Origin of the sequence: Rhodopirellula islandica, assembly GCF_001027925.1 — a bacterium.
In the GTDB taxonomy this organism is placed as follows: Bacteria; Planctomycetota; Planctomycetia; order Pirellulales; family Pirellulaceae; genus Rhodopirellula; species Rhodopirellula islandica.
In genome coordinates, this window is the sequence record NZ_LECT01000031.1 from 57,672 (window position 1) to 173,014 (window position 115,343).

The following is a 115,343-nucleotide window of genomic DNA, read 5'->3' on the forward strand; positions in this document are numbered from 1 at the left end:
GGAATGTTTTGAGCTGTCCTTTCAGTCCCTTCTTTCACAACACGCGACTGATGGATTGAACCACGACATGCAACTCACCGGATTGACGGTTATCGGCGGCGGCCAAATGGCTCGGGCTCTTGTGGGCGGAATGCTCGAAAGTGGATGCCTGAAAGCAAGCGAACTGACGGTCGTGCACCAAACCAAAGCGACTGGCGATTGGTGGGGGGCAAAGTATCCCGGGTGCACAACCAGCACCGACACCGTCGAAGCGGTTTCGGGCGCCAGCACGGTGATGCTGGCCGTCAAACCGCACATCATCGCCGAGGTATTGGCGGTCAAGAATGCGGACGGCAAATCAGCCGATTGGTCAGGGCGTTTGATCGTGTCCATCGCCGCGGGCATCGGGCTGGACAAATTGACCCAAGGGGTCGGTCACGATCGCGTCGTCCGCGTGATGCCCAACACGCCCAGCCTGGTCGGGGAAGGGGCCAGCGGGTACTGCGTCAGTTTGGGCGTGAGCGACGACGATGTGAAATTGATCGAAACGATGTTGAATAGCGTTGGGATTGCCTCCCTGGTCACGGAACCGCAAATGAATGCGGTCACCGGCGTCAGTGGCTCCGGACCTGCCTACGTGTTTCTGATCATCGAGGCACTCGCTGACGGCGGCGTCGCAGCCGGTTTGCCGCGTGCCACGGCGCTGAAATTGGCAACGCAAACGGTTTTGGGGGCCGCGAAAATGGTTCGTGAGACGGGCGAGCACCCCGGCGTTCTGAAGGACAACGTTTGCAGCCCTGGGGGAACAACCATTGCCGCGATGAGCGTCCTGGAACAGAATGCAGTTCGTGGAGCAATGATTCAAGCCGTGCAGGCGTCGGCCAATCGCAGTCGCGAGTTGGCATAGCCGGTTGGTCAACGCTGCGTTTTAGAGAGCGAAAGTCGTCCGGGCTTTCGATCGACGAGTTCACTTTCATACTTTCCATAGGGACGCCGCGATGGTTTCGCCGATCGTCAAAGTCGACGACAAGCACTTGCCTCTGTACCGAGTCGTTTGGGTTGCAGATCTGCCACATTTTTGTGGCGAAGAAGATTGCCAACGCGAAGGCTATTACGAGATCCGGTTGGACGTCGAAGATTCGATATGGACGAGCTCAGCGGAGCGTGATGAGGTGCTGGAAGCCCTGAACCGTTGGTGCGGTGATCCGCGTGAAGACTCCGACGAGCGACCGTTTTAAGCCACATGCGTTCGAAGCCATGTGGCCGATCGTCCTGATCTCAGCCGCCCGCCTCTCGAGCACGATCTTTTTCGCGATCCTTCTCGCGAACTTCCTCGATGTCGTTCTCGCGGGGTTTGTCGTTGACCGCTTGGCCAATCGCTTTGGCCAAGCGACCCAGCATGGCGAAGTAGATGAACGTTCCCGCTGTGCCGGTGAAGATGCACACCGCCGCGGCGGCGATCGGGGACATCAGGCTGGCGGAGACGAAAATCAGAAACGCGGCAAAGAAGATCAACGCGGCGGAAAGATAAAAGCCGCCCCATGCTTCCTCGCACCGAGTCACACTGCGTCCGACTTCAGGAGAAAACGGTACAAACATGTTTTGCATGTCCAACATCGACAGCAAAACGAATGGGAACAACAGAAACACCGACAACATGATCAAGCAGACGGTTGCCAGGTTTTGACCAAACGCCAACGTCCCGATCATCCATCCAGGGCCGCCCGTCAGACCCACCGCAGCAAAGCAGAACAACGTGGGGGCAAGCCACTCCAGCGGTTCGAGCGTCAACGGCCAATCCGACACCTCGTCTTCGTCGTTGCTGACTGATTGCAGAATGGTGAATCCACAGGCCAAGACCATTGCCCCGTAAACGATCCCGGCAGGAAACAAGAACTTCAGTGCTGCATCGAATCCAGTGGCAATGGCAATGCCGGCGACGGCAGACCCGATCGTGGACAGAATCAGCCAGTGAACGGTCACGCTCAGTTGGCTAAAGATCCCAAAAACGGATTTGGCCCAATCGGAGATCTTGGGAACATCCAAATCCGCCGCCGGCGAATCTTCTTCCGTGCGGGCGGCCTGATCGAGAAGTTCTTGGGCGGATTTGCGGAAGGGATCGGCAGGGCGATCACTTTGGGTCACCGAGGATTCGTTGAACTGGAACGATTGAGCTCGCTCCATGTCGATCACGACCTTCTTCTTCTTTCGTGGCGCCGGCGGCACCTTGATCATCTTGTGGCAATCGTGGCAACGAACCTGCTTGCCCGCTTGTGCCGCGGTGACATTCATCATCGTTGCGCAGACCGGGCATCGGACCCGGTAGTGCTCTTCGTATTCGACGTTGTGAGCGACCGGTTTGTCCGACGATGGCGGTTTCGGCTTGCTGGCAGCAGCGGCCAACGCGGCGGCCTGTTCGAACAGCGGATCGACGGTTGAGTCTTTGGAAGCAGGCGCAACAGGTGCGACCCCTGCAGACGACGTCACCGATTCTTCCATCGCATCGAAGTTGAATGGATCGTCGGGATCATCAAAGGCATCGGCAGCCTTTGTCGTTCCTGCCGCAGTTGATCCGTCGGAAAGATCTTGGATGTTGTCGAACCCAAACGGATCCGCATCCTCTGACTCTGGCCCGGAGTCGACCGGAGGCAGATCCATGCCAAACAGGTCTCCCTCCGCGGCGGAGGTCGGTGGCTCGTCGGAATCCGCGTTGGACTGGGTTGCCGGGCCCGTCGCAGAGGGCTGGGGGGGAGTCGATCGAGAGATCTTGGTCGGCGTGATGGTCGCGTCCTGCGGTTTGACCGCCGGTTTCTCCGGCGGGTCGCTCAGCACCAACCAATCGTCGTCATCATTGGTGGTGCTAGCGGAAACCCCTGGAACCAAGAACGTTTCTCGACAATGCGGGCAAACCACGCGTGTCCCCCCGGCATCGTCGCTGACCGCGACGGCCACGAGACATCGCGGGCATTGCACCGATTGAGTCATCGAGGATCAGTCCTCCATCACTTCCGCTTCTCGAGCTTTGGCGGATTCATTGACACTGTTTTCTGCTTTCTTGGTCAACTCTTGCACCTGATCCTTGGTCTTGTCGCGATCGTCCTCCGTCATTTCCTTGTCTTTTTCAGCTGTGTCAGCAGCCTTGTTCGCATCGCGACGAATATTGCGGATCGAGACCTTGGCTTCTTCGGACAGCTCCTTGATTCGCGCAACCATCTTCTTGCGGACTTCGCCGGACAACGGGGGGACATTCAAACGAATGACGCGGCCGTCGTTTTGAGGGTTCAGTCCCAGGTCACCGGCAACCAGTGCCTTTTCAATATCTTTGATTGTGGTTGCGTCGTACGGGCGAATCAAGATTTGTTGTGGCTCGGGAGTCCCGATGCTGGCCAATTGTTTCAGTGGCGTCAGCGAACCGTAGACTTCGACTTTGATCGAATCGACCAGGCCCGGATTGGCTCGTCCGGTGCGAATCCCCGACAAATTGTGTTGCAGCACCGAAACGGCTTTGTCCATTCGCTCTTCGGCGTCCATCAATATCTCGTCGCTCGTCATCGTGTCATCCTGGGGGATTGAGGAGGGGAAAGGCTGATTGCACTCAACGTTGGTTGGTTTGCGTGTCCTGTGGGTCACCGATCCAGGTTCCCACGGATTCACCGCGGACGGCACGCACAATGTTGCCGTCCTGCTTGAAATTAAACACCAAGATCGGCTTGCGGTGTTCATTGCACAACGCAATTGCGGTGGCATCCATCACTCGCAGCTTCTTTTGGATCACTTCGTTGTAGCTGAGTTGTTCGTACAAAACCGCATGGGGGTTCTTTTCCGGGTCGTCGCTGTAGACGCCGTCAACGCGAGTCGCTTTCAAAATCACATCCGCTTCGATTTCCAGAGCACGCTGAGCGGCGGCCGTGTCGGTCGTCACAAAGGGGCTTCCGATTCCTCCGGAAAGGATGATCACGCGGCCTTTTTCGAGATGACGGATGGCACGACGTCGAATGAATTGTTCGGCGACCCGATCCACGGGCAAGGCGCTCATGACTCGAGTTTGCAATCCGATCGAATCCAGAGCGTCTTGCAGGGCCAGGGAATTGATCACCGTCGCCAGCATGCCCATGTAGTGAGCCGTGGCTTCTTGGACGCAAGCGTTGGCGCCAGAGAACGATGCCCCGCGGAGGATATTGCCGCCCCCGTTGACGATCGCGATTTGGCAACCAGATTCGTGAGCCGACTTGATCTGCCGGGCGATCGCCAGGAGTTCGTTCTCGCTGATCCCCCGTTTGCCAGATTCGGCCAGGCTTTCACCACTGAGTTTCAAAATCACGCGGCGATAACGTAAATCGCCGTCTGGTTGACTTGAGGGGGCAATGTCGGGCATCTCGGCGTCAGGTCGTGTCAGAGGAAGCAAACAGAAAAGGTGAAATCAGCGCGGCGGATCACTCCATTTGCGAGCTGACACCGCTGCCAAAACGGTAACGATTTCCAAGGGTTTGCGAAACCAGACTCGAATCACTCCGTTTTGTTTCTCCAACAGGAACGTTTGCTACAGACAGCCCCCATCGATGGGGATCAAAAACGTTTTTCGGCCGCCTTGATTCGGTTTTTGACCTAGGGTTGGTGTGAGAGGTCTCTCGAAAACGTGTGCAAGACACGCCCGTTACCCGTGTGAGGATCCCAATTGATGCCGCTCCCAACACCGACAAACGTTAGCCAACCGCCGCCCGTGACGGTGATTCCGCCACGTCGGGCTCGATCCGCATTCACCTCGAATCCGGACCGCCAAAATGCTCGCTCCTCCGATCAAGTGGTCCGACAAGACCGCCGTCGCAAGCGGGAATCATCGAATGGCTCGTTTTCCGGCGAACGTCGTCAATTCGGAAGCTCGCACGCGGACCTCTCCGAAGATGGCCGAGAACTGGCAGCCGCCATCGACAAGTACAAAATGACCCACCATCGTCGGTACATCACCTGCGATGAGATGCTGGTCGTGATGCGGCAGTTGGGTTACAGCAAATCGTAGCTCGACAGAACGCTGCTCTGTGACGTGCCAGTTTTCAAGCTCCCGGTCATTGAGCAGGCGGGCGACCAACGTTTCCGTGTCGCCCGCCAAATTCTTCTCTCGCACAACGGGGGAGCCTCCTCGCAGGGACCCTTCCACGCCTCCTCCGGCCGCAGTGTCCTTCCAGCAGGATTGCGGTCCCGTCGTTCATCTCGGGTTCATCCCGGTGGATCGCCCATCTGTTCTGTCGCCCGAGAACAGGCTCCATCGGCCAACCCGAATTTCGATGCTCGATCTTGCCGAAACGCGATAATCGAGCAGGGACCTGACAATTTGTGAGCCCCGTTTTCTTTCGAAATTGCGACCCTCTCGGTTTGCGGCGGTCACACCCGCCCATCAGTGCGGTGGTAAAATCCTTTTGGTGAGCCTTCGGATTGAAATAGCACCTCAAAAATTAGATTCACCAAGACCCACTTTTCTTTTCGATCCGCCCTGCAACTCTGCAGCGGTGAACACTCCCGGTTTGGAGCCGTCCGAATGAAGCCTCGAGTTCTTCTCTTTCAAGCTTGCCTGCTGACCCTGGGGCTAAGCCTCACGGTACAGGCACAAGAAAAACCCAACATTCTCGTCATCTGGGGTGACGACATTGGGACTGAAAACATCAGTCATTACAACCGAGGAATGATGGGCTACAAAACGCCCAACATTGATCGTGTTGCCAACGAAGGGATCTTCTTCACGGACTACTACGGTCAACAGTCTTGCACTGCCGGACGCGCGGCGTTCATCGGCGGCAGCGTCCCTGTCCGTAGCGGAATGACCAAGGTCGGTTTGCCAGGCGCCAAAGAAGGCTGGCAAAAGACCGACGTCACAATGGCAACTGTGCTCAAGAGCCTGGGATATTCCACCGGCCAGTTCGGCAAGAATCACCAAGGTGACCGCGACGAACACCTGCCCACTCAACATGGTTTTGATGAGTTCGTCGGCAACCTGTATCACCTCAACGCCGAAGAGGAACCAGAGAACGAAGACTATCCCGGCGACATGAAAATGGCAGACGGAAGAACTTTTCGTCAAGCCTTCGGTCCTCGTGGTGTGATCAAGGCCACCGCCGATGGGAAGATCGAAGACACCGGACCGCTCACCAAGAAGCGGATGGAAACCATCGACGAAGAAACCATCTCGGCGGCGAAAGATTTCATCACCCGTCAACACAAAGCTGGCAAGCCCTTCTTCTGCTGGTGGAATGGCACCCGCATGCACTTCCGCACCCACGTCAAGAAAGAGAATCGTCACAAGGGCAACGATGAATACACCGACGGCATGATCGAGCACGACATGCAGGTTGGCGAACTGCTCGACCTGTTGGATGAACTCGGAATCGCTGACAACACGGTCGTTCAGTACTCCACTGACAACGGCCCTCACTACAACACCTGGCCCGATGCAGGAACGACTCCGTTCCGCAGTGAGAAGAACTCCAACTGGGAAGGTGCCTATCGCGTTCCTTGTTACATTCGTTGGCCTGGGAAATTCAAAGCCGGCACAGTTCTGAACGGGGTCTTGGCCCACGAAGACTGGTTGCCCACGTTTGCTGCCATTGGCGGTTCGACCGACATCAAAGAACAACTGCTCCAAGGTGTGGAACTGAACGGTCGTTCTTACAAGAACCACATCGACGGTCACAATCAGCTCGACTACCTCACCGGCAAGACGGACGAGTCGCCTCGCAAAGAGTTCATGTATGTGAACGATGACGGACAGATCGTTGCGATTCGCTACGAAGATTGGAAAGCCGTTTTCCTCGAAAACCGGGGCGTGGCTTTCGAAGTCTGGCGTGAACCGTTTGTCGAACTTCGAGTTCCGTTGTTGTTCAACTTACGTCGCGATCCGTTTGAGAAAGCACAACACAACTCCAACACCTACAACGATTGGTTCTTGTCGCGAGTCTTCGTGCTGGCTCCGATGCAGCAGTTGGCAGGGAACTTCCTGAAAACGATGAAAGAATTCCCACCAAGCCAAACGCCTGGTTCTTTCAACCTGGAAAAGATTCAAAAGCAAATCGAAGGCAGCATGGGCGGTCGTTGATCTGAGCGCCAATGCTCACAGAATGATTCTCAGGAAGCGGCGAGCCAGGCTCGCCGCTTCTTTTTTTGTGCCCTTGAGGAAGCTGCCGATCGGTGCCGAGCGAAGGATTCTGTCGTGGTGAGATTCGCGATCAAGCGTGAATTGACCCCCGTCCCCTTTTGTGAGTCCGTCCCCTTTTGGAGGTCCCGCCCCAACGGGGCAGCCCTATGCCAGCCCAGGGCAACGCCCTGGGTTGTGGCGGGACCAAGATTACAAAGCCCAAACGGGGGCGGTCCTAAGCAGGTCAGCAGGAATGATCGGGCATCATCATGTGAGCCGTTTGGGCGTTAGCCCCGGTTATACGTGGGAGCAACGGCGATTACCGAAACAGCCCAAATGCCGAAAGACTCCTGCCGATTTGCCTAGAACCTCTCCCAAAACGAAGTTTTGGGAGAGGTCGAGCGACGCCGTTCAGGCGTGCGTGAGGGAGGGGGCCGGGCATGGGAAGCGGCTCGCACTCCCCCTTCCCCGAAAAACTCGCTGAATGCTCGTTTTTCGATCCCTCCTAACTTCGTCAGGCGGGGTTCGCAAGATGCTGCTGGCATAGCATTGAAAGACTGCACGACCTCTTTGAGAGGCCGGAGGCTACTCAGCGTGTTGGGGCGGTGGAGCGGGGGAGGAGTCCGACACGTTTTGGAAGATGTTGCTCAAACGCTGGTTCGCAGCGGACGCTTCGGATGGTTGATTCGATGACGCGTCGGTGGGTTGCTCTTTGGGAAGCTCGCTTGCGTCAATCAGCTTGTCCAAGTGATTGGACCAACGCCAGCGACCGTCAAACACATTGACGTCTGACCGGATGCCGTGAATCACCCAGTCACGTTTGGGGCCGACGCGGCCATGGAACTGAGACGCGATGCTATGACCGTCGATTGAAATGGAGTCTGGGACGTTGTGCCCTGCTAGCTCGCAAAACGTCGGGAACAAATCAACGACGTCGACCAGATCGTCGCAAACCGAGTCGACTGGAACTGGATCGGGGCCCCAAACGATCAGTGGAACGTGGGTGCCCGCATCATTGAGTTCATACTTTCCACCGTTGACTCGACCTGCCTGGGTGTGCCGTGTGTGCGGGCGTTCGTTCGGTTGACCGGCTTTCGGATTCCGAAAGTCTCGTTGGTGGGTTCCGTTGTCACCCATGAAGATCACGTAGGTGTTTTTGCGAATGCCAAGGTCCTCGGCTGCATCCAGGACTCGCCCCGCCAGTTTGTCCAAGTAGGTGATCATGTTGCCGAGCGATGCGGATCGTCCCGCCGATCGGTCGTCAGGAGTTTCGACGATCGGATCGTGCGGGAGCATTTCGTTGTGGACGATCAGGAACGGCGTGTTGGCTTCCGTCGCTTCCCGCATTTGATCGACGACGTAGTCCACCAAGACGTCGGGACCAAATCGCTCGGCAACATCTTCGCGAACCCGTCCATCGTGATTTAAGGTTGGGTTCCAGTGCCGAACCGTCTTGGCTCCGTCTTTCCAGATTTGCCAGACGCACCAGGAATCGAAACCACTGTCACGGATGTGATTGGGATGCTTCTCCAACGTCGCAAGCTGCCATTTGCCGGTCACAGATGTGGAGTAACCCGCGGACCTCAACTGCTGTGCAAAGGTTGGCAGTTTCTGAAAGTCAACCAATTTGTTCGTCCCCAGATGAACCGGCAACACATCGGTTTGTCGATGCCGCATCACATACAGACCCGTGTGCAGACTGACCCGTGATGGTGTGCAAACTGGACTGGTGTACGCACGCGTGAATCGCAGGCCTTCCGCAGCCATGCGATCCAGTCGCGGCGTTTGAAAGTCAAGGCCACCGTAGCAACCGAGCGTTTCGTAGCCGAGGTCGTCCGCAAAGATCATCACGATGTTCGGGCGAGCATCGATCAACGCCGCCGTTTCCGACCGAACGGTGTGCTGGCATTGAAACGCCATCACAAGAGGCACAATTACTCTCCACCACCAAAGAGAGCATGGGAATCGACGGGCGCAAGAGATCGAACGCATCATACCGGGGCGAATCAAAACGAGGAAATGAAGAACAGTCAAAGCACAGGCGAACCTGCGAGCAGTTTAACGACACGACTCAAACAGGGGATCGATGAAGTGAGACGGGAGATGGACGTTTGAAGCCCGCATTCCTTTCCATGGATCGGCCCCGTGGATCTGCGAAGCAGGTCGGCAGGAGTCTGTGGGGATTGGAACTGTTTTGGTAAGCGTTGTTGCTCCCACGTACAACCGGGGCCAACGCCCAAACGGCTCACATGGTTCTGCTCGATCGTTCCTGCTGACCTGCTCAACGGAGCCTGCAAACCAAGAGTCCGGTCTGTCCCCCTGGCAGCCTTTCGACTCGATGAGATCTGGAGCGACGCCGGAGAGAAGCGTGGGGGGCACCGCCATGGTATGTTGCCAGTTTTGTCCAGGTTTCCGAGCAATCCACTCAATCTTCATCCGTCAAAGGGCCCCTCTCGCTATGCGATTGATCCATGTCTTTCTCCTGCCACCGATCGCTGTGCTGCTCGCCTTCACCGCAGTCGCGTCCGCCGAGGAGTCGCCGTATGACGTCTATCCCGCTGTTGAACCGCCGTATTTCCGAGTGCGTTACGAGGCGTCGTCGGAGAAGGGCGAACTGAATTTCCCGGTCAAGTACACGGTTTGGATTCCGCCGAACGCGGCGACTTTGCGTGGCGTGATCGTTCATCAACATGGTTGTGGCGAAGGGTCCTGCAAATCAGGGCTCACCGGCGCATTCGATCTTCATTGGGAGGCACTCGCGAGCAAACATGACTGCGCGTTGTTGGCACCAGCTTACGAACAACCACAGGCTGCTGACTGCCAACTGTGGTGCGATCCACGCAACGGATCGGACGCCGCTTTCCAGAAGTCACTCACGGATCTCGGCAAAGCCTCCGGTCATCCGGAGCTCGACACGATCCCGTGGACGCTTTGGGGGCACAGCGGCGGCGGAGTCTGGGCGGGGACAATGACGTTGCTGCACCCGGATCGCGTCGCGGCCGCTTGGCTGCGTTCGGGCGTGCCGATTCTGGATCCCATTCCCGAGCGGCCATCTGCCAAGACGGTCTTGGTTCCCGAGACCCCGCTCGACGTCCCGATCATGTTGAATCTCGGTACGAAGGAGGGCGTTACCGTGACGGAGGGGCGCTTCTCCGGTCTCTGGCCAAAGATGAAAGCACTGTTCCACTCGTTGCGTGCCAAAGGCGGCCTGATCGGTGTCGCGGTGGATCCGCTCACCAGCCACGAGTGCGGCAACCAGCGCTACCTTGCCATTCCGTGGTTCGACGTCTGCTTGAGTGCGCGGTTGCCAGAACGAATCAACCAACCGCTGAAACCCATGCCCACGAACGAAGCTTGGCTCGCTCCGTTGCTCGAGACAGAAGCTTTCCCGTCAGCAGAGTGGAAGGGCGATCCGATGGATGCCATTTGGTTGCCCAACGAAGCAATCGCGATGGCTTGGATGCAGTACGTGAAAGACACCGCGATTGAGGACACGACACCTCCGCCCTCCCCAACCAATTTGCGAGTGGCCGACGGCGAACTGAGTTGGGACGCCGAAGTTGATTTCGAAAGCGGACTCGCTCACTTCATCATCGAACGCGATGGCAAGGAAATCGCGACCGTTCCAACGACGGCGAGGAACCCTTTCGGGCGAGCTCTCTTTCAAGGCCTGCAATACAGTGACACACCCCTGCAACCACTCGCCGAGATGCGTTTCACGGACAAGACCGCCAGGCAAGGCGAAAACCATTCCTATCGCGTGATCGCCGTGAATACGCTCGGCCTGAAGTCGACCGACGATCCTGCGCGGGTTGCTCCCTCCACGACCGCCCCAGGCGAACGGAGGCAATGATCCTGGACGGTGCGATTCACCTTTCGGATTAGATGATGGCCGAGATCTGCTGGGCTGCTCGTTCCTAGGCGGTCAAGGTTGTTGCCAGCTCGTTCCCAGGCTCCGGCCTGGGAACGCGGTGCCTTGCAGGCTCTGCCTGTCGGTTGGGTGATCGTGAGGCGGGAGCCTCAGACGCAGTGTGTGCCCAGGCGGGAGCCTGGGTACAAGGGTGGGCTACCTTGGGGGGGCGAGTCCTGCGAGAGCTTTCATGGCATCTTGAGCACGATCGGAGGGGACAAAGACGTGATCGTGAAAGAATGCCGCCATCACATTGGCGCTGATCCCTCGATCAGAAAGAGCCTTGGCGATGGCGGCCGTCAGCCCCACTGCCTCGAGACTGGAATGCACTTGCAGCGTGATCATTCGAAAGACGGCTTGGTACTGTTCTCCCGCGACGTCCGCTTGTTCCCTTCGCAGCACCAGCGTCAAACCCTCCTGCTCTTCGAACGCGGCGATGGGGTGCAGGTCAGCGGCGTCAGCGATGCATTTTCCAGGTTGGGTCACGAATACAAATTCATGTTCGGACATCAGGGGATGCAAAGAGCCAAGCAGGGTTGGCAAGTCGGTGATCCCAGTCATAGACGTTCCCTCCAGGATGGTTTCGTTCAATGTCGCTGAGGCGTTGAACCCCTCGGTGTTCGCAGCGAACACGCCGAGCGAGGATAGCAAGGGATCGTTTGGAACGGGACCTAAGGACAAGGTGGAGGGGGAGTCTTGGCACCCTGCTTTGGTTTGTTCGTTGGTCATTGCAGGACCAAAACCCCTGGATGCATGGGGCAGATCATTTGCCACTATTCGCGTCCACTGGAAATCTGAAACAAATGGAGCTTGAAAAAGTTCGGAAGGAGAAATGGACGGGAGCGTTTCGTTTACTCTCTTGTGGTCCCCCTTTGTTGACCTGCTATCTCCCCGCCACACTTCCCCTGCGTCGCCTCTTGGCGAAACTGCGATCGGATTTTGCACAACCGCGTTGTGGTTGATGATCTGTGTCCGGTCAAGAAATCGTCACGCGACAACCACTGAAGAGCAAAATTGATGCACCCATGTCTGAAGGTTGTCACTCAGTTGTCGGTCGCGGCATTCGCGTTCTCATTGAACATGAATGCCGCACTGGCTCAATCGGCCGTCTCGCAATCGATCAGCCCGGCCGAGTTGCTCGAAAGGTCTCGGCCTCGATTGGAAGGCATCTACGCCAAAGGTGAGATGCGTCCCAAGCGTTTCGAGGCAAACTGGTTGGGAGACAGCACGGGTTTTGTGATTCCCGAGAAGGACGCCGATTCCGGAGAATCCGTCCGAGCCATCTACAGCGTGGAGTCAGGGGAACGCACGGTTGCATCGCCGGATGTCGAGATCGCCGAGCGTGATCCCTTGCTGTCACCCGATGGACGCAGTCTGCTGAAGAAGCAGCGTCGAAGCTGGGTGATTCGCGACCTGGGAAGCGGGGAGTCACGTCCTTTGTTGGAACCATCCAAGTCCGGTGACATCTCCTATCAAGATCCGAGCTGGAGCCCTGATGGCAAGCGAATTCTTTTCGTCGAAGCCAACTCCAATGATGTCCAATTTCGCAATGTCCTCGTTCCGGATGACCCTTCTTATCCCAGTGTCAGCAAAACACGTTTCGCTCGCGTCGGAACCAAAATTCCAGAGTTGAGAGTGGGCGTGGTCAGTGTGGACGGCGATGACGCTGGTTCAGTGACCTGGTTGCCAATTGCCTTCCCTGAGGAAGGTGGCTACTTCGGTGAAGTTTCATGGGCAGGGAACTCGGACGAAGTTCTGGTCGAGCGACTCAGTCGTTTCCGTGACAAACGCGAGTTTCTATTGGCCAAAGTGGACGGGTCGGTGTCCACCCTTTTTGAAGAAACCAATGACGCGTGGGCGGTTGGAAGCCACGGGATCAACTCGGGCATCACGTGGCTTGATGGAGGCAAACGGTTCCTCTTCCTGAGTGAAAAGGACGGTTGGCGGCAGGCCTTCACGATCGCACGCGACGGAACAGACATTCAGATTCTGACACCGGGTGAGTACGACATCATCGATCGTGCGGAACCGGGCGATGTCGTCGACGAAGCAAACGGTTGGTACTACTTCTATGCGTCGCCTGAAAACGGCACGCAACGGTATCTGCACCGTGTTCCTCTGGATGGATCAGGAACGCTTGAAAAGATCACGCCGGGGGACCAGCCTGGATGGCATGAGTATCAGTTTTCGCCGGATCGCAAATGGGCTTTTCATACCTATTCAACCGTGAACACGCCTCCGGTGGTTGAGTTGGTTTCGATTCCAGAACATCGCTCGATCCGGATCCTGGAAGACAACCAAGAACTGCAGAAGCTTGCCCAAAAGACAATCACGCGAGCCACCGAATTCGTCCAGTTGAAGCTGTCTGAGGATGTGACCGTTGATGCGAGTGTGACCAAACCCAGTGACTTTGATGAGTCGAAACGTTACCCGGTGTTTGTCTATGTCTATGGCGAGCCCTATCTCCAGACAGTGCTCGATCGTTGGGGAGCCGCTCAAATCGATTTTCTCCGCACGATTGCGGACCTGGGGTACATCACTGTATCGATCGACAATCGCGGGACGCCTTGCCCCAAAGGCGCAGCGTGGCGACGAAGCATCTTCGGTAGCTTGGGACCACTCTCGACCGAAGAACAAGCTGCCGCGATTCAGGAACTGGGACGCACGCGATCGTATGTGGATCTGTCGCGGGTCGGGATCTGGGGTTGGAGTGGCGGTGGTTCGAACACACTGAACGCATTGTTTCGAAAACCCGATGTTTATCATCTCGGGATCGCTGTCGTGCCCAAGCCACAACCGCATCTCTACAACGCTTGGTTCCAAGAGATCTACATGCGGACTCCGGAAGTCAACGCCGACGGATACGCTCGTTCGGCTCCCTTGGGATTTGCAGACGGGTTGAAGGGCAAGTTGCTGATTGTCACAGGATCAGGCGAAACCAACACGCACATTCAGATCATCGAAGGTTTGGTCGATCGGTTGATCGAACTGGGCAAGCCTTTTGATTACATGGTCTACCCCAACCGAGACCATGGGCTGCGTGAAGGCAAAGGTTCTGAAGTGCATGTCCGAATGTTGATCACGCGGTACTTGCTCGAGAACCTGACACCCGGGCCGATGCCGGTGGAATCGAACTAGTGGTCTGTCACAGCTAAAAGTGAGGGGTGATCGTAGTGGACGAGGCCACGAGTCCTTGGATTTGACGCCAGTTCAGGACTCGTGGCCTCGTCCACTACCCTAAAAACAAGTCCTGACAGACCACGAGGCCGGTAGGTTTAGGTCTCTTCGAGTGGGAACTGTTCGGCGTTCGCCACGGTTCCCGCTCTCACCCGGGAAAGTTTGGCTACGGTTTTGATCCTGTTTCGTAGTGGAACCAGTCGATGTCGACCCAACCGCTTTCGGAAACGTCGTCGGTTCGGTTGTTCCAACAGAACACACCGGGACGATTGCCACGCCAGTTCCCGAAGTTCAGCGTGTAGTTCCAAGGCGTTGTGATCCAGGACTCTCCATCGAGACTCCACGCGAAGTCCGCTTCATCACCATCGGTCGTGCTTCGTAGATAGAGATCTGTGCCAGGGACCGTTGGCCCGGTGTCCAACTTGCCGTTGTGGTTGAAGAAGAGCTGCGTCGTGCCATCCTTTTGCCTCTGAACGCCGAACAAAGCATAGCGGCCGGAATGGTGACAGAAACCAGCCCGTGTGCCCCAGGTCATGCCGCGTAAATCCAGCTTGGTCGTGGCGGTCGTTTTAGCGACGCCGAGATGGCGCTGGGAAAGCGTGTTGGACGCTCCCCAGAACGCTCCTTTCAGTCGGCCGCGATCCACCGTGACGGGTTGGGAGGCGTGCAGACGCAAATAGCCCGGCCGAGCTGAAAGTGAAAACCGTTCGCGACGTGGTTCGTGGTTCCAATTCCATTGCGGACCGATTTGCTGGCCATCGAATTCATCGGATGTCTGAAGCGGACGAGCGTGCTCGCTTGGGATGGGCTTGTTGTGAACCCAAACGGGCTCGCCGATCCCATCACCGTCGATGTCCTCGCCAATGATTGGCCATCCCTCTTTCCAAGTGACGGGTTGCAAACACTGAGGGCGTCCGTGAAAGACGGGTGTTCCGTTTTGAACGAGCTGATGCATGAACCACCATCTGCCATCCGGGGCTTCGATCAAGGAACCTTGGCAGGCCGATCGATCGGAGTCCGTTTCTCGTTCCATCACCACACGCGATTCGTAGGGGCCTTGCAAGGAATCAGTTTGTGATCGAAGACAAAGTTGCTTGCGATCGCGGCTTGCACCTTCGCCTTGCCACTCAATCAGCATGATGTACCACTGATTGTCGAAGCGTCGGATCTTGGCGGCTTCGACGGCGGTTCCTGAGAAGATGGTCGTGCCTTCGTCGAGCAATTCAGAACCATCCCAGGACAGGCGGAAGAGTTTGATCTCATGGGGTTGGTCCGGACGCGGCGGGGATCCTTTGCCCCAATTGCAAACCAACCAGGCCTCCTGTTTTTCGTTGTCAAAGTAAACCGCGGGATCGGTCCAGTGCTTTCGCTTGAGGAGACAGACGGGCTCCGTCCAAGGACCGGCAAGGTCATTGGCTCGGGTCAGGTAGAGGCCTGATTGAAAATCGATTTGGTAGCACAGCCATTCACCGTTGTGTTGGACCAGATCGCCAGCCCAGCACCCGAACCGGTAACCGTTCATTTGGTCCCAGTTGTATGACGGTTCCCAAGTGATTGTGGGGATGGCATGCCCGGTGTACTGCCAATTCACCAGATCTTTCGATTCCAAGAGGGTCATCCCAGGCGAGTAGTGATTCGTCGACGTGATCATGACCCAGCGATCATTGGCTTCATCGCGTTCGACGTCGCTGTCCGCAAAATCGCCATTGAGAATCGGGTTGGCATAAGTTCCGTTGCCCAGGTCACCCCACTGACGAAAACGTGCGTCGATGGATGATTCGGTCTGTTCGAGCATCGCTGTCACGGGCGGCGGACTGTTCGGGGAATCAGCAGATGCGACCGATGAAAACGCCAGGGTGACGAGCAGAGGGAGACGGAATGATCGTGCGAACAGATCCAAAAAGTCGGAGTTCATTTTCATGATCAACAGGTTGCAGCAATGAGGTGGGGAGGTGAAAGGCGGGAGCTTCAAGTGCGATTGGAAGTGTCGACAAGGGAGAAACGCTTGGTGCCGCTGACGAAGATTCCGCACGCGATGAATGCACCGACGAGTGCCCCGAGAAGAATGATGCCAATTCCTTGAACGTTGGGCCCAGCCAAAAGAAACAATCCCATGGGAGGAAAACAGATGGCGATCAACGAGTAGAGCATCTGACGGGAACGCACACTTGGATCATGAGGCCAATTCCGAGAACGAATCCGGAAGATCAGCCCACCGACGACGCACCCAATCAAAAGTGTGGCGAGCCCAATTGCAGGAACGTGAGTCAGCAAGGGAACGGATGCAAACGCACCAGCCACTGCGGAGAAAATGATGTACCACGCCGGTCCCCTTCGGAATTCTGAATTCACACCGTGACTCAGTGGACGCACTGTTTCGGTTTCCGTCGGTGGTGCGTAAGGGTTGTCAGTCACAGTGGCTCAGATTGACTATCAAAACTCGAACAAAGGCGGTTTGCAAGATCGTTGCTGGCGGACTCTGTTGGATCCCGGAAGCGGAATGACGCTCCGCGGTGGAAGGCTGACTCCGTTCGCATGCTTGGCAGAAGTCTAGTGAATTTGGTTGGTAAGCAGGTCGTTAGTGGTCTGTTACAGCTAATCGTGCGGGGTGATCGTAGTGGACGAGGCGACGAGTCCTTGGATTTGACGCCAGTTCAGGACTCGTCGCCTCGTCCACGACCCTAAGAATAAGTCGTGACAGACCACTATGAGTCTTTCGGCTTCTAAATTGGTTTGGCAAGCGTCGTTGCTCCCACGTACAACCGGGGCTAACGCCCAAACGGCTCACATGATTATGCCCGATCATTCCTGCCGACCTGCTTAGCAGATGCAACTCGTCTTCCGGCTTTTGTCCTTCTTCATCCCGGGAGGGATGTCAGACGGTAGCCGATGGTCGCTGCAACGCAGCGCACCACCGGAAACTTCCATCACCCCTGGCCAGCGCTGATGGAACGCGACGTGACGATGGCAGGAAAACCGACGAAGATCAGTACGGCGACGGCGGCGATCACTCCGAAGAGGATCGAGAGCATCGCGACGGTGCTGATCAAGGATTCAAGTGCCAGGCTTTTGGTTTGGCGGCGTTTGGGAATCGAATGAGCAGTGAGTTCCATGATCGGCTACCAGGGAGATGGAAGGGGATGGATCTGTTGTTGGACGCGACGAATTGGTGCCACTGCCCATCTCCGGATGGTGCAGTCATGGTGTCGTTCATTGTTTCCAATGAGATTCGTAGTGGGTGCGGAGGTTCGATTCGGTTGAGGTTCCGATCGACTTGTAAGCATCCCAGGCTGGTTTGGGGGCACCGCGTGGTTGCTCGGGCGAACCGAGTCCACGCAGTCCCAAGTGCAGGCCACCTTCGGCACGGGAGTCCACGGGGCGATGGTAGTCGAATGCAAGAATGGACTTGCACTTGCGAATTTGTTCAAAGGTGTAGAACACCGCGGCGGCTTGTTGTTCTAACGCTTGTGGATCAGTCTCGGACGCGTGGAAGCCTTGCTCGCTGAGCAACACCGCACGCACCTTGCCCTCGGGATCTCGCAAACGTTCGGTGTGCAACCAGTCGTCCAGCACCTGCCAGTTCTTGAGCGTGAACATGCTGGCATCGAGTGTGAATTCAACGTTGTCGTTCCAGGTGTCGGATTCCCACAGGCTTTCGGGGTAGGGATGATGAGCCAATCCCCACGGGAAGTTGCCTTCGACTTCACCGTGTCGAACGAGCGCCTGCATGATGTCTTTGGACGCGTACCAACGCCAATGCGGAGGATCTTCCAGGTTCCAATGATGCGTCAACGAAATGAACGTGCGAGCGTGAGGATTGACCCGTCGAGTTGCGGCGTCGACCATCCGCATGGAGCGAAAGTAGTGGTCGAGATAGACGTGCATGGGAACCTCGCCCATGTTGGTCCATTGCCAACCGGCGTCGATTTCATTGTGGACGATCCAGTGATCGATTCGGAGGTTGCCTTCGCTGTAGCGTTCAGCGAGGAAGTCCAGCGTGTCGGCGTACAGTTGGGCGGACGCTTCGTCGACCAAGTTCGGCATCGTGTACGTGCCAGCGGGGTCGGCATTGGGATGTTCCAAGCTGGGCAAGTCATCGGTCGACTTGGTTCGCGAATTGGGAATCAGCAGAATGGCCGCCATCACCAAACCAGCGTCGCGTCCCTTTTGCACACGGTGATCGAGGTGCCGCATGGCGGCTTGGTTGACGTATCGTTCTCGCCCGCGGACCTGCGTGGCCTGAAACCCGCGACGTGGTGTCGGTGAAACCAAATGGCTCAAGACCAGATTGACCGAACCGTGAGCCAGTCCGAGTTCCTCGACATGTTCCGGTGCGAGCTCGGCAAGGCAGGTCATGCCTTTGGCGGCACGCAGCTTTGGTGTTGGAGAAAGCTCTTTGGCCTCGGCCGCATCGTAGCGATCGACGTGATGCACGGCGGAAAACGGCGTTGCGGATCGATTGCCTTCGGGGTCCAGTTGGCTCGAAATTGAAACGACTTGCCATCGAACGCCCGTGTCACGCAGCTTCGATTCTTGGTCGGCCGGGATGCGGACGATGAAGGTTCCGTCTGCGTCAATCCGGACGGGGCGAAAGAAGGTTTTCGAGTTCACCTTGGCCGGAACCGCGGAAATTTCGGTCAACCCGCGCGCGATCAAACTGAGGTTGGCCGTTGAGAGTTGGCCGACCGCTTTTCCCGCGACGAGGATCGCGTCGGCAGTGTGTTCCACCCGCGTGATTTCAAGCGGGAATTGCGTCTGATAGTACGAGGCGATCTGTTCGTCCAGTCGTTCCAATCGCTTGACTCGTTCCTGTTGTTCCTGGTTTTGTCGTCTCTCGAAATCGTTTTCGAGACGCAGAACAACATTTCGGATTCGAAACCGCTTGTTGGCTTCGGTTCCGAAATCGAGTCGCAGCCAAAGCGGTTGGTCTTCTCGCAGAAACTGTTGGCCCAGGGACAGGTCGCAGGTGTACGTCGTCCAGCCTTCCGCGCGATTCAAATGCGGCAGGTCGACGCGGCGTTTTTCTGTCCATGGTTGTCCGTAGAACAGTTGCATGTTTCGGATGCCCTGCGGGCAAAACACTTCCATCGCCAGAATCCAACGTCGTTCGTTCGCGGGTGTCGGCGGGATCTGAAAGGCAATGAATGGATCGTTGCCAGTGGTTCGGAACGCGATCGCGTCTTCCGCCGGTTCCATTTTCAAGTGCTTGAGTTGCGTCTGTTCACTGGAAAGCTGGATCGATCGCGGCGCGATGGTGGAGGGGGATTGAGCGGTCGCGAGCGAATTGAAAAGGGGGATCAAAGCTAAGATCGCGAGAACCGGCAGAACGTCCCGCGCGGAGGGCGTGAAACAAGTGCGTCGGAGAGCAAACCAATCGGAAAACAGATTCATTCGAAGGGGGGTTGTTTGGTGGGGAGGGGGCTCAGCGACGAAGGAGGGGGAGGCCGCCAGCGGGGAGTTGCATTTGGTCCGATTGTAACGGTTCGCCGCGTCGGTCTACATCCGCTTGGTAGACGTGTCGATTTTGATCATCGGAGCGATACGAAGGATCAATTCTTGTGGGCCGGTCATCCGGGACGCAAGGCTTGCATCACAAGGAATGACTTCCAAACAAAGGCGGATGGATGACTGGGCGAGCAATCGGGAAACGACTTCGAACGCGGCAAACAGAATTCCGCGGAATCAGTCTGCGAATGGTGATGATCACGTGGACACTGGTTGGTCTTCAGACGACGGTGACCAACGCCCAGGAACCCCTGATTTTGGGAAGCGGAATTGTCTCGCAGTCACCCGTTGAGGTTCCACTGGGGCAGACAGTGTCGGAGGAGTCGATTGCGGGAAACGCTGACAAACGTTCGGATGACGTGTCACAGGAGTTGGCACGCTTGCAGGCCCAGATCGATGAACTGAAGCAAGCGTCGAAGATTTCGCAGGAGCCGGTTTTTGTTTTTGCGGAGGAGTCTCCTGCAACTTCTTGCACTCCCCCTGCGTCGAGCAAGTATCCCACCGCGCGGCTGACCGGATTCTTCCAAGCCGATACCGCTTGGTTCCATCAAAGCGAGCGAAACATTGCAGCGGTGGGGGATGCGGAAGATGGCTCCGACTTTCGGCGAGCTCGTTTGGCCGCGGTTGGGAACGTTTGGGACAACGTTGCCTACTCGCTTGAGATGGACTTCGGATTTCCCGGACGCCCGAGCTTCATGGACGTGTGGGTCGACTTGGAGGATGTGGTTGGGGATGGCAATCTGCGAGTCGGCCAGTTTCGACAACCGATCGGAATGGAAGGATTGACCAGCGTCAAAGAGCTCACGTTCATGGAACGCTCGCTGCCATTTGCGTTGATCCCGTTTCGTCAGGTGGGAGCAGTTCTTTACGGTACATCGTCGGACGAGTTGATGACTTGGGCCGTTAGCGGTTTTCGCTTTCCGACGGATGTTTACGGCGGCAGCGTCGGCGAGAACGGTGGCTATGGAACAGCCGCCCGTTTGACTGGGTTGCTGGTGGATCGTGAACCGGGCAACGTTCGCTTCCACGTTGGAGGTGCCTACAGTTTCATAGATCCTTCGAACGATCTGTTTCAATACCGCAGCCAGCCCGAAGTGTTTGTCAGCGAAACCGGTGGCGGAGTGCCCGCGGCGGTGGCTGTGAACACACCGTTCTTCGTTGACACGGGGATCATCGACGCGGAGCACACCCATCTGTTTGGAGCGGAACTCGCGGCTTCGGCGGGTTCGTTCTATGCCCAGTCGGAGTATCTGGTCAGCGTGGTGGATCAGATTGGCGAGCCGACGGTCGCACTGCCGGGTGCCTACGCGTACGCAGGCTACTTCTTGACCGGTGAACAGCGTTCGTATGACAAGAAGAACGGAGTCTTCGGCGATGTCATTCCCAATGGCAGCGTCGGCAAAGACGGCGGCATCGGGGCATGGGAATTGGCCGTTCGGTATTCCTATCTCGACTTCAACGATGCGAATGTGCAAGGCGGACGGTTGAGCGACATCACCGCAGGAGTGAATTGGCACTGGAACCCACACACCAAGTTCCAACTGAACTACATCCATGCGATGTTGGACAGTCCGGTTAATGGCGACAGCGACGCGAGCATCTTTGCAATGCGAGCCCACCTGGATTTCTAAGCAGGTACGCAGGTGTCATCGGGTATGTGAGCCGTTTGGCGTTAGCCACGGTTCCCACGCAAAACCGGGGCTAACGCCCAAACGGCTCACAAGGCGAAACTCAATCATTCCTGCGTACCTGCTTAGAGTGAGGTAGCGGGACTGAGAGAGAACCAATTCAAGTCGGCATATTTCAATCGGCGGTCGAGTTTGCTTGCGTCGATTCGCGTGTGATCACGGGCGAGGTCATCGGTTCGCCTTTTTGGGGCATGCCACCGTCCACATCGACTTGCACGCTGAGGTGGCAACGCCAGTTCTCGTCATCGGGTTCGGGGAAGTCGCTGCGGAGATGAACGCCACGTGACTCGGTCCGTGCCAGTGCCGAGGATGCCATGCAGTGGGCGGTCAGCAACAAGTTTTGGAGTTCCCAGCCTTCCACTTTGTCGAATTGATGCCGCATCACGTAAGCCGCAAGCGATCGGATTTGGCTGTCGGCCTGCCGCAACCCTTCGGCGTCGCGTTGTACACCGACCAACCGGCCCATCAGGCTTTTTAGGGAGACGCGAACGTCGGCGATGTCGAACGATTCACTGAGTGTGTGGTCGGCATGTTGAATGCGACGGGCGACCATCTTGTGCGGCCCTTCCGCGGCCGATCGACTGGCCGCTTCTCCGGCGTGTGCCCCGTAGACCAACCCTTCCAGCAAACTGTTGCTGGCGAGACGGTTGGCACCGTGCAAACCGGAGCTGGTGGCTTCGCCTGCGGCCCACAATCCAGGCAGACTGGTTCGCCCCAGCATGTCGACTCGAACGCCACCAATCATGTAGTGAGCGCCAGGGCGAACGGGGATGCGGTCGGTCGCGATGTCCAAGCCAAACTTGCCACAAGTTTCCGCGATGCCGGGAAAACGAGTGCGAACGTGTTCCGCGTTGAGATGCGACAGGTCCAAGTACACGCAGGGGTGCGCGGTTTCGTTCATTTGGTTGACGATCGATTGGCTGACCACATCCCGCGGTGCCAGTTCGCCGCGAGAGTCGTAGTCGGGCATGAATCGATGTCCGGTCGCGTCTCGCAAGTACGCCCCATCGCCACGCAGGGCCTCGGTGATCAGCGACCGCGAGGAACCAGCGATGTAGAGGACCGTCGGGTGAAATTGAATGAATTCCATGTCCCGCAATTGGACACCGGCCCGGTAAGCCAATGAGGTGCCATCCCCGGTGGCGACGGGCGGGTTGGTCGATTCCCGGTAGACTTGGCCGACGCCGCCGGTGCAAAGAATTGTTTCCTTGGCCCAGACCATTGTGGGACGACCGTCGGGGGTGACCACGATCGCTCCGTGGCAGCGACCTTCTTGGCTGAGCAAATCGACGGTGAACGCGTTTTCCCAAATGTCGATGTTGGCGGCTTCCCGCGAACGAGCGATCACGGCCCGCATGACTTCGCGGCCGGTCGCGTCGCCCATCGCGTGGACGATGCGTTCGTGGCTGTGGCCGCCTTCCCGGCCAAGAGCCAATTCACCTTCGCGTTTGTCGAACTGGGTGCCCCAGTGAATCAGTTCTTCGATTCGGCGGGGCCCCTCGTGGATGACACGCGCCACCACAGCGGGATCGCAAAGGTTTCCACCCGCGATCAGCGTGTCTCGGATATGATCATCAAAGCAATCTTCGGGATCCAAGACCCCGGCGATGCCGCCTTGAGCGTAGTTGCTGTTGGATTCTCGCAGTTCGTCTTTGGTGACGACCAAAACGGAAAGGTTCGGTTCCACCGCGTTGGCTGCCCGCAGGCCTGCCAAACCACCTCCGATGACCAACACATCTGTGAAACGATGAAGGGCTCTTCGCGAATCAAAAGGCAAAAGATACCGGGGAGTGATCATCGTCCATCCATCGTGTTAACAAATTCGAGCGCGAGTGTTCTCGACAATTTCACAGTGTAACCAGTACGCTTCCTGCTGACCGGCCCCCTGCCAAGCCGTCGTTTTGGCTTTCATATTGAATCCATGGCCAGCTTTTTGACCTCCAACGCTTCCATCCCGCTCGACGACCCGAATCCGCTGACCACGGATGCGCTCGCATCGGAAGTACCTGCCATGGATCCATCGTTGAAATCGATCCAGCCCGGTGGCGGCGTGGTGATGTCGGTCGAGTTGGCATGGGGGAGAGTCCGGCGAGCATGGCTGAGAGCGGTCCGTCCCAAGTACGTGGCCAAAATGCGAGATCGTCGCCAGGGGCATCGCGGCGAGTTGCCGTTCGATCCGGTGGATTCGCGAGACATGAAATACTATCGCAACCAAGACAGTTATTGGTGGGCAGATGCCGATGACCCGTTTCTCTGGCGGGAGTCGCTCCCGTTTGTACGGGTTGGGTTAGCCGAGATGATCGTGCTGACCTCCGCTTCGCTTGTCCTGGCCGTTCTTTTCGGGTGGTTCTGGTGGCCCCTGTCCGTGCCGTTCCTGGCCGTCGCTTGCCTGGTGGCGTGGTACTTTCGGAATCCGCGCCGCAAAGTTCCGGACACGTTTGGCACGGTGGTGTCCCCCGCGGACGGCAAACTGGTTGAGATTGCCGAAGTCGATGACCCAATCATAGGGGCGGCGATCCGTTTTCGAATCTTCTTGTCGATTTTCAATGTGCATGCCAATCGAATTGCGATGCCGGGCAAAGTCGTGCGGGTTCGATACCGCCCGGGGAAATTTTTGAATTTGTGGCGTTCCGAATCGTCCAAAGAAAACGAAAACATGGACGTGGAGTTGGAATGTCCTGAAATTGGCGGCCGAATTGTCCGGATTCGGCAGGTCACTGGTCAATTCGCGCGAAGAATTGTCTGCTGGGCTCGCGTGGGCGATGTTTTGCAACGCGGAGAAATATTCGGAATGATTAAACTGGGTTCGCGAACCGAGTTGGTGATCCCTCGCGACGAAGCCCTCGAGATCGTGGCTCAAGTCGGTGAAAAGGTGAGTGCCGGCTCGACTGTGTTCGCCCGTTATCAACAAGGTTGATCGAAATGAGCGAACTGAAACCACGACCTCCCTTCCTGGACGACGACAGCGTCGACGACGAATCCGACCTCATCCAAGAAGATGAGTTTGTGGATCGTTCGAAATTTGGACGTCGCCGCAAACGTCGCTCCGGCAAACGTCGGCGGTTGACCCTGGCGGTGTTGCCCACGTTGTTGACGCTGGGCAATGGCGTTTGTGGATTGGCGGCGATTGCGATCGCGGTCAGCACGGGAACGTTGGATTGGACCCCCGAGTCCAAACTCTTTGCGGCCGGTTTGCTGATCTTTGGCGGCATGTTGTTTGACGCCTTGGACGGGTCAGCGGCGAGATTGACCGGTCAGGCCAGCCGGTTTGGCGCGGAGTTGGATTCTCTGTGCGATGCGGTGACGTTTGGTGTCGCACCAGCGGTCATCGTCTGGCGGATCAGTGACGTGTTGCTGCAACGTTTGACTTGGGGCATTGGCGTTCTGTTCGCACTTTGTGTGTTGATTCGGTTGGCTCGCTTCAACGTGGAAACCCCAGAAGACGACGACCACGAGGGATTCGAAGGATTGCCTTCCCCCGCCGCGGCCGGAACGATCGCCGCCTTTGCGATCGCGATCCCAGACCTGGCTGATTTCGCAGTGGGGGAAAGCTATCCCGAATGGATCCATTCGTTAGCGGGCATCGCGTTGGATGCGTCGCACTACGTGATTCCAACCTTGGCGTTGGTGCTGGCGTTCCTGATGGTGTCTCGTTACGAGTATCCCCACGTGTTCGCGCAATTGGTTCGGGGACGACGAGCGCCGCATCAAATTGGACAAGCTCTCTTTGCGGTCGTTGGAATTTTGTTGTTGCACTGGGTCGCGCTTCCGGTGGTGTTCTGCTACTTCGCCTTCACGTCGCCGATTCGGTCTTTGTTGCAACGCAAGCAGTCGCCTCCGGGTTCTTCGTCAACGAGCTCTCCTTCTCCGTCGTCGGCTGAAGGCGGATGATCGTCCGTTGGTTGATCGGTCTGTCGCTGGGCACCCTGATCATCGCAGCAACATCGCCATGGTTCGTGCGCAGCTATGTGCCGCGTCAGTACGATGAGGTTCGACAGCGAGTGTTGCTGAGCCCTGGCGAATCGTATCGCTGGCGAGCCGAGGGCTATGCGACGACTGCGATCGGTCCGCATGGGATGATGGGGCGAACCAACTTGCCTGTGGCAACGGATTCGCAGTCGCCACGAGCAACCGTGATTGCTCTCTGGGGAGACTCGCAAGCCGAAGGGGTTTGCGTCCCTGATCCAGAAAAGTTGTGGCAACAGCTTCAATTGGACCTGCGATATCAATCCGGTCGGGATGAGTTGGCACGCTCGCCGGTGCAGGTCCTGCCGTTGGCAAGCAGCGGTGATGACGTGGCTGACTGGACCGCTGAGTTGCCGCTGAGCGAAGCGGGGTTCGCAGTGGATGAACACGTCATTCTGCTTTGCGAGATGGTGGACATGATGGGCCGGCAGGAGACGCCCGGGGGCAGGGCACCAGTGGATTCGTCCCAGATCGCAAGGATGAACCAAGTGACACGCTGGGTTCCAGACTTCGTCCTGCATGCGGGCCGGAATCTGGTCACCGATCCGGACACACTGGCTCCGCGACGACTGCGGTTTGGCCTGGGGCCAATTCGTTGTTTGGAGGAACCAACGCGGATCACCTTGGAAGACCAGGTCGATCGAGCTGCTGCGGAACGCTGGATCCCGGACAGTTTGGTCTCGCTGCGAGATGCGACGACGAAACCGCTGTGGATCGTTTACGCACCGCGTTGCCCAGTGGTCATGGACGGAAGGTTGCGTTGGGAAGATCCGGACGACCTTCTTTGGGGAATTGTCCAGCAACATGCGGCGGAACAATCCATCCAGGTCATTGATTGTCGGCCTGCGTTTCGCGAATCCGTGCGACGCGGTGTCTTCCCTCACGGATTCCAGAACGGACGGATTGGGAACGGGCACCTCAATCCAGTTGGCTATCGATTGATCGCCCGCGAATTCGCGAAGCGTTGGAAGGCATTTCCACGTGGTGACCGCTCGCTGGTGAACGCTGGAGGCCCCGAGTGAATTTCACGCAACTCGAGTTTCTCTGCTTTTTGGCAGTTGTCGTTTCCATCGCGTGGATGCTGCGTGGACGTGTGGCTCGCAATGGTCTGTTGTTGCTGGCGAGCTACTACTTCTACGCGTACTGGGACGTTCGTTTCTGCGGCTTGTTGCTGTTATCGACCGCGGTGGATTTCTTTGTCGCGAAACGAATTGCCGCGAGTGAGGAAGACTCGACCCGCAAGCGTTGGTTGGTGTGCAGTTTAATCGTCAACCTTGGGATGCTGGGGTTCTTCAAGTACTTCAACTTCTTCCTTGAGACCGCTGAACCGCTTGTTCGTTCTTTGGGGATGAACGCGTCGACGTTGCCAATTGTGTTGCCGGTGGGGATCTCGTTCTTCACGTTTCAAACGCTCAGTTACACGATCGATGTGTATCGCCGGAAGATGTCACCGACCGACAATCTGTTGGATTTCGCATTGTACGTGGCGTTCTTTCCGCAATTGGTGGCGGGGCCAATTGTCCGTGCCGCTCATCTGTTACCGCAATTGGCAGTGAGCCCCACGTGGAATTCCAAGCGAATGTACAACGGCGGGCAGCAGTTGCTTCGCGGTGCGGTGAAGAAGGTCTTGATCGCGGATCATCTGGCAGATCTCGTCGATGGGGTTTTCGCGGGACCGGAGCTGTATCATCCCGCGACCGTGTGGTTGGCTGTGTTCGCTTACGCCGGGCAGATTTACTATGACTTTTCTGGGTACAGCGACATGGCGATCGGGATCGCCAAGATGTTGGGGTACCGCTTTCCCGTCAACTTTCGCCACCCTTATCTTTCGACCTCGGTGGGTGAGTTTTGGCATCGGTGGCACATCACGTTGTCCACCTGGTTGCGAGATTACTTGTTCATCCCGCTGGGTGGTTCTCGCGGTCCTGCTTCGCAAACGAATCGCAACCTGATGATCACGATGACCCTGGGTGGGTTGTGGCACGGAGCCGCGCTGACGTTTGTCTGCTGGGGCGTTTGGCACGGTTTGGCCCTGGTGGTAGCGCGCGCCAAGCGGTTGCCCCTGCCGCGAGTGGCCGGTTGGTGTGCAACGATGAGTGTCGTACTGTTTGGCTGGGTTTTGTTCCGGGCGAGCTCGTTTCAGAGCGCGGTCGCGATCTATCGCGGATTGATCGGCTTGACGGCACCGGTGCCGATGTTGGGGGTGGTGGGCGGCACATGGGCGGAGGCTGGCACGATTCTTTGGTTGCCGCCACTGCCGTTGATGGCGCTCGGATGCATGGTGGCGGAGCACTTGGTTTGGCGAACTCGCGGACGACGATGGATGCGATTGCCCGCGGATCGTTGGTTCACGCCCGTCGCGACTGCCGTGATGATCTGGGCGTTGGTGTTGTACGCTCCGCGTGGCTTTCGACCGTTTGTTTACTTTCAGTTCTGACCGTTTGCTCAACGGTTTTTCCAATCGATGCCGGATAAGTTTGCGATGGCCAGCGCGAGTGCGTGCGTGCCGTCTCGCTCGTGCCCTTGAGCGGCGACGGATTGATAGAGTTGTTCTGCCAAGGCCAAACCTGGCATGGATAGCTTCATCGCACGACATTCAGCCAAGGCAATTCCCATGTCTTTCAAAAAGTGCTCGACATAGAAACCAGGGTCGAACTGGTTGTCAATGATTCGCGGCCCCAAGTTGCTCAAAGACCAACTGCCCGCCGCACCTGAGCCAACCGATTGCATCACGGTCGGCAAGTCCAGGCCTGCTTTGTGACCGTAGACGAGTGCTTCGCAGACGCCGATCATGTTGGTCGCGATCAAAATTTGATTGACCATTTTGGTGTGCTGGCCTGCGCCAGGGCCGCCTTGGTGGACGACGGTTTTGCCCATCAAATCCAAACAGGGTTGGATTGTCTCGAGTGCTCGCTTGCTTCCGCCGACCATGATCGACAGGGTGCCGCCCCGTGCCCCGGTGTCACCGCCGGAAACGGGGGCGTCAAGCGAGTCGACTTCCCGTTTGGCGGCCTGCTCTGCGATTTCGACGGCCAAGGATGGTTGGCTGGTGGTCATGTCCACCAGCACATTGCCAGGTTTGCAGCCTGCCAGCACACCTGTTTCCGGATCGAGGATGACTTCTCGGACATCGTGTGGATAACCGACGATGGTGAAAATGAGATCACTGTTCGCGGCGACGTCTTTGGGGGTGCTGAACCAACTCGCACCCTGTTGGAGCAACGACTCGGCTTTTGCCAACGTACGGGTCGTCAGAGCGACCTCGTAGCCGGCATCGAGCAGATGCCCACACATACTGGCCCCCATCACTCCCGTGCCGATCCATCCAATTTTGGGGAGCGATTGATCGTTGGCCATGAGCTTTCACTTGGTGAGGGGAACTCGCAAGATGCGATGGTTGAAACTGTCGGCAATGTAAAGTTGATCGTTGTGAATGCAAACGCCGTGGGGCCGACGAAGGGTGTATTCGCCTAGATTCAAGGTTTGCACAACGTCGGTATGTGGATCGTAAACGCGAATCACATGGTTGACGTCGTCGGCGATGAAGACAAGCCCATCGTCACCGACGTCCATGTGCTTGGGACCATTGAAGCTGGCTTGGTCAGCGTCGCCGTCTGCCTTGCCCTTTTGCCCGCTTCCCGCCAGTGTCGTGATGCTGCCATTGGCTTCGACGCGGCGGAGACGATTGCCGTTGCGTTCCAGCACGAGCAAACGACCGTCAGGGGCCAACTCCACCGCACGGGGATCTCTGAACTTGGCGGTTTGCCCAGCTAGGATCGAAACCGTTCCCGATGCGAGATCGATTGACCGGACGACTTGATTGCCGATGTCCGCGATCAGCAAACGATTTTGCTTCGCGTCCAAGGTGATGCAAATTGGTTCTCGAAAGGTCGCTTGTTTCCGGTTCACGTTGTCGGTCGCCGGCCCTGATTTGCCATGGCCAGCAAAACTGTCCACGATCCACTCGCCTTGATCGTTCTGCATCAAACGGCGAACGGAATGGTTCGCATGATCCGACAAATACAGAACGTCGTTGCCATCAATCACCAGATTGTGCAACTTATTGAATCGTGCTTCGCGAGCAGGACCGTCAACGTATCCCAAAGCGTTCGGCTCGGTTGCCGATTCCGGCCCAGCGATCACTTCCGGTTTGGTCGGGTCGTTGGGAGGGCATCGCAAAACTCGGCCTCCATCAAATTCGACAATCCACATCTGGTTCTGGGAATCAAACTCCACTGCAAACGGAGTCCGTAGCGGTCCCGGGGCGGGAGCGTTTTCTGGAGCCGGTTCGGTTGGCCCGATCAGCACTTCAACAGGCAGAACAGGTAAGTCGTCAGCCAGTAGCATTGGCAGGGGGGCAAGTAACGCGATCGCTGCAAACGCGAGGACGAGGTTGCGAAGCAAGTGGGGCTGCATGATGGAATCGGTGGGGAGGTAGGTGGGAGGGGATTGGTCAGGACCAGCTTTGCTCGCTCACGAGGCGGGTTGTGACAAGGTGGGCTTGCTAGCAAGAGCCATCGCGAACCAACCAAGCCAGACGCCGAGACCAGTTTGAGATGGGCAGGGAACTGGCCGGGGTGTGCGGACACACACTATAGATCAATGAATCCATTCCGTGTGCACTCGTTGGGTCGCCGACGAGAGGGCAATCCATTCAGGCAGCGGCTCAATCGGACGCAGGCCGGCATTGCTATTGGTATCGTTCGCGGACTTCGGGGAGCGGGTAGTCGGTGACGTCTCGGTCGCCGTCCTCGGCATTGATTTCCCACAGGCGTTGATAGCCCCGAGTGACCAATTCAACCATTGCTTCGGCGTGGTTCGAGTCAAGTTCGGAGAGTGCAAATGGCCCCGCAACCGAGCTCGGTTCGACTCGTTCATCGCGGATGCACTGCGCGAGGATAGGATTGCAGCGGATGTGTCGCTCAGGAGAAACATGGAGCTTTTCGGGATCAAGGTGTCCGATGACGTAGCGAAGGTAGAGATCGCTGTCGACGATTGACATCACATCTTCGCCGCACACTTCGCATCGATAGCCTTCGTCACACTTGGCCAAGAGAACATTCCGAACGAGAAAAAGTTGAGAGTCAAGTTGTCGCCAACAGCGACGTCAATTCTCCTGACGTGGGCGGGTCGCACAACCGGAATTTTGTCATTCGTCCATCGGAATCGTCGTACAAAATCATCGTGGCGGCAGAGAGATCGGCGGCCGCGGGGGAATCGATCAAAAGCGATGAGTCACCGGCGTTGAGCGGTCCCACCAGACGCAATTCCAAATCATGATGGCTCTGCCGAGGCAACCATCGATTCAGCGTTTCTGCGGATGGCAGACTCGCGATGACGAACACGTTGACGGCCGGGCCCTCTCGAAGGACGGTTTGCAACGCATCGCAACCAGAGATTTGGGTGGCGGCGTCCAACGAGAAGTTCATCGATTCCGGTTGACGAAGATCGCGGAACCGATCCAGGCCATCCAGCACGACCAACAGGGGCGTGTCGTTGCTTTGCGGAAGAGTCGCGATGGGCGGAACGTCATCCGCCTTGGTTTTGGCGGAAACGAGTGTGCCATCCGAATCGAGACTGAACGAAGGGGCGGTCGTGGCGAGTCCGTCCGTGGTCGAAGTTTCCTGGGTGGGTTTGCCGAGTCGGGCGTCCACGAATTCAGCCAGCTGAATCATGGCGTTCTCGGCGTCGCGAGGCCGGATGACGTGTGCGTCCACCTGGTGTTGTTGGGTCCACTGCACGACCGAGTCTCCTTCTTCGGCTCGGGAGCCGTCGAACAAGACCAACGAGAGGTCCGGACGATGCGCCCTGGCGGACGCGATGATGCTGCTCAGGACGCTAGGGCGATTGCGTGCCGAACCGATCAGCAAGGCGTTGCGGCCGGTGTTGGATTGAAACCGCAAAGCGCACGGGGGGCCGAGTTCAACGGCTTCCCCCAGCAATCCGACCAGGGTGTCGGAGGGCTGTGATGCTTCGATGGCTTGGCGTGCCATGTCGGCGGTGAAACGTCCTGGTCGGTTGCCTTCGAAGACCACAGCGGCGCCGAGTTCCCGATTCCAAGCTTCGTCTCGCTGCCCAATCTCATGGAGTAGTCGGACTTGTTCCGCGGTTTCTAAGTAAGCGACCTGGAAGGGCTGGTTGCCTTCGACCAGGCCACTGGCGTCGTTGTAGATGGCTTCACCGGGCCGGGATATCAACCGAGCCGCCGTGTTGTCATCGGACAAAATCAAGGCGGCATCGGCCTCGCTGCACTGCATCGCGATTCGAACCGCCATTTGCCCCAACGTGGCTCGGGGGAGGCTGTTGGCACCGGCCAGCGATTGACTGCTGAGAACAACGTGGATGCCAAACGAGCGGCCTTGTCGAACGAGGCGATCCAAGAGTGCGGTGCAATCGGAGGCGAGCGTGTCGTCTCGAGTGAACAGTTCTTGGAACTCGTCGACGACCAGCATCAAACGGGGCATGACTTCGTCAGGGCGGGCGCGCCGATAGGCACCGAGTTCCTGGACCCCCGCAGCCCGAAACAACTCGCCTCGGGTGGTCATTTCCGAATCGAGTCGTTGCAGGACACTGCGTCCAAATTCCCGTTCGCTTTCAATGCCAATGACGCGAGCGTGAGGTAGTTTGGCATCGGCGTAGATCTTGAACTCGACGCCCTTCTTGAAATCCAGCAGATAGAACTGCAGTTCATCGGGAGAGTACATCGCAGCGCCGGATGTGACGATGCTGTGCAGCAGCGTGCTTTTTCCCGAGCCCGTTTTGCCGGCGATCAGAACGTGTTGGCGAACACCTTCGCCTAAATCGAGTGACCGGTTCCGTCCCGCCCCGGAGCTACCAATGACGATGTGGAGACCATCAGCGGCGGTGCTCGTTTGATCGGACGTGGGGATGCATTCATTGGGCATCAACGAGGTCAACGGCACGATGACACGCGAGGCTTCCTGGGCCAAACGCCCGATGCGCTGGATCAGTGCCGAGCGGTCTTGGGGCATGGGTGGCGGCGCGGGCCAGAATTCGCACTCATCCAATCCCGCGTTGAGAAGACGCCAATGGCCAGCGGTCAGACCCTCCTCCAACATTCGAACACGTCGCTTGTTGCCGATTGGAATGATCCCATCCTCGTTCGGTTGCAGCGGTTCCGCGTTCAAACTGGACCGATCGATCCCATCAAAGGCGGCTGAAGGGTCTTTGCGAGCGGCTTCTTCGCCGGTATCCAAGCCCGCTTGGCCATATCTCAGACGCAGCAGATTGGGATGGTCAAACATCGGCATGTCCGCCGGCCATTCGTGTTTGCTGTCCACGACCAGAATGACGAATACACCGCAGCGAATTCCGCTGCGGATGAGCGATGCCAGGTGCGAATGAGCGTCCCGAGACAGCCCGTCCGGAAATCCGACCGCGGCAATCGCTTCGTAGGGTTGTGCCAGCGATCCAGCCACCTTGTTGTAGTCTTCCAAACGTTCGTATTGGTCCCTCAAACACGACTGCAGAATGTTTTCAGCATGATGGCTGATGTCGGCGATGCGAGCCGTGATTTGGTCGCCCTGCGTCCAGACGCGATGGTGAATCAGGCTGGGATCGTGGTCAGCCAAAGCGAGAAAGCTGGAGAAGTTCTGCCCTCGCCCTGCTGGATCAATCAGGGTCACACGAGCTTGGCCCGGTGGAGCAGCGCTGAGCAAACGCCAAAGCACCTGGTGTGCGATTTTGATGGCATCCTCGATGTGGGCCGTGGGTGCTTCGATGATCACGCCCGAATGCATTCGCCGGTGCATTGCGATTGGCATCGTGTCCGGGACTTGCAACCGATTCAGAATGTCGGCTTCGTCGTGAGCGTCACCGTTTTGCTCCACGTGATGGGATGTGTCGTAACCCAGAGCAGAATCGAATTGCTGCTTCAGACGATTGCCCAACCGGATCGATCCCACGGGCAGGAAATCAATTCCGGGATGCAGCGGCGGTGGGTTGGAAAGCAATTCGTCCCAATGTGGATACCGATACTCGACCAAGTCGTTGGCCGCGAGGATTCGCGTCAACCCGCGATGCATGCCAGATTGCAGTCGCTGCGCCAACGATTCCAGCGTGTGCCGATGCTGTTCTGCCACCGCTTGCAGAGTTTGGCCAGCCACCGCATCAGATTGGGTGAGTTTTTGCGAGATGTCCGTGGCCGTTTGATTGGCCCGTTCACGCATCGATTGCTGAAGATCCGCGAAACTGGTTCGGAATTGTTCCTCAATCCGATTCAACTGGTCTTGCAGTCGTGCTTCTTCGGCGACCTGTTTTGCGGCAAGCTCTTCGCGGAGGTCCTGCAGTTGGTTTTTTTGCCACTGTTGAGCGTCTTTGATGTGCGAGTCGCGCAGCAGGATCAATTCCTGGCTGGTCTTCTTGGCGGCCGCCGTCGAAATTCGTTTGGCCCGCAGAACAGCGTCTTGGGATGCCAAGCGAATTCGTTCGGTGGCAGGGTGCAAAGATCGAGTCATCTTCCGCAGAGGCCACATCAAAATCAGGTAGCATGTGAACCCGATCAAACCGGATACGATGACGGAGCCGATCAAGTAGTGAATGAGCGGTTCGGCTTTCAACAAGATCGAGAGGCCGGAGAAGATCAACAACAGAACGGCGACCAGCGAGGGCAGGTAATACACCGCGTCCACCACGTGCGCGGCGAATCCGGTTTGCATCTCGGAGACAGTGGATTTCAATCGACGGTTCTGTCGGCGGACCAGATCCAACGCATCTTCCACCTTGGTCGGTGGGGACTCACCAAATTCAGCGTACAGATCGCTTGGCGTTTGGACATCAAGCAAGCGGTTGAGTCGGCGGATCGTCAGCGCCCGAGCCCATTCAATGTCTTCGTTTGATTCCGCAAGAGTCGCGTCGAGCTGATGATGTTCTTTGGCGGCCAGCTTTTTGGGCTGATCCTTGCGGGCGTCGTACTGGTTCTTGATCGCGATCAGTCGCTTTTCGACCTTGCCATGGATCACCGCTTCGTCTTCGGCGAGCTGCCTCCGAAAACGGACGCCGCATCGTCGCAGTTGGTCACGTGTCTGCAGGGTCGCCACCTCGTACGCGGCGATCATTTGCTCTTGCGCTGTGTCCCACTGCGTCAGCGTGTTGAGACGATCGGTGTGGCAGTTCTGTTTGACCGCAGCGAGCTGGTCTGTCAGACGCTGTTCGATGTCCGCATGTTGGTCGCCTTGTTGGCGAACCAATCGAGCATGTTCGTCTCGCGAAGCCGCAACGCGTTGGATCAATCCATGAAGCAGACGGCGTTGGCGTTCCGGAGCAAACAACAGTGCAGGCGAAACAGCAGAGTCTTTCATGGTTTCGATTCTACTCCAATCCGACGCCCACGGCGCGTTTGTGAAGCGATCGAAATCAAAAGCTGGCGGATGAAGTTTGAGCGTTCAGCAAAAGTTGCGCGGCCAATCCAAAAGGTCCCCGCCGTTGCGACCACTGTTTGAAGTGGCAGCGTTCATGGTGGGCTGCCGAGCGGACGTGCCACTGCTAGTCTTCGGCGATGTCCGAAGCTTGGTCTTGGGGAGGTGAGACAGGCGGGGGTTCTGACTCAGCCAGTTTGCCGTTGGGCAAAGTGACATCGATTCTGGTTCCCTGTTGGCATGATTTGGGTGCGGTCTCAGGCAGGCCGCCTTCGGGGGTGTCCGAGGGGGAATGGTCTGCGGGTTCAGTGGAGACTTCCCAGTGACCGTCTTGGATGTTGATGCGGCCACCCATGGCGTGGGTGATATTGCGAACCAGGTACAGCCCCAAACCGGTGCCTTGCTGACTGCGTTCCAGTTCACTGCCTAGCCGGACGAATCGCCCGAAAACTTTGCGTCGCAAGTTAGCGGGAATTCCTGTGCCGTTGTCCAAAACTGAAACAGTGACATCTCCCGAGGCGGAACAAACCGCAGTCAACTCGACTTTGGGAGGCGACCCACCGTATTTGATGGCGTTGTCAATCAAGTTGCGAAACAGAATTTCAATTTGGATGACGGGCGCGTGCACGAGAATTGGCGGGCATTTCACGCGGACGGTTTCTGGCGGCAGCTTGTATCGCACACAGGCGCCTTGGGCACACTTGGAAAGTACCGTGTGCAGAGACAAATCGCAGGCCTCATAGGCTTCGCCTCCTCGGTCGACTCGGGCGACATCGAGCAGGTGATTGATCAGGCTGTCCAAACGTTCCACGTCTTCCAGCATGATGAGATGGAATTCCTTCTGTTGTTCGACGCTGACGTCGTGGCGGGTCATCGTCTGTAGGTACAGTTTCAGCGACGCAATTGGACTTTTGAGTTCATGGGTGACGGAGTCGATGAAGTTGGATTGCCGACGGTTCAAGTTGAACGCTTTGACCGACAGCGTCAGGTAAGCGATGACGCCGGCCAGGATTGCGATCAAAAGCGGCGCCCCGGCACCCAGCATCACCCAGAACATGCCCGAGGTGGAATCGTTGCGGACAGCGCCCCAAACCGTTCCGCTGATCCAAACCGCGGTCAGCAAGACGACCAGGACGATCAGCACAACGCCCAGTGTGACGGGCGTTCGCAGGGTCAACGGGCGGTTCGAAATGGGCGAGACGATGACCGTGTCCTTTGCATGGGCGAGTTGAAATTGAACCAGACACTTGGTTCTTCACATTCCCGGTGGGGCGGGACGTTCGCGTGAGCGAATGCGAACAATTCTGCAGCAAGATAGCAGCGTTCCAGGTTGCATCGAAGAAGCCTGCCGAAGATTGGATCCGGGGAATCCCGATCCGTCGCGTGGGCAAGCCAGAACGCCTGATGGATTGGGCCGGTCGCCTCCAATCGAGGCTCCCGCGGAGGCCGACGGGGCAACCGTGGTCGTGACAGGCTGCCACACCTCGGGGTGGGTAGCAGATCGGATCAAGACAAAAATGAGTCAAAACTTCTTCAAAAATGGGCCCCCGACCCTGACGGCAGTTGCCCAACCGGCAATAATGAAACTCATGAAGACCAAGTGTCTTCTTCATTGCCACGCGGAGATAGGATCATGCGTGCCGAAACGCAGCAACGACAATATTCTGAGAGAACGCTCCAGCAGGTTCGGCTGGACAGCGTCCGTGCGCTCGCGAAGGCGAAGTTCTGCCCGGACACCAGTGAGGTCGTTCGCTTGCAATGTGTTGACGATCGGGCTGAGTCAGAGAATCACTTCGGCAACCAACTTTGGTACTTCGAAGGCAAAGGCGTTGACGAGGGCCATCATCGGCAAGACGTGTTCGGGGTGGTCGAGTATCAAATTCAGTTTGGGCTGCAGGAGTTGGTGGAAGACGGGGTTTTTGATACCCCTCAGGAACGCGAAGGCTTTCGTTCGTTGTACGACCGTGAGGTCAGCGGCCCTTCTTGGCGGCACCCGGCGAATCGTTTGTTCTTGGCCGCGATGATGGCGGTGGCTGCTTTGACGCTGTTCTTGCTGACGCTGAAGAATCTGCTGGCGTGAGTTCTTTTGCCGCTGATCCAGCTGAGTGCGTCGCCGAACCTCTCGAAACGCCTGTGAAAGATGGAACGATCGTTTCCGTCAACGGGCTGCAGAAAACCTACCGCGGAGGCTGGCTGCGTTCCTCTCACGTGCATGCTCTCTCGGGTGTCACCCTGAATGCGGATGCCGGTCAAGTCTTCGGTCTGCTCGGGCCCAATGGGGCTGGCAAAACGACACTGATCAAAATCTTGCTGGGAGTGATCCGTTCGTCCGGTGGAACAGCCAGTTTGTTCGGTTTGCCAGCCGGCTCGGCAGCGGCTCGTCGTCGAGTTGGGTATCTGCCTGAGTCGTTGCGAGTTGATCGGCACCACACCGCCCGGACAGCGCTGAAGTATTACGGCCGACTGAGTGGACTCGACGGCACGACAATCCGCAGACGCAGCGACGAATTGCTGGAGTTGGTCGGACTCGCCGGTCGAGATCGGGAACCGGTGCGGCAGTTCAGCAAAGGCATGTTGCAGCGGTTGGGACTGGCACAAGCCCTGATGCATGATCCCGACCTGTTGGTCCTGGATGAACCCACCGATGGTTTGGATCCCGTCGGTCGGTCCGAAGTGCGTCAGGTGATCGAACGTTTGCGAGACGCAGGCAAAACCATCCTGATGAACAGCCACATTCTGCACGAAGTGGAATTGGTGTGCACTCACTTGGCGATCATGGCGAAAGGCCGCGTGCTGGCATCGGGCCCCATCAACAACTTGAGCGGTCCCGGGATCGAAGTTTCCCAGTCGGCGATGACGATTCACATGGAAATTGAACTGGAGCGTTCCAAGTTGGAAACGTTGCAGGAGCAACTGCAGCCAATGATGTCGACCGATTCCGCTTGGCAGTTGGTGCGTTCGAAAGAATCGAATGATCTTTGGCGAGTCCAGTTGGACTGCGATGAACAAGCCGACGTGGACGCGAGCGTGGATGTGGTTCGTAGCCTGGATGGCTCGATCGTCACATTGCAACCACATCGACACACTTTGGAACACACGTTCATGCGATTGGTTCAACAAGCCGGTTCGCCCGGCCGTGACGCCGGCCCGACGCCGTGAGGCCAATGATCCTTTGATTGGCCCGCCGTTGCTGTCACCACCCACTTTGAAAACGATCGCTGGAGAGATGCATTGAATTGGCGACCCTATTTCGCCGTCGTTTGGGACTCGTTTCATGCCGCGATGGCGTCGCGAGTTCTGTGGGCAGCGATGCTGGCCATTTGGATTTTGCTGGCCATGCTGGCTCCCATCGGCGTTCGCGAAGATTACACGACGACGTTTCGCTTCTTCGACGTCTACAACGGGACGCGAATGAAGGCGATGCTCGCGCAGGGCATGGTCGACCCAGACCAAAAGGACGCTCCGCTGGGGCGGATCGCCGCTGCGATGCCAGAGGAGCTTTCGCGGAAACTCCAACGAGTGGGGGAAGGCGACGAGGTCCGGATTCCGTTGCCGATGCTGACGGATGCACTGAACGAGTTGATCGATCAAGACTTTAAACTCGCCACCAACGCTCCAGATGCTGACGAAGAGTCCGGCGAAACGTCCGAAAAAGCCTCCGATTCGCGTCACTGGTACGATGCCCAAGCCTGGCAGGAAACCGTTCGACTTCGGGAGCTGCGTGAACTGGATGAAAAGCCGGCGGAGGAGTTGGCCGATTCGCTAATCCGGCGTCGGGCCAGACTTCGGATCGAGGCCGCGTTACCGGGAGTCTTCGAAGCTCGAAGTGCTCGATCGGTGTTGTTGACGTACGGGACATTGGATTTTCCGACTGGGTTTGAAATTGATCGAACTCAATTCGAATCCTTGTTCAATCAGTTTGTGATTCCGACCCTGGTTCACTGGCTGCTTGGTTTCGTGCTGGTCTTCCTCGGTGTCTTGGTCACCGCATCCATGATCCCCGACATGCTGCAAACCGGGTCGCTGCACCTGCTGCTGAGCAAACCCGTTTCCCGTCCGGCGTTGCTGCTGGCGAAGTTCGTCGGTGGATGCGCGTTTGTGTTCTTGTGCGTGGCTCAGTTGGTCATCGGACTGTATCTGATTGCGGGAATGCGGCTGGAGATCTGGAATCCCAGAATCCTGTGGTGCATTCCCGTTGCTGTCTTTCTGTTCGCTGTTTTCTTCAGCGTGTCTGTGCCGGCTGGATTGAAGTGGCGTTCCCCCATCATTTCAATCGCAGCGGCGGGAGCTCTGGCTGCGATCTGCCTCGTGTTCAGCATCATCGCGGGCGTGTTCGACACTCGGATTGTTCAGCCGGAACGCATTTCCGGCCTGGTTCGAGCGGGGGATGATTTGATCTCGGTCACCAACGGCGGCGGGTTGAACCGGATGGACGAGGATCAACAGCAGTGGGTGCCTGTGATCGAAAGCAAAGCGATGTCCAACGATCGCGTTTTGCGGCCTGTTGCAATCGATGACGATCATGTTCTGACTGCGAGAATTCGCAATGGAAAATTCAACCCATTCGGCTCGGGGTCGCTCGATCTGATCGTGTTGGCACGCGACAACGATTGGAAGCCTCAACCTGGATTGCGATTGCCAACCGCGACTGAACGTTTGATTCCCATTGGACTGACGGACAAGTCCGGCTCGGGACAGACCTTGGCGGTCAACACCGCGGATTTGCTGATCACCCAAAACCGGGACATCCTCTCGTCAATCGGCAAGCAGGTCAAAGAGGAATCCGACGATCCAGACAGTGACAGCGACGGTGGTGCGGACGGTCGATCTCCGCGGGGACAATCGGCGGATTCCATTGGTGCTTGGTTGAGCACCCTTGTGACGATGCAAGGCGGCGCCACGGAAGAATTCGTTTCGATCCTGCCGCGAAATGTGGCGCTGAGTCCCCCGATTCGGCTAGCGGTTCCCTTGGACGCGGCTGATTTGAACGGGGAGAGTGCAAGCGAATCGACGCGTTTGTTGATTCTCAATGGAAGCCAATTGCAGCAATTGGTACCCGATGGCGATCCGACGGAGAATGTCTGGCAGCGGGATCTCACAGCTGATTTGCCTCGTTCAGACACTCCCTTGCCTCCCGTGTTGGCTGCCTCGAACCGATATGTCGTCGCCAGCACCGGTGATGAGGTGGCGCGCGTGTTCACCACCAAGGATCTGAGTGAGATCTTCGCTGGCGATTGGCCCGATGACATCGCGCCGCTTTCACTGCACGCTGTCGCGGAAGACCTGTTCTTGGTTGTGACAACAGAAGGCAGTGGCCATCTGCTACGCGTGGTTGAAAAACAAGGTGATGAACCGGGCTCGGAAAATCACCCGTTGCAAGTGGTCGCCACACTCCCGGTGGATGAGATTGAAACCGCAATGGTGGAGTTCACGCCGGACTCATCGGTGGTCCAGTTGGTCGTCGCTCATGACGTCGACCGAGTCAGCGAATTCCATGTCAGCAGCCAGGCGGACACGGCTGACCTGAGTGTCGTTCGTAGCATCGAACCGAAACGATCGTTTTGGCGCCGCGTCGATCGGTATGGAATTGGGTTGCTGGAATTGCTGACGCCTCAGGTGCTCGCACTGGGTGACACCACCGCAGGGATGGTCTCTGGCAAAAAGGCGTTCATTGTCGGCGGTGGCGACATGGAGGCAGGGGAAGTCGTCCGCTATGGAATCGCGACGCCAATCATCAGCTGTGGTGTCTTCATCGCCGTCATGCTGACGTTGAGCTGCGTCTACTTTGCTCGCAGCGATTTCTGAACAACTGCTGAACAACTGGATGTTTGGAACGAGCGGCGTCAGAGCTTAAGAGCCTGAACGCAATTCCGCGCGGTTAAATTCACGTTGGCTCAATCGGTTGCACAAGGAGATGGCAAGCGTGCATCGCGGTCCCAGGTCCAGTTGTAGGGATTGGTTGGATGGGGAAACAAAATGCGTTGCGTGTCTCCGCAATGCACCGAGTGACAAGCTGCCTGAGCATAACGGAGGGCTAGTGTAGAGAGCCCCAACTACATTCTCAGAAAGCTTCTCTTAGGCGGGGACAATATGCATGTGCAGTACCGATCGAATTCTATTCGTGGACGACGACACAATCGTCTTGCGGGTGCTCCGTCGTAGCATGGAAGACAACTACGACGTCGAGACCGCAGAATCGGGCCAACGGGCTCTCGAAATTCTTCGCAGCAGTGAGCCAATCAGTTGCGTGGTCAGCGACATGCGGATGCCCGCGATGGATGGCATTGAGTTGGTTCAGACGATTGCGATCGAGTGGCCCGAGGTTCCATGCATCATTCTGACTGGCAACCAGGACGAAGAGAGCGAGCGACGAGCGATCAACGAATCCAACGTCTTCCGATTGATGAACAAGCCTTCGCCACGCATTGAAATCATCGAGGCGATCGAGAGCGCGCTCCAACATCGCAGAGAAAAGCGTCTTCCGCCATCGTCCAATTCCCCGTTCACCGTGAGTGCGTGAACAACGATTGGTCGTCACTCTTCTTTGACGGACGAAGTCCCCAGCCTCGGGCTACCTCATGCAACGTACCATTCTTCTATCCATTCTGATTGCCTGCATCGGGGTGTTCGCGACGGTTGCCACTGTGGAGATGGTGCGTCAATCCGCATTGAGGCATGACCGGCAGCGATTCGACCACATGGCAGATCGCTTGCAAGGCGAGTTTCAGCGCCGCATGCAACAAAGCGAATTGGGATTGATTGCTGTTCAGTGTCTCTTCTCTGCCAACGAACAGGTTGAGTATTCCGACTTCATTCGACTGCTCTCACAAATTGATCGCGAAGATGAATTCCTGGGCGCCGAAGCGTTCGGGTACTTGGCAGTTGTTCCTGACACCGCAGAAGCGACGCAACAACTCAACGCAGAGTTGGTGGCGTCCGGCTTGAATCCATTGCGGGTCACGACCCACGAAGCGGCTGGATTGCACTTCAATGACGTCGAGACTGACAAGCTGATTCCTGGTCGGTTCATCATCAAATTTGTTCAGCCCAATACGCGTTTCGATTGCGCCGTTGGACTGGATCTTGGCGAGGATCGTCTCCGCCGAGAAACAGCCGAACGTTCCGCAAGGACAGGAATGGCGTGCATCACCCCACGCTTGCAGTTGATGGGGAGTGATCCCGACGAATCTGGTTTCCTGTTCATGATGCCACACTATCGAGGCACCCCAAGGACGGAAGCGGAACGTTTGAACTCAATCGTTGGTTGGGTCGGCATGGCCCTTGATGGTGCATCGGTGTTCGAGAATCTGGAAGCTGCCACGGGGAATGAACTGGGTTACAGGTTGTTCATTCAAGAGGGGCTCCATTCCCAGTTTCAACTTGCATCCAGCCAGAGTGATTCCAGCGAGAGTTCCCTTGGCTTCCAGCGACGCACATCCGAATTGATCGCGGGACAACTGTGGAATGTGGAAGTCTTCCCAACAAAGGATTTCGCCACGACCGTTCATTCGCTTGTATGGACGATTGCCGTTGGTGGAGGATGCTTCACGTTGGTGGTCTTCATTCTGGTGTTGACCTTGAGCACCCACGCGTATCGAGCGCAAAAACTCGCGTCCCATATGCTTGTTGACCTACGCCGGCTGGCGATGGTTGCCGAACGCACAACGAATGAGGTGGTCATCACGGATGTGGATCGAAAGATCACGTGGGTCAATGAAGGGTTCATCCGCAACACGGGGTATCAGTTGAGTGAGGTGGAAGGCCAATCTCCGGGGGACATTTTCCAGTGCAATGATACGGATCCCAACACTCTCCAGTTGATTCAAGAGGCTCTCGCCAATCAGAAGGGGTTTTGTGGTGAACTACTGAATCAACGCAAGGATGGGACTCGATACTGGGTCTACCTCGACATTCAGCCACTTCTTGATGATGACGGGGAGCAGGTCGGTTTTTTGGCGATCAAAAATGACGTCACGGAAGCCCATGAGGCCGCAGCACGTATCAAACGCGTGAACGAACGAATGGAATATGCTCTCGACGGGGGACAAATGTCGATCTGGGACTGGGACATTTCCAAAGGAAGGATCGTCTACGACAGTCGCGGCTATGAAGTCACCGGGCATCATTCACCCGAAGGTGGTGACCCAGCGAATGTATGGTTCGAACGAATTCACCCGGAAGACCTGGCCCAAGTGGAATCAGAAATCAATCGCTGTATTTCGGGCGAAAAAGAAGGTTTCGTCATTGAATGGCGGTGCATGCAAGAGAACGGGGACTTCAGTTGGTTGTTTGCCCGCGGCCATGTCGTGCAGCGTGATGAGGCCGGGCAAGCCACCTACGTGGCCGGGACGACCATGGAGATCAATGAACGCAAGCGAGTCGAATTGGCCCTCGTTGAAAGCCAAAAGCGTTCGCAGGCTGTTTTCAATTCATCGCAAGATGCCATTGTGTTTCTTTCCAATGGGGAACTCTTGGATTGCAACCCACGAACCCTTGAACTGTTCGGGTTTGAAAGCCTCCGCGATATGGCACGTTTCGATCTCGTTTCGCTCTCACCAGAATTGCAACCCGACGGGAAACGCTCGGACGTCGAAGCAAGCAAGATCATGGACCTTCTCAATACCGATGGGAAGATTCACTTTGAGTGGACCCACATGTCCAATGATGGAAGATGTTTTGACTGTGACATCTCGGTTGTGTCGTTCAATTTGTCGGGGCAGGTCTACCAGCAAGCCGTGTTGCGTGACATCTCCAACAAAAAGGAAATGCAACGACAGCTTTCACAGACACAGAAACTGGAAAGCATTGGCCAGTTGGCAGCTGGTGTTGCTCACGAAATCAACACCCCGATGCAGTGCGTGTTTGGGAATGTGGAATACCTGAACATGGCATTCGACAAAGCGTTTCAACTGATCAACACGTATCGCGAATTGCGAGACGATTCCGAGCCCAGTGAATTGGCAAAGGAAGTCGTTCAAAAGGCAGAGTTGGGCTGTCGTTTTGATTCCTTGCAGCACAACATCACCGAGTCAATCCAAGAAGCTCATGATGCCGCCAACCGAGTGATTGATATCGTTCGCGCGATGAAGACCATGTCGCACCCGGGCACCTCAGCAAAGTCCACCACGGATCTGAACCGATTGATTCGTGACGCGACGATTGTTGCGAGAAACCATTGGAAGTACGTCGCCAGTTTGGAATTGAATTTGGATGATGCTGTCCATTCGCTTCCGGTGTTCCCGGCTCAAATGAGCCAAGTGATCTTGAATTTGGTGGTCAACTCCGCGGATGCGATCGCAGAAGGGCGTGAGCAGGAGTCGTCGGAACTGGGAGTCATTTCGGTCTCCACTCAGATGGCGGAAGATCACGTGCGCATCACAGTGATGGACACCGGCAATGGGATGTCTGAGAGCGTTCGCAGTCGCGTCTTTGATCCGTTCTTTACAACCAAAGACGTTGGCAAAGGTACCGGCCAGGGAATGGCGATTGCTTACGATGTGATCGTCAACCAACACGGGGGGACGATTCAGGTGGATTCCTCGCCTGGGCAAGGCGCGTGCTTCACGATCCTGCTTCCAATTGAAGTGGAGACAAAACCGGTGATCGGCGACCTGAGTGAGAGTTCAGGTGGGCTGAGTGTCGCAGTTGGAGCGTCTCAGTTCCAATCCTAGTGGTCTGCCACGACTTCTTCTTAGGGTGGTGGACGAAGCGACGAGTCCTGAACTGGCGTCAAATTCAAGGACTCGTCGCCTCGCCCACCACGATCAACCCTCACTTTTAGCTGTGACAAACCACCAGCCACCGTGAGGTCAAAATCAGATGCTGGGATAAGTCTGTGAGCGGGAGGGTCTGCTTTCGATCTTCGATCTGCCAGCGTGGATGGTGGCGTACCCAGTTCACTTGGTCGAACAGAACTGCCGCGTTGTTTCCGAAAATGTGGCGGAAATCGAATCCGTTGCCTCATCGATTCGCGTTCTCGTCTGGGACCGGATGGGGGGCGGATGCCATCGGTGGCTCGGACGCGTGCTCCAGCATTGAGATGCAATCGTTTCGAAAGCGAGCATAACCAACACCAATGGTGAGGATGCAATACGCAGCAACCATCGGTTTGGACGCCCCTGCCTGAAACAACCTTGGCGCGTCCAGAAATGCTTCGCCGCTGAACCAAGCCAGTGCCAAGTACGTGCCGTTGGCGAGCAGGCAAAAGTCGGCAACGAACCACAACACTCGTCGATTTGCGCCGAGTGCGATTGCGACCGGTACAAGGACCCCGAGGACCGGTCCCGACCACAGTGTGATCAGCGGTGCGGGATCCGGTGAATGGATCGAATACGGTAGATGCCATGGTCGAAGGTCGATCTCAATCAAGGTCGCACCGCTGATCCAACCACCAACCACATGACCAAGTTCGTGAGACTGAGTCATTGCCAACCAACTCAACAACATCCATCCTGCAAAACGAACGGTCACGCGGATCGACTGGGACAAGTTCGTCGTCATGCTGCTATTGAGGCCCTGTCATTTCCCAAATCACACCACGCGTGGTTGCCGGATCAATGAAACCGGCCTTCTTGCTCAGCACTCCATCGTGAGGCGTCTCGTTTTTAGGCGTCATTCGCCTTGCCGGCAACTCTGCAAATGTTTGCCCGACATCGGTGGTCTCAAAGCAAAGGTGATGAAGCCCCTCTCCGTTTTGATTCAAATGATCCATCAAGGGATGATCGTCCGTCAATGGCTGGACGAGTTGCAGATGCAGGTTTCCCATGTCCAAGTGGGTCAGTCGTACGTTTCCAGACTGAATGTATTCGTCCACAACGACTGGCAAACCGAGTTGATCGCGGTAAAACGCGAGAGCCTCGTCTGTATCGCGAACCACGATGGCGATGTGATCGAGTTTCTTGAAAAGTGGTGTCTCAGACACGGGAACCTCTAGGAATGAAATCAGGCTTTGAGTTTTTGAAACGCTTCGAGCAATGCGTTTGGACCACCCACGTTTCCAGGGAAGACAACGTAAGCGATCCCCGGTAGGTGGCTGTCGGCTGGCATTTTCCAAACGGGGACACCAGGAAGAATTTGCCCGAGGACCGTCGCGTGCTTGGCTCCCAACCCCTTGGTGGCAACGTCACTGGAGGTGATGCCACCTTTGGCAATCAGGAATCGAGGACGCTGAGTGAGACTGCTGACGACTGAAACGAGAGCTTTCGAAACTTGGTTTCCAATGGCGAGACTCGCTGCCGCATCGGTCCCGGTTACCAATTTCCGAGAAGATGAAAGGACGACGTTGAAGTTTTCCAGCCCATCGTTCACGGCGGTGACGATTTCCTGCAAGTACGATTCGCTTTCATCCCCCAGTAGCTTGTCGACGTCCAAGACGACCGATGTCAGATCGGATTCGTTGTCGAGCAAACACCTCAGTTGTTCAGTTGTCTTGGGGACGTACGAGCCGACGACAACCAGACCGGTTTTCGAACCCTCGTTCACCATCTCCTCGGCGCGAAGCAAATCCCTGGGTTCCAAACCGGCGAAGGCTTGCACGAAGCTCGCTGCGGTTCGGTAGACGAACGTTTGCCCGTTTTGTTCGGCAGATTGAGCGGCGAACACAAAGGCTTCGATGTCTCGCATGGAAGCTGCGTTGACGATGCACACCGATCCCGGCGGCAAATCGGACAAGCGAGTTTGAAGCGGATTCAGGTCCGACGAACGCAGTTCATTGAGCCCGACCGATACGATCTGGTTGGGATCGAGCTTTCCATCGTGCTTCTCCGCGACCCAACGTTTCAGGTCGCTGTTCTGAAATCCAAACGCTGCATCCTTGGCGAACGGAGTTTCCGCGGCGGGAATCAGTGCTTCTCCTTCGGCGACATAGTGGATGTCGCCGATCGTGTAGCGACCGCCTTGAAGGAAGAATGGGGCGATCACGTGAACCGCCTCGGACGTTCCAACCGCGGTCGCGATCGCATCAACTTCAGCGGGGTAATGGCCTCGAAGCGTGGAATCGCTGCGACTGACCACGACAAATCGCTGTTTGGTTTGCCGTGCGGCCTCGATCAGATTTTTGCCAATTTCTTGGGCTAGTTGAACCGCATCAGGTTCCGTCATCGACCGTGAATTCGTGAGCACATAGAACAGATCAGCGGGAGAATCCAACGCTGCGGCCAATTCATCGACGCCCCAGGTGGTCAAAACAGGAGTGTCGTAAACCGTTTGTGTCCCGGTGGGATCATCGTCCAGGACAACAATCTTGCGGTTCGACCGCTGGTTGTTTTCGCGAATCTGGGGAAGCAACGATTCGGAGCGTTCTTCCGCGATGCCTTGGATTGCATCCGAGAGAGTTTGTGTCATGGGAATTGGAGCGAAGAAGGCGAATGAAGGTTCAAGATTTCAAGCATTTCATGGATCGATCGGGCAATCCAAGAGAGCGAACGCACGACACGGTGCACCATCGCCGCCAGCCACCTTGAGCGGCATGGCGCCAAACAAACAATGGGGCTCGGTGATCGCGTCGAGGTTGGTCAGTCCCTCGACAATGATCACGTTGCCGCCCAGCAAAATCTGATGGATCTCCGTCACCGCTGGCAGATCGTTGACATCCGCAACCGACGGTGGTTCCACGCCCACCAAGCGAACTTTTCGATTGACCATCCAGCGGGCCAGGTCAGGACTGATCGGCTGAAAGTTGTCTCGGTAGTACCTCGGATCGCTCACATGCTGACTCCACCTCGTTCGCAGCAACAATGCATCTCCCGCCGGAAAGGTCTCTGCGAGTTCACCGAGGTGCGAGATCTCAATCGGGGTTCTGGGAGGCAGGTGTGCCAAATCGACGATCCACGCATTGCCAATGCAATCTTGCAACGGAATTTGATCAATCGTTTGCTCGCTCGCTTCAAAGTGCAGCGGCGCATCCATGTGAGTGCCGCAGTGCGAATACAGATGCAGCGTGCTTGCGTTCCAACCGTCTTCGGCCAGCGTGAACTTGCTCTCCGATTCAAAGCCTCGCATCCCAGGTTCCAGACGCAATGTCAGGTCGATGACTTTCATTCTTGGGGCGTCTCCCAACATCCAGATTGTGACGAAGTGTACATGGCTTCCTGAACCGCCAAGCTTTTCAGGTAGCTCGCTCCATCGGTTTCGAAGGCTTGGCCATTTTTCAGTTGATCGATGAAGTGTCGCTGGGTTGCAAAAACGCAGTCTCCTGCGAAACCGTGTTGGCTGGGTGAGTAAGAGTGCTCCCGCTCGGATTCGCCCAGAGGTTGAATCATCAGCCGACCATCGTCGTGAAGTCGGATTGAACCTTCGTCACCTTCCAACAGAACCTCGCCAAACGTGTAACGAGGATTCTTTGCCGTGGATTCGTTGAAACGATTGGCGTCGTACAACCCCATCGCACCGTCGTGAAAGCGGAGAACGCCCACCGCGGTGTCCTCCCCGGCGATGACCGGGTTGAGTTTGCGGTGCCAACACCAGGCTTGGTCGATTTCGCCACCGAGATATCGAAACGTGTCGATCGTATGAATGCCCGCTTCCAAGATCAGGAACTTGTCCATCGTCTGAAAATAAGGCTGGCGAGCAAGGTACGCGTCTGGACCGTGTCCGTCGCCGGCTCGATTTCGAAACGACAGGGAGTGCAAACGACTGCCAATCGCACCGGAGTTCATCAGCTGTTTCATCTCGCGATACCAAGGTTGGAATCGAAAGTTTTCGTGGACCATGAAGCGAATGCCTCTCTGCTCGGTCAACGTGACCAATTCGCGGGCCTCCTGCACGGTTGGTGCAAGCGGTTTTTGGCAAATGATGGCGTGGCCACGCTGGGAAATCTCGTCGACCAACCGCAGATGGGTGTCGGGTCGAGTGATGATGTCCACGAAGTCGACCTCGTGCCGGTCCAGCATCCGCTGGTAGTCCGCGTAGGCCGATGCAATGCCGTTTGCCTGAGCAACTTCATTCGCTTTGTCGATCTCCACGTCGCAGCAGGCAACGATTTCAACGTCGCTCATCCGGTTCCAAGCGTCGTAGTGAAACTGGCTGAAGTAACCGGCACCAATCACGGCGCCCCGGTAGGTTCGTTCCGTTGGTTGGGCAGTCATGCGGCGGCTCCTGTTACTCGCGAAGCAGCATCCAGCTCTTCCGCGATGGACCGGTCCGGCGAGATGCGGAACCACAGAAAGATTGCCACCACATTCAGTGCTGCGGCCGAGTAGAAGAACGGCTCATGAGCATGGAAGTGGGCGACCAAGTACGGGAAGGACAACGACGTCGCGAAGGCACCCAGGTTGCCGATCATGTTCATGGCTCCGCTGACCGCGCCGGCACTTTTTCCGCCGATGTCCATGCAGGTTGACCAAGAAGGGCTGAGAATCATGTCACTGCCAAAGATCGCGATGCACATGCAAATGACAGCGGACATGGGCGTGGTCATGTTCACACACAAGCTCATCCCAATGGCACCCAGTGCAAACCCGATCGCAGCCGGTAGGCGTCGAGAAAGTTTCCATTGGCCGCGGCTGTAGAGCCGATCGACAGTGAAGCCCGCCATCCAGTTGCCGACAACCCCGCACAACAAGGGGGCGGCGGCGTACCAGCCCGTTTGTTCGCTGGTCAGTGAGTATTGTTCTTTCAGGTAGGGGAAAAACCAACTGACGGTGAAGAAGAACGTGAAGTTGTGGGCGACGTACTGGAACATCAGCATCAACATGTTGGTGGATCGCAACATCTGAAGGAACTTGATGGGCGTTTCCTCAACGTGTTCCAGCTGAGCCGCTCGTTTCGGATTGCGTGACTGCATGATGTGCGTGGCCTCGGATTCCGACACGGCGAAATGATCTTCCGGCAGGTCACGAAAGAGCGTGTACCACAGAATCGCAAACAGGATCCCGATCACCCCAAAGAACCAAAACGTTTGTTGCCACCCGCCCAGTGCACCGATCAGCCAGACCACGCCCGGCATCGCCAGGGCAGCCCCCAGACGTCCGCCCGAAAAGCTGATCGAATTGGTGATTCCACGTTCGTTCATCGGCAACCAAGACGTGAAGGCGCGAGCCAGGGTGGGGTAACCACCGGCTTCCCCCATCCCGAAGAGGAACCGCAGGCCAACCATGGCTGACAAGCCGCGAACGACTCCCGTGAGGATGGTGAATGCGGACCATATCAAGCACACAACGGCCATGACTTTCCGAGGACCAAAGCGATCGGCCAACTTTCCGCTGGGAACTTGGAACAGGGCGTAGCCAAGTGCGAAGGCGGACATGACCCAACCCATCTGTTGATCGGAAAAACCGAGGTCGGTTGCCATGTCCTCTTTGGCAGCTGAGATGCACGCTCGATCCACCCACATCAGCACGGACAACAAGAACGCGCCGAGGATCAGCAAGAAGCGTGTGGGCATGGGGGATGTCCGTGGGATGAGAAAGAGAATGCGCTCGTGATTGAATCAATTCAAGGCGAACTTCAGACGGGCGTCGTTTCACCCTGGAGTCGTCGACTCAGGTGAGCTGCGATTTTGTCCGTGATCTCGACCGTCGAAAGTTGGCCGCCCATGTCCGCGGTCCGCTGCGTTGGGTCAGACAAAACGTCCGAGATGGCACCGTTCAAAGCGTCCGCTGCGCGGCGTGTTTCAGCGTGACCCAGCCACTCCAACATCATTGCGGTCGACAGGTGCATCGCAATTGGATTGGCGATCGATTGCCCGGCGATATCGGGGGCCGAACCATGCGAAGGTTGAAAGACCGCTGCGTTGTCACCCAAGTCGCCCGAAGGCGCCATTCCCATTCCACCGACCAGACCGGCGGCCAGGTCAGAGAGGATGTCGCCGAACATGTTTTCCGTGACCATGACATCGAAGTCTTGTGGGCGACGGACCAAGAACAATGCAGCTGCATCGACATAAACATGATCGGCTTTGATGTCCGGGAACTCCTTGGCGACTTCGTCAAACACGTGACGAAAATAAACCATTGAGGAAAGCACGTTGGCCTTGTCGATCAAGGTGACCGTCTTCTTGCCGTTTCGGCGACGAGCGGTTTGGAATGCCAAGCGGCAAACCCGTTCCGATGCCGATCGGCTGATCCGGAGCAAGTTGGTCGCTTCATCCGCGTCCAGATCCGCAATCGCATCACGTCCATAGAACAACCCTTCGGTGCTCTCGCGAACCAGCACAAAGTCGATGTCACCGGGGCCTTGGCCCTTCAACGGGGTGTCGTCTTCGTGAAAGAGGCGAATTGGGCGGACACCACCGTACAACTGCAAACGCTCGCGAAGGTCCAATTGAGGTGCGATCTCTTTGCCATTGGGGTAGCGAACGTTAGGCAATCCCATCGCGCCGAGTAACACCGCATCGGATGCCAGGCAGGCATCGAATGCCGACTGAGGCAGTGCTTCCCCGGATCGCTGATACTCGCCAACGCCGACGCTGTGATGGTCGAGTTCGAAGGCGACTCCGTTCAAATTCGATTGCATGATTTCAAGCAACCGAACCGATTGGTCACAAACTTCGGGGCCGATGCCATCGCCACCTAAGATGACGAGATGAAAGGATTGGGTCATGGGGGATGGTGCGAGAAAGAATGGGCGACTGGGAAATCAAAAAGCATGGCGAATCAAACACAACACTCACCAATGTTCGAATCGCGATTGCGACTGCGAACGGCCGAGAACGACTGAATGCACTCCGTCGCTTCTCTTCAACGGCCAACATTACACCACAGTGTGGTGGGTTTCGACAGAGGATGACCAACATTCTTGCGGTGCGCTCTATACACTCACTGCCTGGAAAGAATGATTTCGCATTTGCAATAAGGAACTGATGTGTCGACTCGAAAACAACTCCTTGTGGCTGGGGTGATCTTCACCGGTCTCTTGTCCGTGATGATTCCCACCGTCTCTGCCGAACGACCACGACTGGCTGTGTTGACTGACATTGGCGGCGATCCCGATGACACGCAATCGTTGGTTCGCTTGTTGGTTTATTCCAACGAGTTTGAGATCGAAGCGTTGATCGCCAGTGCGTCAGGGACACGAGGTGAACTGAAGGAATCGATCACTCGGCCTGACCTGATTCATGAACTCATCGATGCCTACGAACATGTTCGGCCGAATTTGCAACAACACGCCAAAGGTTGGCCGGAGGCGGATGCACTTCGCGGCGTCGTCGTGTCAGGCAATCCGAATCGGGAACGCCCTCACATCGGTGAGGGACATGACACCGATGGATCACGTTTGTTGATCAAACGGATTGATGCGGGGTCGGTGGAGTCGCCCCTTTGCATCACCGTCTGGGGTGGGCAAACTGATCTGGCTCAGGCCCTTGACCGAGTCCAAGCGACACGCGGTCCGGATGGATTCGCAGCGTTTGTTCGCAAGTTCTCTGTCTATGACATCGCCGACCAGGACGGCATTGCCAATTGGATGCGAAAGCAATTTCCGGGGATGCACTATGTGCTATCCACAGCGGCACCGAACGCCGACAAACGCACCGCGAATTTTCGTGGGATGTATTTGACGGGTGATGAAAGCCTGACCGGACGAAATTGGATTGAAGCCAATGTTCGAAGCAAGGGACCACTGGGAGCGTTGTATCCCACCAAGACTTGGACGGCACCCAATCCGCACGGTTGCCTGAAGGAAGGTGACACGCCTTCGTGGTTTTTCTTCCTGCCGAAAGGCGGGAATGATCCCAAAGACCCAAGCCAACCTGGTTGGGGCGGGGAGTTCACGAAGCAAGACGACGGATGGTACCGAGACCGAACGGCCACCACGAACTACGATCCTCGCACATCGGTCAGCCGTTGGCGTCCCGAATTTCAAGCGGACTTTGCTAAACGCATGCAGTGGTGTTTGCCTGCCACCGAGTGACGCATCCGCGCGACCTGCCCCGTCCAGTTCACGTCAGGTGATCTGATAGGCCTCAGCCAGTTTTGCAAAGGATGCGACTTGTTCCGCGATCCACGCTTCATCACGATGCATCTCAGTGGCCATCAGCTTGGCAACCGTCTCTGAGATCTGGACCGTTGCTTTGGAGTTCAAAAACAGGCATCGGGTTCGGCGAGCCAGCACATCTTCGACCGCCCTTGCCATCTCGTTCCGGACCGCCCAGATCACTTCGCCACCGGTGATGGAGAGGTCCGTGTGCAACTTCTGGCTCCACTCGGGTTTCTCTTGTTCCAGTCGTTCGATCTCGGGCAGGTCCGATCCGTAGTGCCCTCGCCCCGCACCGGCGACGGTGTTGGTCGATCCCGAGTTTGGATCGTAGCCATGCAGGTGAAGTGTTTCCGTTTGGCAGCCAGTCGCGGTGAGCGGAGTGGCTGAATTTTTCGTCGAGGCAATCGTTCGATCGACGCAGTCCTCAGCCATCTTGCGGACCGTCGTCCATTTGCCACCGGTGATCGTGATCAGCTTGGAATCGGAGATGCGAATGGTGTGATCGCGAGACAGCGACGCGGTTCGTGATGACTTGTCGCCTTTGACCAGTGGTCGAATCCCGGTGAACACGCTGAGGACATCTTCACGCGCTGGTGCTTCGACCAAGTACTCCTTTGCAGTCTCCAGAAGAAATTCAATCTCTCCGGCTTGTGGTTTGGGTTCCAGCGACACGGTCTCAATCGCCGTGTCGGTGGTTCCGACCACCGCATGATTGTGCCAAGGGATGATGAACAGAACGCGACCGTCAGACGTTTTGGGAACGATCATCGCAATGTCGCCGGGGAAGAAGCGGCGAGGCAGAACGAGATGCACACCTTGGCTGGCCGCCAGCATCTTTTCAGCAGCCGGCTCGTCCATCGCTCGGACAGCATCACAGAACGGCCCCGCGGCATTGATCACTCGGCGTGCCCCGATCGATAGCGTGGCACCCGTTTCGCGGTCCTCGGCAAGCACACCGTTGATTTCACCCGCATCGTCTTTCGAGAGTCCCGTCACGGCAACGTAGTTCAACAGGCACGCCCCATGCTCCGCAGCGGTCCGAGCCATGCTGATGAGCAACCGCGTGTCATCGAACTGCCCGTCGTGATAGATCACGCCTCCGTTGGCTTTCTGCTTCTGCAAGGTCGGCACTCGCTGTGCGGCTTCCTGGGGACCAATCGCGTGAGACCGCCCGAAACGGTTTCCGGTCGCCAACCAGTCGTAAACTTTCAGGCCCGTTGCGTAATACATCCGTTCCATCAACGAACCACAGGGGATCAAAAACGGCATGTCATGCACCAGTTGTGGCGCGTTGTTGCGAAGCAGCGTGCGCTCCTTCAAGGCATCTCGCACCAACGTGATGTTGCCTTGTTGGAGGTAGCGGACGCCGCCATGTACCAGTTTGGTGCTGCGGCTGGACGTTCCCTTGCCGAAGTCAGCTTGTTCGAGCAGCAGGCAATCCAGACCACGCGTGGCAGCATCCATGGCGATTCCAACCCCCGTCGCACCGCCGCCAATGATGACAATGTCCCAGGGCTCGGAACGTTCGTTGAGCTGGGTCAGGGAATGTTCGCGTTGCATGTATGAACCGAAAGGAGCAAGAGAAGTTGAGCGAGATGAGACGCGTCCTGTCATCACAGGGCGAGCGAGAAGTCAGTCGGTCGCGGATTCGAGTTCTGCCCACTGCTTGGAACGCTCGAGCGCTTTGGCCCAGCGAATTCGGCGTCGCGACACCTCGTCGGCTGCCATTTGGGGCTCGAACACGCGGTCGGTTTCCCAGATTCGCTCGATGTCGGCGTAATCCTTCCAGAAACCGGTCGCGAGGCCGGCGACATAGGCCGCCCCAGCCGCCGTGGTTTCAATGATCTTGGGACGGACCACGCGAGCACCAATGATGTCAGCCTGGAATTGCATCAACAAGTCATTGGCGGCCGCTCCGCCATCGACTCGCAGTTCCTCGATCGCGACGCCGGAATCCTTCCGCATCGCGTCGAGCACATCTGCAACTTGGAAGGCAATGCCCTCCAGTGCGGCACGAGCGATGTGAGCCTTGGTGGTCCCGCGAGTCAGGCCAACCAAGATGCCGCGTGCGTAGGAATCCCAGTGTGGTGCGCCGAGACCGGCGAACGCTGGAACGAGGTACACGCCGTCGGTATCGTCCACGCTGGCAGCGAGCGATTCGACTTCGGAGGACGACTGGATGATCCCCAGTCCGTCTCGCAACCACTGCACAATCGCACCGGCGATGAAGATGCTGCCTTCGTAGGCGTACTCTCGTTTGTCGCCATCCCAGCAGGCAACGGTGGTCAACAAGCGCGAAGGAGAGGGGGACGGCGTGTCACCGATGTTCATCAACATGAAACATCCGGTGCCGTAAGTGTTCTTCGCCATGCCGGGCAGGGTGCAGTTCTGTCCCAGCAAAGCCGATTGCTGGTCGCCCGCCGCTCCACCCAGTGGAATGGATTTGCCAAACAGCGAGGGTTCCGTTTCACCGTACACGTGACTGGACGGGTGGACGCTGGGAAGAATGGCTTTGGGAATGTCAAACAATTCCAGCAACTCGTCGTCCCACTTCCCTGTGTGAATGTTCCACAGCATTGTTCGCGAGGCGTTGGTGACATCGGTGGCGTGGACGTTTCCGCCCGTCAACTTCCAAAACAACCAACTGTCGATGGTCCCAAATGCAAGCTCGCCCTTTTCGGCTCGCTCTTTGGCCCCAGAAACGTTCTCGAGAATCCAGTGCAGCTTCGTGGCGCAGAAATAGGCGTCGATGACCAATCCCGTCTTGTGCTGAACCAGTTCTGATCGGCCTGCTTCCCGCAACGCATCGCAATCGGGAGCCGTTCTTCGATCTTGCCACACGATGGCGTTGTGAATCGGTTCGCCGGTGGCGCGGTCCCACACCAGGGTGGTCTCGCGTTGATTGGTGATTCCAATGGCGTGCACGTCAGACGCGTCCATGTTGTGCTGTTGAAGCACCGTTTGAGCGACCGACAGTTGCGTCTCCCAAATTTCGTTCGCGTCGTGTTCCACCCAGCCCGGTTTGGGGTAGTGCTGTGTGAACTCTTGCTGGGTCATCCCGATGATCGATCCATCGTGTGCAAACAGGATCGCTCGAGAACTCGTTGTTCCTTGATCCAGTGCCAGAATTGCCTTCATCGAATGTCTCCGCCAAGTTGATTGATCGTCATGGTTGTCAAAATGCAGTCTGATTCTAGCGGAGTTGGCGACGGCACGTGCCGGTGAACAACGCTGCGTGAGCGTCCCTTGCAATGATCATCGGGAATCTCGCACCGCCCGTGTTGGAAGCGGCGCCAACGATCGCGGTAGTCGGCCGCGAACGGACCAATCTTGCTTCCAATGGCTGCGACGAACGACCATCCGATTTCATTGTCGCGGCAAGAATCAACCGCATTCGCGATCAGTTCGTGGCCCTTCCTCGCCCTCGGTTCGCTAGACTGAAGACTGGTTGTCGAATTCGCGGGCTCATGTGGACCGAGGTGTGACGATGTCGAAGATCCAGAGGATGGCAGAATCTCTTTTGCCAGAGGCTTGGTTTGTTCGCGTTCGCGATTCGTCGAAAAAGTGGATGATCCGGTGCCCGCATTGCCACCGCGAGCAGTCCGTGTGGGACGTGGGCGGAATCCGATGCGGGGCTGCATCGGTTGGGAAGCGGATCCAGGCACACTGTGATTACTGCGGGAACGTGACCGCGAGCATGCACTACCAAGACGAAGAATGAGGTCGGGTTCGGTACCGTTCCCTATTTCGCCGGTTGCCGTTTTCTGTTGACCAGGTCATTCGTTCGGACATCAATGAGCTTTTGAGTCAAGCGTTGTTTCATCTCCGCCACCACGGCGGCATGCTCGGGAGAGGACGCGAGGTTGGTGAACTGCTGCGGGTCAGATTGCATGTCGAACAGTTCGATCCCGCCCGACGCGTCTTCCTTGTACTGAATGAACGCCCAGCGATCTGTTCTCAAGAGGAACCCTTTCCTCATTGGCGCGACACAAAATGCCGCGTCACGAACCGCGAGAGTGGGATCATCCAGCAACTTGGAAAGGTCCTTGCCCTGGACATGATCGGGGACCTCCACCTCGCACAACTTGGCCAGGGTCGGGTACAAATCCAACATCTCCACCAAACTGTGGCAGACACCGGGGGCTTTGCCAGGGACCTTGATGATCAGAGGGACCTGCGAGGATTCATCTCTCAGAGAAACCTTGGCCCAGAAATCATGCTCGCCCAAGTGGTAGCCGTGGTCGCTGGTGAAAACAACGATCGTGTTTTCTTCTTGCCCGGATTCGCGGAGCGCCGCCAGCACCTTGCCGACTTGCGCATCCATGTAGGCGACCGACGCGTAGTATCCACCGACCGCTTTGCGCTGGTGGCGGAGATCCATCTTCATGTTCTGGCTGGTTTTGTAGTTGATGCCCAACTTCGGGATATCGTCCCAGTCGCCCTCGATGCGTTCCGGCAGGCGAATTTTGCGATACGGTTTGAAGGGCTCGAAGTACTTCGCGGGAGCCACGAAGGGAACATGCGGACGGACAAAACCAACGCCCAACCAAAACGGTTGCTCTCTTTTTTTACGAATCAGGTCGGCTGCTTTGACGGCGGTTTTCCCATCCGAGTGAACGTTGTCATCGCCTTCGGCTTCCACCACGACAAACGTGTTGCCTCCAACGACGGGACGAGCCCCATCGGGGTTGTTCTCTAGCGTTTCCCCATCGCCTGTGGCTTTCCATTCTGGTCCCGGGCTGTTGAAACGCTCTGTCCATGAAATCGCGTCATCCGCCCCGTTGCCGCCATCGTGGTCTCGTCCGTCCCCGCCGGTTTCAATTCCGCCCGGCACACCCATGTGATAGATCTTGCTGACACGAGCCGTGTAGTAGCCCTGGTCTTTGAAACATTGAGGCCAAGTCTGGCGGTCACCAATCTGTGGACGCGGGCTTGTGTAGCCCAAAACGCCGGTTGCGTGCGGGTAGTACCCCGACAGAAACGACGCTCGGGAGGGACCGCAATAAGTCGCCTGGCAATACGCCCGCGTGAATCGGGTTCCCGCGGCCGCCAAGGTGTCGATGTTCGGCGTCTGGCAAACTTCGTTTCCGTAACACGACAGCGCCGTGGACGTGAGGTCGTCCGAGATGAGGAACAGCACGTTCATCGGCTGCTTCGCAGCGACCGGGGCCTGCCAAGCTAACTGGAGGGGCGCAGCTAGAATGGGGAGCAGCATCCAAAGACGCATGGAGGTTTTCTCAGTGAATGGGAAGGACGGCGACGGGATTCGCCATTGTAGGCCGATTCAGGGGAGCACGCACATGAACGGCCTTCCCGTCGCAGATCCACCGCTCACGCTTGGGAGCAGATACCACGGTAGTACTCGATGCTTTGTCGAAGTCCTTCCGTCATGTCCACGGTGGGCTCAAACCCAAGCCGCGAACGAATCTGATTCGTGTCTGCCAGCGAATCGCGAACGTCACCTGCGCGAGGCGGTTCGTGAATGGGTTGGATGTCACCTTCCAGCAACTCGCGAAGCGTGTCCAGCAAATCCAACAACGTTGTGCGTTGACCGCGACCGACGTTGAAGACTCCGCCAGCAGCGTCCTCCATCGTCGCTGCCAACATATTTGCGTGGGCGACGTCTCGCACAAACACAAAGTCGCGGGATTGTTGTCCGTCCCCGTAGATGACCGGGCGTTCGCCGCTGAGGATCATGGAAACGAAGCGTGGGATCACAGCGCTGTATTCGCTTTGGGGATCTTGCCTTGGACCGAACACGTTGAAGTACCTCAGGACCACCGTTTCGATCGGGAACTCACGCTGAAAGACTTGGCAGTAGTTCTCCGAGGACAACTTCGCCGCCGCATACGGCGACAAAGGGGCGGGCATGTCATCTTCTCGCTTGGCGACATAGGGCGAGTTCCCATACACGGCGCTGGTCGACGAGAGCACCAACCGTTTGACACCAGCAGTCGCCCCGGCGGCGAGCAATTCAACGGTGCTGGTGGTTGTCCATTCGTGGCACAACCCGGGTTCACGCATGCTCCGTGGGACGCTTGCCATCGCTGCAAAATGAAAGATGTGGTCGACGTTTTCGACGGCTTTTTCCACGCAGGTTCGGTCGGCTGCATCGCCTTCAACGAACGTCAACCGATCTTGAGCGGGGCCTTCCTGAAACGGCGTCAGGTTGTGAAGGAAACCTGTGCTGAGGTTGTCGAGTGCGACCACGTTGGCACCGGCATCAAGCAAGCGTTCAACCATTTGCGAGCCAATGAATCCCGCCGCTCCCGTGACCAGACAACGTGTGCCAGCGAGCTGAGCGATGGCGGATTGGAGGGTGGACGACATAGAACGGCAGGCCGGTAGCGTTGGGGAACGAAGCGGCGTCCGGCCTGAAGAAGGTCAACTCAATCCTCGAGTCGACGTGTCACGTCAGTCGCTCTGTGTGAGCCGACCGGTGACCTGAAGTAACATCTCGCAGCAACGTTTTCGGGAATTGCTGCGAGCTTGTTTCAAAAGGCAGGGATCAACCCTGCAGGTTCAATCCACCACTGCCTGATAGCACGTCAGCGATGCGTTTGTTGGAAGGTGTCTTGTCCGTCCCTTCCTGAGCACAGACCATTCGCCAGGTCTCTGCTTCCGTTTCCAGCACCAAGCGGATTTCGTCGATCATGGAGGAATCGCCATTCTGTTCGGCTGCAATCAAGTGCTGGCACAAGAAGACGTACAGGTCAGCGACGGTGCGGCAAACTTCGACGGAGTTGTCGGTGACTCCCGAAAGCAGTTCCGACAACAACTCGAGCAACTTCAACGAATACTCGTTCGTCCCGCGTTTGCCAGGTTGGGAGTTCCAGTGGTGAGCCAAGTGCCGCGAGACTTCCACGGCACGCTCGATCACCATCAGACGCAATCGGGCGGGCGATGCAGTCTGAACCATGGATTCCAGGTACGCGTCGCCCCGGCGTCGGCCAAAGTTCTCCATTCCCTCGCTGAGGCTGCCTGTTTCGCCAGGACGCGACGCAGAGTCGCCTGGCATCTCCAGGGCTTGCTCTTGTGGCTCGTTCGATGGCACAGAGGATTCGTCACCAACAAAGGTCATCGGGGGTGGGACGAAGGAGTCAGCCGTGTTGTACATCGGGTTTCCGGTTGCGGGAATTGGAAACGGGCACACAGGACGAGTCCCGGTATGCAGCGCATTTTGTTATCGACGTGGACGAAGGAAAACTTCATCCAAAGACACGAGGGGGGCCATCCTCACACCGGATAAGAGCTTGATGTTCCCTCCGTGATGAGGAAACGAATCCGTGTTGCGTTGTCCAGCTAGGTTAGGATGCGTGACAGGAAGCGACGGTGCCTCGAAAAAGCTTCTTAATCGTTGCCGTTTGACATCGGTGACGTTGCATAATCCGAACGCGAGGCGCTTGAAGTCGACCGTGAACCGTCAACGACTGAGACAGTTCGCTGATTAAATGAAAATAGCAGAAGCGAGCCTGGGCTCACTCCTGCTTTTTGATGTTGGAAGTCTCGACTCAACCAGCGAACTTTGTTGCCGATCGAGATGAAGCGGGGATTAACCCAGCAAAGACAACACGTTCCGTGGGTTTTGGTTTGCCAGTGACAGCACGTTGGTACCGGATTGAACCAGAATTTGAGCACGTGTCAGGTTGGCTGATTCTTGAGCGAAGTCAGCGTCACGGATCGAGCTTTCAGCTTCTTGCAGGTTGGCTTTGGTTTCGTTCAGCGAAACCATGTTGCTTTCCAGCGTTGTGCTTTGGAACGAACCCAGACGACCACGCAGACCGACCACTTTGCCGATCACTTCGTCGATGACCTTGGCGGCACCTTCGACGTCGTTGGTCAAACTCTTGGATTGGCCACTGCCCAGTTCGTAGAGACGTCCGGACGCTCCGCCCAATTTGCCCGTCGAAACGCTGCCAATCCCCAAGCTTGCTTGCTGGGTGCTGGTCACATCGGGACCCAATTGGAATGTGGCTCCACCACCGGTGATGCTGAAGCTGAAGTTGGTGCTGCTTCCGTCATCGACGGTCAAGCTCAAATCCAACGAGCTGGTGTTGATCGACAGGCTGTTTCCGTTGCCGTTGGCGGTCACACCGTTGACGGTGGCAACCACGTCGGTACCGGTCGAACGCACGTTGTCGAGGCTCGCCTCGAAAGTTCCGCCTGCACCTTCACTGATGACGTCGATGTTGACCAAGGAATCACTGCCGTAGGTGGTCGAGGTGAATTCCAAGCCGTTCGTTGCGTCGGCTTCCACACCGGTGCTGTCAGAAACCAAGTTCACTGCGGCAGCAATTTGATCCTTGCTGGTTCCAGCACCGAAATTGAACGTTTCAGCTCCGTTCTCGCCGTTGAGCTGGAAGACCAAGTCTGCGTTGAGTGTTTCCCCACCGGTGCTACCGGTGTCCAAACTGTCGAGCCCGTCGGCGATGTCGACTTGGGCGTCTGCGTTGGCGGTTACGTTGAAGGCTTGTTCGCCGTCGACTTGCACAGCTTCGATGACGGTTGCCAAAGCGGATGCGTCTTGAGGGGCACTGCTATTGACGGTGACCGTCAGAATCTTTTGATCTTCGTCGTACGAAGCTTCGTTTGCAGCACCCGATACAAAGTTGATCGAAACGTTGTTGAAGTCCGAACCAAGCGAGGCAGCGTCGATTTGCAGTGCGGCTCCATTGGAGTCAACGGTCGCGGCGGTGGCTGCGGCTGCGGTACCTGGAGCCGTTGCGCCGGTTGCGACAAATCCTTCGATGGAATTGATCGCAGTCTGAATCACTTCCGCGTCGGCATCAGCGTCCACTTCACCTGGGTTCGCTGAATCGCCTTCGAAGTTGCCGGTGATCGTCAACACGCCGGTATCGGAGTCGAACGAAGCCTCGCCTGGTCCTGAAGCGTTGCTGTCATTCGTGATGACGATGCTGGTCAAGCCTTCGCCAGTGATATCGATGGTTTCACCATTGATCGTCTGTGCGGCTGTTCCAACATCGGGAGTGCTGGCAGTTGCGTTGGCAGGCGTCGTGAACCCGGAATCACTGGCGGTTGCACTCGCTTGCGTCGCAGCCGAGTTGATGACCACTTCCACGTCGATTTGACCGGTTTTGCCGAGCTTGGCTTGATCAATCGAGACGTCGCTGACGCTGCTCACGCTATTGGCAGTGCTGATGAAGTCTTGGGAACCGTCGAGCAGCTTCCGACCTTGGAAAGTCGTCGTTTGTGCGATTCGGTTGATGGCTTCGAGCGAGCTGTCGATCTGCAATTGGTTGGCAGCGATTTCCTCGTTGCTCAACGCACCCGAGTTGGCGGCTTCCACCACCAGACCACGAACGTCGTTGAGCAAGTTGCTGACTTGGCCCAGGGCACTGTCGGCGGTGCTGATGATCTGGCTGGCACGTTGCGTGTTGCTGATCGATTTGGTCAGTCCAGTGATTTCACTTCGCAGCGCTTCGCTGGCAATCAAACCAGCAGGGTCGTCGCTGCCCGAGTTGATTCGAAGACCGGTGCTCAAACGAGTCAAAGATTCTTGCAGGTCATTGTTGCTGCTTTGGAGGCGGTTCTGTGCAACCAAAGAAGAAACGTTGGTGTTGATCCGAGTCATGTTATTTATCCCAAAGATGGGTTGATGTTGAGTAGAAGGGGTCAACCAGTGGGGTGCCGAAGCAACGGAGTGACCCTGGACAAAAAGCACTTGGCTCTGCGTCCACCTCAACCATGGGACGCGTTTGTGATACGTGCGGTGTGTGCAACCCCAAATTCGTTGCCCTGGGAGGATTTCCCTTCCCCGCTTCCGCACAACCGGAATAATCCGCGACCCTCATCATGGAAGGCATCGTTGGGCTGCGATATCATGCAATGGTCGAGCCTGAAAACTCGGCCCATGCGAATTCATTGATTCGCATGCATTCTGGAACCTTTTGGCGAATTTTTTCATGACCGTCCAAATGCAACTCGCTCGGATCATCATTTCCGAGCTGACCGACAATCAAGTCATTTATCTCAAGGAAGTCGACGGCACCCGCCAATTCCCGATCATGATTGGAATCTTCGAAGCCACCAACATCGATCGACGTGTGAAAAACGACTACGTCCCCCCGCGACCGTTGACCCACGATTTGATTGTCAACGTTGCCGAATCGCTCGATGCAACGATCGAACAAGTCGTGATCAGCGATTTGTCCGAGCACACGTACTTTGCACAGTTGCACCTGCGGACCCGGGACGGCGAACTGATCGAAGTCGACGCCAGACCGAGTGATGCCATTGCCGTGGCGGTCACGTTTGATCCCCCGTTGCCGATCTTTGTCGCGGAAGAAGTTTTGGATGGTGCCACCGGAACCAACGACGATTGATTCACCGACGGTGAATCGTCATCGCGTCATGTTTGAATTGGCCCGTTTGGCGTTCTCGCTCACTTTCCCCGGTTCTCGTTCAAGGCCCTCTGTTGCAAACGTTTTCCATCATTGATTCCATGCGCGCATGGTGTCGCCAACAATCCAGTGAACAACGAACGATTGGGTTGGTGCCCACGATGGGTGCGCTGCACGAAGGTCATTTGTCGCTGGTTCAGGCGGCAAAGGAACGCTGTGACCACTGTGTCACCACGATCTTCGTGAACCCCACCCAGTTTGCTGCCCACGAAGACCTCGATCACTATCCCCGGCCGCTCGAAGAGGACTTGGCCAAGCTTCGGCAGGCCGGTGTCGAGGCGGTCTTTCTGCCCTCGGCGGCGGAGATGTATCCCGAGCGAGCGGGGCAGGTTGCGACTTCGGTGCAGCCCTCGTCCGTTGCGTTGCCCCTGGAGGGGGTGCATCGCCCGGACCACTTTGTTGGCGTCGCGACCGTGGTGCTGAAATTGTTTCTGGCCGCCCCGGCGGATTTCGCGTTCTTTGGTCGCAAAGACTTTCAACAGCTCTGTGTGATCGAGCACATGGTGCGGGATCTGAATCTGCCAACCCAGATCGTTCCCTGCGAGATCATCCGCGAACCGGACGGCTTGGCGATGAGCAGCCGCAACCGATATCTCTCCAAGAGCGAACGCCAACGTGCACTGTGTCTGTCTCGTGCGCTTCAGGAGACAGAAGCGGCGTTTCACGGGGGAGAGCGGAGCCCCCATCGCCTGCAGGCCATTCTGGCCGATCATCTCACGGATTGTGACAGCGTGGATTACGCCGTGGTGGTGGATCGAGAGAGTCTGTTGCCGGTCTCAGAGATCGAACAAAATGCGGTGGCCCTGATAGCAGCTCGGGTGGGCTCCACGCGATTGATCGACAATCGTGAATTGTATGTTGATTGAAAAGCTCCTGACTCGCTGGCTTGGAAAGCATTCGCAATCCGTGTAACGCTCACGTTCCGAATGGTTGACCAACGCCCCAGGATCGTCCCCCTTTTCTCATCGCATTCGGCTCGCCCAGGTCACCCGACCGGGTAGAATTGTGGGTCTTGTTCAATTTTGACTTCTGACCGACAGACGGTTATCTGGAAACGGCTTGATCGATGATTCAACGCATTTTGGTAACGGGCGGCGCTGGCTTTCTGGGATCGCATCTCTGTGAACGGTTGGTGCACGAAGGGCACGACGTGATCTGCTTGGACAACTTCTTCACCAGCCAGAAGTCGAATGTGGTTCATCTGCTCGACAAACCAAACTTTGAACTCATTCGGCACGACATCACACTGCCGATCCACCTGGAAGTCGACCAGATCTACAACATGGCGTGCCCCGCCGCTCCAGGGCACTACCAGTTCAACCCCATCAAAACGATCAAGACCAGCGTGATGGGATCGATCAACATGTTGGGGATCGCCAAACGATGCGGTGCTCGGATTCTGCAGGCCAGCACCAGTGAGGTGTACGGTGACCCCGAACAACACCCGCAAACCGAGTCGTATCGAGGCAGCGTCAATCCGATCGGCATTCGGGCTTGCTATGACGAAGGCAAGCGTGTCGCCGAAACGTTGTTCATGGATTATCACCGCAGCAACAACGTTGACGTCCGGATCGTTCGGATTTTCAACACTTACGGACCACGGATGCATCCCTTTGATGGACGCGTCGTTGCCAACTTCATCCGGCAAGCGTTGGCGGGCGACGACATCACCATCTTTGGCGACGGCTCGCAAACCCGATCGTTCTGCTACCGAGATGATTTGGTCGAAGTCATCATCCGAATGATGAATTGCGATGGGTTCATCGGACCGGTCAACATTGGCAATCCCCACGAGTTCACCATTCGTCAACTTGCGGAAAAGACGATCGAGCTGACGGGCTCGAGCAGCAAACTGATCGAAGCACCCTTGCCGTCGGATGATCCGACGCGACGCCGCCCTGACATTTCTCTCGCCAAAGAGAAACTGGGCTGGGAACCAAAGATCGAATTGGATCAGGGGCTTCAGCACACGATCGAATGGTTCAAAACCATTCACTTGAGCGACTACCGCCCGCCAACACCGAATTTCAGCTGAGCAGCCGCCAGCAAGGGACTGGCCGGAATCGCGTCAGAACAAATTCGCAGGTTCAGCGCGAATCAGCTTGCGAATCGCGATCAGTCCCGCCGCGTTGCACATCAGCAACGACAAGGCGGCGACCAGCACCAACCAAGTGAACGTCATGCGAATCGGAACCCCGGCCAGTGCCGAAGTGATGGCGTAAAGCAGCAATGCCGCCAGCACCGAGGGCGGAAATGCGATGGTTGCTAGCAGCGTGGACTGGGTCAGCAGCGTTTTCATTAGGAACCCGGTGCCGTAGCCCATTGCCTTCAACGTCGCGTACTCGCTGAGGTGAGCTTGGACGTCGGAGGCCAGGATCATGTAGCTGATCACACCACCAACCACGACCGCCAGCACCACGCCCATGGCGAAGATCATTCCGATCGGCGTTTCGGTGTACCATCGCCAACGTTCTGCCGTTTTCGCATCATCGATGGTGAGTGCTGTGGCAGAGGAAGCCGGTCCCGCGAGCGAGTCCAATCGTCCGGCAACCATCTGGCATCCTCGCTCTCGCGTCACGCCCTGCGTCAGCCGAATCAGCAGCAAGGAAACCTCTTCGTCGCTGCTGCCCGGAACAAGCTTTCGAAATGTTTCGCGTGTGCACAACAACGCTCCGTTGGCGGCCAGTCCCGTGCCCAGATGGAACGTCCCGACGATTTTGGCGGGCGTCCCAAAGACATCGGCAACGGTCCCAATGTCTTCCGGTCCGAACTTCACCCCGTTCTGAGGTCCAAAGTCGGGCTTGGTTGCATCGTCAACCAGAACAGCGCCTTCGACCAGCAGTTTCCGCCGCATTTCCAGCGTCAGCTCCGGCAAGTCAAACGCGGGGGCGTTCAAATCGATTCCCATCACCGCAATCGCTCGCGGATCTTGGTTGTTCGGGTTGATCCACTGGGTCACACCGATATCAAGCGGAACGGCTTCGTCGACCTCATCAATCGATTTCAACCAAGGCCGAAGCTCATTCCGAGTCTTGGAGGCATCGTAAATGTGCAAGTAGTCCGGGGAACGCACCAGCAAGTCACAGGGCATTCGGTCCAGCAACACCGTGGCGGTGTCACCGACACTGCCGAGGAACCCCAGTTGCATGAACATCAACAGAATCGCGAAACCGATCCCGCAAATGGAGACCACCGTACGAATCCACATGTGACTGAGGTTGGACCATGCCAGCGACGTTCGCACCACGCCGAGGCGTTTGCGGCGTTTCTTGCCCGACCGCTTGGCAGGCTTCGCAACAGTGGCCGATTCCGTCACGGCTTCGCTGCCGACGCCACTTCGGCCGACTTTGCGGAGCGGCCGGCTTGGATCTCGACGTCGACCTGCAATTCGATCAGGTGACTCGCACTCTCGGCGTCCCCCGCGTCAATGGCGATCACCACATCCGCGGAATAGCGATCCACCGCCGCCATCGGGTACGGACTGGCCAACGTCGGAGGGGCGATCAACGAATGAATGCGTTGAACTTTTCCATGCAGCGGGTCCCGCAGGGCGGGTGATGTGATGATTGCGGTTTGTCCGATTTCAACTCGGGAGAGATCCGCGACGTTGACTTCCGCCACGCAGACCATTTGCGTCGTGTCCGCCAGGTGCATCAAAGCGGACACGCCGGTTGCCGTTCCGATCGTCGCGTCGACGCGAAGCACACGGCCTTTGGTGGGAGCAACCAACCGTGACGTGGCCACATTGAATTTCAACAGCTCGATTTGTTGCTTCAACGATTCCAACGAAGCGGATTGTTCGGCAGCGATCAAGGACAACTCCGTCGCACGAATTTCTTGTTCAGCTGAATCGACACCAAACTGGCCTTCGTCGATGGCCTCTTCCGCATCTCGCAAAGCCGATTCGTACCGAGCCTGCGATTCGCTGACCTTCAACGCTTCGGTGTCCAGGGCATTCTCTGATACCAAGCGTTGGCGAGCAGGGTCGCGGGAGGCGGTTTCCAGTTGACGCAATCGGCGTAGCCCCAAATCGGCGGCTTGTTTGAGCAGGTTCAATTCCCCGCCGTCGGCCTTGGAATCTTTGAAACGCTTCTGTGCGTCCTTCAACTTCGATTCGGCTTGCTTCAGTGACGATCGAGCCACTTGTAGTTTGGCTTCTCCTGCCGCTCGCTCCGCTGCGATCCGTCGTCGAGCCTCGTCCAATTTGGTTTGGGCGATGGTCAGTTCGAGTTGCCGGGCGGGAAGACTCTCCAGTTCCATCAGCACGGTCCCGGCAGTGACATCTTGCCCGGAATCCACAAAGATTTTCGCGACGCGATCTCCCGGTGCTGCCATGACCGCCAGAATTCCTCCTCGAGGCTCCAGCGTTCCGAGTGCCATGACTCGTTGCAACGCCACCGTTTGAGTGGGTCTGTCGGGGTTCGTTGATTCATCGGAACGGCCCGCGGATTGGCCATCACAGCCGCAGATCATTGCGAAAACCCCGATCGCGAGCGTGAGGGGCAATCGGATCATGCCCGGTGGGATCGACCTTGCGGGGATCGGTTGCTTGGCTTGGGGCACGAGGAACAACTGCAGAAACGAGGTGACACGAATTCGGGACAAGTTGCTAAGGTAACGTTTTTCCGCTCCGCCAGGCCATCGCGATTGACGGGTCTGGCACGCAAAATGTCCCGAAAATTCGCGTGAAAATTCCCTTTCGAAACGAAAATCCGACCGCCAAGAACGGAGTCCGTGCGACCGCTTCACGCGGGATCACGCCCGAGATTGCCTTGGATGGCTCCGCTGCAATCGATGTTCGCGGTGTGAATCACTACTACGGGACCGGTGATGCGCGGAAACAGGTCCTGCACGACAACCATCTCCAGGTTCAACCTGGCGAAATTGTCATCATGACGGGGCAATCCGGTTCCGGCAAAACAACGTTGCTGACGCTAATCGGCACTTTGCGTCGTGTCCAAGAAGGCCAGTTGAACGTTCTCGGCCAGCCGCTTCACGATTTGTCGCAAACCAACATCGGCTCGCTCCGCAAACGATTGGGCTTCATTTTCCAAGCCCACAACCTGTTTGGTTCGCTGACTGCTTTGCAGAACGTCCGCATGGCGTTGGAACTCCAACCCAACCGTGCGTCTCGCAGTGAAGAGAATGAACGCTGTGCAAAAATGCTGACAGCCGTGGGGCTAGGGGATCGCATTCAATACAAACCGGGAGGTTTGTCCGGCGGACAGAAACAACGGGTCGCGGTCGCCAGAGGCCTCGTCCATCAACCCGACATTTTGTTGGCCGACGAGCCCACCGCGGCTTTGGATGAAGAATCCGGACGGCAAGTCGTCACGTTGTTCCAACGCGAGGCGCGTGAGCGCGGGGTAGCGATCGTGATCGTGACGCACGACAACCGAATCTTGGACGTCGCCGACCGCATCGTGAAGATGGACTTTGGGAAAATCGCTCGCGACACCAATCTGAACGAAGCCGCCGTGCTCGGTGAAATGCTGTCGCAGTGCAGCGTGTTCTCCGGCGTCGCGATCAGCACGTTGACCGAATTGTCACGCAGCATGACGCGAACCGAACACGGCCCCGGCGATCGAATCGTGACCTACGGTGACGTCGGCGATCGCTTCTACTTGATCCGCGAGGGCCGCGTTTCCATCCAACAACCCACCCATCCCGGCGGCGACGATTTTCGCGAGGTCGCAGAGCTGACCGAAGGTGCCTACTTCGGCGAAACCGCTCTGCTGACCGGGGAACCTCGCAACGCACACGTGGATGCAAAAACCGAAACGGTGACCTACAGTCTCGACGCGGCCACTTTCGCCGACGTCATGAGCCAGCGCAAATCCATCGAAGAAGAGGTCCGCAGCTCGCTGTTTGCCGAGTGAATCGGAATTCGCAAGCCACTGCTCCCATCCCCGCGTACGCGGGTTGCCCTCCAACCGCGTTCGCTGGCTTCGTGGAGCAGGTCGGCTGGAATGATCGGGCACAACCATGTGAGCCGTTTGGGCGTTCGCCCCGGTTGCGCGTGAAAACCGTGGCTAACGCCAACGGCTCACATACCCGATGACACCTGCGTACCTGCTTAGTTCTGTTTGTCGGGGCCGAGGTGCCAGTCCATCCCGTCCTTCATGATGCTGGCGTTGATCTGAAGCATTTGCTGCTTCATCGCTTCCACTCGCTCGGGTTGTTCCTGGGCCAGGTTCTTGGTTTGGCCTGGATCGTCTTTCAAGTTGTATAGCTCGAAGTTGTGATAGGTGCCGGTTTTGATCGTTGGGATCCAGTTCTCGACGAACATGTTGTTGTTCGACAGTTCATAGTCACGAAAGCCGACGAGCGAGTAGTCGCCGTCTCGCATCGCGACGATGGGGTTGGATCGCTGGAGGTGCCAGAACAGAGGTTGATGACGCTGGAATGAATCGGGGTGTCCGGTCAGCAGTGGGGAGAGGTCACTGCCGTCGAGATGGACTTTTGGTGGGGCCAAATTCAGCAGCCCACAAATCGTGGGCAGCACATCGACCAAACCAGCGGGCTGGTCCAGGACAACTCCGGCGGGAATGTGTCCGGGCCACTGGAAGATGCCCGGCACGCGAATTCCGCCGTCCCAGTTGACACCTTTTTGACCGCGAAGATTGCCGACGCGATCGGCTCGGTAGCTGCCGTTGTCAGAGGCGTAGATGATCAGCGTGTTTTCGCGAACGCCCATGGCATCCAACTTCGCAAGCAGTCGCTGGATGGCTTGATCGGTGTTGTCGATCGTGCCGGAGTAGACCGCGGCTTTGTCGTTCACCTTCCCGTATTTCTGTGTGACCTCATCAGGAGCCGCGATCGGGGCATGGGGCTCGTGGAACCAAACGTTCAGGAAAAACGGTTGCTCGGGTCCCGATTCGCGGTGGCGATCCATCCAGCCGATCGCTTCATCCGCAACCAGTTGGCAGGAGTAGCCTTCCAGTGGACCGACCGGTTCTCCATTGCGAATGAAGTTGTCCGGGTTGCGGTGGCTGGGTAGGGCGTTGTTCCAAGTCGCGAACCAATGATCGAATCCATGTTGATCGGGGGTGGGTTTGTCTCGATCTTCGGTGGGCAGGCCCAGGTGCCATTTGCCAACGTGAGCGGTCGCGTAGCCGGCATCCCGCAGGACCTCGGCGAGGGTGATTTCTCGCAGACGAAGGTGGGAGTTCTGGGATTCATCATGGATCCAGCTGTAGACTCCGGCGCGAATGTGGTGGCGACCGGTGATCAGTGTGGCACGCGATGGAGAGCAAACCGCGCAGCCCGAATAGAACTGTTCAAAACGCGTTCCGCCCGCAGCCAATTGATCGATCGTGGGTGTCTTAACGGGACCGCCGTAACAGCCCACATCGCGGTACCCGAGGTCATCGGCCAGCAACATCACGACGTTGGGACGAGGCGATTGGGCATGGGCTTGGTCGGTGGAACAGCCGAAGGCTGCAACCGACAGGAATAGAAACAGGCAGGCCGGAATCAGCGGGTGATGCAGGTGCAGCGGAGATGCGGGCGGAGCAGGCGAAGTGCTTGGCATTGCGAATGGAGAGATTGAGGAGGGAGGCTGGGACACGGCAAAGTGCGTGGTCCCAGGAAGGCGGGAATGCATTTTAGACGAAACGGCCTCGGGGCATTTGGGCGTGCCTTGGAATGGGGAACTGTCGTCGCCCAAGCAGGAGTCTGGGGGAAATGTGGAGCCGTTGGGCGTTCGCCCGGTTCCCACACGCGATCGTTCCTGACGACCTGCTTGGGGGCGGTTTTTTCTCGGCGTGGCGTGCCGGAGGCGAGGTTGTCCAGGCGGCTGGCTGATTCCAGCAGAATTTGGCTTGTGGGTGGTCAATTGGCTTTCGTAGGGTCGCGGCAGGATCGCGCGATTCATTTCGCGTTGGTCTGTGCAGTCATTCCATCCGTATTTCCCGTTCGAGCTGATACCCGCTTGGCTGATCGGTTCCAACCTTTCGACACCTTGCCTCGTCCTTCGCGTGAAACACACTCACCGCTGGCGAGGTTGATTGCTGCGCTTTGCGGGCCGACCCGGACAACGATCGCCACCTGGATGGGTGCCGCAATTTGCGTGCTGGCGAGTCTTTCGCCGGTTCTTGCGCAAGAAATCACGGAGCGTTCGGTTTACGAAGTCACCGATGTTTCACAGACCTTGCAGTTGTCCGGCGATGCCGTGCACCGCTGGCAAGATGGCTCGCGGGAGTACACGTTGTTGCGTGGCCATGTTGAATTGCAATTTGAAGGCAAGCGATACGAAGCGGCTGCGATCTTGGTGGCTTTGTCTGGAAAACAAAAAAATCTGACGGCGAAGTTGTTGATGGACCGGGTGAAACTGGGGCCAGGACAGACGACGGAACAACCCATTGTTCAGACCGTCAGCCTGACGTCGGTTCCCATTGTCCGCGCGGATCAGTACCGCGGCCGAGCCGAGATTCCAGCGGATTGGTGGACGAAGATGGGGATTCGTCCGGAGGCAACGACGCAGGCGAGCAAAACGCCCGTCCAGCAGGCGTCGCAAAGCCTGCCCGGCGCGTCTGGGACGGAATCTTCCCAACCCGTCCAGCCGGTTCAGTATCTCGAACCCGTGATGGGCGAGCCCAATTTGCCGTCTGGTGGGTTGGTGCTCGATCCGCCAGCGGTTTCCACCCTGCCAGCTCCCATTCAGAGTTTTCAACCACCTGTCATGGAGACCCCGCCGCCCGCGATTGCGACGCCGGACGGTGGGACCACGGGTGGCGTGCCATTCATTGTCGGTGGCGGAACGCGAGCGATCGAGGTTTTCTCTCGAGGCTCAAACACTCCCGCGGAACTTCAGTACATCAATCGTCCCGGCACGACCGAATCGGTTGTCATCGCACGAGGCGGTGTCACTGTTTTGGTGCGAGACGTATCGGCTCGTTTGCCCAGCGGTGAAATCATGCCCTTGGGCACGGTGTCGTTGTCGGCCAATCGGATCGTTGCTTGGATGCCGCGATTGAGTGATGTGTTCCAAGGCACGCAAGACTTTCAGTCCAGCGAAGGGGAGCTGTACCTCGAAGGCGACATCGTTTTCCGGCAAGGCGACCGAATCATTTATGCCGAGTCGATGTACTACAACGTCACTCGTGAAGTTGGCATGGTCTTGGACGCGGAAACCATCACCACGATTCCCGAGTACCAAGGGACGGTGCGGTTGAAAGCGGAGGTGATGCAGCAAATCAACCGAGGCAACTATGTCGCCGTCGATGCAGCCTTCACAAGCAGTCGCATGGGCGTGCCTCGCTATTGGCTGCAAAGCAATCGATTGGAGTTGACGCAGCGTCCGATCGTGCGGGCCGATCCGATCACGGGACAACCGATTGCAGACAGCGAACCGATCGTCACCAGCGGCGGCAACTTCGTGTACTTAGGTGGCGTGCCCGTGCTGGCTTGGCCCAGGTTCACGACACCGCTCCGGAAGCCAACGTTTTATCTGACCGGTGCCGACGTTCGGAACGATGATATCTTCGGTTCGCAGGTGCTGTTGGAATGGGATTTGTTTCAGCTGCTCGGGTTCACGAATCCGCCGGCGGGTGTCGAGACGACGTTGCTCACGGATTACTTGAGCGAACGCGGCCCAGCCGTGGGGACGCGAACGACGTATGCCCTGCCCAGTTTGTTCGGGTTCGGTGGACCGGCATCGGGAACCTACGACAGTTACCTGATCAAAGACGATGGGTTGGATGTCTTGGGACAAGGCCGTCGTGATTTGCAGCCGGAAGAAACCTATCGCGGTCGAGCAACCTTGCGGCATCGGCACCACTTGCCTGGCGATTGGGAATTCATCGCTGAAGTCGGCTACTTGAGTGACCGCAATTTCCTGGAACAGTACTTCGAATCGGAATGGGACCAAGACGCGGATCAGCGGACTGGATTGCGATTCCGAAAGTACGCTGGTTCGCAGATGTTGGACATCGCGGCCAATTTTCAAGTCAACGACTTCTTCATGGAAACCGAAGAGTTGCCGACGATCGAGCACTACGCTCTCGGCGGATCGATCTTGGGTGACTCACTGACATGGTCGATGCACAACGAGATTGGCTACAAGCACTTGCAGGTTGCTGACACCCCGGAAGACCCCGTCATTGCGGCGGGCACGTACACGCTGCCTGGCGAACTGGACCGAGAAGGTGTGGTGACCCGAACACGACAGGAAATCTCGGCTCCGCTGGACGCCGGCCCCGTTAAAGTGATCCCGTTTGCGATCGGCGAAGCGGCGTACTACGGCGAAGGTGCCGATGGCGATGACCTGACACGATTGTGGGGCGGCGGCGGTCTGCGATTGAACCTGCCGATGTCGCGAGTCGATCCGACGATCCAAAGCTCGCTGCTGAATATTCGCGGGTTGGCTCACAAAATCGATTGGTCGGCGGAGTACTTCTATGCTGACAGTGACACGGACTTGGACGAGTTGCCGTACTACGATTCGCTGGATGACAACGCTCAAGAAGAATTTCGGCGTGTGTTCACAGGGACGTTGTTCGCCGGCACTTTGCCACCCCAATTTGATCCGAGGAACTATGCCTTTCGGCAGGGCACTCAGCGAAACGTGACCAGTTCCAGTGACACGGTTGTCGATGACCTGCAGCAATTGCGATTGGGGATGAAGCATCGCTTTCAAACCAAACGCGGCTTGCCAGGGCGTGAACGGATCGTCGATCTGTTCCGGTTCGAGATGGAAACGATTTTGTACCCCAAAGAAGATCGCGATAACTTTGGTGAGACGCTGGGCCCGACGATGTATGACGCGCAGTACAACATCGGCGATCGGTTCACCTTGCTGAGCGATGGCTACATTGATTCCTTCGACAACGGACTTCGTTCGGTCAGTGCCGGGTTCCGAACCAGTCGGCCAGGTCTGGGTGATTTGTATGTTGGATTGCTGTCGATGGAAGGGCCGATCAGCAGCACCGTGCTGCGGACCAGTTTGGACTACCGTTTGAATCACAAATGGATTGTTTCAGCCGGAAACGTGTATGACTTTGGCGAGACCGGCAACGTGGGTCAGACATTGGGACTGACCCGTGTCGGCGAATCGTTCTTGGTTCAATTGGCTGCCAACGTCGACGCCGGGCGGGACAACACGAGCATTGGTTTCATGGTGGAACCTCGCTTCCTGCCCTCGAGTCGGTTGGGGCGTTTAGGCGGTCAGTTGATTCCTCCACCAGGCGTCGAAGGGCTGGAGTGATGGCTTCGAAACCAGGGTCTTGGGCCTCGAAGTTTCGCTGTGCGACGCTTGGGGTCTGGTTTGCCTGCGGTGGGCAAAGCAGTTTCTGGGTTCACTTGCCAGTTGCTGCCGCGGTGATCGCGATGGCAGCCTGGTTGGACGTCAGTCCAGTTGAATGGGCCGTTTTGATTCTGGCGATCGGCGGTGTGTTGACGGCGGAGTTGATCAACTCATCGGTCGAGTTGTTGGTCTCCGTTTTGCACCCGCAGCATCACCCAAGAATCGGGCAGGCACTCGATGTCGCGGCGGGGGCTGTGTTGGTGATGAGTCTGGCCGCCGTGGCGGTCGGATTGATCGTGCTGTTTCCGCCGCTATGCGGTCGGCTGTTCGGTGCCTGACTCGCTGTTGGCTGCTTCGCTGGTGTTGGCTTCTTCCAGGCTTTCTTGGACCTCGCGTCCGGCCGTCCAGTAGAAGATCGTGCCGATGATCGCCATCACGACTTTGACCAGCTCAAACGCCAGGGCGACCAACGTCCCCGACGCATCGGTCGTTTTCGCGGGAACGATGTGATAGAGGGTTTCGATGGTCACTTCCAGCACGCCTACCCCGGCAGGTGTGAGCGGCAAGGCGGACATCAACATGCCGATGGGAACGATGACAAAGTGTTCGGCCAAAGTCGGAGGCAAGTCGTACATCGAGACCGCAATCAGATACATGCTGACCACGAGCAGGCCCTGCACAACGAGGCTCATCAACAGGGACGAAGCGAATGCCCAGGGATGATGGTGGAACATCCGCAGCGGTGGTCCGACGTGCTTGATTAGCGAACCGACCACAGGAAGCTTCTCGCCACGTTGCATCAGCGTGTCGACAAACTTGCCGCCGAAGACCAGCATCGCCAGGACAGCGGAGCCCACCGAGAGCATCACAATCGTGATGACCTTGATGTCGTCGATCGTGATGCCGTTGAATTCGAACGGGTCTTGCGATTGATGGATCAGCAGGCCACCGGAAACAAGCAGCAGTAACCCGTACAGTCCCGCACCTCGGTCAACGACCACGGACGCGACGGCGGCAATCCGTTTACCCGGCGAACGTCTGGCCAGGAAAACTGCTTTGAAGAGGTCGCCGCCCACGCTGCCCGCGGAGACAAAACTCAGCAGGAAGCAAATCGAACTCAACCGCAAGGCTTCCATCAGACTCAGCGGGATGCCTTGGCAGCGAACCAGAACCCACCACCGGACAAACGACACCAAGAGCGCGCAAATGGCAACGGCGAGCGCACCAACCAGCAAAGGGAGGTTGATCGACCGGGCGGTCAGGTCATCCCACTGAGCGGGTTCAATCCGGCTCAGCAGAAACCAAATGATGGCAACTGGAACCGCGAATTTGATCAAGGTGATCGCGTAGCGTTGATAGTGTTCGGGCATGCCGGCAAGAATAATTCGCGGTCATCGCTTCGGATAGGCGATGCGGTCCCGATTCAGGGATGCCCCGGGGTGTTCTGCATGTCCCGGTCGGAGATCGCTGTTTGTGATGTCGACTCACACCTGTCGTCGACTGGATCTGACGTGGCGGGTCGGTTGGGCGGTTCGGCGCGATCGAGGACTGCAAAGACCGCCAGGGCGGTGGTTTTGCCTTTGACCATTTGCTCCGGCAAGGGGACCGCCGGGAAGGATTCAGGCAAGGTGTCTCGCGTGGACTGCGTGATCAGCAGGGAATGGCCCAGCGGTTTGGTCAGCGACTCGACTCGCGAGGCGATGTTCACGGTGTCACCAATCGCGGTGTATTCCTGTCGCTTGGGGGAACCGATGCAGCCGACCACTGCCGGCCCCGTGTTGATACCGATTCCAATCGCGAATTCTTCCCAGCCGGCTTCTCGCATCAGGGCCGTTTTGTCCGCCATCGACGTTGCCAATTGCTGGCCCGCCGCGACTGCTTTGCCGCCGTGATCCACCGCGCTGCCGCCAACACCGAAGATCGCCATGAAGCCATCGCCCAAGAACTTGTTGACCATGCCGCCGTGGGATTCGATGACTTCGACCGCTTCTTGGAAGAACAGGTTGAGTGCGTGGACAACTTGTGTTGGCGAAAGCTGGGATGATTGGCGAGTGAAGTTGCGCACGTCCACGAACATCACCGAGATGACTTGCTCACTGCCGTTGAGACCATCGCTTTGGTTCATGATTTGTTTCGCGGCTTCGCGGCCGACGTGGCGACCAAATGTCTCCTGCAACTTTTCACGGTGTTGCAATCCGTCGACCATCCGGTTGAATCGTTCGATCAAGTGTCCAAAGTCGTCGCTACGAAGGAGCTTCACTCGCACGTCCAGGTTGCCTCGCGCGACGTTGGATGCGGCGCGTTGCAACTGCATCACCGGTGCGGTGACCCATCGCCCGAGCATCCAACTGGTGATCAGTCCAAACGCGATCGCCACGATGCCCACGGTCACACCAAACATCGGCGACAAGTTGGCTGCATCGGGCACGATCAACAACATCACCAGCGAGATCACAGGGCAGACAACCGCGGAGAAGGCCCAAAGAATTCCGCGCGCCCGAATGCTCAGCGGAACGGCTCCGGGAACACTGGCTGGATTGCTGTCTTGAAAGAACACCGGAAACAACGTGGCCTGCGCGGTGAGTTCGACGGCGAAAAAACTCTGCGTGACCGCGATCAGAGAGGCGATTACAAAGGACGTGATCAGGTGCCAAACGACCAATCCGGACAGCGGTTCGCCCGCCGATGCGATGGCCAGCGGGAACACGGGAATGCACGAGAGCCAACCGATCGCGGCGACCAGCAGAAACCACCACGGCAAATGGATCACTCGTCGGCGAGCGGTGGCGAGGGTTGCCGGATCGACGGGTTGATGGTCCAGCAGGGCTCGGTGGACGCGCCGGAGTTGCCAAAGGGGAACGACGTAGCAGGCGATCGCGACCGGGTACACGAACAGGTTGAAAACCTGCCAGCAGGCATGAAAGCGGTCCATCTGTGCTGGCGACAGCAGCGGCTGGATCTGCGTTTGGTTGTAAAGAATGTTGAAGACGCTGCCGATCACATTCGCGATGATCGGCGAGACCCCGACGAGAAACATCGCGTGACGTTGAGCCCAAGTCCAGCGGCGAGGCGGTTCGGCGATCGGTGGCGACATCGGGCGTTTCAAACGGGACTGGAAGGGCGATTCAGGGAGAGGTCGCTGGCGGAAGTCGGCAGTGTACTGTTTCTTTGCCAGCCCCTCATAATCGGGTGCGTGAATTGCTATGGTGGAGAGCCTGAGATCGAATCCAATCGATTTCGTATCATTCGTCCTTCCACGAGGTGCTCCATGTCCGTTTTGAATCGGTGTGTTCTCAATCGTTGTGTCGTCAGTTTGTCTCTGCCAGCGTTCCTGCTTGTCGTTGTTGCGGCCTCAAGCAGTGTTCAGGCTCAAGATGCCGCCACGGCCAAGCCCGCCACGGTCGACGTCTTCGGAGCGGGATCGTTGGAGGTGCCAGCATCATTCAAGAAAGCGACGCCTCGCAGCCGGATCATCGAGCACGAATTCTCGGTTCAAGAAGGCGAAGGCGACGATGCCCCCTCGGCTCGGGTGACCATGATGGCGGCCGGTGGCGACGTCAAAGCCAACATCGATCGCTGGGAGAATCAATTCAGCGGTTCGGACAAGAAGATTGGCGAAACCGAAGAAAAGAAGCAGGGTGATTGGCAAACCCACGTGATTGAAATTTCGGGTAACTTCAGCGAGACCATGGGCGGCGGTCCCTTCTCGGGCGGACGCGTTGTAAAACGCGAGGACTACGGCATGCTGGGGGCCATTTTGGTTCACCCGGAAGGCCGCAAGTACTTCGTGAAAATGATCGGCCCCCGTTCCCTGATCGAATCCAATCGTGATGCGTTCAAGAAAATGATCGCTTCGATTGGCGAGTGACACTGTTTTGTTCGGCGTGCCGTCTGTGATCGCAGCGGCACCTTTGAAACCCCCGGCTCTTTTGGTCGTTCCTTTCGGACATTGATCCTTTGAACACGCAAAGTTTTTTGGAACATCACGGCATCGCTCGCAATCCGTTCGCGGAGGAGGATGCGCAGACCGACCCGGTGTTCAAGCAGCACTGCATTCAGAATGCGTATCACCCGGCTTGGGACAAAGTGTACGGGGACCCAACTGAACCGGCGACGGCGATCATTTTTGGGCCCAAGGGCAGCGGCAAGACCGCGATGCGGCTGCAGGTCGACCGGCATCTGGTGCACTTCAACGCCCAGAATCCGGACGGCCGCGTCTACATCATCCGCTACGACGACTTCAATCCGTTCCTGGATCACTTCTGTGAACGCCTGGGACGGCGTGCGTCGCGCAAGCCCGAGAAGGCTCTGGATGCTTGGCGTTTGTGGGATCACATGGACGCAATTCTGTGCCTGGGGGTGACCGAACTGGTCGATCAGGTGTTGTTGGAAGGCGACTCGCATCGCCCCAAAGCTGACAACGGCAATCGAATTGACACCGCGAAACTTTCCAAACTCGACCGCAACGACGCTCGCGATTTGTTGTTGCTGGCCGCTTCTTACGACCAGTCGACTTCGTCGACGTTTTCGGGGCGGTTTGAGCAACTGCGGAAGCGTCTGGGGTATTCGAACTGGAACGCGTCGCTGGATCTATGGTTCGCGATCGGCTGGTGCATGCTGGTGGTGGGTGTGTTCGGTTGGTTGTTTTGGAACTCTGCCGATGAAGAGGGCGTTCGCACTTGGAACCTGCTCTGGTTCATTCCGCTGCTGTGTTTCTTTGGCAAGCTGCCCTATCTGATCCGGTGGTGCCGCAACCAGTTCGCCGCGATGGGCATTCACCGTCACATGCGGGTTGGCAAACGAGAGACGTCTTCCGTTCGCAAGGTTCTGATGCAGTTCCCCTCGAAGGAACTCGCGAGTCAGCCGCTGCCTCGCTACGACCGCACCGACGATCGGTATGAATTGCTGCGGAAGTTCCAGTCGCTGCTCGGACGTTTGGGGTTTGATGGAGTGATTGTGCTGATGGACCGAGTCGACGAGCCCCACATGACGGGCGGCAAACCGGAATTGATGCGTCGATTTGTGTGGCCGCTGCTGGACAACAAATTGCTGAAGCACCCCGGAATGGGGTTCAAGCTGATGCTGCCGGAGGAGCTTTACCGCGACACCGAGCGTGAAACGCGTGAGTTCCACGAACGCGCCCGGTTGGACAAGCAGAATGTCATCCCCGCTTTCTCGTGGACCGGTGAATCGCTGTACGACCTGACGCGTTCACGGATGCTGGCGTGTGCGTCGGAGGGGAAACATCCCGATCCAAAAGAATTGTTCGACGATTCGTTGTCTTACGAGCGGATGTTGTCGGCCTTTGAATCGTTGCGAGTGCCGCGGCATTTGTTCCGTTTTCTGTACCGGGTGTTGGTGGAACACTGCAATCAATTCACGGACGCCGCCCCGAAGTACAAGATCGACGCTTCCACGTTCGAGACTTCCTTGGCGGTTTACGTTCGTGAGATGGAACGGGTATGACGCTGGATTGGGAAAAAAGTTAGAATTCGGGTCAGTTTCCTAACCGGATTGATCGATACAATCCGTAAAGTCCAACACTTTTTGCTGGCTCGATCGCCTTTTCGGTCGCTTACTGGCAGAATATTACCCTCTTTTCGATTCGACCGAGCTTTCAACCGCCCTTCGGGCTGGCTGGGTCGACCCGCTTGAACGTCCCGAAAGGGCGATTTCGCATCCATGACCACTTCTACGCCGACGACCAACAAAAAAATTGAATCCGTTTCGGGGATCACCGTTCGCTTGTGCGGTGACTCGGGCGATGGGATGCAGCTGCTGGGCACTCAGCTGACCAACACTTCGGCGTTGGCTGGCAATGACGTGGCCACCTTCCCCGACTTTCCTGCCGAAATTCGAGCCCCACGAGGGACCCGGGCGGGCGTGTCTGGATTCCAAGTTCAATTTGCCAGCGAAGAAATTTTCACGCCGGGCGACACCTTGGACGCGTTGGTGGTGATGAACCCAGCGGCCATGGTCACGAACATTGCGGACCTTCGCAAAGGCGGGATCCTGATCGCCAACGAAGACGGTTTCAACGAAAAGGAATACAAGCTCGCGAAGGTCGAGAGCAATCCTCTCGATGCGGACGTGATCGATCAGTCTTACCGGGTGGTGAAGGTCGCGATGACCAAGCTGACTCGGGCGGCAGTTGCCGAGCATGGACTGTCGACCAAGATTGCGGACCGTTGCAAGAACTTCTTCGCAATGGGTTTGGTGTATTGGTTGTTCGGCCGTTCGCTCGACCCGACCCTGCGTTTCATTGAAGCCAAGTTCGGCAAGAAGCCTGACATCGCGGCTGCCAATGTGGCGGCACTGCGGGCCGGTTGGGCCTATGGCGAAACGACCGAGGAGTTCGGTGAGAGCTATCAAGTCGAAGCGGCGGAACTCGCGCCGGGCACCTACCGCAACATCATGGGCAACCAAGCCCTTGCGTGGGGGCTGATCGCGGCTTCCAAAATCAGCAACAAGGAAATGTTCTATGGAACGTATCCCATCACTCCTGCTTCGGACATTTTGCACGAGCTGACCAAGTTCAAGAACTTTGGCGTTCGCACGTTCCAAGCCGAAGATGAAATCGCGGCCATTGGGGCAACCATCGGAGCTGCCTTCGGTGGCACCATGGCGGTCACCGCCAGCAGTGGTCCCGGCATCGCGCTCAAGGGCGAAGCGATGGGATTGGGCGTGATGTTGGAATTGCCGATGATCGTGATCAACGTTCAGCGTGGCGGACCCAGCACCGGCTTGCCCACCAAGACCGAGCAGAGCGATTTGCTGCAGGTCATGTTTGGACGGAACGGCGAGGCACCGATGCCAGTCTTGGCACCTCGTTCGCCTGGTGATTGCTTCGCAATGGCCGTCGAAGCTTGGCGAATTGCCACCGAATGCATGGTCCCTGTGATGTTGCTTTCGGATGGTTACATCGCCAACGGCAGTGAGCCCTGGAAAATTCCAGAAATGGATGAGTTGCCAACAATCGTTTGCACTCATCCAGAAAAGCACACCGGCGAGGGGCCGTTCCTGCCATACGCTCGCAATGAGAATCTGGCACGTCCGTGGGCGATCCCTGGCACGCCAGAATTGATGCACCGGGTCGGTGGCTTGGAAAAGGAAGACGGCACGGGCAACGTTTCTTACGATCCTGCCAACCACCAACACATGTGCGACACACGTGCAGCCAAGGTTGCGAAGATTGCCGAGCGAATTCCGGAGCAAGACGTTTACGGCGAAACCTCGGGCGACGTTTTGGTGGTCTCGTGGGGCGGAACGTACGGTGCTTGTCACACGGCGGTGACTCGTTGCCGTGAGGCGGGCCACTCGGTGTCCCACGCTCACATCCGCTACATCAACCCTCTGCCTCGCAACATCGGCACCTTGCTGAAATCGTTCAAGACGGTTGTGGTGCCGGAATTGAACTCCGGGCAGTTGCGAATGCTGCTTCGAGCTGAGTTTCTCGTGGACTGCATTGGGATCAACAAGATCCAAGGCAAGCCGTTTGCTGTTTCCGAATTGGTGGAAGCCATCGGCAAACACACATCGACGCACTCGCAAAGCAAAGCGGGTTAGGCGTTCGCCGACCCCTTCGTTTTCGTCGTCGTTCAACACTGCCAAACCACCCCCACTCCATCATTCAATCTTATGAATCTCCCTGTCCTCAAGGCCGCCGACTTCGCCTCCGATCAAGACGTTCGCTGGTGCCCTGGTTGCGGTGACTATTCGATTCTCGCACAGATGAAAAAGATCCTGCCGGATCTAGGCGTGCCTCGCGAGAAAACGGTGTTCGTCAGCGGCATCGGTTGCAGTAGCCGGTTCCCGTACTACATGAACACCTATGGCATGCACAGCATCCACGGTCGTGCACCGACGTTCGCAACCGGTTTGAAGTCGACTCGCCCTGATCTGATGGTCTGGGTGATCACCGGTGACGGGGACGCGCTTTCGATCGGTGGCAACCACTTCATCCATTGCTTGCGTCGTAACCTCGACGTCAACATCGTGTTGTTCAACAACCGGATCTATGGTTTGACCAAGGGGCAATACAGCCCAACCAGTAGCGAAGGGCAGGTCACGAAGAGCACTCCAATGGGGGCGATCGATCACCCTTTGAGCCCGCTGTCGGTTGCCTTGGCGGCGGAAGCCACCTTTGTTGCTCGCAGCATTGACGCTCATGTTCAGCACCTTGGCAAAACACTCAAGGCGGCTGCCGAGCACAAAGGAACATCACTCGTTGAGGTTTATCAAAACTGCAACGTGTTCAACGACGGCGCGATGGCTTACGCACAAGAACGCAAGCAACGTGCCGACAATGTGATTGAACTGGAACACGGCAAACCGCTGATCTTTGGTGCGGAACGAGACAAGGGCATTCGATTGGTGGGCAGCCACCTCGAGGTCGTCAACACCGCCGACGTGCCAGCGGACGATTTGCTGATTCACGATGCACTCGATCCGAATCCATCGATCCAGATGATGTTGGCGCGAATGCGATACCCTGAAATGCCGGAACCGATTGGCGTTCTGCGAAGCGTTGCGGGAGTGTCGACCTACAACGATCAAATCAACGAGCAAGTCACGCAAGCCAAAGCGGCACGCGGCGAAGGCGATCTGTCTGAGCTGTTCCGTAGCGGCGATACATGGGAGGTTACAGCCTGATGTCTCGAGGAAAAACTTTTGACAACATTGCCCGCGCGATCGGTGACACTCCGATGGTGCAGATCAATCGCTTGGTGCCTTCGGGTGACGCGACGGTCTTTGCCAAGTGCGAGTTCTTTCAACCGCTCAACAGTGTGAAAGACCGCATCGGTGTCGCGATGATTGAAGCCGGGGAGAGTGATGGAAGCATCAACCCCGACACGCATATCATCGAGCCAACGAGTGGAAACACCGGAATCGCGTTGGCGTTTGTTTGTGCCGCCAAAGGGTACAAGCTGACGCTCACGATGCCCGAATCCATGTCGGTGGAACGCCGTGCGTTGTTGCGAGCGATGGGAGCCAACTTGGTTTTGACACCGGCGGGCGACGGGATGAAGGGAGCCATCACCACGGCTCAGGAGTTGGTCGATCAAACCGACAACGCGTTCATGCCTCAGCAGTTCGAAAACCCGTCCAACCCAGCGATCCACGAAGCCACCACCGGTCCTGAGATTTGGGACGACACGGATGGCAAGATCGATGCGATTGTTGCTGGCGTGGGCACCGGGGGAACGATCACCGGTGTGGCTCGCTACTTGAAGAAACAAAACCCAGACTTCAAGGCGTTCGCGGTGGAACCAAAGCACTCGCCCGTGATCAGTGGCGGGGCGCCAGGCAAACACCGCATTCAAGGAATCGGTGCGGGCTTCATCCCCGGAAACTTGGACACGTCGATCATTGATGACGTCGTTCAGGTGGATGACGAGGATGCATTTGAATGGGGGCGCCAGCTTGCCAAGCAAGAAGGCATCGTTGCGGGGATCAGCAGCGGAGCGAATATGTGGGCAGCTGCTCAGATTGCTGCGCGACCTGATATGAAGGGCAAGCGGATTGTCACGGTGATGTGCAGCTTAGGAGAACGCTATCTCAGCACACCGCTGTTTGGTGACCTAGGCTTGTAGTGGTATTTATGACTGACAACTGGTAGGCAAGATGAAAGCTTTCGAAGCCACGCGGATTTTCTTTGAGCAAGCCGCGGATCGTTTGGAGATGGATTCCGATCTTCGAGAAGCTTTGTTGATGCCCCAGCGAGAGGTGCAGGTCCAAGTGACCATCCGTCTCGATGACGGTCGCCTCGCGAATTATGTCGGTTTCCGAGTTCAGCACGATCACAGTCGCGGCCCGATGAAGGGTGGGTTGCGTTTCCACCCCGAGGTCGATTTGGACGAAACTCGCGCTCTGGCGAGTTTGATGACCTGGAAAACCGCCGTGGTGGATTTGCCCTATGGCGGCGCCAAAGGTGGGATTGGGATCGACCCCAGCAAGATGTCGCGTGCGGAAATCGAACGATTGACCCGTGCATTTGTGGATCAAATTCATGACATTGTCGGGCCTGACACCGACATTCCCGCGCCCGATATGGGCACCGATCATCAAGTCATGTCTTGGTTTCGCAACCAATGGGAAAAGTACCACGGCTTTCATCCCGCGGTGATCACGGGGAAACCCGTGGAAGAGTATGGGGCCAAGGGCCGCGAAGAAGCGACGGGGCGTGGCGTGGGAACGTTGACGGTCAAGCTGACCAAGCGTTTGGGCATGGATGCGTTGAAGACCCGTGTCGCGATTCAAGGTTTTGGCAACGTGGGGTCACACGCCGCGAAGTTCTTGCATGACGCTCAGTTTCCCATTGTGGCGGTTTCCGACATCACTGGGACCTATTACAACGCGGAAGGCTTGAACATTCCCGAGTTGTTGCGACACAAGTTTTCGCATCCCAAGGGATTGCTGGAAGGGTTCGAACGAGCGGAGCATTTGCCGCTGGACGCGTTGCTGAAACTCGATCACGTGGAAGTGCTGATCCCCGCTGCTTTGGGTGGGGTGATCACGCAGAAGAATGCGCAAGACATCAACGCGAAGGTCATCATTGAAGCTGCCAACGGTCCGGTGGATCCAGACGCCGATGCCGCGCTGCACGACCGTGGGGTGACGATTTTGCCGGACATCCTCGCCAATGCAGGCGGTGTGACGGTCAGTTACTTTGAATGGGTGCAGAACCGCCAGCACTATCGATGGCCGCTCGACCGCGTGCGTCAAGAACTGGATCGCACCATGAACGATGCGTTTGAGAATGTTTGGCAGATGGCGGGGCAGCAAGAGGTCTCGCTTCGAACCGCAGCCTACATGATCGGAATTTCCCGCGTGCGACGTGCGACCGAACTCGCTGGTTTGGCCTAGTCGGCTTGCTCAGCCGAATGCCCGCGGAGGATTGCTCCGCGGATCATTCAGGCTGGCGATTGTCATTCGACAGTGGTTTCAGTCGGCGACACTGTGTCTACGTCCGTTTCCGGTTCTGGCGAGGGCGTTGTTTCCGTGTCTTCCGCGGGAGGCTGCAATGCCTCGGGTGGAGGAATGAGGTTGAACACAAAGTGGTTCGTCCCTTGCTCGACTGTCACTTGGGTCTGATCGAGGACGGCGCCTTCTGGAATGGAGGGACGTTCGATCGTCAGCATCTCTGCAGGAGAGATGTCGGGTGATAACTTGCCAGGTGTCAGTTCGTAACGAAGCGTGTGGTCGCCAATTTTGGCTCCCGGCACATTGGCGAGGTAGATCGCCTCGAAGTGCCCGCTGTCGTTCGTGAAGGCGAGCGAGGGACGCCCGCCTGACACCGGGTGGAACTCGAGTGCCATGTTGGGGACTGGCTGGCCGTTTTGAGAAACGGTGCCAGTCACCTGCCCCAGCTTGGACGAAGGTTGTGCCTCACAACCAAGCGTGAGCAGCAGTCCCAGTCCAATTGCACCTCGAAGGAGAAGGCTCATCCAGCCACGAACTCAAAGTTGATTTCGTTGCTGCCATCCACCACTTCGATTTCAGTGGGTTGCAACTTGCCTTTGCCGCCCATGTCCGGCTTCTTCGACGTTGGGATGAACTCCGCGTCGGGGTTGGCTGGCATCGGAGCGGCTGGACCGTTGATCTCGTAGCGAATGGTGTGCTTTCCAATCAATGCTCCGTCAGTTTGTGCGGTGAACATCGCACTGTAGTGACCTTCGGCGTCCGTCACTGCCATCGAGGGGCGTCCGCCGTCGACGGGAACAAACTCGAGGGCAACTCCTTCGACCGGCTTGCCGTCTTTGGTGATGACACCGGAGACATCGGCGATTGGAGGCAGCTCAGGGCCACATCCGGTCATCATTGTGAGAGCGGCAAGCGTTGCCGTTCCGGTTAAAAATCGCGAGAACGCGTTCATCGAGTTGTGTTCCTTGGTGGAGATATCGTTGGATTGGTTCAGTTCTTCTTCGGCTTAGAATTGTTGGTCGTAGACGAAGCGGTCGTTGCGACCATTCATCGCCATGAAGACATCGTCGAAGTCGATGCTGTCGGTGACGAAGCGGACCGAGCCATCACCCATCGTGAACATTGCACCGCCGACGTGGTTGGAGCGGAAGCCGTTGTGCAGGGTGTAACCGTAGAGTTGGGTGTAGTTGCCCGAGTAGATGCTGTTGATGGGCCAACGTGGAACCGTGATGTTGGCAGTCCAACCCAACCATCCGTGGAAGGCAGGGCCAGCGTTCCAAGCACCACCAGCGTGACTGCTGGGGCGACTGTCGGTGCGAGTTTTGTCAGCGTGTGGCATTTCAGCGGAGTGTTCGCCGATGGCGATCGTTTGGCTGGTTCCGTCCAAGATGCTGGCGAACTTGGGGTTACGATACTTTGAGTTGTTGATGCCGATGATGCCGGCATCTTGCATCCAGCCGTAGCCAGTCCAGACGTTTCGCGAGCCGTCCGAACGTCCACCTGGCTGCCAAGTGCTGTCGCCTTGGCGAATGCCGGGGGTGTAGTAGTAGCCGGCAACGCCAACGTAATCGACGATTTGAGTCTTGTAGCTGTCAGGTGAACCGAAGGCGGTTGTCAGGCCGTTGGCGTTGTTGTCGCGGTAGTTTTGCATTGGGTTCGAAGGGCAGTTGAATCCAGGGACGATTGCATCGTCCAGGATTTCCCAGTTGCGGTTCACGCCGTCTTGGGTGCTGAAGTCGGTGCCGACGAAAGTCAGCTTCTCGTAGATCGACGACTGCTCCATTTGCGGCAGGATCTGAACCAACCACGAAGCACCGCGGTTTGGGTTGCCAGATGCTTGGGCACCGATGTTGGCGGGGAACATGTTGAACGCGCTGTGGTAGTTGTGAACTGCCAAGCCCAGTTGCTTCATGTTGTTGGAGCACTGCATCCGACGAGCAGCTTCCCGTGCCGATTGGACGGCGGGAAGCAGCAGGCCAACCATCACACCGATGATGGCAATGACGACGAGCAATTCGACGAGGGTGAAGCCAGAACTTCTGGAAGAACGAAAAGAGGTAGGACGACGCATCGCTTGAGATTCCATTTGAATGTGCGAATAAAACTTCGAGGTGCCTCTCGGTGCGATCAACGCGACCGAACGTGACACCGGTGATGTTGGGTGGGAGATAGCAAGCAAGAGGCCAAGGTTGCCCCTTGGCGTTTTGCGTCTCCCGGCATTCAAGGGGTTTTGGAAGCTCTAGGGGGGAGATCTCCTCCGAAGCGGGTCGGTGGGGCCGGGAAAGATGAGCAAGAAATCGTGGGATTTCTCAACTTTGGATCGGGGTGTAGCGATTGCAGGGAAGGCAGCAGCGGCTCTCTAGAAGGGTGCGTGAAGCGGCGGTGCTAGTTTGCTGGGCAAGATTGCCTGTTTTTTGGGCGTGCTGAAAGATGTGGGATTGTGTCGGTGATCCCACTCTTACCGGTGACGCAAAATCAAGGCTAGAGTGCGATCGGCGACGCAAAACGTTGTTTTTAGAAGGTTCTTGAGAGGGGGAGGCGAGTGCTCAGTCGTCGCAGTGCAGGTGTTGGCAGGAAGCTTTATGGTGGGAATGTCGCTGTAAGATCGGGTTGGCAGTTGAGGTGAGGCCGCAGGCCTGCTTTGCGAAGAGGCAGGGTCCGAAGGTTGTTCGTTTTGAGGGAGTCGATGGGGAGAGGCGCTCTGTGGCAGGCCGGTCTCGGCAGCAGCGGCACGTGGCTGGAAAACGAGGAAGGTGGCTGGCACCTTACGGCTTTACGGCTTTGCGGGTTCTGGTCGCGAAGAACCTCCGTTCGTGGGCAGTTGGAACGGAGGTTCGTTGGCTGGTTTTTTGAAGCAGCGTTCAGGAAGGCATTGTGAGCGACAGTTGATTGTCTGAGTCATTGACTTCTGCCGTGATCTTCACTGGTCCGGCAGGGGCTCCATTGCCGCCTCTTCGTTGCTTCTTGCCTCCGCTGGGGTCGCCGATCAGTGTGGGGGCCTCGCCTTCATCGGGGTTCGATGCGGTGTTGGCAGACGCTGGGGCTGATTTCCCTTTCTCGTGTCCTCCCAAGATGTGAACTTCATGGGTGCCGATGGCCGCACCTGGCTCGCCAGTGGTGTAGTGCAGCTTGAATTGCCCCGTGTCGTCGGTCTGGCCGTAGGAGACCCCGCCGTGACCCTGCGGGTGGAACTCGAGTGTTGCGTTGACGAATGGAACCCCGTCTTTGGTCAGAGATCCAGCGACGGGGACGAGTTCTGGTTTGTCACCCGACGAGCAGCCAATGGCGAGGATGGATAAACAGGCCAGTGAAAGGAGTTGGGTGATTCGCGTGAAGCGTGTCATGAATTGGCTCGTTGTCTTCAGTCGTGTTTGGGGTGGAAGGAGGATGGCTTTCGGCAGAGGCGGCCCCGCATGGATGATGCGGGGCCGCTTTCCGAGCGAATGCACGCGTTAGTTTTGGAAGTCTTGGATGATGTTGCCGTCGAGTCGGCAAGCCAAATCGGAGAGCGTTTGATAGTTGATGTTTTCGCTGACGAAGTGGACCGATCCATCCGCCAGAACGAATTGTGCTCCGCCAATGTGGGCAGACCGGAATGGCGAGTGCATGCCGGGGCGACCGTACCAGTAAGGGCCGATTCCGAAGTAAGGGCCCCCGCCCGTGCCGTGACGAGTGGTTGGGAAGACGGGTGTGAAGTTGATCCCGGTACGAATCGAGGCAACGTTCATTCGGTAGCCATCGGCTGCTGACAGGGTTGGGTCCCCACCGCCACCGGACCAAGCCCCACCGTTCCAGTTGCCAACGCGGTCGTCATGTTGTTGCCTGGTGCCGTCTTCTTGGATAACGGACTTGAAGGTGCCGGTTTCCCCGACAGCGATTGTGTTGGTGGTTCCATCGGTGATCGAGGCGAAGCGAAGTGGTCGCGTGTTCTTGCTGTCAACCGGAACCATCACGCCGTTGTAGTCCACTCGGCCGTTGTGGCCGTTCCATTCTGTGTAGGGAATGTCTCCACCACCGGTGTTTTGTCCATAGTGATACATGCCGGCGACGCCCGCATAACATGGAACTTGAGTGGTGATCGTTTCAGGGGAACCCAGGGCAATCGTCCCAGCCGAAGCCGTGTCGTCACGGAAGATTTCGAGCGGACTGGAGGGACAGTTGAAGGTTGGAACCAACAAGCCATCGAGCCCACGCCAGCTGTAGTTGATGCCGTCGCGGTTCGAGAAGTCACCGCTGTAGTCGACGTGTGTGTAAGCCGCGGTTTGCTCGAGGAAAGGCAGGACTCGTACCAGCCAAGAGGCAGGGCGATTGAAATCGGCTGAATTCGCCATCGCGTAGGCGGTCGGTGGGAATGCCTTGTACGCATCGTGGTACATGTGGAGTGCCAATCCAATTTGCTTCATATTGTTTGAGCACTGCATTCGGCGGGCAGCCTCACGAGCGGACTGAACGGCGGGAAGAAGGAGGCCGACCAAAACGCCGATGATTGCAATCACGACGAGGAGTTCGACAAGGGTAAAGCCGGAGCTTTTGAGGGTGCGGGAGGATTGGCGGCGACACATTTCTTAAGGGTTCCAGTTGAACAAACGAGCAAAATTCGGCATGTCGATGCTCCCTGTTTGGAAAATCGGCATGCGTGATGTGGGCTCGGGCATCGCAATCGAGAGGCCAAAAGGGGATTGAGATGTGCTGGAAGAACCTCCTGGCGAAGCGCTCAAAGGGTGACGGGGGCGGATCCCAACCGAAGCGGATGCTTAGGCATGCTCTGAATGAGCAGAGGTGTGCGAGTTTTTATTGTTTTTTTGGCAGGCCTATGAGCGTCTGGTTGCCGGAACGCACCTGGAAGAGGGGGCGGTCCTTGGTGGGTGCTCAATCGAAAGGCACGGCTGCTCATAATGAACGCAGTGGCTCTCTGAGTTGGCGCCAATTTTGGATAGTGGCTGGCACCTTGCAGAATTGCCAGAGTGGCAGGAAGGATGGCAAGCGTCCGATTCGCGGCGGACGACAAGACGTTCGCAACGCGATTTACATGGCGGCTAATTCGGCACGGATTCACGATCCGGCGACCAAGGCGTTTTACGAACGGCTTCGCGGCCAAGGCAAACCCTTCAAGGTGGCGATGGTCGCTTGCATGCGGAAGATGCTTTCGACGGTCAATCAAATGGTTCGCAACGGAGAAACGTTTGACGCGACGAAGTACGCCTCCATGGCCGAAGTGCAATCCTGTCGCTAATCCACCCAAGCGTTGTCGCGAGTCCCTTTCGGGTCGCCTTCACGTTGGCCTGCGCTAGCGGTTGAGGCCAGCGTGAAGGCGATGTGGAAGGGACGGCCCCATTTGCCGAGCCCGATCGAGGTCGCACCGCCACGGGCAACCACGGCCCAAAGAAGAAGGGGGCGGCCGACCATCGAGACAAGCCCGACAACCGGCGGCCCGACGTACTCGCGTGTTGCCACGCGGTACCAGTCTGCAAGTTTAATCGAAGCGAGCTTTTACCCAAGAGCCCGCCGTTAGGATGCTGGGCTGAGAACGCCATGGAATCAAGAAATTTAAGATCTTTGATCGCTCACACTTGCCAAGTTCATTGCGTTCGCTCTCCCAAACTGCGTTTGGGGAGAGGTGCATCGTGTGGAATCCCACGAACTGCGGCATCGATCAACTGCACGATCTCTTTACCTGGACAGGTGCATTGCTCGGGTGCTTGGTTTTGAGATTGAGCCACCGAGGTCACGGAGAGCATGGAGGTTGTTCTTCGGTGATCAATCCGCAATGTGGCTGGCAGCTTACGTAGCCTGCGGCATCGTGGGGACGTTGGCAAAGAGCTTGTCGGCCTTGATCAGCGCACTCGCGGGGGGAGCTAATGAGGCGGACTGCTGTCCTAGCAGATGTCCTAGCAGAAATTGCGCCAGTCGCTTGGCCGGATGCGCAAAACCGACGAAAGCGAGAGGTCAGCGGGCTGTCCGTATGCCAGGTCGTGCCGCCGCCCGGCGCCGGCTCGCTTGCCGGACCGCTCATATGACAGACCAAAAGTTGTGCAGTGAAACTTTTCGAATCCACCCCAGATGGTGCTGTTTGCTAACGGCCCGCTCGAAAATTGAGCGATTTTGGTGCGTGTGCACAAATCTTGGGCAGTCAATGGATGTTGCAAAAGCGTCGGAAATGAGACTTTAGGCAAAGTCAAAAGTTTTTTTTAAAAGTTCTTGGGAAATCTGGTGCTCAAGCAATTGTTCCAGTGGGGAATGATCGCCCCTTAAGTCGCTTTCTCGGACGAAACCTGTCTTTGAGGAGAGATTCTCGGGGACTGGTGGCTCTGCAATTGCGTCAGTGGCGAATCGGAAGACCTGATGCAGGTTTTTCAGCAACCGGTGTGTTTCGCCAATCGGCGAATACCGGAGATCTATTTTCCGTACTATTTCCGTACTTCGAGTGGAACAAGGAAGACGCATGAGACATTTTTATCGTCCGAGGCCTAACGCACGGGCAGGGTTTACGCTGGTCGAACTCCTCGTCGTGATCGCAATCATCGGCGTGCTGGTTGGGCTGTTGCTACCGGCGGTCCAGGCAGCTCGAGAAGCTGCTCGTCGAATGAGCTGCAGCAACAACATGAAGCAGCTCGGCCTCGCGTTGCACAACTACCACAGTGCGTTCAACGAGATGCCGAAGCAAGGCACGGGTACGGCAGGGAACAATGACCTCGGCCATGGAATGCAAACCTGGTCGTCGGAATCAAACTCGCTGATGACACTCAGCGCCTTTGTTGCGATGACACCTTTCGTTGAACAACAGGCTCTGTGGGAAGAAATCAGCAACCCCTCCACTTATCAGGTCGACAACCCAACCGTTGCAAGGAGTCCTTCGTGGCCCGCCATGGGGCCTGGGCCAGAGCAAACTTCCATTGGCTATCGATACCGCCCTTGGATGACGCAACTGTCAACGCTTCGCTGCCCAAGCGATCCGGGTGAAGGTCTCCCGGCCATGGGACGTTGTAACTACTCGGTGTGCCTTGGTGACTCGGCCATTTGGGTCCAGCTTTACGGTGATCTCGACGACAACTGGCAGAAAAGCTCGAACTCGGCGACGAAATCGAAGGCGACGGGACGCGGTGCTTTCGTTCCACGTATCACGACTAAATTCCGTGACATCCTGGACGGCCTTTCCGGCACAATCGCGTTCGGTGAGCACATCAGCTCGCTCAATGATGGCGACGTTCGTGGTCAAGTAGGAGTTGATATTTCTACCACCTACGACAACCCGCAGAGCTGCAATGCATTCGTCAGCCCGACCCGACCAGGTTTCTGGTCGGATGGCACCGACGGCGGCACAGCACCTCCAGGGTACATGGGTGGCAATTCGTGGTGGGGATCGGACGTCTGGGGTCGCGGTTTCGCATGGGCCCACTTTTCATCGACGGACACGGGATTCTTGACCCAAGCCCCGCCCAACAGTGCGACTTGTATTGAATGGTGGAGCAAATTTCAGCCAGGCAATATGTCACCGAGTAGCCAGCATCCCGGCGGATGCCACGTGACAATGGCTGATGGCGCGGTTCGGTTCATCACCGAGTCGATCGAGTCCGGCGATCAGACCTCAGACAGCCCCGGTTACGCCAACAATCAATCGGTCCAAACGGCCGCCCACCTCCGGCCTGGGGCTGAGAGCCCTTACGGATTGTGGGGAGCCCTCGGGACTCGTGCGAGCAGAGAAATCATCGACGGAGACTATTGATCGACGCTGTTGGCTGTCGTTTTAAACTTGAGAAGCCGTCGTCGTTTTCGAGGCGGCTTCTTCCGATTCAAGGCCCTTCCTCTGGACTTCACAGTTGCAGTTGGAGGTTGAGTTTTTCGAAACGTTCGAATGACTGGCTACGAATCAAACGTTTCTTCATTTTCACAACTAGGTTTTTCGATGAAAAAGTATTTTTGCTTGTTTGGTTTGACGTTGATGCTCTTCACCACAACCGGGTGCGATAGTTCAACGAGCGAATTGGTAACACCGGATGAAGACTTTTATGCAAAAGGTCTCGAAGCCGAAAAGAACGGTGTCCCCCCAGGTTCTTCCCCTGGGGCGGGTGGATCGGTGAAGCCCGGCAGTGGCCCATCCGCGATTTCTCCCTGACCACTGGTTTCGTTTCACGAGCAATGTGAAACCAATCTGAGTTTGTTCTGCTGGCCAGAGCAAGTCGGTGTGCTCAATGGAGAATTGGAGGAAAGCGTCGGAGCTAGTATCCCGATGCAGCAGTCTCTCTTCGAGTTCTTCGGCAAGCCAATCGAATGGAGTTCCTCCATCAAGAACCACCAACCGCAGCCGTTGGTGGTTCTTTTTTTGGGGGGGGACTTGGCCAATCAACCGAAGCAAACGTCCGTCAGCTACCAATGGCACCGTTCGTTTCGAATTTCCCTCCGTTGGCCAAATCGTCTTCGCTGTCAAATCAGCCTGTGATTCCCAGGCCGGTCATTGTGCCCGTGCTGGTGGCGAACTGGTCCACCTCCATGCCGTGCTGCTGCAACAGTGAGACGTAGAAGTTGGGCAGGGGGTAGTTGTTCTTGCGGTCAAATTCCAAGTGACCGCCATGCTTGAACCCGCCACCCGCGATCAGCACCGGCATGTTTCGGTTGTCGTGGTTGGAAGAGTTGCCGAGGTTGCTGGTCAGGAACACGGTGGTGTCATCGAGCAGGTTGCCGTGTGAATCACCGTGCTGAGCGAGCCCACGAAGGAAATCGCCCCATTGGCCGATCAGGGCTTCTTCAACCAAAGCCAGTTGCTCCAACTTGGTTTCGTCGCGGCCGTGATGGCTGAGTGAGTGGTAGCCTTCCTCGACGCCTTCGACCGGGACCACTCCGCCGCTGCCGGGAAGGTGCAGCGTCACGTAGCGTGTCGAATCCGTTTCCATCGCCAGTGATACGACATCGCACATGGTTTTCATGCGACCGATCAAGTCGTTGGGATTGCGGATGTCGATGGGGGCAGTGGCGTCCACCGCTGGTTTGGGCAATTCGGCCCACTTCTGAGATTGCTGCATGCGTTGTTCGAGTTGACGAACGCTGGTGAAGTAGGCGTCCAAGCGGTCGCGGTCGCCGCTTCCTAGGTCGCGCTGCAGCGATTTGGCATCTTCGGCAACGATGTCCATGATGCTGCGTCCCTGACGCACTCGATCGGCTTGTTTCGCTCGTTCCGCGGGCGAGTTGTCCACGAACAGTTCCGCGAAAAGTTGCGAAGCCGACGTGATTGGCGGGATCATCGCGCCGCTCTCGGTGTAACAGGGGCTGGTCGAACCTCCCGTGCTGCAGACCAGCGATGGGAACCGCGTTGCATGGCCTTTGTGCTTGGCGAGGTACTGGTCGATCGAGATCGTGTTGTTCACCGCGCCGGAGGACCCCATCGGCGTCGCGGTCAAGATGCTGGCTTCGGCGCGATGGCCTCCGTTGACGCCGGGGTGCGATGAACCGGACACGACGGTCACTTTCTCGCGCAGGTCTTGCAGGGATTTCAGATAGCGAGAGGGTTGATAGTTCATCCCGGTGCCTTCGGGAGCCAGGTTTTCGGGCACCAAACCCAGGCCGACGGTCATGGCCACAAATCGTTTGGATCGGCCGGATCCTTCGCCACTGTCACTGGCCGCCAACGCGGGACGCATGGCGGACAGAAATGGCAATCCCATCGCGACGCCCGAGCCACGCAACAGGGTGCGGCGTTTCAGGGGGCTTCGTGAATGAAGGTTGCTGCGTTTCATGATCGATTCTCGAAGGCAGGGGTGAGTGGAGGGAGAAGCGGCATCGGATGCGGCGTGGTGGCAACTTGGGTGGGGTCACTTGGAAAGGAACAAGTCGCTGTGGATGACTTCGTCCAGCAAGGATCGAAAACCAAATTCGTCGTCGCGCGTGTTCGCAACAATCTCTTCGATGCGATCACGATCGGCAAACTGAATGGTTTGGCCGGTGGCGTAGGTGGTGAAGTGCGACGCGAGATTGGCGGCCAAGCGTTCATCGCGTTCGGCGATCAAACCACGGAAAGCGACGAACGAATCGAAGGTGGCTCCATCGGGCATCGCAAAGCTGGGGTCGACGTCGGCACCAGCTTTGTAGGCGTTGCCACGTTTTTGCATGTAGCGATCACGCCAACGACCTCCCGCGTCGAAGTTTTCGAGGGCAAAGCCGGGTGGATCGATGTTTTGGTGACAGGCGGCACAGGACGCGTCGGCTTGGTGTTTGGCCAGCAGTTCGCGAATGGTTTTGGCACCTCGAATGTCAGGCTCGACGGCGGGAACGTTTTCGGGGGGAGAGGGGATTTCGATTCCCAAGATCCGTTCCGACACCCAAATGCCCCGCAGAACCGGCGAGGTGTCGTTGCCTGCCGCGGTGACTTTGAGGATCGAACCATGGCTGAGAAGTCCGCCGCGAGGCGACGCCGGATCGACGCGAACGAGTTTCATTTGGTCGTTCAGGTCAGCAATGTCAGCTTCCGATTCGGTCAGTCCGTAGTACCGAGCCAAGCGAGAATTGAGGTAGGTGTAGTCAGCACCGACCAGTTCACGAACAGGGCGGTCTTCGTCGAGTAGTCGCTGGAGGAAATGATGGGTTTCCGCCAGCATGGCGGCTTGAACGCTCGGGTCAAAGTCACGGAACAATCGTCGGTCTGGTTCCGTGAAATCAATGTCGATGAGATCCAACCACTGATCCGAAAAATCGACCAGGAAACGTTGCCCGCGACGTGTTTGCAGCAAGCGATCGGTTTGGCGTCGGAGTTCTCCTTCGCGGCGAAGCAGGCCTTGGTCCGCGGCGGCTCGGAGCTCTTCGTCGGGCATGGAGCCAGTCAGGAAATAGCTCAGCCGCGAGGCAATCGCCCAATCGTCCAAACGCCCCGATTCGTCGGCGAATTCGGTCAGGTACAGAAAACGCGGTGAGCACAGCACGGCGCGGTACCCGGCTCGCAAGGCCTCGATGAACGTCGCGCCGCTTTGGCGTTCTGCTTCGGCGAGTTGCAGGATGGACTCGATGGAGGCAGCATCGACCGGGCGACGGAAGGCGAGGTCCGCGAATCGTGTGATCGCGGCTCGCAGTTCATTGCGATCGCGTTTTTCCGTGAACTTCTCGACGTTGACTTCTGATCGCTGGAGTGTGCGGTTGTAGCGAAGTGGAAGTGTCCCCAGCAGTCGCTCGCGAGACTCTTTGCGGTCGCCTCCGGGGTAGATGCGTTTCATCTTCAGCGAATGCATTGCCACGCCGGGAAGGTCCTGGTCTTCGCCCTCTCCGAAACCGACTTGGCCGCCTTGGAAGCGTCCTTGTTTGAGCGTTCGGTCGGCGGGGCGGACTTCCAGCATGTGGCCCTTAGGCAGCCAAGCCTGGTAAGTCATGGTTTGTGGTTCGGCCTCGGCTTCGAAACTGCCGATCCAGGACAGCAGCGGAGCACCTGAGTTGCATTCGCCGCTTCGCACGCTGCACCAGATGCCGTGATCCTGGGGGGGCTTCAGCCCCGAGGCGGTCAGGGTGATTTCGTACCAGCCATCTTCGGGCACGCGAGTCGACGAGATTCGGCCGTAGAAGATCATGCCGGACGACCAAATGACCGCCAGTCCCTTTCTCATCTCGGGGTCTCGATTGCGGCGGCCCTTGGGTTTGTTGGCAATTTTCTCGGGAGGCATGTCCAGCGTCCACTCCGAGGCGGGTTGGAGTGTTTTGGCAAACGCAGCGTCGAGCGCCGCGTCGACGACTCTCAAGTGTGTGTTCAGCTGGAAGTGGGACATGGATTGTGCCGACGCCAGGTGGACGTAGCCACCGACGCGTTGTTCGGGCGGCATCAGGCCATCGAGCGGCAGTTCGACCCTCAGCAAGTCCTGCAGCGTTCGCGAGAGTTGTTCGTTGCTGAGCCGCCGGCCTCGAACGCGACCTTCTTGGCGTTGCTGATTGAGTTGATAGGTTCGCAAACGATCTCGAAGCGGTTCGGTGAAATCGCGGACCGTTTCGGGATCCAGTTCGACATCTTCTGGCGGAGGCATCACGCCACTTTGGACTCGGTCGTGAATCACGACCCAGCGTTCCAGGGAGGCGGCGTTGGTCAGGTCCGGCGAAACGGAGTGAATGTCAAAACCGCCTTCCCCGTCGGGGCCATCGTGGCAGTCGATGCATTGAGCCTGCAGGAATTCGACCGAATCGGCGGAGATCAGGCGGTCGGTCTGCGAGGCCGGACTGGCCGCAATTGCGGGACGGCCGACAGCAAGTGCAAGGCAGGCAAAGCAAGCGAGGCCTGCAGCCAGCCGAAAGGGCGAGATCGATAGCATGAACCGGGCACGCAATGTTGGGAGGGGAGAAAGGCGGGACGTCTTGGTTGCAGATAAAATGCCAGCGGGCTTGAGGAGCCGCAGCAGACATTTCAGAGCAAGTTGGACGCGTTCCCTGATTATAACGAATGATGGACTCGAAATGAGCGAATTTTGCCGCTCAAATTGTCGACGGAAGAAGGGATTCGCGGACGGGATCGCGGCGGCGAACCATTTTGCGTTTTGGGCGTAGCAAGGTTTTGCTTCTCTTCTTGTTCCACCCATTCTGAATTGCGCGAGATTTCATGTCGGCGACGATCGGACTCGTGCTCGTGGCCGCTGGGTTGGCGGCGATTTTCAGTTGGTTGGTTCTGTTTCCGATCCGAAAATTTGCGGCTCAGCTTGGATTGCTGGATCGTCCCGGTGGTCACAGCAGTCACACCGTGCCAACGCCGCTGGGCGGTGGATTGGGGATTTACTTCGGAATCTTGGGGACGGTAGCGCTGGCGACGTTGGCCGCGGCGCTGTTGCACGATCCCGAGGCGGTGCCCGCTTGGATCACGTCGCTTCGTGAGCTGACTTCGCCCGCGATTGTGCCGGCGGGATGGTGGGATGCCGCGATGCTGCACGCACCCGGTGTCTGGTCTCGTTGCGGCGATGTGTGGTGGTTGATCTTGGCCGGAACGATCTTGGTCGCTTTGGGGCTGGCGGATGACCGGTTTGGTTTGCCCGTCGGATTTCGATTGGGCGTTCAGTTCGGAATCGCTGCGGCGGTCGTGTGGGGATTGAACATCGAGCTGTCGTTGTTCATCGACGGTGGCTGGCTGACCAAGTTGTTGTCGGTGGTCTGGATCGTCGCCGTGATCAACTCGTTCAACATGCTCGACAACATGGACATGTTGTCCTCGGGAGTGGCTGCCATCATCGCTGTTTCGATGGCGCTCGTGATGTTGACCATTCCGGATCCGGGCACGGATCGGCCACAGTTGTTGGTCGCGTCGCTGTTGTTGGTTGTGGCGGGGGCGTTGATTGGATTTCTGTTCCACAATCGTCCCCCGGCGAGGATCTTCATGGGGGACGGCGGCAGTTACTTGGTCGGTTTCTTGATCGCGGTCGGCATGTTGATGGCAACGTTTGCGGCGGGGGATTCTGGCGACGGGGCCGTTGCAGGTTGGGTGGGCAGTCGGCCTCACGCGGTCTTGGCCCCTCTGTGTGCGATGGCGGTTCCGCTCTACGACATGACCACCGTGATCTGGATCCGAATCCGACAAGGACGCAGCCCGTTCCAAGGCGACCACAGCCACTTGTCTCACCGATTGGTGGACTTGGGGCTGTCAAGAACGGGGGCGGTTGCAACCATTCATTTGATCACCGCGACGTGTGGGCTCTCGGCGTTGTTGTTGGCGCACGTCGGTGTTTGGCAAGCGATCGCGGTGCTGGGCATTGTGATGTGTTTGCTGACGCTGGTTGGCATCTTGGAATCCACGCAGTGGCGGCGGCCGGACAAGTGAACCAGAAACGAAAGGCCGGCCCACCCAAAACGGCTTCTCAGAAAGCGAGCTGGTCAAACCAAGCGGACGACCGGGAAGCAGCTCGCGAATCGTCAGGCAGTTCCTCTGCGGTTTCGGACCGGGCGACGCTGGAATCCTTCGGAACAAAGGGAATGACGTCGGTCGTGCTGGGGATGCTTGCCGCCCTGATGATGTGGGCGTTTTACCATCCATCGGATTCGACCGAGGTGGAACAGGGAGGTGCCTTGGGGTGGTGCTTGGCAACGTTGTTGATCGCGGTGGCGATGCAGTTGTTCTGCGTTGGGCGATCCTTTTTGGTTGCCCAAGACGAGCGTGGTTCACGAGACCGAGCCGATCGAGCAGGCGATTGGCTGGTCGATGGAATCGTGTGCTTGCTGGCTGGTTGGATCGGGTACGCGGCGGTCACCCAGTTGAATGTGCCAATGAGTTCATGGGAGGGAACTGAGACGATCGGCGGTGACTGGCGAGCGGCCAGCAACGAAGCATGGGTGTGGATCGCTGGTGCGGTTTGGTTCGTCGGTTTGCGGCGTTGGCTGAGTGGACCGCAGGCTCGATCCTCGATCGGCGAACTTCGGGGCAACCAGTTGGCGTTGCTGGGATTGGTCGTGGTCGGCGCAGTGTTGCTGGCAGCGCACGCTTTGCATCAGGTTCATGTGTCCTTGCCGCAAACCTTGCGGGAATACAAGGCGGATCCAGAGCGAGTGTTGGCGGAAGTGGGAATCAATGCTCCGGAAGGTTCCAACGCTCGGATGATCTTTGAGAACCGTCTGCGTGACGGTGGCCCGACGGCAACGTTTGCGTTGGCCAACACCCTGGCGGGTTTGCTTGCGATGGCGATGGTGGTCGTGATCGCGGTTTTGCTTCCGGTTCTTGGGAACACCTTCCCGAAAACGGTCTCTCGATTGAGAGTCGGAAGTGAACGTTCAACTGCACAACCTGAGACAACATCGCGTCCGCCGATTGCGGTGGCGATTGGTTTGTTGTTGGTCGCAGCGATCTTGTGCTTGGCTCTCAAGGACACGCAGAGCCGTGCAGGTGTGTTGTCCGTGTTGATCGTTGGCGGCTGCGTGTTGCTGGATTTCGCTTGGTCGAGTGCGCGAGGAAGGCGGTGCGTGACGGCATTGTCGTTGGCGATCTCCGCCGTGTTTGTGGCGATGCCTTTAGCGGCCAGAGGCTGGTTCGGAACGGGCTGGATCTCTGCATTGCCCGAATCGGTGCGATACCGTTTTCAATACTGGGAAGCCACTTGGCGAATGGTCGAGTTCTCCCCGTGGACCGGTGCTGGACCGGGCAACTATCAACAGGCCTACCATCGTTTTCGATTGCCTGAATCGCATGAGATCATCGCGGACCCGCACCATTTCGTTTGCGAGACTCTGGGGGCAGGCGGATTCCCAGCGGGACTTCTGTTGGTCGGGCTGTTGGCGGTGGGGGCTTGGTTGTTCTGGCGAGCCGAACATGGCACGAACGAATCCATGCCAGTCGACTTGTCTGCTGAACCGAAGGCGTCTGGACCGTTGCGGGCAGCTGGATCGCATGCAGGCTTCGTTCGGTGGAGCGTTCCGGTGGGGGCGGGGATTGGTGGATTGGCGGTCTGGATCCTGGGGATTCGCAACCATGACCTGCCCGATTTCGACGCTCACCTGATCGCGATTCCGATCGCCTGTGCCGCTGGTTGGCTGTGGTGGTTTCGATTGCCGGACGAAAGTTCAGCGACCGATCCGGGCTGGGATGTTCGTCGGATTGCCGCGTTTGCGTTGATGGCGGGATGCATGCACCTCAGCTTTTCGGGCGGATGGACGGTGCCGGGAATCGCCGTGGTGCTGTGGACGTTGGCGGCGATGGTCACCTCCTCGGGGCATTCCTTTTCTTTGTCCGGGCCCTTCAGTATGTCACGGGCGGAGGATTCGCTCGCCAACGATTCCCGGCTGCGGGTGCCGGATGGACGCACTGGATTTCGGGTGCGATGGAGGGTGGTCGGGAGCGCGATGGTGGTGGGATTGGCTGCGGTGACGATGTGGATGGTTTCGTATCAACCTGTCACGGATTCGCGGCGCTGGATGGCGGAGGCTCAGATTCAGATTCGTCGAGGCAATCTGGTCGGCGGGGAGAAACTCTGCCAGCGAGCAATGGAGGCGGACCGGCACGCGTTTGATCCCGCCATTTTCCGTTTGCACGTGATCGAACAAGCTTGGTTGCAGCGGTTTGCTGCGAATCCGTCTTCGGTGGGGATGAGCCCACGATTCGAGGAGGCTTTGGAAAATGCGATCCAGCGAGCCGGAAACGATCCCTCGCGATTGCAAGCGATCGGCGAATTGGTGCTGCACCGATATCAAGTCGGTGGGGAGGCAGAGGCACTGGCTCAGGCCAAAATGATTTATGATCGGTGCCAAAGGCTCAGCCCCTGGCATCAAGCGATCGCGGCCCAACGAGCTTTGATCGCCGAAGCCGAGGGGGCTCCCGAGGAAACGGTTCGTGAATTGGCTGAGAAAGCCATTGAATTGGCGGAAACCGGCGGGGTGGTCACGCGTCAGCTCTCGTTGCAATGGATTTTGGTGGTCCGGCCGATCGGGCGATCCGCGATCCAGCAACCCGTCCGCCAGTCGGCTCAGGTGGCCATGGATGCCCTGCGGTTGTAGTGGCCGCGAACGCTTGGCAATGAGCAACGCTTTGCAATGAACCAAGTGCAGGTGCCTGACGTAACCCAGCGGTGATTCTCGTTTTTTCTTTTCTCGTCGTCGTTTTGCCATGAAAACGTTGCTCGCTTGCTTGATCGTTGCCGGAATCGGCGCTGCGATCGCCTACAACATCAATGAATCCAACTACGGCCACTACGAGGCTCACTTTGGGCCCATCGATTACGAGGGGAAAACGACGGCGGCCAATGCGATGGCGTCTCTGAAGAAAGATTGGAGCGAGGATGTTCCCAAGGTCGAACTGCCGGACGGCAATGAGTACGACTTCGGAATCATGCAGCCAGAAGAAGAGGGGGAGCACACGTTCACTGTTGTGAATGTGGGCGTTGCGCCGCTGACATTGAAAATCGGGGCGTCGACCTGCAAATGCACCGTCGGCACTCTGGAAAACGAGAGTTTGGCTCCCGGCGAAAAAACCGAAGTCAAAATGTCGTGGACGGTGAAGACCAATGAGACCACGTTTGGACAGTCGGCCGAACTTCGCACCAATGACCCCACGCAAGTCGCGATTCGTTTCGAGATCACCGGGAAGGTTGTTCGCCAGGTGCAATTGGTGCCCGAAACGTTGACTTTCAAGGAAGTTGCCTCCGGCGAGCCCATTGAATTGGAGTTGAAGGTTTACAGCTACATGAGCGACGAGATTGAATTGGACCAGCCCAAATTCAGCAGCGACGAAATGAACGAGCTGGCTGAGTTTGAAGTCACGCCGCTTGAAATCGATGACGAAGAGCACGCCGAAGCCACCCAGGCTTTCCTGGTCAAAGCTTCCATCGCACCCGGTTTGGAACAGGGTTCCGTGAGCCAAAACTTGGTGATGCCGTTCCACAAGGTTGGAGCAATCGCAGATGCATCAGCCAACGGCGAATCGGAACTCAACGAAGATGACGAGTCTGCGGAGTCGATCGTCGCGGCGGTGACGGGCCGGATCGTCGGTGTGCTGAGCATGTTGGAAAGCACCAAGCTGACCGGGGTCTCCGGCGGCGGGTACATCTATGACTTTGGGAAAATCACCGAGCCAGGGCCGCAAAAGGCCAAGGCGTTTGTGGTCTTGAAAGGACCGGAACGTGACAAGACGAAGCTGTCGATCGGAGAAGTCACTCCCGAAGGTGTCGTGGAAGCCAAGCTGAATGACCCCATCCAAAATGGTTCCATGTCGTTGTATAGCCTTGAGTTCACCTTGACCCCTGGTGACGAAAAAATCGATCGATTGGGCATGAACCGAGAAGACTACGGATTGGTCACGATTGTGTCCGATAACCCCAACGTGCCTTCCATGAAATTACGCCTGAAATTTTCGCTGCCGGCGCGTTAAGATAAACGGGTCGCGTAACCAAGGGGACCATGACGATGTCGTCGCTGCGATCGAATCGAACCATCCATGACGACCGTGGTCCCCTCTGCGTTGGACGTGAATTGTCGGGAAAAGACTCATTCAACGCAGCTGATCAGGCCCAGATGAAATCGCCACGCCCCTTTTTCAACAGTTTGTCGACCTCGATTGGGGCTTCGATGATCGCTTCTGTGAAATGTTCTCGTTGGTCCTGTTGGATGGCCGTTCTGGGGGCTTCCGCGATCACAGTGGTGGGGTGTTATTCGCCCGCGCCGCTGGCGAAACAATCTGAGAAAGATGAGATCACTTCACTGTCGCCACCCGAATTGGTGGCGGTTGAACCGGTCGCGGTTGATTCCGTGGCGGACTACCGAGGGCGAGTTCAACTGCCTTCGGATGACTGGCGTTTCGCTCGCCAGCAACCACTTTCTTTCGCGACTTCGGCTGCCTTAGACGTCACTCGTGAGGACGCGGAATCGGTGGATCCAACTGGTGGCTGGTCCGGTGACGAACTGACCTGGACGGTCGAAACCGATGAGGAATCGGTTGCCAAGGAATCGGCGGTGCCTGCCAAAGTTGCGACCGGCAAATTCGATGGCGAAATGGACCTGAGCCAAATCGATCCTGCGGAAGACACTCAGTCAGAAAAGTCGGCTTCGGATCTGGGCAAGGTTGAAATCGTGCCGAGGCCCATGGCTCGCAAGGAGATCGAAGCGGAAATCGTGCCGACCCCGCTGGGCCTGCCGGAGAATCATCGTTCAGCGGTCGCGAAAAACGCGGGGGCTAACACCGCACGTCGGTTGGAAGTTCCCGCAGCGGATCTGTCGGACTCGCCCATGGATCGGATCGCACCTGAAAAGATCGTGGCCAAACGTCCGCTCAGCGAGGCGGAGAGCTCCGAGTCGGAGCGATTGAGTTTCCCTGAGGAAGCCACGACCGCTTTCCAACTGACGGGACCCGATGCTCCAATCATCGACACTTTGATTGATGCGGAATCGGTTGGCGGTGGTCAAGAACCGGAGGACTACAACACTTGGCCCGCGCCCTCGCTGACGCTGTTCGTGACCGGTCAACAACACGGTTACATCGAGCCATGCGGTTGCACGGGGCTGGAAAATCAAAAGGGCGGTGTCGCTCGGCGAATGACGTTCCTGAACCAGCTGCGTGAGAAAGGATGGGAAATGGCACCCATCGACGCCGGGAACTTAGTCCGTCGCTACGGTCGCCAATCGGAAATCAAATTTCACCGTTCACTCGAAGCCCTTCGCAAGATGGGCTACGTCTCGGTTGGCCTGGGACCTGACGACGTTCGTTTGAGCGTGAATGATTTGATCCAAGAGGCGTCGCCTGGCGATCCGGAAGAAGCGATTTATGTGTCGGCCAACGTGATCCCGTTCGACCGTTCGTTGATGCCATCACACCGCGTCGTTCGCAGAGGCGGCATGACGTTGGGCGTCACAACGATTCTGGATCCAGATTCGTTGGAAACCAAACTCAGCGATGACATTCAACTGACGGCCTTGGTGGATGCGGCAAAAGAAGCTTTGGCAGCGATTCAGGAAGAGGATCCGGATTACACGGTGCTGACATTTTATGGCGAGGAAAAGAACGCCCAGGAGTTGGTGCGTGCGGTTCCTGGTTTCGACCTGGTCGTGATTGCTGGTGGCTACGGCGAGCCGACTTATCAGCCACAGGCGATCGAGGGCACGGAAACCAAGTCGATTTTGACTGGTGACAAAGGCATGTACGCGGGGCTGGTGGGTTTGTATCCCGAGGGACCGATTCGCTACGCCCGTGTGCCGTTGTCTCACGAATTTGACGACGCTCCTGAGATGCGAGCGTTGATGAAGGATTACCAGTTCCAACTTCGCGATCTGGGCTTCAGCAACTTGGGGCTCAAGCCCATTCAGCATCCCTCCGGCGGTCAATTTGTTGGTTCGGAAGCGTGTGGCAAGTGTCACACGACCGCCTTTGACATCTGGGAAGGTTCGGCTCACTTCGAGGCCACCGAGCACTTGGTCAACCCAGGCGAACGCGGTGACGTTTCTCGCCACTTCGATCCCGAGTGCATTTCATGCCACGTGACCGGATGGAACCCACAAGGTTACTACCCATACGTTTCCGGCTACTTGGACTTGGAAGCCAGTTCCCATTTGCATGGCAACGGTTGCGAGAACTGCCACGGTCCCGGTGCGGCTCACACGAAAGCGGAAGCAGCCGACAGTGGCGTCAGCGACGAAGAGAAGACTCGTCTGCGGGACGCGATGAAGCTGCCGCTGGAGGAGGCTCGCGAATCGTGCATGAAGTGCCACGATTTGGACAACAGTCCCGACTTCCACGCAGAGGGCGCTTTCGACGACTACTGGGCCGAGATCGAGCACTACGGGGTCGACTGATCGTGGAGCAAGAAGACCAAAGCGATTGAAGGCATTCCCCTGCCGCAAACCTCGTGGGCCAGGTCCTACCTGGGTTGGCTCGTCGCGGGGAAAGGTTGCTCTTGTGATCGTGCTTGGATCACGCCTCGCTTTGTTCCAAAGCATTGGCTGGTTGCCAGGTGAGACCTGGCCTACATCGCTTGGCCACTGGAGTGGCCAGGATGTTAAGCAGGTACGCATGAGTCATCGGGTATGTGAACCGTTGGCGTTCGCCACGGTTTTCACGCACAACCGGGGCTAACGCCCAAACGGCTCACATGGTTGTGCGTGGTCATTCCTGCCGACCTGCTTAGTGTGGTCCCTCGCTGACGCGTTCGGGTTGTGAGGTGGGTTGGTCAGGCAGCGACGGTTTCTAATTTTGCTGAATCGGAACGGTTGTCAGTGGCAGCGTTCGAATCTTTGTCTTCGAGCAACCCATCACACATCCGGTAGCAACGATCAGCCGTTTCCGCGATCGAGTCATCGTGAGTGATCATCACGATCGTCAGATTGTCTGCTTGATTCAGTTCGCGAAGCAAGCTCAGGATCGTGGCTCCGGTTTCGGTGTCCAGGTTGCCTGTCGGCTCATCAGCCAGCAACAGTTTGGGGTTGGACATCAAGGATCGTGCGATCGCCACGCGTTGCATTTCGCCGCCTGACATCTCAGACGGTTGGTGATGACTGCGGTCCAGCAATCCAACTCGATCCAGCATCGCTTCGGCGCGAAGTCGCAGTGACTTTCGATCGCGGAGGTAACCCAGAACACTGCGACGAATCATGGCGGGGGCCAACACGTTTTCAATCGCGGACAGTTCCGGCAGCAGGTGATAGAACTGAAAGATGATGCCAATCTGGGAATTGCGATACTGATCGCGACGGGCGCGGCTTTGGTTGTCGATGCGTGAGCCATCAAACCACACCTCTCCCGAATCGGGTTGATCGAGCGTTGCCAGCAAGTGCATCAACGTGCTCTTGCCGCTGCCGCTGCGTCCGACGAGTGCGGACATTTCACCTGCCGCAAAACCAACGTCGATGCCGCGCAGAATGGGCAGTTCGATTTTGTCCTTGTGGTAACTCTTGCGAATCCCGCGGGCTTCCAGCAGCAGTTCAGGCGAGGAATGCATGGATTGAATCGTTGGTCGAAGGAGGGGATGGGGAGAGGTTTCGAAGGGGAACGAGTCGGAGGTCAGTTTCTGGCGCCGTTGATGCGACGCCGCGGATCACTCGAATCGCAGGGCAGCCACCGGATGCATGCGAGCGGCACGGATCGCGGGCAGAACGCTGGCGGTGGTCGCGATCGCGATCGCACCCGCCATCACCCAAGCCAACGTGAATGGGTTGAGGATCGTGGGGATCTCGGTGAAGTAATAAACCGTGGGGTCAAAGACTTCTTGCCCCGTGATTTTCTCAATCACCGCGGCGACGTCATTGATCTTGTGAACAAACACGATCCCACCGATCAGACCGACGCCGCTGCCGACGATGCCCAGCAACAGGCCGTAGCTGAGGAAGATGCTCATCACACCACTGCCGCTGGCACCAAGTGCTTTGAGCGTTCCGATGTCGCGTGTTTTTTCAACCACGATCATGAAGAAGGTGGCGAGGATGCCAAATCCAGCCACAGCAATGATCAAGAACAACAGGATGTTCAAGATCGTTGTTTCCAAGCGAACGGCGGCCAACAATGGGCCCTGCATGTCACGCCAAGTTTGGGTGCTGTAGGCATATGTGTCGGGTGGGAAACGCAAACGCAGAGCATCGCGTACGGCGTTCAGGTCCGCTCCTTCAATCAGTTTCAGTTGGATCGTGGTGATGCTGGTGGTGCCTGAGATCGGATCGATCATCCCGCGAAAATCTTGCAGTTGATCCAGACGCACGAAAGCAAACGTGCTGTCGTATTCGCTCATCCCGGATTCATACATGTCCACCACGGTGAACTTTTGGTTGACGACTTTGGGTTTGTCGGAGGCATTGGGGAACATCAGGCGAACGTCGTCGCCGGGGCGGCAATAGTAGTGATCGCGAACGTTGCCATCCGCGTCGCGTGACTTGTTGCTGCAGGTTGAGATTCCCAGGATGATGCCGGGGTACTGGTCGGCTTCGGGATCGAAATAGACGGGTGCTTCGCCGGCACCTTCTTCCCGAATTCCTTCGGGCACAATCGTGCCAATCGAAGGCCCGTCAAACCCGAACGAGGGACCGTCGGATTCGACCAACTCTGTGTTTTCGAGTTGTGGTTTGCCGCTGGCCAGGCGTGCCGCTTCTCGGCTCAGGTCTTCGATGCGTTTGCGTTCGGTTTCCCAGGCTTTTTCCATCCGCGCGTGATCGCGGCGGTACTTCCATCCGGAGTGAGGGAATCCTTCGCGAGCTTCTTCGTAGCCGTCTTCACGCAAGTCAAACGAAACCGCGGTTTGGTTTTCGGGGTGCAGGAGATAGCGGCCGAAGTGGCTGACGTTGTCATACGTTTTCGCGTCGATGCCGACGAGGTTGACGTGATGCGTGATCAGTTGGCCGTTGAAATCGATGCCGAGCATGCTGGGGACATGGACGCTGACCGAGGATCCTGCGATCTGGTCACCGACGATTCGGTTGATTTCCTCCAAGTGGGCATCGGGGTCGGGCATGCCTCCGGACGCGTGGCATTCGATGACGATGTCCGAGGCCAGCCCGTGCAGTCGCTCGTGCATTTCCGCAGAGAAACCAGCCATCACGCTGTTGACGACAATCAGAGTGGCCACGCCCAGCGTGACGCTGATGATCGAAGCCAAGGCGATGTAGCGGGTTCGCAAATAGCGAAAACAAAGCAGCAGTCGGTACATCCGAGTTCCTTCCCAGGGGGCGATCAAAAGGATGATCGGTTCGCGCGATCGGTACGGTCCTTCGTCCCAGGGGGTGTTTGTAGCGGTCCGAGGGAAACCGCGACAACGTCAATCTGGCGAAGTCGGCTCAAGTCCAACGTTCGAAATGCCGACACCCGACGCCCCGCGTCCAATGCGGTCGATGGAAATCGGAATTGCCGTCAAAACCGTTTCGGCGGAAGAGACAGAACACCAGAAAACCCGTGGGGAAGCCGCGAAGCCGTCTTTTCAAGCCTGCCGGATTCGCCTACATTCTCGCCCTCTCGAAACTCAATTTCGAGCGGCGGCATAGCTCAGCTGGTTAGAGCAGCGGAATCATAATCCGCGTGTCGGGGGTTCGAGTCCCTCTGCCGCTACTTTTAGGCCATCTCGGCCGAGACAATCCAAGCCAAACCCCGTGAATCGCGGCGTTTGGCTTTTTTTGTGCGCTCGCGTCTCTGAGGGCTGGCAATGATTGCTCTGGAGCCAGCGAGTGATTAGCTTCCGTCACGGGGCGGCTCCCCGACGGATGACAAAGCCGTGTATTGAGACACTTCGATCGATCAATTCTGCCTCTCCGGAACTCAAATGAAGTCTTTTGCGTTTGTGGCTGTCGCTTCTGTCTGGCTCTTGCTTTCGGAATGTCCTGCACAGGTTTTGGCTGGCGAGGGCGTTGCCGCGGCGCAGGCGAACCCCGGGACGGCAACGAGTCGACAACCCAATGTCATCTTGATCTTGGCGGACGACCTCGCGATCGGTGACTTGGCGGGCGGCGATGGCGAGCGGACAAGGACGCCGAATCTGGATCGGTTCGCCAAGCAGTCGGTGCAGTTTTCGCAGGCTTACAGTGGTTCTTGTGTTTGTGCACCTGCGCGAGCAGCGTTGCTGACGGGACGGTATCCCCACCGCACCGGCGTGGTGACGCTGAACATGAACAAGTACCCCAAGATGACCCGCCTGCGGCGTGATGAAACGACGATCGCCGATGTCTTGGGCGAGGCTGGCTACGCGACCGGTTTGGTTGGCAAGTGGCACACCGGACGAGGCGACGGGTTTCATCCGCTGGACCGCGGCTTCGATGAGTTCGAGGGCTTCTTTGGTTCCGACGACGTCCACTATTTCAAGTATCCATTCTCGCAGCAGCGAACGATCAGCGACGTGGAAGATCAGTATCTGACCGATGATCTGACTCGCCGAGCGATCGATTTTGTGCACCGACACCAGGAGCATCCGTTTTTCCTGCACCTGGCGCACTACGCACCGCACCGTCCGTTGGAGGCGCCGCCTGAAATCATCGCACGTTATCTTGACCAGGGATTCAATGAATCGACGGCGACGATCTATGCCATGATCGAGGTGATGGATCGAGGGATTGGCGAACTGCTCGCCGAGTTGGAAGGTTTGGGCCTGGCCGACAACACGATTGTCATCTTTGCGAGTGACAACGGCCCCGACCCGGTGACGGGTGAGCGATTCAATCATGAGTTGCGAGGCACGAAGTATCAAGTCGATGAGGGCGGCATCCGCGTGCCCTTGTTCATTCGTTGGGCGAATCGGTTCACGCCGGGCCAGCGAGATCAGATGGTCACGTTTGTGGATCTGATGCCAACGATCTTGGATCTTTGCCGCGTCCAGGTGCCCACGAACAACCAAGTGGATGGGGAGAGTTTTGTGCCGGTGCTGAACAATGCCTCGGCCAGTCATTCCACCACGCGATTCTGGCAATGGAATCGGGCGCATCCGAATTACACCCACAACGCAGCGGTTCGCCGGGGCCAGTTCAAGCTCGTGCGACCCTTTGTGACTCGCAGTGCAAAGCTGAAGGATTCGACCGAACCGGAGGTGCTTTACGATCTGCAAAACGATCCGACCGAGTCTCGTGATGTGACGGACAAGCACCCCGACGTCGCGCGGCAACTCAGCCGTGAACTCAAGCAGTGGTGCGATAGTGTCGAGCGGGATCGAGTCCGTTCCAAAGCGATCCCTGCGGATACCAAGTAGTTTCGCCCAGTCGTTTCCATCTGGCTCAATCGCTGTCGCGTTTTTTCGTGGCGGCTGTCAGCGACAAACGTGGAGGCGGGCGAGTTACAATCGCTCCTTTTAGGTGGCGCCGACCGCATCCTTGCGGACTGCTCTGTGCGAGCTGAACTGGGTCTGGGGGTGATGACGCGGGATTCGTCGTGATGAAGAAGTGGAAGGCGGGCAATCCAAATGAACCTGACTTGCCAAGCAGTTTGCAACCCGTCGCACCCATTTGGCTTTCCGATGACAACGTTTCCCATTTTCGAAGTCGATCGCGATCTTGCTCGCAACCTGGAACAGCTTGGCACCAAACGGAAGTTCTGGTTCAGACGTCCGGGAGAATCGACGGAGTGGTTGTTCAAGGCGGAGGAACGCAATACCGGGGAGGACTGGGCCGAAAGAATTGCCTGTGAACTTTGTGAGCTACTCGGCATTCCGCACGTTCACTACGAGTTGGCGGTAGAGGTGCCGACGAAGACTCCTGGCGTCATCTGTCCCAACATCGCTGACGCACCCAAACGGCTGGATCTCGGAAATCAATTGCTCAGCGAGTATGACGAGACTTACCCAAGAGATGACGGCGAGAAATACGGGGTGCGACAGCACACGATTGAAGCGGTCGCAAACGCGGCACAAAAACTCGACCTTCCAGACCATTCGTTCTGCCGAGATCTCCCTTCCGGCGTGCGGTCGGCGGTCGATGTCTTTTGTGGATATTTGATGCTGGATGTGTTGATCGCCAACCAGGATCGGCATCATCAAAACTGGGGAGCGATCCGCGCACGGCAGGCGTCGCTCGCCCCGACATTTGATCACGGCGCGGCACTCGCCCGAAACGAACCCGAGGAGAAACGGAAGCGTCGTCTTTATGGCCCCGATCCGCGATACAACGTCGAGAATTTCGCGACAAAAGCCCGATCCTCGCTGTACGGTCGCGAAACCGACGAACGGGTGTTGGGTACACTGGACGCCTTCGTGGCGTTTGCGGAACGATGTCCTGTTGCGGCCTCGGCTTGGCGTGAGCGACTGCGTTTGGTAACGAGAGAAGAGCTCGAGTCGATCGCGAGCCGCGTTCCTGCCACTCGAATGACCGATGTGGCTCGCAATTTCACGGTCGAATTATTGCTGATCAATCAACGACGAATTTTGGAGACGGACTTTTCCTGATGAATCCTCGTTTATATGTCGCTTGGCGAGCCGAGACACTCAATCCGGTCTGGGGACCGGTTGGACGATTGTCGCAGTCAAGTGGCGTGTACTCGTTTTGCTACACGCGGGGGGCGATGACGCTGCCGGGGTTTGAACCATTCAGCGGGATGGAGGATCTGAGCCGCGTCTACGAATCGCGAAGACTGTTTCCGTTGTTCGAGAATCGATTGTTGCCCAAGTCGCGACCGGAGTACCGGAAGTATTTGCACTGGAGCGGATTTGATCCCGACGACCCGCCACAACCGTTGGTGTTATTAGGCCGCACCGAAGGACGCAAGCAGACCGATTCGGTCGAGGTGTTCCCGCAACCGGTTCCCGATTCGCACGGGTGTTACGTCAATTACTTTTTCGCTCATGGCGTTCGCTATCATTTGCCCAACGCCGCACCGGTGCTCGACAACCTGCATATCGGCGATCGTGTGACGCTGCGGCCGCAACCGCAGAATCCGAACGACGCCAATGCAGTGGCCATTTCCGTGGGCGAAACACCGCTGGGCTACGTCCCGAAGTATCTGGCTGCGGACGTTGGACGACTGATTCGAGAATGTCCGGAGACGACAATCAAGCTGACGGTCGAGCGAATCAACCCGGACGCTCCGACCCAACAACGATTGCTGTGCCGATTGGACGCATGCTGGCCGCCGGGTTTTCAGCCATGTCAGGATGACACCTTCCAGCCGTTGGTGGACGGTTGCAAGGTCTGACGCATGATCGCTCCGAGATTTTATTTCGACGCAACCGACGCTGATTTGGGTTTAAGCGACGGCCCGTGGCCCGGACATCGCTCCAGAGGACTTGCACAGGATCGAGTCCGTTCCAAAGCGATCCCTGCGGATACCAAGTCGTTTCGCCCAGTCGTTTCCATCTGGCTCAATCGCTGTCGCGTTTTTTCGTGGCGGCTGCCAGCAACAAAGCGGGGCGGACGAGTTACAATCTCTCCTTTTTAGGGGATGCCGACCACACCTTGCGGGCTGTTTTGTTTGAGCTGAACGGGGGCTTGGGTGGCGGACGAGCGATTCGTGGTGATGGAGACGAAGATGGCGGGCAATCCAAATGAAACTGACTTGCCAAGCAGTTTGGGGACACGTAGGCGACGATCTGGGCTGCTGAAGAGTCTGATCGTTTGGTTGGTGGCAGGTGGTTGCTTGGCGAGTTTCTCGAGGGCCGTGCAAGCGGACTATGCGATTTATCAGATCCCGGGAACGGACGCGGGTTTGTTGTTGGAAGGCAAGACGAACTACAACCCGGGCGGCACGGTCACGTTTCGTCATCCACGCGGGTCGCTGTATTTCAACGCTCGTGATTTGAAGGTGATTCAAACGCCAACCCGGCAGACCATCTTCCAACGCAAGTCGGGGAAGATCCTCCGCGAGAAGACGGTCGACAACTATATCCAGTTGGCCCAGTGGGCGCTTCAGCATGGGATGCTGAAGGAGTGCAAGTCATTGCTGAGTGATGCTTGGAAGCTGGATCCGACCGATGTCAAAATTAAAAAATTGGCGTCTTTGATGGTGCACATCAATCGGGCTGTTCCCAATGATTCCGCCAGCGAAGCTCACGTTCGAAACCTGATTGGTGGGAGTCGGATGGAGATGTCGCGGAGCAGGCACTTTGCATTGTTCCACGACCCTCAAACCGAAAAGGATGCGGTGACCAAGATGACTCGGGCGGAGATGCGTCTGGAGTTGTTGGAGAAAGTCTACGAGTCGTACTTTTTGACGTTTGCCCTGCGTGGTTTTTATTTGAAACCGCCAAGCGAACCGCTCAACGCGGTCTTGTTCTCGCAGCACAAGGATTTCTTGTTGATGGAACGACGGCTTGAAATGGGGCTCAAGCAGGTCGCTGGTTTTTATCTTCCCGACGAAAATATCTCGTTCTTCTACGACTCCGGGACCAGCGAGGTCTTTCAGTATCTCATTGAGTTGACGGACGAACTGAATGAATTGAAAGAGCAGGCCCGGCGGAATCGCAGTCCCAACGCTGCCAACATCATTCGGCTTGCCAACACGGTTTCGTTGCTGGTTGATATTGAACACGAGAGCGAGGATGTGGCGACGGTTTCCCACGAGGCGGTTCACCATTTGGCGGCCAACACGGGGCTGTTCCCACGCGACGGGGTGTTCATTCGTTGGGTCCACGAAGGTTTGGCGTCGTACTTTGAATCGTCCAAGTTGGCGGTGTGGAGCGGCGTCGGCGTCGTCGATGAAAGTCGGATCAGTTACTACCGTGCCTTGGAAGGCGACACGATTCGCGGCAGTGTGGAGTTCATCGTTTCGGACCTGGGGTTCCTCGTCGAGACGGCGCTCGGAGATCAATTGCCCGCGTACGGGCAGGCTTGGGCGCTGACGCATTATTTGTTCACGGAACGATTCGATGAATTGATTCAGTTCTATGGCAAGTCGCGGAAGATTCCCGCTGACACTCCTCCGAAGGAAAAAGCCATCAAGTTGGTGGAGCTCTTCGGTGAGTGCTTTGGCGATCAAGTCACATTGGAATTGGAGTGGCGACGCTACATGCGAACTCTGAAGACGGACATGGAACAATTGGCGGAGGAGTTGTGAGCATGCAGACTCGAACAAAATGCGGCTGGGTCGCGGCAGGCTGGATGGTGTGGTTGGGCGTCGCGTGTGGGAGCCTGCCCGGGCAGGATGTCGCCTACGTTCCCAAGGCCGGGCAAACGTTTGATTACGGCATTGAATTCCGCATCATGGAACGAACCGAAGGCGAACGGAATCCAATCCAAGTCCGACAGCGATGTCGGTTGCGTTTTGTCGTCTCCGAGTCGGACTCGAATGAATGGTCGGGAACCTACCGGACGATTCCATTCCGAGGAAACAAATTGATGAGCAGCAAGGAAGCTTTGGCGACCTATCACCGACGCACTCGGGAATCGTACGAGGCTGGGCCATCGAATCACTTTGGCCCGGCGCCGCCTGATCCCGGGATGGCTCGCCTTCAGCAGGTGGCGAGTCAGAGAGCCGCGGCGGTTCAAAAGGAACAGCAACGCCGAATTCTCTACGAGTTGGAACGTTATCCAGGACTGTTTCAATTTTGTGAGGGAGAAATCACTTGCACTCGGTCGGGAGCGATGCGAGGCAGAGGCAGCGTCGGCACCCTGCCCTTCGCCGCGGGTCCCGTTGCGGGATTGGTGTTTCTGCAACTGCCAAAGGACGGGAAGACACAGTCCGGCTTCAGCACGCGAAGCGTCGGCAAGTTGAATTTGGTTTCCTCGTCCAGTGATCAGGTGGCCAAGTCAGACCTGTCCGTTCTCTCGTTGCTGACGCCTCGCGAGTCATCGCAGGATGCGCATCTGGCGTTTGATCGTGAAGTCGAGATATCGGGTGGTGTGACGGCGGGAAACAAGCTGACGCTTTCGGGGTCGGGCATGTGGGAGTTCTCAACCGAAATGGGCATGCCGTACGCCGGGAGCGTGGACTACCAGATCGAAGGTGCAAGCTATGTTGGCAAAGCAGATCAATTCGACTTGCGAATCGGCTTTCACTATCTCGACCCCGTTCGAGCGATGCTGTTCGACAATGACCTGTTGCCAACGATGGATGCTTTTGACGCCAGCAATCTGCCGCGATTGACCATGAAGCAGCAATCGGAGATGACGAAGCATTGGGAGCCTCGGCCAAAGAGAAGCAGCTACCGCCCGAATTTGGCTGTGGGGGTTCAGTTGGTGCAGATCGCTTCCAACAGCGCTCCGCCGCCAGCGAATTCAAAGTTGCAGCGTCTGCTCGAAGAACGACTCCGTGACGAATCCGATTGGAAGGAGGACATTCATTTCGAGTCCATTTTGAGTCGCTGGGATTCGATTCGGAA

84 protein-coding genes and 1 tRNA gene (2 of these 85 cut by a window edge) are annotated in these 115,343 nt (G+C 57.2%); 45 read left to right on the top strand and 40 right to left on the bottom strand.

What is annotated here, in order from left to right; all coding sequences use genetic code 11:
• The 3 genes from RISK_RS16480 to RISK_RS16490 form a co-directional block, all read left to right on the top strand.
• Window positions 1-12: the end of a protein kinase domain-containing protein gene (locus RISK_RS16480; RefSeq protein ID WP_047815421.1), read on the top strand. It extends 1,497 nt beyond the left edge of the window; only the last 12 of its 1,509 coding nucleotides appear in the window; the start codon falls outside the window, past its left edge; the stop codon is at window positions 10-12.
• A 55-nt stretch (window positions 13-67) separates the two neighbouring features.
• Complete coding sequence (gene proC, locus RISK_RS16485) at window positions 68-886, top strand: pyrroline-5-carboxylate reductase (protein ID WP_047815422.1); 819 nt, start codon at window positions 68-70, stop codon at window positions 884-886.
• A gap of 91 nt (window positions 887-977) precedes the next feature.
• Window positions 978-1,217 carry a hypothetical protein gene (locus RISK_RS16490; RefSeq protein ID WP_047815423.1) on the top strand — a complete coding sequence of 80 codons (240 nt, stop codon included), beginning with the start codon at window positions 978-980 and terminating at the stop codon, window positions 1,215-1,217.
• Window positions 1,218-1,257: 40 nt separating this feature from the next.
• Here the strand turns inward: RISK_RS16490 and RISK_RS16495 are convergent, their stop codons facing one another.
• From RISK_RS16495 to pyrH, 3 genes are read right to left on the bottom strand one after another with little or no spacing between them, the layout of a single operon-like run.
• Window positions 1,258-2,964, bottom strand: coding sequence for an MFS transporter (locus RISK_RS16495; protein WP_047815424.1), 1,707 nt, complete (start codon window positions 2,962-2,964; stop codon window positions 1,258-1,260).
• 6 nt (window positions 2,965-2,970) lie between these two features.
• Complete coding sequence (gene frr, locus RISK_RS16500; protein WP_047815425.1) at window positions 2,971-3,531, bottom strand: ribosome recycling factor; 561 nt, start codon at window positions 3,529-3,531, stop codon at window positions 2,971-2,973.
• 43 nt (window positions 3,532-3,574) lie between these two features.
• Window positions 3,575-4,354: a UMP kinase gene (gene pyrH, locus RISK_RS16505; RefSeq protein ID WP_047815426.1), complete on the bottom strand. Its 780-nt coding sequence runs from the start codon at window positions 4,352-4,354 to the stop codon at window positions 3,575-3,577.
• A 303-nt stretch (window positions 4,355-4,657) separates the two neighbouring features.
• Here pyrH and RISK_RS16510 point away from each other — a divergent pair, with 303 nt between their 5' ends.
• Together RISK_RS16510 and RISK_RS16515 are read left to right on the top strand one after the other, a co-directional pair.
• The gene (locus RISK_RS16510) at window positions 4,658-4,996 is read left to right on the top strand and encodes a hypothetical protein (RefSeq protein ID WP_047815427.1); all 339 of its coding nucleotides are present in this window, start codon (window positions 4,658-4,660) and stop codon (window positions 4,994-4,996) included.
• Between the two features lie 516 nt (window positions 4,997-5,512).
• The gene (locus RISK_RS16515; protein WP_047815428.1) at window positions 5,513-7,063 is read left to right on the top strand and encodes an arylsulfatase; all 1,551 of its coding nucleotides are present in this window, start codon (window positions 5,513-5,515) and stop codon (window positions 7,061-7,063) included.
• A 624-nt stretch (window positions 7,064-7,687) separates the two neighbouring features.
• Here the strand turns inward: RISK_RS16515 and RISK_RS16520 are convergent.
• Window positions 7,688-9,022 carry a sulfatase-like hydrolase/transferase gene (locus RISK_RS16520; RefSeq protein WP_047815429.1) on the bottom strand — a complete coding sequence of 445 codons (1,335 nt, stop codon included), beginning with the start codon at window positions 9,020-9,022 and terminating at the stop codon, window positions 7,688-7,690.
• Between the two features lie 538 nt (window positions 9,023-9,560).
• Between RISK_RS16520 and RISK_RS16525 the strand changes: the two genes are divergently transcribed.
• The gene (locus RISK_RS16525; RefSeq protein ID WP_047815430.1) at window positions 9,561-10,955 is read left to right on the top strand and encodes an alpha/beta hydrolase family protein; all 1,395 of its coding nucleotides are present in this window, start codon (window positions 9,561-9,563) and stop codon (window positions 10,953-10,955) included.
• A 213-nt stretch (window positions 10,956-11,168) separates the two neighbouring features.
• Here the strand turns inward: RISK_RS16525 and RISK_RS16530 are convergent, their stop codons facing one another.
• Window positions 11,169-11,573, bottom strand: coding sequence for an ACT domain-containing protein (locus RISK_RS16530; RefSeq protein WP_047815584.1), 405 nt, complete (start codon window positions 11,571-11,573; stop codon window positions 11,169-11,171).
• A 456-nt stretch (window positions 11,574-12,029) separates the two neighbouring features.
• Here RISK_RS16530 and RISK_RS16535 point away from each other — a divergent pair, with 456 nt between their 5' ends.
• A complete protein-coding gene (locus RISK_RS16535; protein WP_047815431.1) occupies window positions 12,030-14,150 on the top strand; it encodes a S9 family peptidase in 2,121 nt (706 codons plus the stop codon).
• Window positions 14,151-14,355: 205 nt separating this feature from the next.
• On the opposite strand, the gene RISK_RS16540 is transcribed toward RISK_RS16535, so the two are convergent.
• Window positions 14,356-16,104: a glycoside hydrolase family 43 protein gene (locus RISK_RS16540; RefSeq protein ID WP_160311457.1), complete on the bottom strand. Its 1,749-nt coding sequence runs from the start codon at window positions 16,102-16,104 to the stop codon at window positions 14,356-14,358.
• A 974-nt stretch (window positions 16,105-17,078) separates the two neighbouring features.
• On the opposite strand from RISK_RS16540, the gene RISK_RS32255 reads away from it, so the two are divergent.
• Window positions 17,079-17,288 (top strand): hypothetical protein, encoded by a 210-nt coding sequence (locus tag RISK_RS32255; RefSeq protein WP_160311458.1) that lies wholly within the window; start codon window positions 17,079-17,081, stop codon window positions 17,286-17,288.
• A 111-nt stretch (window positions 17,289-17,399) separates the two neighbouring features.
• On the opposite strand, the gene RISK_RS16555 is transcribed toward RISK_RS32255, so the two are convergent.
• The gene (locus RISK_RS16555) at window positions 17,400-19,580 is read right to left on the bottom strand and encodes a DUF5722 domain-containing protein (protein WP_047815433.1); all 2,181 of its coding nucleotides are present in this window, start codon (window positions 19,578-19,580) and stop codon (window positions 17,400-17,402) included.
• A 233-nt stretch (window positions 19,581-19,813) separates the two neighbouring features.
• On the opposite strand from RISK_RS16555, the gene RISK_RS16560 reads away from it, so the two are divergent.
• Window positions 19,814-21,325 carry an OprO/OprP family phosphate-selective porin gene (locus tag RISK_RS16560; RefSeq protein ID WP_047815434.1) on the top strand — a complete coding sequence of 504 codons (1,512 nt, stop codon included), beginning with the start codon at window positions 19,814-19,816 and terminating at the stop codon, window positions 21,323-21,325.
• A gap of 172 nt (window positions 21,326-21,497) precedes the next feature.
• Here the strand turns inward: RISK_RS16560 and nadB are convergent, their stop codons facing one another.
• A complete protein-coding gene (nadB, locus tag RISK_RS16565; protein ID WP_047815435.1) occupies window positions 21,498-23,180 on the bottom strand; it encodes an L-aspartate oxidase in 1,683 nt (560 codons plus the stop codon).
• Window positions 23,181-23,303: 123 nt separating this feature from the next.
• Between nadB and RISK_RS16570 the strand changes: the two genes are divergently transcribed.
• Genes RISK_RS16570 through RISK_RS16585 form a run of 4 tightly spaced genes read left to right on the top strand, consistent with a single transcriptional unit; the run spans window position 23,304 to window position 27,785 of the window.
• A complete protein-coding gene (locus RISK_RS16570; protein ID WP_047815436.1) occupies window positions 23,304-24,299 on the top strand; it encodes a phosphatidylserine decarboxylase family protein in 996 nt (331 codons plus the stop codon).
• Entirely contained in the window at window positions 24,296-25,273 is a 978-nt protein-coding gene (gene pssA / locus RISK_RS16575; protein ID WP_047815437.1) for a CDP-diacylglycerol--serine O-phosphatidyltransferase, read from the top strand. The genes RISK_RS16570 and pssA overlap by 4 nt, the downstream gene beginning before the upstream one ends.
• A complete protein-coding gene (locus tag RISK_RS16580) occupies window positions 25,270-26,370 on the top strand; it encodes a hypothetical protein (protein WP_047815438.1) in 1,101 nt (366 codons plus the stop codon). The genes pssA and RISK_RS16580 overlap by 4 nt, the downstream gene beginning before the upstream one ends.
• The gene (locus tag RISK_RS16585) at window positions 26,367-27,785 is read left to right on the top strand and encodes an MBOAT family O-acyltransferase (protein ID WP_047815439.1); all 1,419 of its coding nucleotides are present in this window, start codon (window positions 26,367-26,369) and stop codon (window positions 27,783-27,785) included. Before RISK_RS16580 ends, RISK_RS16585 begins: the two co-directional genes overlap by 4 nt.
• An 8-nt stretch (window positions 27,786-27,793) precedes the next feature.
• On the opposite strand, the gene RISK_RS16590 is transcribed toward RISK_RS16585, so the two are convergent.
• The 5 genes from RISK_RS16590 to RISK_RS16610 form a co-directional block, all read right to left on the bottom strand.
• The gene (locus RISK_RS16590) at window positions 27,794-28,705 is read right to left on the bottom strand and encodes an NAD(P)-dependent oxidoreductase (protein ID WP_047815440.1); all 912 of its coding nucleotides are present in this window, start codon (window positions 28,703-28,705) and stop codon (window positions 27,794-27,796) included.
• Between the two features lie 6 nt (window positions 28,706-28,711).
• Window positions 28,712-29,764 (bottom strand): NHL repeat-containing protein, encoded by a 1,053-nt coding sequence (locus tag RISK_RS16595; protein WP_083435010.1) that lies wholly within the window; start codon window positions 29,762-29,764, stop codon window positions 28,712-28,714.
• Window positions 29,765-30,038: 274 nt separating this feature from the next.
• Window positions 30,039-30,401 carry a hypothetical protein gene (locus tag RISK_RS16600; RefSeq protein ID WP_047815441.1) on the bottom strand — a complete coding sequence of 121 codons (363 nt, stop codon included), beginning with the start codon at window positions 30,399-30,401 and terminating at the stop codon, window positions 30,039-30,041.
• Window positions 30,402-30,432: 31 nt separating this feature from the next.
• Window positions 30,433-34,668: an FtsK/SpoIIIE domain-containing protein gene (locus RISK_RS16605; RefSeq protein WP_047815442.1), complete on the bottom strand. Its 4,236-nt coding sequence runs from the start codon at window positions 34,666-34,668 to the stop codon at window positions 30,433-30,435.
• A gap of 184 nt (window positions 34,669-34,852) precedes the next feature.
• Entirely contained in the window at window positions 34,853-35,902 is a 1,050-nt protein-coding gene (locus tag RISK_RS16610; RefSeq protein ID WP_236696377.1) for a sensor histidine kinase, read from the bottom strand.
• A gap of 456 nt (window positions 35,903-36,358) precedes the next feature.
• Between RISK_RS16610 and RISK_RS16615 the strand changes: the two genes are divergently transcribed.
• The 5 genes from RISK_RS16615 to RISK_RS16635 all read left to right on the top strand — a co-directional run bounded on the left by RISK_RS16615 (window position 36,359) and on the right by RISK_RS16635 (window position 44,396).
• Window positions 36,359-36,805, top strand: a complete 447-nt coding sequence (locus tag RISK_RS16615) for a hypothetical protein (RefSeq protein ID WP_236696378.1) — start codon at window positions 36,359-36,361, stop codon at window positions 36,803-36,805.
• On the top strand, window positions 36,802-37,884 hold the full coding sequence (locus RISK_RS16620) for an ABC transporter ATP-binding protein (RefSeq protein WP_047815444.1): 1,083 nt from the start codon (window positions 36,802-36,804) through the stop codon (window positions 37,882-37,884). Before RISK_RS16615 ends, RISK_RS16620 begins: the two co-directional genes overlap by 4 nt.
• A gap of 72 nt (window positions 37,885-37,956) precedes the next feature.
• Window positions 37,957-40,530 carry an ABC transporter permease gene (locus RISK_RS16625; protein ID WP_047815445.1) on the top strand — a complete coding sequence of 858 codons (2,574 nt, stop codon included), beginning with the start codon at window positions 37,957-37,959 and terminating at the stop codon, window positions 40,528-40,530.
• A 316-nt stretch (window positions 40,531-40,846) separates the two neighbouring features.
• A complete protein-coding gene (locus RISK_RS16630) occupies window positions 40,847-41,245 on the top strand; it encodes a response regulator (RefSeq protein WP_047815589.1) in 399 nt (132 codons plus the stop codon).
• A gap of 58 nt (window positions 41,246-41,303) precedes the next feature.
• A complete protein-coding gene (locus RISK_RS16635; RefSeq protein ID WP_047815446.1) occupies window positions 41,304-44,396 on the top strand; it encodes a PAS domain S-box protein in 3,093 nt (1,030 codons plus the stop codon).
• 289 nt (window positions 44,397-44,685) lie between these two features.
• On the opposite strand, the gene RISK_RS16640 is transcribed toward RISK_RS16635, so the two are convergent.
• From RISK_RS16640 to RISK_RS16670, 7 genes are all read right to left on the bottom strand, one after another.
• Window positions 44,686-45,225, bottom strand: coding sequence for a hypothetical protein (locus RISK_RS16640; RefSeq protein ID WP_390173942.1), 540 nt, complete (start codon window positions 45,223-45,225; stop codon window positions 44,686-44,688).
• A 4-nt stretch (window positions 45,226-45,229) separates the two neighbouring features.
• The gene (locus RISK_RS16645; protein WP_047815447.1) at window positions 45,230-45,646 is read right to left on the bottom strand and encodes a VOC family protein; all 417 of its coding nucleotides are present in this window, start codon (window positions 45,644-45,646) and stop codon (window positions 45,230-45,232) included.
• 20 nt (window positions 45,647-45,666) lie between these two features.
• Window positions 45,667-47,067: a four-carbon acid sugar kinase family protein gene (locus RISK_RS16650; RefSeq protein ID WP_047815448.1), complete on the bottom strand. Its 1,401-nt coding sequence runs from the start codon at window positions 47,065-47,067 to the stop codon at window positions 45,667-45,669.
• Window positions 47,068-47,115: 48 nt separating this feature from the next.
• On the bottom strand, window positions 47,116-47,763 hold the full coding sequence (locus RISK_RS16655; protein ID WP_047815449.1) for a cyclase family protein: 648 nt from the start codon (window positions 47,761-47,763) through the stop codon (window positions 47,116-47,118).
• Window positions 47,760-48,809: a Gfo/Idh/MocA family protein gene (locus tag RISK_RS16660; protein WP_047815450.1), complete on the bottom strand. Its 1,050-nt coding sequence runs from the start codon at window positions 48,807-48,809 to the stop codon at window positions 47,760-47,762. The genes RISK_RS16655 and RISK_RS16660 overlap by 4 nt, the downstream gene beginning before the upstream one ends.
• On the bottom strand, window positions 48,806-50,107 hold the full coding sequence (locus tag RISK_RS16665; RefSeq protein ID WP_047815451.1) for an MFS transporter: 1,302 nt from the start codon (window positions 50,105-50,107) through the stop codon (window positions 48,806-48,808). Before RISK_RS16665 ends, RISK_RS16660 begins: the two co-directional genes overlap by 4 nt.
• A gap of 62 nt (window positions 50,108-50,169) precedes the next feature.
• Complete coding sequence (locus RISK_RS16670) at window positions 50,170-51,264, bottom strand: isocitrate/isopropylmalate dehydrogenase family protein (RefSeq protein WP_047815452.1); 1,095 nt, start codon at window positions 51,262-51,264, stop codon at window positions 50,170-50,172.
• Window positions 51,265-51,525: 261 nt separating this feature from the next.
• Between RISK_RS16670 and RISK_RS16675 the strand changes: the two genes are divergently transcribed.
• A complete protein-coding gene (locus RISK_RS16675) occupies window positions 51,526-52,572 on the top strand; it encodes a DUF1593 domain-containing protein (RefSeq protein ID WP_047815453.1) in 1,047 nt (348 codons plus the stop codon).
• Between the two features lie 33 nt (window positions 52,573-52,605).
• Here the strand turns inward: RISK_RS16675 and RISK_RS16680 are convergent, their stop codons facing one another.
• Entirely contained in the window at window positions 52,606-54,198 is a 1,593-nt protein-coding gene (locus RISK_RS16680) for a glycerol-3-phosphate dehydrogenase/oxidase (protein WP_047815454.1), read from the bottom strand.
• Window positions 54,199-54,270: 72 nt separating this feature from the next.
• The gene (gene glpK / locus RISK_RS16685; protein ID WP_047815455.1) at window positions 54,271-55,776 is read right to left on the bottom strand and encodes a glycerol kinase GlpK; all 1,506 of its coding nucleotides are present in this window, start codon (window positions 55,774-55,776) and stop codon (window positions 54,271-54,273) included.
• Between the two features lie 367 nt (window positions 55,777-56,143).
• Between glpK and RISK_RS29845 the strand changes: the two genes are divergently transcribed.
• Window positions 56,144-56,359, top strand: coding sequence for a hypothetical protein (locus RISK_RS29845; RefSeq protein ID WP_236696379.1), 216 nt, complete (start codon window positions 56,144-56,146; stop codon window positions 56,357-56,359).
• Window positions 56,360-56,380: 21 nt separating this feature from the next.
• Here RISK_RS29845 and RISK_RS16695 read toward each other — a convergent pair whose 3' ends face one another.
• From RISK_RS16695 to RISK_RS16710, 4 genes are all read right to left on the bottom strand, one after another.
• Window positions 56,381-57,865: a sulfatase gene (locus RISK_RS16695; protein ID WP_047815457.1), complete on the bottom strand. Its 1,485-nt coding sequence runs from the start codon at window positions 57,863-57,865 to the stop codon at window positions 56,381-56,383.
• A gap of 104 nt (window positions 57,866-57,969) precedes the next feature.
• The gene (locus tag RISK_RS16700) at window positions 57,970-58,968 is read right to left on the bottom strand and encodes an SDR family oxidoreductase (RefSeq protein ID WP_047815458.1); all 999 of its coding nucleotides are present in this window, start codon (window positions 58,966-58,968) and stop codon (window positions 57,970-57,972) included.
• A 178-nt stretch (window positions 58,969-59,146) separates the two neighbouring features.
• Window positions 59,147-59,755: a flagellar protein FliS gene (locus RISK_RS16705; RefSeq protein WP_083435011.1), complete on the bottom strand. Its 609-nt coding sequence runs from the start codon at window positions 59,753-59,755 to the stop codon at window positions 59,147-59,149.
• A gap of 435 nt (window positions 59,756-60,190) precedes the next feature.
• Window positions 60,191-62,230, bottom strand: coding sequence for a flagellin N-terminal helical domain-containing protein (locus tag RISK_RS16710; protein WP_047815459.1), 2,040 nt, complete (start codon window positions 62,228-62,230; stop codon window positions 60,191-60,193).
• 331 nt (window positions 62,231-62,561) lie between these two features.
• Between RISK_RS16710 and RISK_RS16715 the strand changes: the two genes are divergently transcribed.
• The 3 genes from RISK_RS16715 (at window position 62,562) to RISK_RS16725 (ending at window position 65,094) form a co-directional block, all read left to right on the top strand.
• Window positions 62,562-62,981 (top strand): bifunctional nuclease family protein, encoded by a 420-nt coding sequence (locus RISK_RS16715; RefSeq protein WP_047815460.1) that lies wholly within the window; start codon window positions 62,562-62,564, stop codon window positions 62,979-62,981.
• Between the two features lie 92 nt (window positions 62,982-63,073).
• Window positions 63,074-63,925: a pantoate--beta-alanine ligase gene (panC, locus tag RISK_RS16720; RefSeq protein ID WP_047815592.1), complete on the top strand. Its 852-nt coding sequence runs from the start codon at window positions 63,074-63,076 to the stop codon at window positions 63,923-63,925.
• 200 nt (window positions 63,926-64,125) lie between these two features.
• On the top strand, window positions 64,126-65,094 hold the full coding sequence (locus tag RISK_RS16725) for a UDP-glucuronic acid decarboxylase family protein (protein ID WP_047815461.1): 969 nt from the start codon (window positions 64,126-64,128) through the stop codon (window positions 65,092-65,094).
• A gap of 33 nt (window positions 65,095-65,127) precedes the next feature.
• Here the strand turns inward: RISK_RS16725 and RISK_RS16730 are convergent, their stop codons facing one another.
• Entirely contained in the window at window positions 65,128-66,267 is a 1,140-nt protein-coding gene (locus RISK_RS16730; RefSeq protein ID WP_390173946.1) for an FtsX-like permease family protein, read from the bottom strand.
• A 104-nt stretch (window positions 66,268-66,371) separates the two neighbouring features.
• Entirely contained in the window at window positions 66,372-67,574 is a 1,203-nt protein-coding gene (locus tag RISK_RS16735) for an ABC exporter membrane fusion protein (protein ID WP_236696381.1), read from the bottom strand.
• A 170-nt stretch (window positions 67,575-67,744) separates the two neighbouring features.
• On the opposite strand from RISK_RS16735, the gene RISK_RS16740 reads away from it, so the two are divergent.
• A complete protein-coding gene (locus RISK_RS16740; protein WP_047815463.1) occupies window positions 67,745-68,938 on the top strand; it encodes an ATP-binding cassette domain-containing protein in 1,194 nt (397 codons plus the stop codon).
• A 197-nt stretch (window positions 68,939-69,135) separates the two neighbouring features.
• On the opposite strand, the gene RISK_RS16745 is transcribed toward RISK_RS16740, so the two are convergent.
• On the bottom strand, window positions 69,136-70,593 hold the full coding sequence (locus RISK_RS16745; RefSeq protein WP_236696382.1) for a sulfatase-like hydrolase/transferase: 1,458 nt from the start codon (window positions 70,591-70,593) through the stop codon (window positions 69,136-69,138).
• A gap of 348 nt (window positions 70,594-70,941) precedes the next feature.
• Between RISK_RS16745 and RISK_RS16750 the strand changes: the two genes are divergently transcribed.
• Window positions 70,942-74,265: an LPS-assembly protein LptD gene (locus RISK_RS16750; RefSeq protein ID WP_047815595.1), complete on the top strand. Its 3,324-nt coding sequence runs from the start codon at window positions 70,942-70,944 to the stop codon at window positions 74,263-74,265.
• Complete coding sequence (locus tag RISK_RS16755; RefSeq protein ID WP_047815464.1) at window positions 74,265-74,642, top strand: diacylglycerol kinase; 378 nt, start codon at window positions 74,265-74,267, stop codon at window positions 74,640-74,642. The genes RISK_RS16750 and RISK_RS16755 overlap by 1 nt, the downstream gene beginning before the upstream one ends.
• Here RISK_RS16755 and RISK_RS16760 read toward each other — a convergent pair.
• Window positions 74,616-75,674: a lysylphosphatidylglycerol synthase transmembrane domain-containing protein gene (locus tag RISK_RS16760; protein ID WP_047815465.1), complete on the bottom strand. Its 1,059-nt coding sequence runs from the start codon at window positions 75,672-75,674 to the stop codon at window positions 74,616-74,618. The two genes, RISK_RS16755 and RISK_RS16760, sit on opposite strands and share 27 nt — an antisense overlap.
• Window positions 75,675-75,727: 53 nt before the next feature.
• Entirely contained in the window at window positions 75,728-77,398 is a 1,671-nt protein-coding gene (locus RISK_RS16765) for an adenylate/guanylate cyclase domain-containing protein (RefSeq protein ID WP_047815466.1), read from the bottom strand.
• Between the two features lie 174 nt (window positions 77,399-77,572).
• Here RISK_RS16765 and RISK_RS16770 point away from each other — a divergent pair, with 174 nt between their 5' ends.
• From RISK_RS16770 to RISK_RS16795, 6 genes are all read left to right on the top strand, one after another.
• Window positions 77,573-78,172, top strand: coding sequence for a hypothetical protein (locus tag RISK_RS16770; protein WP_047815467.1), 600 nt, complete (start codon window positions 77,573-77,575; stop codon window positions 78,170-78,172).
• Window positions 78,173-78,261: 89 nt separating this feature from the next.
• Window positions 78,262-79,770, top strand: a complete 1,509-nt coding sequence (locus RISK_RS16775; protein ID WP_047815468.1) for a hypothetical protein — start codon at window positions 78,262-78,264, stop codon at window positions 79,768-79,770.
• A 216-nt stretch (window positions 79,771-79,986) separates the two neighbouring features.
• Window positions 79,987-81,870 carry a 2-oxoacid:acceptor oxidoreductase subunit alpha gene (locus tag RISK_RS16780; protein WP_047815469.1) on the top strand — a complete coding sequence of 628 codons (1,884 nt, stop codon included), beginning with the start codon at window positions 79,987-79,989 and terminating at the stop codon, window positions 81,868-81,870.
• 72 nt (window positions 81,871-81,942) lie between these two features.
• Window positions 81,943-82,956 (top strand): 2-oxoacid:ferredoxin oxidoreductase subunit beta, encoded by a 1,014-nt coding sequence (locus RISK_RS16785; protein WP_047815470.1) that lies wholly within the window; start codon window positions 81,943-81,945, stop codon window positions 82,954-82,956.
• Complete coding sequence (gene cysK, locus RISK_RS16790; RefSeq protein WP_173442692.1) at window positions 82,938-83,897, top strand: cysteine synthase A; 960 nt, start codon at window positions 82,938-82,940, stop codon at window positions 83,895-83,897. Before RISK_RS16785 ends, cysK begins: the two co-directional genes overlap by 19 nt.
• Before the next feature lie 31 nt (window positions 83,898-83,928).
• Window positions 83,929-85,170 carry a Glu/Leu/Phe/Val family dehydrogenase gene (locus RISK_RS16795; RefSeq protein ID WP_047815471.1) on the top strand — a complete coding sequence of 414 codons (1,242 nt, stop codon included), beginning with the start codon at window positions 83,929-83,931 and terminating at the stop codon, window positions 85,168-85,170.
• Window positions 85,171-85,232: 62 nt separating this feature from the next.
• Here RISK_RS16795 and RISK_RS16800 read toward each other — a convergent pair whose 3' ends face one another.
• The 5 genes from RISK_RS16800 to RISK_RS16820 form a co-directional block, all read right to left on the bottom strand.
• Window positions 85,233-85,751 carry a hypothetical protein gene (locus tag RISK_RS16800; RefSeq protein WP_083435012.1) on the bottom strand — a complete coding sequence of 173 codons (519 nt, stop codon included), beginning with the start codon at window positions 85,749-85,751 and terminating at the stop codon, window positions 85,233-85,235.
• Window positions 85,748-86,179, bottom strand: coding sequence for a carboxypeptidase-like regulatory domain-containing protein (locus RISK_RS16805; RefSeq protein WP_047815472.1), 432 nt, complete (start codon window positions 86,177-86,179; stop codon window positions 85,748-85,750). The genes RISK_RS16800 and RISK_RS16805 overlap by 4 nt, the downstream gene beginning before the upstream one ends.
• Before the next feature lie 54 nt (window positions 86,180-86,233).
• On the bottom strand, window positions 86,234-87,298 hold the full coding sequence (locus tag RISK_RS16810) for a DUF1559 domain-containing protein (protein ID WP_047815598.1): 1,065 nt from the start codon (window positions 87,296-87,298) through the stop codon (window positions 86,234-86,236).
• 790 nt (window positions 87,299-88,088) lie between these two features.
• The gene (locus tag RISK_RS28245) at window positions 88,089-88,571 is read right to left on the bottom strand and encodes a hypothetical protein (protein ID WP_053061206.1); all 483 of its coding nucleotides are present in this window, start codon (window positions 88,569-88,571) and stop codon (window positions 88,089-88,091) included.
• A gap of 108 nt (window positions 88,572-88,679) precedes the next feature.
• Window positions 88,680-89,789 (bottom strand): DUF1559 domain-containing protein, encoded by a 1,110-nt coding sequence (locus RISK_RS16820; RefSeq protein WP_047815473.1) that lies wholly within the window; start codon window positions 89,787-89,789, stop codon window positions 88,680-88,682.
• A 386-nt stretch (window positions 89,790-90,175) separates the two neighbouring features.
• On the opposite strand from RISK_RS16820, the gene RISK_RS16825 reads away from it, so the two are divergent.
• From RISK_RS16825 to RISK_RS16840, 3 genes are all read left to right on the top strand, one after another.
• Window positions 90,176-90,460: a transposase gene (locus RISK_RS16825; protein ID WP_390173943.1), complete on the top strand. Its 285-nt coding sequence runs from the start codon at window positions 90,176-90,178 to the stop codon at window positions 90,458-90,460.
• Between the two features lie 1,209 nt (window positions 90,461-91,669).
• The gene (locus RISK_RS16835) at window positions 91,670-92,950 is read left to right on the top strand and encodes a DUF1559 domain-containing protein (protein ID WP_083435013.1); all 1,281 of its coding nucleotides are present in this window, start codon (window positions 91,670-91,672) and stop codon (window positions 92,948-92,950) included.
• A 129-nt stretch (window positions 92,951-93,079) separates the two neighbouring features.
• A complete protein-coding gene (locus tag RISK_RS16840) occupies window positions 93,080-93,340 on the top strand; it encodes a hypothetical protein (protein ID WP_150122606.1) in 261 nt (86 codons plus the stop codon).
• A 313-nt stretch (window positions 93,341-93,653) separates the two neighbouring features.
• Here RISK_RS16840 and RISK_RS16850 read toward each other — a convergent pair whose 3' ends face one another.
• Window positions 93,654-94,955 (bottom strand): DUF1552 domain-containing protein, encoded by a 1,302-nt coding sequence (locus RISK_RS16850; RefSeq protein ID WP_047815477.1) that lies wholly within the window; start codon window positions 94,953-94,955, stop codon window positions 93,654-93,656.
• Window positions 94,956-95,030: 75 nt separating this feature from the next.
• On the bottom strand, window positions 95,031-97,499 hold the full coding sequence (locus RISK_RS16855) for a DUF1592 domain-containing protein (protein WP_047815478.1): 2,469 nt from the start codon (window positions 97,497-97,499) through the stop codon (window positions 95,031-95,033).
• A 284-nt stretch (window positions 97,500-97,783) separates the two neighbouring features.
• Here RISK_RS16855 and RISK_RS16860 point away from each other — a divergent pair, with 284 nt between their 5' ends.
• The 4 genes from RISK_RS16860 to RISK_RS16875 all read left to right on the top strand — a co-directional run bounded on the left by RISK_RS16860 (window position 97,784) and on the right by RISK_RS16875 (window position 105,432).
• Complete coding sequence (locus tag RISK_RS16860) at window positions 97,784-98,989, top strand: MraY family glycosyltransferase (protein ID WP_047815479.1); 1,206 nt, start codon at window positions 97,784-97,786, stop codon at window positions 98,987-98,989.
• Window positions 98,986-101,649 (top strand): O-antigen ligase family protein, encoded by a 2,664-nt coding sequence (locus tag RISK_RS16865; protein ID WP_047815602.1) that lies wholly within the window; start codon window positions 98,986-98,988, stop codon window positions 101,647-101,649. The genes RISK_RS16860 and RISK_RS16865 overlap by 4 nt, the downstream gene beginning before the upstream one ends.
• 109 nt (window positions 101,650-101,758) lie before the next feature.
• The gene (locus RISK_RS16870) at window positions 101,759-103,018 is read left to right on the top strand and encodes a DUF1573 domain-containing protein (RefSeq protein ID WP_047815480.1); all 1,260 of its coding nucleotides are present in this window, start codon (window positions 101,759-101,761) and stop codon (window positions 103,016-103,018) included.
• A gap of 197 nt (window positions 103,019-103,215) precedes the next feature.
• Complete coding sequence (locus RISK_RS16875) at window positions 103,216-105,432, top strand: multiheme c-type cytochrome (protein WP_236696383.1); 2,217 nt, start codon at window positions 103,216-103,218, stop codon at window positions 105,430-105,432.
• Between the two features lie 374 nt (window positions 105,433-105,806).
• Here RISK_RS16875 and RISK_RS16880 read toward each other — a convergent pair whose 3' ends face one another.
• Window positions 105,807-106,574, bottom strand: coding sequence for an ABC transporter ATP-binding protein (locus tag RISK_RS16880; protein WP_047815482.1), 768 nt, complete (start codon window positions 106,572-106,574; stop codon window positions 105,807-105,809).
• Between the two features lie 96 nt (window positions 106,575-106,670).
• The gene (locus RISK_RS16885; protein WP_047815483.1) at window positions 106,671-108,269 is read right to left on the bottom strand and encodes an ABC transporter permease; all 1,599 of its coding nucleotides are present in this window, start codon (window positions 108,267-108,269) and stop codon (window positions 106,671-106,673) included.
• Between the two features lie 321 nt (window positions 108,270-108,590).
• Between RISK_RS16885 and RISK_RS16890 the strand changes: the two genes are divergently transcribed.
• The 6 genes from RISK_RS16890 to RISK_RS16920 form a co-directional block, all read left to right on the top strand.
• Window positions 108,591-108,664, top strand: a tRNA-Met gene (locus RISK_RS16890).
• A gap of 211 nt (window positions 108,665-108,875) precedes the next feature.
• Window positions 108,876-110,288, top strand: a complete 1,413-nt coding sequence (locus RISK_RS16895) for an arylsulfatase (protein ID WP_047815484.1) — start codon at window positions 108,876-108,878, stop codon at window positions 110,286-110,288.
• 264 nt (window positions 110,289-110,552) lie between these two features.
• The gene (locus RISK_RS16900; protein WP_047815603.1) at window positions 110,553-111,476 is read left to right on the top strand and encodes a HipA domain-containing protein; all 924 of its coding nucleotides are present in this window, start codon (window positions 110,553-110,555) and stop codon (window positions 111,474-111,476) included.
• Window positions 111,476-112,222, top strand: a complete 747-nt coding sequence (locus RISK_RS16905; protein WP_083435014.1) for an HIRAN domain-containing protein — start codon at window positions 111,476-111,478, stop codon at window positions 112,220-112,222. The genes RISK_RS16900 and RISK_RS16905 overlap by 1 nt, the downstream gene beginning before the upstream one ends.
• A 333-nt stretch (window positions 112,223-112,555) precedes the next feature.
• Entirely contained in the window at window positions 112,556-114,079 is a 1,524-nt protein-coding gene (locus RISK_RS16915; RefSeq protein WP_047815486.1) for a DUF1570 domain-containing protein, read from the top strand.
• 2 nt (window positions 114,080-114,081) lie between these two features.
• Window positions 114,082-115,343, top strand: the 5' portion of a protein-coding gene (locus RISK_RS16920; protein WP_102017614.1) for an SHD1 domain-containing protein. It continues 202 nt past the right edge of the window; the window shows 1,262 of its 1,464 coding nt (coding positions 1-1,262); the start codon lies at window positions 114,082-114,084; its stop codon lies beyond the right edge, outside the window.

Bases quoted from the DNA above. Each gene is read 5' to 3' on its own strand.
- proC (WP_047815422.1), top strand. From the start codon at position 68: ATGCAACTCACCGGATTGACGGTTATCGGCGGCGGCCAAATGGCTCGG.
- RISK_RS16490 (WP_047815423.1), top strand. From the start codon at position 978: ATGGTTTCGCCGATCGTCAAAGTCGACGACAAGCACTTGCCTCTGTAC.
- RISK_RS16495 (WP_047815424.1), bottom strand. From the start codon at position 2,964: ATGACTCAATCGGTGCAATGCCCGCGATGTCTCGTGGCCGTCGCGGTC.
- frr (WP_047815425.1), bottom strand. From the start codon at position 3,531: ATGACGAGCGACGAGATATTGATGGACGCCGAAGAGCGAATGGACAAA.
- pyrH (WP_047815426.1), bottom strand. From the start codon at position 4,354: ATGCCCGACATTGCCCCCTCAAGTCAACCAGACGGCGATTTACGTTAT.
- RISK_RS16510 (WP_047815427.1), top strand. From the start codon at position 4,658: ATGCCGCTCCCAACACCGACAAACGTTAGCCAACCGCCGCCCGTGACG.
- RISK_RS16515 (WP_047815428.1), top strand. From the start codon at position 5,513: ATGAAGCCTCGAGTTCTTCTCTTTCAAGCTTGCCTGCTGACCCTGGGG.
- RISK_RS16520 (WP_047815429.1), bottom strand. From the start codon at position 9,022: ATGGCGTTTCAATGCCAGCACACCGTTCGGTCGGAAACGGCGGCGTTG.
- RISK_RS16525 (WP_047815430.1), top strand. From the start codon at position 9,561: ATGCGATTGATCCATGTCTTTCTCCTGCCACCGATCGCTGTGCTGCTC.
- RISK_RS16530 (WP_047815584.1), bottom strand. From the start codon at position 11,573: ATGACTGGGATCACCGACTTGCCAACCCTGCTTGGCTCTTTGCATCCC.
- RISK_RS16535 (WP_047815431.1), top strand. From the start codon at position 12,030: ATGCACCCATGTCTGAAGGTTGTCACTCAGTTGTCGGTCGCGGCATTC.
- RISK_RS16540 (WP_160311457.1), bottom strand. From the start codon at position 16,104: ATGAACTCCGACTTTTTGGATCTGTTCGCACGATCATTCCGTCTCCCT.
- RISK_RS32255 (WP_160311458.1), top strand. From the start codon at position 17,079: ATGGTCGCTGCAACGCAGCGCACCACCGGAAACTTCCATCACCCCTGG.
- RISK_RS16555 (WP_047815433.1), bottom strand. From the start codon at position 19,580: ATGAATCTGTTTTCCGATTGGTTTGCTCTCCGACGCACTTGTTTCACG.
- RISK_RS16560 (WP_047815434.1), top strand. From the start codon at position 19,814: ATGACTGGGCGAGCAATCGGGAAACGACTTCGAACGCGGCAAACAGAA.
- nadB (WP_047815435.1), bottom strand. From the start codon at position 23,180: ATGATCACTCCCCGGTATCTTTTGCCTTTTGATTCGCGAAGAGCCCTT.
- RISK_RS16570 (WP_047815436.1), top strand. From the start codon at position 23,304: ATGGCCAGCTTTTTGACCTCCAACGCTTCCATCCCGCTCGACGACCCG.
- RISK_RS16580 (WP_047815438.1), top strand. From the start codon at position 25,270: ATGATCGTCCGTTGGTTGATCGGTCTGTCGCTGGGCACCCTGATCATC.
- RISK_RS16590 (WP_047815440.1), bottom strand. From the start codon at position 28,705: ATGGCCAACGATCAATCGCTCCCCAAAATTGGATGGATCGGCACGGGA.
- RISK_RS16595 (WP_083435010.1), bottom strand. From the start codon at position 29,764: ATGCAGCCCCACTTGCTTCGCAACCTCGTCCTCGCGTTTGCAGCGATC.
- RISK_RS16605 (WP_047815442.1), bottom strand. From the start codon at position 34,668: ATGAAAGACTCTGCTGTTTCGCCTGCACTGTTGTTTGCTCCGGAACGC.
- RISK_RS16615 (WP_236696378.1), top strand. From the start codon at position 36,359: ATGCGTGCCGAAACGCAGCAACGACAATATTCTGAGAGAACGCTCCAG.
- RISK_RS16635 (WP_047815446.1), top strand. From the start codon at position 41,304: ATGCAACGTACCATTCTTCTATCCATTCTGATTGCCTGCATCGGGGTG.
- RISK_RS16640 (WP_390173942.1), bottom strand. From the start codon at position 45,225: ATGACGACGAACTTGTCCCAGTCGATCCGCGTGACCGTTCGTTTTGCA.
- RISK_RS16650 (WP_047815448.1), bottom strand. From the start codon at position 47,067: ATGACACAAACTCTCTCGGATGCAATCCAAGGCATCGCGGAAGAACGC.
- RISK_RS16655 (WP_047815449.1), bottom strand. From the start codon at position 47,763: ATGAAAGTCATCGACCTGACATTGCGTCTGGAACCTGGGATGCGAGGC.
- RISK_RS16660 (WP_047815450.1), bottom strand. From the start codon at position 48,809: ATGACTGCCCAACCAACGGAACGAACCTACCGGGGCGCCGTGATTGGT.
- RISK_RS16665 (WP_047815451.1), bottom strand. From the start codon at position 50,107: ATGCCCACACGCTTCTTGCTGATCCTCGGCGCGTTCTTGTTGTCCGTG.
- RISK_RS16670 (WP_047815452.1), bottom strand. From the start codon at position 51,264: ATGACCCAATCCTTTCATCTCGTCATCTTAGGTGGCGATGGCATCGGC.
- RISK_RS16680 (WP_047815454.1), bottom strand. From the start codon at position 54,198: ATGCAACGCGAACATTCCCTGACCCAGCTCAACGAACGTTCCGAGCCC.
- glpK (WP_047815455.1), bottom strand. From the start codon at position 55,776: ATGAAGGCAATTCTGGCACTGGATCAAGGAACAACGAGTTCTCGAGCG.
- RISK_RS29845 (WP_236696379.1), top strand. From the start codon at position 56,144: ATGGCAGAATCTCTTTTGCCAGAGGCTTGGTTTGTTCGCGTTCGCGAT.
- RISK_RS16695 (WP_047815457.1), bottom strand. From the start codon at position 57,865: ATGCGTCTTTGGATGCTGCTCCCCATTCTAGCTGCGCCCCTCCAGTTA.
- RISK_RS16700 (WP_047815458.1), bottom strand. From the start codon at position 58,968: ATGTCGTCCACCCTCCAATCCGCCATCGCTCAGCTCGCTGGCACACGT.
- RISK_RS16705 (WP_083435011.1), bottom strand. From the start codon at position 59,755: ATGTACAACACGGCTGACTCCTTCGTCCCACCCCCGATGACCTTTGTT.
- RISK_RS16710 (WP_047815459.1), bottom strand. From the start codon at position 62,230: ATGACTCGGATCAACACCAACGTTTCTTCTTTGGTTGCACAGAACCGC.
- RISK_RS16715 (WP_047815460.1), top strand. From the start codon at position 62,562: ATGACCGTCCAAATGCAACTCGCTCGGATCATCATTTCCGAGCTGACC.
- RISK_RS16725 (WP_047815461.1), top strand. From the start codon at position 64,126: ATGATTCAACGCATTTTGGTAACGGGCGGCGCTGGCTTTCTGGGATCG.
- RISK_RS16730 (WP_390173946.1), bottom strand. From the start codon at position 66,267: ATGTGGATTCGTACGGTGGTCTCCATTTGCGGGATCGGTTTCGCGATT.
- RISK_RS16735 (WP_236696381.1), bottom strand. From the start codon at position 67,574: ATGATCCGATTGCCCCTCACGCTCGCGATCGGGGTTTTCGCAATGATC.
- RISK_RS16745 (WP_236696382.1), bottom strand. From the start codon at position 70,593: ATGCCAAGCACTTCGCCTGCTCCGCCCGCATCTCCGCTGCACCTGCAT.
- RISK_RS16755 (WP_047815464.1), top strand. From the start codon at position 74,265: ATGGCTTCGAAACCAGGGTCTTGGGCCTCGAAGTTTCGCTGTGCGACG.
- RISK_RS16760 (WP_047815465.1), bottom strand. From the start codon at position 75,674: ATGCCCGAACACTATCAACGCTACGCGATCACCTTGATCAAATTCGCG.
- RISK_RS16765 (WP_047815466.1), bottom strand. From the start codon at position 77,398: ATGTCGCCACCGATCGCCGAACCGCCTCGCCGCTGGACTTGGGCTCAA.
- RISK_RS16770 (WP_047815467.1), top strand. From the start codon at position 77,573: ATGTCCGTTTTGAATCGGTGTGTTCTCAATCGTTGTGTCGTCAGTTTG.
- RISK_RS16780 (WP_047815469.1), top strand. From the start codon at position 79,987: ATGACCACTTCTACGCCGACGACCAACAAAAAAATTGAATCCGTTTCG.
- RISK_RS16785 (WP_047815470.1), top strand. From the start codon at position 81,943: ATGAATCTCCCTGTCCTCAAGGCCGCCGACTTCGCCTCCGATCAAGAC.
- cysK (WP_173442692.1), top strand. From the start codon at position 82,938: ATGGGAGGTTACAGCCTGATGTCTCGAGGAAAAACTTTTGACAACATT.
- RISK_RS16795 (WP_047815471.1), top strand. From the start codon at position 83,929: ATGAAAGCTTTCGAAGCCACGCGGATTTTCTTTGAGCAAGCCGCGGAT.
- RISK_RS16800 (WP_083435012.1), bottom strand. From the start codon at position 85,751: ATGAGCCTTCTCCTTCGAGGTGCAATTGGACTGGGACTGCTGCTCACG.
- RISK_RS16805 (WP_047815472.1), bottom strand. From the start codon at position 86,179: ATGAACGCGTTCTCGCGATTTTTAACCGGAACGGCAACGCTTGCCGCT.
- RISK_RS16810 (WP_047815598.1), bottom strand. From the start codon at position 87,298: ATGCGTCGTCCTACCTCTTTTCGTTCTTCCAGAAGTTCTGGCTTCACC.
- RISK_RS28245 (WP_053061206.1), bottom strand. From the start codon at position 88,571: ATGACACGCTTCACGCGAATCACCCAACTCCTTTCACTGGCCTGTTTA.
- RISK_RS16820 (WP_047815473.1), bottom strand. From the start codon at position 89,789: ATGTGTCGCCGCCAATCCTCCCGCACCCTCAAAAGCTCCGGCTTTACC.
- RISK_RS16835 (WP_083435013.1), top strand. From the start codon at position 91,670: ATGAGACATTTTTATCGTCCGAGGCCTAACGCACGGGCAGGGTTTACG.
- RISK_RS16840 (WP_150122606.1), top strand. From the start codon at position 93,080: ATGACTGGCTACGAATCAAACGTTTCTTCATTTTCACAACTAGGTTTT.
- RISK_RS16850 (WP_047815477.1), bottom strand. From the start codon at position 94,955: ATGAAACGCAGCAACCTTCATTCACGAAGCCCCCTGAAACGCCGCACC.
- RISK_RS16855 (WP_047815478.1), bottom strand. From the start codon at position 97,499: ATGCTATCGATCTCGCCCTTTCGGCTGGCTGCAGGCCTCGCTTGCTTT.
- RISK_RS16860 (WP_047815479.1), top strand. From the start codon at position 97,784: ATGTCGGCGACGATCGGACTCGTGCTCGTGGCCGCTGGGTTGGCGGCG.
- RISK_RS16870 (WP_047815480.1), top strand. From the start codon at position 101,759: ATGAAAACGTTGCTCGCTTGCTTGATCGTTGCCGGAATCGGCGCTGCG.
- RISK_RS16875 (WP_236696383.1), top strand. From the start codon at position 103,216: ATGATCGCTTCTGTGAAATGTTCTCGTTGGTCCTGTTGGATGGCCGTT.
- RISK_RS16880 (WP_047815482.1), bottom strand. From the start codon at position 106,574: ATGCATTCCTCGCCTGAACTGCTGCTGGAAGCCCGCGGGATTCGCAAG.
- RISK_RS16885 (WP_047815483.1), bottom strand. From the start codon at position 108,269: ATGTACCGACTGCTGCTTTGTTTTCGCTATTTGCGAACCCGCTACATC.
- RISK_RS16895 (WP_047815484.1), top strand. From the start codon at position 108,876: ATGAAGTCTTTTGCGTTTGTGGCTGTCGCTTCTGTCTGGCTCTTGCTT.
- RISK_RS16900 (WP_047815603.1), top strand. From the start codon at position 110,553: ATGACAACGTTTCCCATTTTCGAAGTCGATCGCGATCTTGCTCGCAAC.
- RISK_RS16905 (WP_083435014.1), top strand. From the start codon at position 111,476: ATGAATCCTCGTTTATATGTCGCTTGGCGAGCCGAGACACTCAATCCG.
- RISK_RS16915 (WP_047815486.1), top strand. From the start codon at position 112,556: ATGGCGGGCAATCCAAATGAAACTGACTTGCCAAGCAGTTTGGGGACA.